The sequence below is a fragment of the Pyxidicoccus caerfyrddinensis genome (assembly GCF_010894405.1).
Taxonomy (GTDB): domain Bacteria; phylum Myxococcota; class Myxococcia; order Myxococcales; family Myxococcaceae; genus Myxococcus; species Myxococcus caerfyrddinensis.
Map to the genome: position 1 here is coordinate 113774 of NZ_JAAIYA010000010.1, position 115343 is coordinate 229116.

The 115343-nt window shown below is 70.0% G+C and carries 55 protein-coding genes (2 of these 55 running past the window's edge); 29 read left to right on the plus strand and 26 right to left on the minus strand.

Annotation, left to right across the window (positions count from 1 at the left end; genetic code table 11):
- The 3 genes from G4D86_RS24740 to G4D86_RS24750 form a co-directional block, all read left to right on the plus strand.
- On the plus strand, positions 1–1503 hold the 3' portion of the coding sequence (locus tag G4D86_RS24740; protein WP_163996479.1) for an efflux RND transporter permease subunit. It extends 1032 nt beyond the left edge of the window; 1503 of the gene's 2535 nt are visible here — the last part of the coding sequence; its start codon lies off the left edge, out of view; it ends in the stop codon at positions 1501–1503.
- Entirely contained in the window at positions 1500–2477 is a 978-nt protein-coding gene (locus G4D86_RS24745; protein WP_240360459.1) for a phosphatase PAP2 family protein, read from the plus strand. The genes G4D86_RS24740 and G4D86_RS24745 overlap by 4 nt, the downstream gene beginning before the upstream one ends.
- A gap of 66 nt (positions 2478–2543) precedes the next feature.
- Entirely contained in the window at positions 2544–3737 is a 1194-nt protein-coding gene (locus tag G4D86_RS24750) for an aminotransferase class I/II-fold pyridoxal phosphate-dependent enzyme (RefSeq protein WP_163996480.1), read from the plus strand.
- A gap of 162 nt (positions 3738–3899) precedes the next feature.
- Here the strand turns inward: G4D86_RS24750 and G4D86_RS24755 are convergent, their stop codons facing one another.
- The 4 genes from G4D86_RS24755 to G4D86_RS24770 form a co-directional block, all read right to left on the minus strand.
- Positions 3900–7373, minus strand: coding sequence for a methylmalonyl-CoA mutase family protein (locus tag G4D86_RS24755; RefSeq protein ID WP_163996481.1), 3474 nt, complete (start codon positions 7371–7373; stop codon positions 3900–3902).
- A 75-nt stretch (positions 7374–7448) separates the two neighbouring features.
- The gene (gene meaB / locus G4D86_RS24760) at positions 7449–8432 is read right to left on the minus strand and encodes a methylmalonyl Co-A mutase-associated GTPase MeaB (RefSeq protein ID WP_163996482.1); all 984 of its coding nucleotides are present in this window, start codon (positions 8430–8432) and stop codon (positions 7449–7451) included.
- Positions 8429–10615, minus strand: a complete 2187-nt coding sequence (scpA, locus tag G4D86_RS24765) for a methylmalonyl-CoA mutase (protein WP_163996483.1) — start codon at positions 10613–10615, stop codon at positions 8429–8431. The genes meaB and scpA overlap by 4 nt, the downstream gene beginning before the upstream one ends.
- Entirely contained in the window at positions 10615–12498 is a 1884-nt protein-coding gene (locus tag G4D86_RS24770; RefSeq protein WP_163996484.1) for a methylmalonyl-CoA mutase family protein, read from the minus strand. The genes scpA and G4D86_RS24770 overlap by 1 nt, the downstream gene beginning before the upstream one ends.
- A gap of 231 nt (positions 12499–12729) precedes the next feature.
- Between G4D86_RS24770 and G4D86_RS24775 the strand changes: the two genes are divergently transcribed.
- Both G4D86_RS24775 and G4D86_RS24780 read left to right on the plus strand, forming a co-directional pair.
- Entirely contained in the window at positions 12730–13458 is a 729-nt protein-coding gene (locus tag G4D86_RS24775; RefSeq protein ID WP_163996485.1) for a class I SAM-dependent methyltransferase, read from the plus strand.
- Between the two features lie 9 nt (positions 13459–13467).
- A complete protein-coding gene (locus G4D86_RS24780; RefSeq protein WP_163996486.1) occupies positions 13468–14451 on the plus strand; it encodes a hydroxymethylglutaryl-CoA lyase in 984 nt (327 codons plus the stop codon).
- Positions 14452–14518: 67 nt separating this feature from the next.
- On the opposite strand, the gene G4D86_RS24785 is transcribed toward G4D86_RS24780, so the two are convergent.
- Positions 14519–16468 (minus strand): TIM44-like domain-containing protein, encoded by a 1950-nt coding sequence (locus tag G4D86_RS24785; RefSeq protein WP_163996487.1) that lies wholly within the window; start codon positions 16466–16468, stop codon positions 14519–14521.
- A gap of 102 nt (positions 16469–16570) precedes the next feature.
- Here G4D86_RS24785 and G4D86_RS24790 point away from each other — a divergent pair, with 102 nt between their 5' ends.
- Positions 16571–17347, plus strand: a complete 777-nt coding sequence (locus tag G4D86_RS24790) for an enoyl-CoA hydratase-related protein (RefSeq protein ID WP_163996488.1) — start codon at positions 16571–16573, stop codon at positions 17345–17347.
- A gap of 90 nt (positions 17348–17437) precedes the next feature.
- Here G4D86_RS24790 and G4D86_RS24795 read toward each other — a convergent pair whose 3' ends face one another.
- Complete coding sequence (locus G4D86_RS24795; RefSeq protein WP_163996489.1) at positions 17438–17797, minus strand: YtxH domain-containing protein; 360 nt, start codon at positions 17795–17797, stop codon at positions 17438–17440.
- Positions 17798–18006: 209 nt separating this feature from the next.
- Here G4D86_RS24795 and G4D86_RS24800 point away from each other — a divergent pair, with 209 nt between their 5' ends.
- The 14 genes from G4D86_RS24800 (at position 18007) to G4D86_RS24865 (ending at position 32808) form a co-directional block, all read left to right on the plus strand.
- Positions 18007–19536, plus strand: coding sequence for an acyl-CoA carboxylase subunit beta (locus tag G4D86_RS24800; RefSeq protein WP_163996490.1), 1530 nt, complete (start codon positions 18007–18009; stop codon positions 19534–19536).
- 71 nt (positions 19537–19607) lie between these two features.
- Entirely contained in the window at positions 19608–20753 is a 1146-nt protein-coding gene (locus G4D86_RS24805) for an acyl-CoA dehydrogenase family protein (protein WP_163996491.1), read from the plus strand.
- Complete coding sequence (locus tag G4D86_RS24810) at positions 20753–21616, plus strand: hypothetical protein (protein WP_205519721.1); 864 nt, start codon at positions 20753–20755, stop codon at positions 21614–21616. Before G4D86_RS24805 ends, G4D86_RS24810 begins: the two co-directional genes overlap by 1 nt.
- A 6-nt stretch (positions 21617–21622) precedes the next feature.
- Positions 21623–22426: a ribonuclease III gene (rnc, locus tag G4D86_RS24815; protein ID WP_163996493.1), complete on the plus strand. Its 804-nt coding sequence runs from the start codon at positions 21623–21625 to the stop codon at positions 22424–22426.
- A 43-nt stretch (positions 22427–22469) separates the two neighbouring features.
- Positions 22470–23183 carry a peptidylprolyl isomerase gene (locus tag G4D86_RS24820; protein ID WP_163996494.1) on the plus strand — a complete coding sequence of 238 codons (714 nt, stop codon included), beginning with the start codon at positions 22470–22472 and terminating at the stop codon, positions 23181–23183.
- Between the two features lie 75 nt (positions 23184–23258).
- On the plus strand, positions 23259–23810 hold the full coding sequence (locus G4D86_RS24825; protein ID WP_163996495.1) for a peptidylprolyl isomerase: 552 nt from the start codon (positions 23259–23261) through the stop codon (positions 23808–23810).
- A gap of 120 nt (positions 23811–23930) precedes the next feature.
- Positions 23931–24875, plus strand: a complete 945-nt coding sequence (era, locus tag G4D86_RS24830; RefSeq protein WP_163996496.1) for a GTPase Era — start codon at positions 23931–23933, stop codon at positions 24873–24875.
- A gap of 1 nt (position 24876) precedes the next feature.
- Entirely contained in the window at positions 24877–26256 is a 1380-nt protein-coding gene (der, locus tag G4D86_RS24835; RefSeq protein ID WP_163996497.1) for a ribosome biogenesis GTPase Der, read from the plus strand.
- Positions 26257–26359: 103 nt separating this feature from the next.
- The gene (locus tag G4D86_RS24840) at positions 26360–27166 is read left to right on the plus strand and encodes a tetratricopeptide repeat protein (RefSeq protein WP_163996498.1); all 807 of its coding nucleotides are present in this window, start codon (positions 26360–26362) and stop codon (positions 27164–27166) included.
- Positions 27167–27191: 25 nt separating this feature from the next.
- Complete coding sequence (locus G4D86_RS24845) at positions 27192–28340, plus strand: outer membrane protein assembly factor BamB family protein (RefSeq protein WP_476705411.1); 1149 nt, start codon at positions 27192–27194, stop codon at positions 28338–28340.
- Positions 28337–28765: a (deoxy)nucleoside triphosphate pyrophosphohydrolase gene (locus tag G4D86_RS24850; protein WP_163996500.1), complete on the plus strand. Its 429-nt coding sequence runs from the start codon at positions 28337–28339 to the stop codon at positions 28763–28765. Before G4D86_RS24845 ends, G4D86_RS24850 begins: the two co-directional genes overlap by 4 nt.
- Complete coding sequence (locus G4D86_RS24855; RefSeq protein ID WP_163996501.1) at positions 28765–29646, plus strand: ribonuclease H-like domain-containing protein; 882 nt, start codon at positions 28765–28767, stop codon at positions 29644–29646. Before G4D86_RS24850 ends, G4D86_RS24855 begins: the two co-directional genes overlap by 1 nt.
- A 66-nt stretch (positions 29647–29712) precedes the next feature.
- Positions 29713–31857 carry a M28 family peptidase gene (locus G4D86_RS24860; protein WP_163996502.1) on the plus strand — a complete coding sequence of 715 codons (2145 nt, stop codon included), beginning with the start codon at positions 29713–29715 and terminating at the stop codon, positions 31855–31857.
- A gap of 135 nt (positions 31858–31992) precedes the next feature.
- Complete coding sequence (locus tag G4D86_RS24865) at positions 31993–32808, plus strand: DUF3014 domain-containing protein (protein WP_163996503.1); 816 nt, start codon at positions 31993–31995, stop codon at positions 32806–32808.
- A gap of 175 nt (positions 32809–32983) precedes the next feature.
- On the opposite strand, the gene G4D86_RS24870 is transcribed toward G4D86_RS24865, so the two are convergent.
- Positions 32984–33523: a hypothetical protein gene (locus G4D86_RS24870; RefSeq protein WP_205519722.1), complete on the minus strand. Its 540-nt coding sequence runs from the start codon at positions 33521–33523 to the stop codon at positions 32984–32986.
- 492 nt (positions 33524–34015) lie between these two features.
- On the opposite strand from G4D86_RS24870, the gene G4D86_RS24875 reads away from it, so the two are divergent.
- The 3 genes from G4D86_RS24875 to G4D86_RS24885 all read left to right on the plus strand — a co-directional run bounded on the left by G4D86_RS24875 (position 34016) and on the right by G4D86_RS24885 (position 40488).
- The gene (locus G4D86_RS24875) at positions 34016–35965 is read left to right on the plus strand and encodes a hypothetical protein (protein ID WP_163996505.1); all 1950 of its coding nucleotides are present in this window, start codon (positions 34016–34018) and stop codon (positions 35963–35965) included.
- Between the two features lie 51 nt (positions 35966–36016).
- Positions 36017–38035 carry a TolB family protein gene (locus tag G4D86_RS24880; protein WP_163996506.1) on the plus strand — a complete coding sequence of 673 codons (2019 nt, stop codon included), beginning with the start codon at positions 36017–36019 and terminating at the stop codon, positions 38033–38035.
- A 356-nt stretch (positions 38036–38391) separates the two neighbouring features.
- Complete coding sequence (locus G4D86_RS24885; RefSeq protein ID WP_163996507.1) at positions 38392–40488, plus strand: S46 family peptidase; 2097 nt, start codon at positions 38392–38394, stop codon at positions 40486–40488.
- Positions 40489–40607: 119 nt separating this feature from the next.
- On the opposite strand, the gene guaA is transcribed toward G4D86_RS24885, so the two are convergent.
- Positions 40608–42161, minus strand: a complete 1554-nt coding sequence (gene guaA, locus G4D86_RS24890) for a glutamine-hydrolyzing GMP synthase (RefSeq protein WP_163996508.1) — start codon at positions 42159–42161, stop codon at positions 40608–40610.
- Between the two features lie 99 nt (positions 42162–42260).
- On the opposite strand from guaA, the gene G4D86_RS24895 reads away from it, so the two are divergent.
- The gene (locus G4D86_RS24895; RefSeq protein ID WP_240360460.1) at positions 42261–42890 is read left to right on the plus strand and encodes a hypothetical protein; all 630 of its coding nucleotides are present in this window, start codon (positions 42261–42263) and stop codon (positions 42888–42890) included.
- Positions 42891–43021: 131 nt separating this feature from the next.
- Here G4D86_RS24895 and guaB read toward each other — a convergent pair whose 3' ends face one another.
- Positions 43022–44479, minus strand: a complete 1458-nt coding sequence (gene guaB, locus G4D86_RS24900; RefSeq protein WP_163996510.1) for an IMP dehydrogenase — start codon at positions 44477–44479, stop codon at positions 43022–43024.
- 176 nt (positions 44480–44655) lie between these two features.
- On the opposite strand from guaB, the gene G4D86_RS24905 reads away from it, so the two are divergent.
- The 3 genes from G4D86_RS24905 (at position 44656) to G4D86_RS24915 (ending at position 91151) form a co-directional block, all read left to right on the plus strand.
- Entirely contained in the window at positions 44656–46992 is a 2337-nt protein-coding gene (locus tag G4D86_RS24905; RefSeq protein ID WP_163996511.1) for a TIGR02266 family protein, read from the plus strand.
- Between the two features lie 154 nt (positions 46993–47146).
- Positions 47147–90448: a non-ribosomal peptide synthase/polyketide synthase gene (locus tag G4D86_RS24910; RefSeq protein WP_163996512.1), complete on the plus strand. Its 43302-nt coding sequence runs from the start codon at positions 47147–47149 to the stop codon at positions 90446–90448.
- A 244-nt stretch (positions 90449–90692) separates the two neighbouring features.
- Positions 90693–91151, plus strand: a complete 459-nt coding sequence (locus G4D86_RS24915; protein ID WP_163996513.1) for a hypothetical protein — start codon at positions 90693–90695, stop codon at positions 91149–91151.
- A 50-nt stretch (positions 91152–91201) separates the two neighbouring features.
- On the opposite strand, the gene G4D86_RS24920 is transcribed toward G4D86_RS24915, so the two are convergent.
- From G4D86_RS24920 to G4D86_RS24995, 16 genes are all read right to left on the minus strand, one after another.
- Complete coding sequence (locus G4D86_RS24920) at positions 91202–92293, minus strand: alpha/beta fold hydrolase (RefSeq protein WP_240360461.1); 1092 nt, start codon at positions 92291–92293, stop codon at positions 91202–91204.
- Positions 92294–92425: 132 nt separating this feature from the next.
- A complete protein-coding gene (locus G4D86_RS24925) occupies positions 92426–93229 on the minus strand; it encodes a DedA family protein (RefSeq protein WP_163996514.1) in 804 nt (267 codons plus the stop codon).
- Between the two features lie 16 nt (positions 93230–93245).
- Entirely contained in the window at positions 93246–94241 is a 996-nt protein-coding gene (locus G4D86_RS24930) for a hypothetical protein (protein ID WP_163996515.1), read from the minus strand.
- Positions 94242–94269: 28 nt separating this feature from the next.
- A complete protein-coding gene (locus tag G4D86_RS24935) occupies positions 94270–94740 on the minus strand; it encodes a Crp/Fnr family transcriptional regulator (RefSeq protein WP_163996516.1) in 471 nt (156 codons plus the stop codon).
- Positions 94741–94777: 37 nt separating this feature from the next.
- Positions 94778–95293: a gamma carbonic anhydrase family protein gene (locus G4D86_RS24940; RefSeq protein ID WP_163996517.1), complete on the minus strand. Its 516-nt coding sequence runs from the start codon at positions 95291–95293 to the stop codon at positions 94778–94780.
- Between the two features lie 42 nt (positions 95294–95335).
- Entirely contained in the window at positions 95336–96724 is a 1389-nt protein-coding gene (miaB, locus tag G4D86_RS24945) for a tRNA (N6-isopentenyl adenosine(37)-C2)-methylthiotransferase MiaB (protein ID WP_163996518.1), read from the minus strand.
- Between the two features lie 73 nt (positions 96725–96797).
- Complete coding sequence (locus G4D86_RS24950; protein WP_163996519.1) at positions 96798–97319, minus strand: hypothetical protein; 522 nt, start codon at positions 97317–97319, stop codon at positions 96798–96800.
- 206 nt (positions 97320–97525) lie between these two features.
- A complete protein-coding gene (locus G4D86_RS24955; protein WP_163996520.1) occupies positions 97526–100657 on the minus strand; it encodes an efflux RND transporter permease subunit in 3132 nt (1043 codons plus the stop codon).
- A 19-nt stretch (positions 100658–100676) separates the two neighbouring features.
- Positions 100677–101870, minus strand: a complete 1194-nt coding sequence (locus G4D86_RS24960; RefSeq protein WP_163996521.1) for an efflux RND transporter periplasmic adaptor subunit — start codon at positions 101868–101870, stop codon at positions 100677–100679.
- A gap of 147 nt (positions 101871–102017) precedes the next feature.
- A complete protein-coding gene (locus G4D86_RS24965; RefSeq protein ID WP_163996522.1) occupies positions 102018–103415 on the minus strand; it encodes a VWA domain-containing protein in 1398 nt (465 codons plus the stop codon).
- Between the two features lie 216 nt (positions 103416–103631).
- Positions 103632–104927, minus strand: a complete 1296-nt coding sequence (locus G4D86_RS24970; protein ID WP_163996523.1) for a class I SAM-dependent RNA methyltransferase — start codon at positions 104925–104927, stop codon at positions 103632–103634.
- Positions 104928–104969: 42 nt separating this feature from the next.
- Positions 104970–105365, minus strand: coding sequence for a TIGR02266 family protein (locus G4D86_RS24975; protein ID WP_163996524.1), 396 nt, complete (start codon positions 105363–105365; stop codon positions 104970–104972).
- Positions 105366–105428: 63 nt separating this feature from the next.
- Positions 105429–106085: a CoA transferase subunit B gene (locus G4D86_RS24980; RefSeq protein WP_163996525.1), complete on the minus strand. Its 657-nt coding sequence runs from the start codon at positions 106083–106085 to the stop codon at positions 105429–105431.
- Positions 106086–106092: 7 nt separating this feature from the next.
- Positions 106093–106791, minus strand: coding sequence for a CoA transferase subunit A (locus G4D86_RS24985; RefSeq protein WP_163996526.1), 699 nt, complete (start codon positions 106789–106791; stop codon positions 106093–106095).
- Between the two features lie 79 nt (positions 106792–106870).
- Entirely contained in the window at positions 106871–108052 is a 1182-nt protein-coding gene (locus tag G4D86_RS24990; protein ID WP_163996527.1) for a thiolase family protein, read from the minus strand.
- 365 nt (positions 108053–108417) lie between these two features.
- Entirely contained in the window at positions 108418–110130 is a 1713-nt protein-coding gene (locus G4D86_RS24995; protein ID WP_163996528.1) for a 30S ribosomal protein S1, read from the minus strand.
- Between the two features lie 637 nt (positions 110131–110767).
- Here G4D86_RS24995 and G4D86_RS25000 point away from each other — a divergent pair.
- Positions 110768–111892 (plus strand): sterol desaturase family protein, encoded by a 1125-nt coding sequence (locus tag G4D86_RS25000; protein ID WP_163996529.1) that lies wholly within the window; start codon positions 110768–110770, stop codon positions 111890–111892.
- 233 nt (positions 111893–112125) lie between these two features.
- Here G4D86_RS25000 and G4D86_RS25005 read toward each other — a convergent pair whose 3' ends face one another.
- A complete protein-coding gene (locus G4D86_RS25005) occupies positions 112126–112773 on the minus strand; it encodes a hypothetical protein (RefSeq protein ID WP_163996530.1) in 648 nt (215 codons plus the stop codon).
- A 197-nt stretch (positions 112774–112970) separates the two neighbouring features.
- Between G4D86_RS25005 and G4D86_RS25010 the strand changes: the two genes are divergently transcribed.
- On the plus strand, positions 112971–115343 hold the start of the coding sequence (locus G4D86_RS25010) for a type I polyketide synthase (RefSeq protein ID WP_163996531.1). The gene runs 3342 nt beyond the window's last position; the window shows 2373 of its 5715 coding nt (coding positions 1–2373); it begins with the start codon at positions 112971–112973; the stop codon falls past the right edge of the window.

The following is a 115343-nucleotide window of genomic DNA, read 5'->3' on the forward strand; positions in this document are numbered from 1 at the left end:
TTCAGCGGGGCCGTCACCTCGGCGCTGACCAACGCGGCGGCGTTCTTCGTGCTGCTGCTGGCGCAGTTCCACGCCTTCAACCAGTTCGGTCTGCTGGCCGGCATGGGCGTGCTGCTGGCGGTGCTGGCGGCGTACGCCATGGGTCCCTCGCTGCTGGCCATCGCCGAGCGGGTGCGCCCCGCGCGCAAGGACGCCGTGCCCGCTGCCGTCTCGGCGGACGCGCCTGCCGCGGCCGCCTCGGCGGAGGCTCCGATGGCGGCGAAGCCCGAGCGCGAGTGGCGGCGCTGGCCCACGTCGCTCATCGCCGGCATCGCCCTGGCGGTGGTGGCCTTCGCGGGCTTCTCCGTGGCCATCGCGCCGAAGCTGGGCTTCGAGACGGACATGCGCAAGCTGAAGGGTGACTCGCCGGCCTCGCGCCTGGACGACCACGTCACCGAGCAGCTCGGCCAGCCGCTCAACCCGGCCATCTTCCTGGTGGACGACGTGAAGCAGGCCGCGCAGGTGGAGGACATCATCGCGGAGGTGAAGCGCAAGAATGGCGCGGACTCCGTGTTCCTGCGCACCACGTCCCTCAACGACCTGGTGCCGCATGACCTGCAGCGCCGCGAGGCGGAGATCGCCGGCATCCGCACGCTGCTCCACGGGCTGCCCGCGTCCGCGCAGGAGGACGCGCGGCTGAAGGACTTCCAGCAGATGCTGGAGTCGAAGCCCTACGGGCTGGACTCGCTGCCCGTGGAGGTCCGCCGCCGCTTCGAGGCCACGGACGGCAAGGGCACGTTCCTGCTGCTGTTCCCCTCGGTGTCCAACTACGACACGGACGACCTGAAGCGCTGGGCGGCGCAGATCGACCAGGTGGTGGAGGGCACGAAGGCGCGCGGCATCGACATGTCGGTGCTGGACAGCAACCGCATCGCCGCGCGCATCTTCGCGCTGGTTCGCGGGGACGGTCCGCTCATCCTCTGGTCCGCGGCCGGCGTGGTGTTCTTCGTCATCCTGCTGAGCCTGCGCAGCTTCAAGCGCGCGCTGCTCGTCACCGGGCCGCTGTTCCTGGGCATGACGTGCCTGGCGGGCGGCATGTACCTCTTCGACGTGCAGCTCAACTTCATCAACGCGGTGGTGCTGCCGAACCTGCTCGCCATCGCCGTGGACAACTCGGTGCACCTGTTCCACCGGTACGAGGAAGAGGGGCCCGGCTCGCTCGGCAAGGTGGTGCGGCACACGGGGCTGGCGGCCGTGGTGGCCACGCTGTCGAACGCGGCGGGCTACGGCGCGCTGCTCATCGCCAACCACCAGGGGCTGCGCAGCATCGGACAGATTGCGCTGCTCGGAGTCGTGTGCACCTTCCTGGGGACCACGGTCTTCTTCCCCGCGATGCTTGCCCTGCTGGAGCGGTGGAAGGCGCGGAAGACCGCCGCGGTGGGGGAGGGTGCCCTCGTGCGGAGCCTCGAGCTCGGGATGCCTGGCGTCAGCAATGAGTCGCCGGGGGAGCGGAAGTCAGCGTGAGCTCCGGGACCTTCCATCATCGCCGTGGCCTGCTCCTGCGGAAGCCTGACCGCGAAGTTCAGGTGCACCTCACCTCGGTGGACCTCGTCGTCCTGGTCGCCTGCTCACTGGGCGCCCTGGTACTCATGGGCCCCGGGCGCTGGGCGCCGGGCGCGCTGCGCAACGCCGGGCTGTTCGCCCTGATGGCCGCCGGCCCGCTGGTGCTCCGCACGCTGGAGGCCTCCTTTCCGAAGCAGCGGTGGCTCACCACGGCGGCGGACTGGTGGCTGTTGCCGGTGGCGGTGCTGTCGCACGGCTGGCTGTCACCCGTGGTGGACACGCTCAACCCCATCCTGAAGGACGCGCAGCTGGTCGCCGCGGACCAGCGACTGTTCGGCTTCCAGGCGGCGGTGGAGCTGGCGCACCGCGTCCCGCCGTGGCTCAACGACATCCTGCTCATCTGCTACTACGGCCACTTCGTCTGGCCGCTGGTGCTGGGCGTAGCGCTGTACCGGCGGGCGCGCGGCGTCTCCTCCGACTTCAGCGAGTACCTCACCGGGCTGGGGATGTTGTTCCTGTTCAACTACGCGGCGTACGCGCTGGTGCCCGCGGTGGGGCCCCGCTACTTCCTCATCGGCTCGTTCGACGGGCCGCTGCAGGGCGCGATGCTGACGCCGGTGCTGGACTCGCTGATGCGCGCGCCGAGGTACGCCCGGGACTGCTTCCCCTCGGGCCACACCGGCACCACGCTGCTGGTGCTCTTCTACGCGTGGCGGTTCCACCGGACCCTGTTCTGGATCATGCTGGGGCCGGGCATCGGCCTCGTCATCGCCACCCTGGCCGGGCGCTTCCACTACGCCACGGACCTGGTGTGCGCGGTCCCCCTGGTGATGGTTGTGGCGGGGCTGGCCCTGGGTCTTTGCCGAGCCGCCCGCCAGCGTGAAGGCGAGAGGGCCGCGCGCTCCGTCCCCGTGGACGCTATCGTAAGGCCCTGAGAGCCGGCCGGCCCCCGCGTCGCACCCAAACCCCCATCAGGGCCCGGCCATGAGGAGCCTCCTTCCATGTCCCGGCCCGCGTCCGCGCAGCGAGTCACCCGCTTCGGCACCACCGTCTTCTCCGAGTTCAGCGCGCTGGCCGCGAAGCACGGCGCCGTCAACCTGGGGCAGGGGTTCCCGGACTTCGACGGGCCGGAAGCCGTCAAGGAGGCCGCGCAGAAGGCCATCCGCGACGGCGTGAATCAGTACGCCATGGGCATGGGCGCCAAGGACTTGCGCGTCGCCATCGCCGAGCACTCCGCGCGCTTCTACGGCCAGCAGGTGGACCCGGACACCATGGTGACGGTGACGAGCGGCGCCACCGAGGCCATCCTCGACGTGATGCTCGGGCTCGTGGACCCGGGCGACGAGGTGGTGGCCTTCGAGCCGTTCTACGACTCGTACGACGCCAACATCACCTTCGTGGGCGCCACCGCGCGCTACGTGCCGCTGCGCCCGCCGGACGCGTCCCATGCGGAGTGGTGGTTCGACCGGGACGAGGTGCGTGCCGCCTTCAGCCCGCGCACGCGGCTGCTCATCATCAACTCGCCGCACAATCCCACGGGCAAGGTGTTCACCCGTGAGGAGCTCGAGTTCCTTGGCGGGCTGTGCGCCGAGCACGACGCGAAGATTCTCTCCGACGAAGTGTACGAGCACATCGTCTTCGCGCCGGCGAAGCACCTGCGCCCGGCCACGCTGCCGGGGCTGGCGGAGCGCACCGTCACCGTGAGCAGCGGAGGCAAGACGTTCAGCCTCACCGGGTGGAAGGTGGGCTGGGTCATCGCCCCGCCGCCGCTGCGGGATGCCGTGCAGCGGGCGCACCAGTTCGTGACGTTCGCCACGGCGTCGCCGCTGCAGGCGGCCATGGCGGCAGCGCTGCGGCTGCCGGACACGTACTACGCGGAGCTGGCGGCAACGTACGCGGCAAAGCGGGAGCGCTTGCTCGGAGGGCTGCGCGAGGCGGGGCTGACGGCCTTCGCGCCGCAGGGCAGCTACTTCATCCTCGCGGACATCGCGCGGTACGGCTTCGCGGACGACATCGCCTTCTGCCGCCACCTGGTGTCCGAAGTCGGCGTGGCCGGCATTCCGCCGAGCGTCTTCTACAGCCCCGAGCACCGCCACCTGGGCCAGGGCCTGGCGCGCTTCGCCTTCTGCAAGACGGACGCGGTGCTGGACGAGGCGGTGCGGCGCCTGCGCGCGAAGCTGGCGCCGAAGCGCTGAAGGACGCGGTTCCGGCACCTGGGTGGAACCTGGCGCCGCGCCGTTGAAGAAACGGTGCGGCGCTTGCGCGTGAAGCTGGCGCCGAATCGCTGAGCCACCGCCCCAACGCCGGAGGGGCGGGGCGTTTGCGCGCCCCTCCGCCGACACCGTGGCCCTGGCGCGCTACATGTTGCGCCGGTACTGGCCGCCCACTTCGTAGAGCGCGCGGGAGAGCTGGCCCAGCGTGCACACCTTGCACGCGTCCATCAGCGCGGCGAACACGTTGCCGTTGTCCAGCGCGGCGCGGCGCACGGCCTCCAGCGCCTGGGGCGCCGTCGCCGCGTTGCGCTTCCAGAACGCGTCGCGCGCGGTGATGGAGTAGTCCTTCTCCTCCTTCGTCGCGCGAATCACCTCCGGCGGGGTGACGGTGGGCGAGCCCTTCGGGTCCAGGAACGTATTCACGCCGACGATGGGCAGCGTCCCGTCGTGCTTCAGCGTCTCGTAGTAGAGCGACTCCTCCTGGATCTTCGAGCGCTGGTACATGCGCTCCATCGCGCCCAGCACACCGCCGCGCTCGGAGATGGCGCGGAACTCCGCGAGCACCGCCGCCTCCACCAGGTCCGTCAGCTCCTCGATGATGAACGAGCCCTGGTTGGGGTTCTCGTTCTTCGACAGGCCGAACTCCTTGTTGATGACCAGCTGGATGGCGAGGGCTCGCCGCACGCTCTCCTCGGTGGGAGTGGTGATGGCCTCGTCATACGCGTTGGTGTGTAGGGAGTTGCAGTTGTCATTCAGTGCCAGCAGCGCCTGCAGCGTGGTGCGGATGTCGTTGAACGCGATCTCCTGCGCGTGCAGCGAACGGCCGGACGTCTGGATGTGGTACTTCAGCTTCTGCGAGCGGTCATTGCCGCCGTACTTGTCCCGGATGGCCTTGGCCCAGATGCGCCGCGCCACGCGCCCGAGCACCGCGTACTCGGGGTCCATGCCGTTCGAGAAGAAGAACGACAGGTTGGGCGCGAAGTCGTCGATGTCCATCCCGCGCGACAGGTAGTACTCGACGAAGGTGAAGCCGTTGGCCAGCGTGAAGGCGAGCTGGGAGATGGGGTTCGCCCCGGCCTCCGCGATGTGGTAGCCGGAGATGCTCACCGAGTAGAAGTTCCGCACCTTCTGGTCGATGAAGTACTGCTGGATGTCGCCCATCACGCGCAGGGCGAACTCGGTGGAGAAGATGCAGGTGTTCTGCGCCTGGTCCTCCTTGAGGATGTCCGCCTGCACGGTGCCGCGCACCTGCTGGAGCGTCTTCGCGCGGATCTTCTCGTACACGTCGCGCGGCAGCACCTCGTCGCCGGACACGCCCAGCAGCAACAGCCCCAGCCCGTCATTGCCCGCGGGCAAGTCGCCCTGGTAGCGCGGACGGGGCACGCCGCGCTCGCGGTAGAGCGCGTCGATCTTCTTCTCCACCGCCTCCACCTGGCCCTGCTCGCGAATCCACTTCTCGCACTGCTGGTCCACGGCGGCGTTGAGGAAGAAGCCCAGCAACATGGGCGCCGGGCCGTTGATGGTCATCGACACCGACGTGGACGGGTCCGCCAGGTCGAAGCCGGAGTAGAGCTTCTTCGCGTCGTCCACGTTGGCGATGGACACACCTGAGTTGCCCACCTTGCCGTAGATGTCCGGCCGGTGGTCCGGGTCCTCGCCGTACAGCGTCACCGAGTCGAACGCGGTGGACAGGCGCTTCGCCGGCAGGCCGCGTGACACGTAGTGGAAGCGCTTGTTGGTGCGCTCCGGGCCGCCCTCGCCCGCGAACATGCGCGCGGGGTCCTCGCCCTCGCGCTTGAGCGGGAAGACGCCCGCGGTGAACGGGAAGGCGCCCGGCGCGTTCTCGCGCAGGAGCCACGTGAGGATGTCACCCCAGTCCTCGTAGCGGGGCAGGGCAATCTTCGGCACGCGCAGGTGGGAGAGGGACTCGGTGTACAGGTCCAGCTCGATGACCTTGTCGCGCACCTGGTACTGGTACTTCGCCGCCGCGTAGCGCCGCTTCGTCGCCGGCCACTCCGCCAGCAGGCGCCGGCTGTCCGGGTGCAGGCGGCCCTCCAGGTCCTGGTACAGCGCCACCAACTCGCTCAGGTAGGCGGGCTCGCCCTCCACGCGCTCCGTCACCTGCACCACGTCGGAGGCATCCTTCGGCTCGACGATTTCCAGGTGCTTCTTGCCCACGTTGGCGCGCAGGGCCTGGATGGTGCCGTGGAGCTGGTACATGCGCCGGGCGATGGCTGCCTGGGCGCGCACGAAGCCGTCGTAGGACTCGCAGGCCTCGACGATCTCCGCGAGGTAGCGGGTGCGCTCGGGCGGGATGATCCACTTCTTTTCACTCATCCCCGGGGTGAGTGCGAACTGGGACTGGAGCGGCGCGCCGGTCTTCTTCACCACCGCGTCCATGATGGCGCGGTAGAGCTGATTCATCCCCGGGTCGTTGAACTGCGAGGCAATGGTGCCGTGCACGGGCACCGCGTCGTCGGAGACGTTGAAGGCGATGTGGTTGCGCTTCCACTGCTTGCGCACGTCGCGCAGCGCGTCCAGCGAGCCGCGCTTGTCGAACTTGTTGATGGCGATGACGTCCGCGAAGTCGAGCATGTCGATCTTCTCGAGCTGCGTCGCCGCGCCGTACTCGGCCGTCATCACGTAGAGCGACACGTCCGAGTGCTCGGTGATTTCGGTGTCCGACTGACCGATGCCGGACGTCTCCACGATGATGAGGTCGAAGCCCGCCGCCTTGCAGACCTCGATGGAGTGGGCCACGTGCCGCGACAGGGCGAGGTTGCTCTGCCGCGTGGCCATCGAGCGCATGTACACGCGCGAGTTGTCGATGGCGTTCATGCGGATGCGGTCACCGAGGAGCGCGCCGCCGGACTTGCGCTTGGACGGGTCCACGGAGAGCACGGCGAGCGTCTTGTCCGGGAAGTCCGCCAGGAAGCGGCGCACCAGCTCGTCCACGAGGCTGGACTTGCCCGCGCCGCCGGTGCCGGTGATGCCGAGCACGGGCACCCGGGGGGCGTCCACGTGGGCTTCGGCCATGGCCTTGCGCAGCTCCTCACCCGCGTCCGCGAAGTTCTCCGCGATGGTGATGAGCGAGGCGATGCGGTCGGGCTGGCGGGGCAGGGGCCGGGCCACCAGCGGCTTGAAGTCCTCGGGCCGCTTCTCGAAGTCACACTTGGAGATGAGGTCGTCGATCATCCCCTGCAGGCCCATGGCCCGGCCGTCGTCCGGCGAGTAGATGCGCGTGACGCCGTACTTGTGGAGCTCGTCGATCTCCGTGGGGAGGATGGTGCCGCCACCGCCGCCGAACACCTTGATGTTCGCGCCGCGCTGACGGAGCAGGTCGATCATGTACTTGAAGAACTCGACGTGTCCGCCCTGGTAGGAGGTGATCGCGATGCCCTGGACGTCCTCCTGGATGGCGCAGTCGACGATCTCCGACACGGAGCGGTTGTGGCCCAGGTGGATGACCTCCGCACCCGACGCCTGCATGAGGCGGCGCATGACGTTGATGGCCGCGTCATGGCCGTCGAACAGGCTGGCGGCCGTGACGATGCGGACGTGGTGGCGGGGCTTGTAGGGCTGGGGAGGGGTCGGCGTGGTCGGCTGGGCGTGTCGCACGCGCGTACACTAAAAGTGCGGTGCGGCACCGGCAAGCGATTGAAGTTGCAGGTGCTCGCCGTACGACGCGGGCCGTCAGGCCGGCATGCGTGGCAGGAAGGCGCCTAGCACCCGCAGTGCGGCGGAAGTCGGCGTCGCCCGGCCTTCGCGAACGTCCGTCTCCAGCGAGGGCACGAGGGCGGACACCTCGGGGTGCGCTCGCAGGGCCGACCGCAGGCCGTCCTGCACCATGGCCCACATCCAGCCCACCTGCTGCTCCTGGCGGCGGCGCGACAGCTCCCCCGACGCGGCGCGGCGGGCGATGCGCTCCACCACCGAGTCCCACAGCTTCTCGATGCCAGTGCCTTCCAGCGCGCTGCACGTGGTGACGACCGGCTCCGCGCCCGGCCGCATGAGGTGGAGGGCGGCGCGGTACTCGGCGCGGGCCCGCTCGGCACGGGGCGCGTTGTCGCCGTCCGCCTTGTTGATGGCGACCATGTCCGCCACCTCCAGGATGCCGCGCTTGATGCCCTGCAGCTCGTCGCCCGCGCCCGCGAGCATCAGTACCAGGTAGAAGTCGACCAGCTCCGAGACCACCGTCTCCGACTGGCCCACGCCCACCGTCTCCACCAGCACCACGTCGAAGCCCGCGGCCTCGCACAAGAGGAGCGTCTCGCGCGTCTTGCGCGCCACGCCGCCCAGCGTGCCGCTGGAAGGACTAGGGCGGATGTACGCGGCACTCTCGCGCGACAGGCGGGCCATGCGCGTCTTGTCGCCCAGGATGCTGCCGCCGGAGATGCTGCTCGACGGGTCGATGGCGAGCACCGCCACCCGGTGGCCCTTGCCCACGAGGTGCATGCCGAGCGCGTCGATGAAGGTGCTCTTGCCCGCGCCCGGCACGCCGCTGATGCCCACGCGCTGGCTGTTTCCCGTGTGGGGCAGCAGGCGGGTGAGCACCTCCTGCGCGAGGGCCGCGTGGCGCGGGTGCTCGCTCTCCACCAGGGTGATGGCGCGCGCGAGCACGGCGCGGTCTCCGGCGCGGACGCCGTCCATGTAGGTGTCCGCGGGCAGCAGCTTCACGCCGCCTCCAGCTCGGCGGCGAGCTTGTCGAGCAGCTCCAGGGCTGCCTTCGCGATGACGGTGCCGGGGCCGAAGATGGCGGCGGCGCCCGCGGCGCGCAGCGCGTCGTAGTCCTGGGGCGGAATCACGCCGCCCACCACCACCATGATGTCCTCGCGGCCCAGCTTCGCCAGGGCCTGCTTCAGCTCCGGCACCAGCGTGAGGTGACCGGCGGCGAGCGAGCTGGCACCCACGATGTGGACGTCGTTCTCCACCGCCTGGCGCGCGGACTCGTCGGGCGTCTGGAACAGCGGCCCGATGTCCACGTCGAAGCCCAGGTCGGCGAAGGCGGTGGCGATGACCTTCTGGCCGCGGTCATGCCCGTCCTGCCCCATCTTCGCGATGAGGATGCGAGGCCGGCGACCGAAGCGCGCCAGGAAGGCATCCGCCTTCGCGCGCGCTTCGGCGATGCCGCTCGCGGAGCCGGCCTCGGCCGAGTACACCCCGGAGATGGTTCGCACGGTGGCCTCGTAGCGCCCGTAGACCTTCTCGAGCGCGTCGCTGATTTCTCCCACGGTGGCCTTGGCCCGCGCCGCGTCGATAGCGAGCGCCAGCAGGTTGCCCTCGTTGCGCCGGCCCGCCTCGGTGAGCGCGTCCAGGCGGCGGCGGACCTCGTCGGCGTTGCGCTCGGCGCGCAGCTCGCGCAGGCGGGCCACCTGGGCCTCGCGCACCGCGGAGTTGTCCACCTTGAGGATGTCGAGCCGGTCCTCGCGCTCGGGCGGGTACTTGTTCACGCCGATGATGGCCTGGCGTCCGGAGTCGATGCGCGCCTGGGTGCGCGCGGCGGCCTCCTCGATGCGCAGCTTGGGCAGGCCGGCTTCAATCGCCTTGGTCATGCCGCCCAGCGCTTCCACCTCCTGGATGTGAGCCCAGGCCTTGTGCGCCAGCTCGTGGGTGAGGCGCTCCACGTAGTAGCTGCCGCCCCACGGGTCGATGACGCGCGTGGTGCCGCTCTCCAGTTGCAGATACAACTGGGTATTGCGAGCGATGCGCGCGCTGAAGTCGGTGGGCAGCGCAATCGCCTCGTCCAGCGAGTTGGTATGGAGGCTCTGCGTGTGGCCCTGGGTGGCGGCCATGGCCTCCACACAGGTGCGCACGACGTTGTTGTAGACGTCCTGCGCGGTGAGGCTCCAGCCGGACGTCTGGCAGTGCGTGCGCAGCGCCAGGCTCTTGTCGCTCTTGGGCTTGAAGTCCTTGAGGAGCCGGGCCCAGAGGAGGCGGGCCGCGCGCAGCTTGGCCACCTCCATGAAGAAGTTCATCCCGATGGCCCAGAAGAACGACAGGCGGGGCGCGAAGGCGTCCACGTCCAGGCCAGCGGCGAGTCCCGCGCGCACGTACTCCACGCCGTCCGCGAGCGTGTAGCCCAATTCCAGGTCCTGGGACGCGCCGGCTTCCTGCATGTGGTAGCCGCTGATGCTGATGCTGTTGAAGCGCGGCATCCGCTCCGCCGTGAAGCGGAAGATGTCCCCGATGATGCGCATCGAGGGACCGGGCGGATAGATGTACGTGTTGCGGACCATGAACTCCTTGAGGATGTCGTTCTGGATGGTCCCGCTGAGCTGCTCGGGGCGCACGCCCTGTTCCTCGGCCGCCACGACGTAGAGCGCGAGCACGGGGAGGACGGCGCCGTTCATCGTCATGGACACGGACATCTGGTCGAGCGGAATCCGGTCGAACAGGATGCGCATGTCCTTGATGGAGTCGATGGCCACGCCCGCCATGCCCACGTCGCCAGAGACGCGCGGGTGGTCGCTGTCGTAGCCCCGGTGCGTGGCGAGGTCGAACGCGATGGACAGGCCCTTCTGACCGGCCGCGAGGTTGCGGCGGTAGAAGGCATTGGAGGCCTCGGCGGTGGAGAACCCGGCGTACTGGCGCACGGTCCACGGCTGCTGCACGTACATGGTCGCGTACGGGCCGCGCACGAAGGGCGGCAGGCCGGGCAGCGAGCCCAGGTGCGCCACGCCCTCGAGGTCTTCAGGGGCGTAGACGGGCTTGACGGGGATGCCCTCGGGCGTGTCCCAGCGCTCGGCGGCGCGGGTGGCGTCGCTCGCCTGGTGCCGCTGGGTGTCGCGCACGGCGGGGGCGGGCTGCGTCTCTGGGGCGTCGAAGGCGACGCGGGAGAAGTCCGGAACGTTGGAGCGCATCAGGCCACCACTCCGAGCTGCTGGTGCAGCGTCTTCAGGAGCTGGAACAGGTCCGCTCCCGCGTAGATGAAGAGGTCCACGCCAGCCGCGCGGAAGGCGGCCTCGTGGTCACCGGGACGACCGGCCACGACGACGGCGCGCGCGCCCCGGGCCTTGAGGGCCTGGGTGAGCGCGGGCACCTGGTCCGGGTACAGCGTGTCCGGGCCGGAGATGACCGCGAGCAGGGTGCCCGTCTTGGCGAAGGCCTCCGCCGCGTGGTTGGCGTCCGTGAAGTCGCGGTGCTCGTCTGTCTCGATGCCGCCCACGGCCAGCGCGTTGGTGGTCCACATCGAGCGCGTGGTGTGCTCCGCCACCGTGCCCAGGCTCACCATGAAGGCGCGCGGGCGCGTGCCGTACAGGGCGAGGTGCCGGTCGCTCGCGTCGCGCAGCGACTCGAATGCCTCCGCCATGCGCACAGGGCGCAGCGGCGCGAAGTCGCCCTCGGCCTTCACGGGCGTGGGATGCGGCTCGCGCTGGACGGGGGCTTCGCCCAGGTGGGGGAACTCGCTGACGCCCACCATCGGCAGGCGCCGGCTGCGTACGGCCTTGTCGCGCGCGGCGACCGTTTCCGCGAGCACGCGGGCTACGTCGCCGTCGACGAGCGCGCGCGTCATGCCGCCCAGTGCCTCGATGCGCTGCAGCTCCGTCCACGCCGCGCGGGCCACTTCGCCGGTGAGCTGCTCCAGGTAGTAGCTGCCGCCGGCGGGGTCCGCGACGCGGTTGAGGCTGGACTCGTCGCGCAGGATGAGCTGCGTGTTGCGCGCGAGCCGCCGGCTCTGCTCGTCCGGCGTACCCAGGGGCTCGTCGAAGGGAGAGGTGCTCACGCTGTCCGCGCCCGCGACGACGGCGGCGAAGGACTCCGCGGTGGCGCGCAGGATGTTCACCCACGGGTCGCGCTTCGCCTTGGTGCCGGTGGCAGTGCGTGCATGAAGCGACATCGCCTGCGCCTCCGGCGGACCACCGGAGGCGGCGACGACCTTGGACCAGAGCAGCCGCGCCGCGCGCAGCCGGGCAATCTCCGGGAAGAACTGCCCGCCCACCGACAGCGCGAACTGCATCGAGCGCGCCGCGTCCGAGGGAGACACGCCCGCGCGCTCCAGCTCGCGCAGGTACTCCACGCCGGTGGCGATGGCCCACGCCAACTCCTGCACGGGCGTGGCACCCGCGTCCGCCCAGGCACGCGAGGACACCAGCAGCGCGCGCAGACCCGGCGCTTCCTTCCGCAGCGAAGTCACCAGCGGCGCGGCCCGAGCGAGCGTCCCGGCGACGTCCACCTTCGCCGCGCCCGCGCGAGCCATGGCGCCGATGGGATCGATGCCCAGGCTTCCACTCAACGCCTTGCGCGGAACACGAAGCGCGTCCGCGACCTGGAGCAGGAGCGACGCGGGAGCGAGCACGTCACGAGCCGGCTCCAGGTGCACGGGTGTGCGCTCCAGCGGGACGTGCGCTAGGAGCCGCCGCATCGAGTCCGCGTCCTTCACGTCGACGCCGTGCGGTGCATCCAGCAGCAGCCAGATGCCCTGGCCGCCGCGCTCCAGGTCATTGCGGAGGACCTCGGCGGTGGAAGCGACCTCGGGGCCGGCGTACTCCTGGCACACCGTCCATCCTCCCTCCGTGTGGCCGAGCGGCAGGGTGCCGCGCACGTAGGGCGCAACGCCTGGAGGCTCCGTGGGGGCGGGAGCATCCTGGGGCGTGTAGAGCGGCTGGAGGGACAGGCCACCTTCCAGGCTCGATTGGAGGGACGAGAAGGGCTTGCCCTTCAGGTCCTTCTCGACGAGCCGGCGCCACGCGTCGAGTGACGGGGGCGGGAAGTCCGTAGCGGAGGGGGGAGGCACTTGCGACATGCTGCGTCCTCGCGAAGAGATGAGGCGCCATGCCCCGGAGGGCGGCACCGTGTCCTTCCCATAGGCGCAATGCCCGTCCGGGGCAATGGGTCTGATGACGTCGTCACGTCCCACGTCCACCACGGAGTGGGGCAGGGTGCCGAGGACCCCGCGCTCGCACTTGAGCGCGAGCAGGACGCCCGTATCCTTTCCGGGTGGCCTCACCCCCATTGAGGTAGGAGCCACACGCCCGTGTCCTTCTTCGGAGAGCTCTACCTTCGCAGCACGCTGCCCTTCCTCTCGGAGGCCGTCACGGCCCGGGAGGTGGAGTACCTCGCTCGCGCCTTCGCGGACGTGCCGGGCCCCGCACCGGTGGTGGACCTGGGCTGTGGCCATGGACGTCACGCCGCGCGGCTCAATGCCAGTGGCACTCTGGCCGGTCGCGTCATCGGCCTGGAATTAGACGCGCTGTCGCTTTCCATGCGGCGGCCCGGGTTTCCCGCGGTGCAGGGGGACCTTCGTGCACTGCCGTTTCAGGAGGCCTCATTGGCTGGGGCCTACGCCTGGTACTCGACACTCTTCGCCTTCACGGATGAGGAGCACGTGCACATCCTGCGCGAGGTGGCGCGGATGCTGCGGCCGGGAGGGAGGCTGGTGTTCCAGACGGTGCCGTACGAGCGACTGGTGGAGTCACCGGCGGCGGCGTTCCAGCAGACGCTGCCGGACGGAAGCATGTTGGAAGAGCAGAGTCGTTTCGACACGGTTACGGGTAGGGACGAGGGACAGCGGACGCTCTCCCTACCGACCGGTCGGCGTCTCACCGCGTCATATGCCATCCGCTACTATCCCCTTGCGGAACTGACACGTCTGTTGGAAAGCACGGGGTTTTCAACAGCCTGGGTGCACGGTGGGCTGGACGGCGGGCCACCGACATCTCGGTCGACCGATTTGATTGTGGGAGCAGCGCTTCGAAAGCGCTGAGCTCGTCCAGTGGATCCGAACCAGAATTCCCGAGCGCATACAGGCTGGCTGGGCCAGCTCCCGAAGCGGGTCGACGTCTACGAGGTCGGCCCTCGGGATGGCTTGCAGAACGAGCTGCGCACGCTGCCCACGCGAGACAAGGCGCGGCTCATCGACGCGCTGGTCGCCGCGGGCGAGAAGCGCATCGAGGTGACGTCGTTCGTGTCACCGAAGTGGATTCCACAGCTCGCGGACGCGGAGGAGTTGCTGCGCCTCGTGGGGCGGCGGGAGGGCGTGGTGTTCTCCGCGCTCGTGCCCAACCTCAAGGGGCTGGAGCGGGCGAAGGACGCGGGCCTGGAGGAGGCGGCGGTCTTCATCTCTGCGTCCGAGGCCCACTCGAAGAAGAACATCAACAAGAGCATCGCCGAGGCGCTCGCGGGTGCGCGCGAGGTGACGGCGGCGGCGCTCGCGGCGGGCATGCGCGTGCGTGGCTACCTGTCCACGGTGTGGGGCTGCCCGTACGAGGGCCACGTGCCGGTGGAGCGGGTGGTGGACATCTGCCGCCAGCTCGTGGACGCGGGCCTGTACCAGCTGAGCCTGGGTGACACGATTGGCGTGGGCACGCCCCGGCAGACCGAGGGAATCCTCGAGGCGCTGCTGAAGCACATCCCCGTGGAGAAGCTCGCGCTGCACATGCACGACACGCGCGGCACCGCGTTGGCCAACGCGCTGGTGGGACTGTCCGCGGGCGTGACGACGTTCGACGCGAGCATCGGCGGACTGGGCGGCTGCCCCTACGCTCCGGGCGCGGCGGGCAACCTCGCCACCGAGGATGCCGTGTTCATGCTGCACGGCATGGGGGTGGAGACGGGTATCAACCTGGACCGGCTGGTGGAGGCCGGGGAGATTGCCCAGGAGCTCATCGGCCGGAAGCTGGCCGGCAAGTACCTGCAGGCCGCGCTCGGTGAGCGGGAGAAGAAGGCGTCCCGCCGCGTGCAGAGCGCGCAGAGCTGAATCGCGCATCACGGGTTGAACGCAATGAGGGCGGCACCGGGAAGTCCTCCCGGGCCGCCCTTCTCCGTTACAGCTCGCCGAGCATGGAGGACAGCTTCTCCTGCAAGCCCAGGTGGGCGGCGGCCGTTTCGAGCATGCGCCGCTCCTTGCGGTCGATGCGGCCATCCACCATCGCAATCTCCACGATGTTGCGGAGGATGAGCTCGGCCTCCGGAGAGCCGCGCGGCACCAGCCTGTCGAAGAGCTGCGGCCCGGCGCCCAGCGCCAGCTCCACGTTGGCCCACTCCACGCCCCAGCGCTCCGAGCACAGCTTCAGCAGCTTGCGCTCGCTGGACGTCACCTCGCCGTCGGCCGCGGCAATGGCCGCCATCATGTACAGCAGCCGCTGACGCTCCTGCACGTCCATGACGGCGTCGGCGCCGCGGGAGGGGACGCGCTCCCGGTTCGTCTCGGTGGCCACGGCCTTGCGGAGCACATTGGCCTGGTGCCGCTGGTTCTGCTCCACGTTCCACGCCTCGTAGGGCAGGGCGGACGCGAGCACCCAGTCCCGTTCACCGGTACCCAATTGCGTGTTGCAGAAGTCGCACGTGGTGGCGGCGCTGTCGGTGAGCGTCGCGTTGCAGTTGGGGCAGCGGTCCGTGGACATGCCGTTTTCGGCGTTCGTCCGCGCGCCGTGCCTGCGCACCAGCGAGAAGATGAAGCGCTGAGGCACGGTGGGGAGCTTCGGCGGCCGCTCATTCACGGGGCCAATGCCCATGCGCGCGCTCCAGCGCACGTCCACGTGCGCCACGTCGTACCCCTGAGGATTCACCTGCAATGCGGTGACATCCACCGCGCCCACCGCGCACTCCAGGAAGACGCGGCGCCGGCCCTTGCGGCGCAGGTCCTCCAGCTCCGAGCCCAGCCGCTGCACGGCCTCCGTGTTGGCCACCTTCGACAGGGCCTTCGCATCGCCGCGGCTCTGCGCATCAATCCACTTCCAGAACAGCAGCGAGGCGCGGTCCTCGAGAATCTCCAGGTTGAGCGCGGGGTCCGCCTCGCGCGCATCGCGCAGGCCGTCCACCGTCTTGTGGTAGCGCACGTGCTCCACGCCCTGCGTGATCTCCGACAGCGTCCAGTCGTAGTTGCCGGAGTTCACCACCGCGTTGCAGTACTCGCACTTGTTCGCCGCGCCGCCAGCGAACGGGGCGCCGCAGTTGGGGCACTTGCCCTGGTACAAGTCCTCGCCTGGCTTCGTCTGTGCGCCGGGCTTGCGCACGAAGGTCCACACCTCGGTGAAGGCCTCACTGGGCGCCTTGCGCGCCGCGTCCGTGGCCTGCGCGTCGGTGAACGAGGCGGGCACATCCGTGTCACGCATCCGCGCCTGGACGCGAAGCTGGATGCCGTCGAACCACTGGCTCTGCGTGAGGCCGATGAGCTGGAGGTCCAGCACCTCGAAATCGGTAATCGCGTCTCGCACGCCCTGGGCTTCCAGGAGCTTGAGCTGCACGTTGAAGCGCTGCCACGTGGCGTCCGAGAGGAAGGGCCGCACCGGCGTCATGTCTCGCAGGAACCACGCCTTCTGCAGCTCCAGGAAGAGCCACCGCGTCTTGTCGAGCACCGGTTGCAGCTCGAAGGCAGGGTCCTTCAGCTTGAGGGCATTCACCCAGCCCGGCACGTCCCGGTGACCCACCTGCGTGCGCCGGTCCGCGTCGTGCTGGTCCAGGGCGCGCCGGGTGGTGGCGTCCGGGTGCAGGTTGCGCTTGTAGAACCACCAGATGCCGAAGCCGATGGCGATCAGCGGCAGCATCACCTTGGGGTACCGGAAGACGAGCGAGAACAGCTCGTAGATGAGCCAGAGGGGAAGGCCCCCGCCGCCCCCGCCGTCATCGTCGCCCGAGGAGGGACGGGTGTAGTGCTCGCCACCGCCGCCCCGAGCCAGGGCCATCAGGGGAGCAGTCAGGGCCACCACGGCGAGCGCGGAGGGCAGCCAGGGGGCCCACCGGTAGAGACGACGAGGTGCGAAGCGCAGGGACATGCGTCCAATGCTAACCGTTTCCGCCTTGCCAGACCCGGCTTCCCGCCGCACTCTGCCGCGTCCCAGGCGGCCCGCCGGACGGGCCCGGGGAGGGGAGCGCACATGCCGGAATTCAAGGTCGACGCACGGGGTGCCATCGAGATCTGGACCATCGACGGCGAGGGCCGCCGCAACGCCATCAGCCGGGCCATGCTGAAGGAGCTGGGCGACCTGGTCGCCCGCGTGTCCTCGAGCCGCCAGGTGCGCGCCGTCATCATCACCGGCGCGGGCGACAAGGCCTTCTGCGCGGGCGCGGACCTCAAGGAGCGCGCCACCATGGCCGAGGACGACGTCCGCGCCTTCCTCGACGGGCTGCGCCGCACCTTCCGCGCGATTGAGAAGAGCGACTGCGTCTTCATCGCCGCCGTCAACGGCGCGGCCTTCGGCGGCGGCACCGAGCTGGCGCTGGCGTGTGACCTCCGCGTCGCCGCGCCCGCGGCGGAGCTGGGGCTCACCGAGACGCGGCTGGGCATCATCCCCGGCGGCGGCGGGACGCAGCGGCTATCGCGGCTCATCGGCGTGGGCCGGGCGAAGGACCTCATCCTCACCGCGCGCAGCGTCAACGCGGCCGAGGCCTTCAGCATCGGGCTGGTGAACCGGCTCGCCCCGGAAGGGCACCTGCTGGAGGTGGCCTTCGGGCTGGCGGAGTCGGTGGTGAAGAACGCGCCCCTCGCCGTGGGCACCGCCAAGCACGCCATCGACGAGGGCACCGGCCTGGAGCTGGACGACGCGCTCGCGCTGGAGCTGCGCAAGTACGAGGAGATCCTCAAGACGGAGGACCGGCTCGAGGGCCTGCGCGCCTTCGCCGAGAAGCGCGCCCCCGTCTACAAGGGCCGCTAGTTCCTCACGAGGTGCCCCCGGAAACACACCGGGGGCACCGGCCTGGATGAACCAGAGCCGTGCCCCCGGAGGACTTCAGACTGTGGCGCTTCAGGCGCTCGCGGTCTTCTCGGGGCCGACGTTGACGCCCTGCTTGTTCATGTAGCCGATGGCCCGGTCCTTGACGGTGGTGCGCAGCTCCGTGCCCGTCTTCGGGGCGAGGAGCAGCGCCGCCACACCACCCGCGGCCACGCCGAGGATGAAGGCGCCCAGGCCACCCAGGCCCAGCGTCGCGGGCTTGCGGGTGGTCAGCCCCACCAGGTTCAGGACGTCGTCCGGGTCGAAGTCCTCCCACCTGTTCTTGGCGGCGCGCGGAATCTCGTCGATCAGCTTGTGCGCCACCCACTTGCGGTACAGGTCGCTCTTGGCCAACCCCTTCGCCATCCACTTGCCTTTCTTCGCTGCGAACATGCGTCCCTCCTGGGCCAGATGATTGCCGGAGGCGCGTGCCGCTCGCGTGTACGCCCCCGTTGATGCTCCAAGGTAGGCAGGGGAGCCTTTCGCGGCACCCCCCGAGCCCCCTCGTTCACACACTGCGTCGTAAGCTGGACGTCACGACGCGCCGCTCCCTCGGCGAGAAGGCAGCCAGGCGGAAACCTTTCTGCTATGTGGCCCGGGCCATGTCCCAAGACTCGAAGCTGCTGGAGAAGATCGCGCAGGTGGAGAAGGGTGGCGCGCAGAAGTACCACGCGAAGAACACGGAGGCGGGCAAGCTGTTCGCCCGTGAGCGCATCCGCCTGCTGGTGGATGAGGGCTCCTTCGTGGAGGACGCGAAGCTCGCCAACAACCTGGACCCCGAGCTGCCCTCGGACGGCGTCGTCATTGGCCTGGGCAAGGTCGCCGGTCGCACCGTGGCCATCATGGCCAACGACTCCACGGTGAAGGCTGGAAGCTGGGGCGCCCGCACGGTGGAGAAGATCCTCCGCATCCAGGAGACCGCCCGCTCGCTCCGCTGCCCGCTCTTCTACCTCGTGGACTCCGCGGGTGCGCGCATCACCGACCAGGTGGAGATGTTCCCCGGCCGCCGTGGCGCCGGCCGCATCTTCTACAACGAAGTGCACATGTCCGGCTTCGTGCCGCAGGTGTGCCTGCTCTTCGGGCCCTCCGCCGCCGGCGGCGCGTACATCCCCGCCTTCTGCGACCTGGTCATCATGGTGGACGGCAACGCCTCCATGTACCTGGGCAGCCCCCGCATGGCGGAGATGGTGATTGGCGAGAAGGTGACGCTCGAGGAGATGGGCGGCGCGAAGATGCACTGCTCCATCTCCGGCGTCGGCGACGTGCTGGTGAAGACGGAGCAGGAGGCCATCGCCGCGGCGAAGAAGTACATCGGCTTCTTCCCGGAGAACTTCGGCCAGCGCGCGCCCGAGGCCCCCGCGATTGCGCCCAAGGCCAGCGGCAAGCGCGTGGATGAAATCGTCCCCGCCGACCAGAACAAGCCCTTCGACATGCATGCGCTCATCAAGGAGCTCATCGACGAGGACAGCTGGTTCGAGGTGAAGAAGCTCTTCGCGCAGGAGCTCATCACCGGCCTCGCCCGCATCGACGGCATGCCCGTGGGCATCGTCGCCAACCAGCCCAAGTACAAGGGCGGCGTGCTGTTCGTGGACAGCGCGGACAAGGCGGCGCGCTTCATCTGGCTGTGTGATGCATTCAACATCCCGCTGCTCTACCTGGCGGACGTGCCCGGCTTCATGATCGGCACCAAGGTGGAGCGGGCCGGCATCATCCGCGCCGGCGCGAAGATGATCTCCGCTGTGTCCGAGGCCAGCGTCCCGAAGATCTGCGTGGTGGTCCGCAAGGCCTACGGCGCCGGCCTCTACGCCATGAGCGGCCCCGGCTTCGCGCCGGACGCCACCCTGGCGCTGCCCGGGGCGATGATCGCCGTCATGGGCCCGGAGGCGGCGGTGAACGCCGTCTACTACAACAAGATTCAAGAGCTGCCCGAGGCCGACCGGCAGGCCTACGTCCAGAAGCTGCGCGACGAGTACAAGGCCGACGTGGACATCTACAAGCTGGCCAGCGAGCTCATCATCGACGACATCATCCCCGGTGACAGCCTGCGTCAGGAGCTGACCCAGCGTTATCGGCTGTACTCCCAGCGCCACCAGCCCCGTGCCGAGAAGAAGCACGGTGTCTATCCCGTCTGAGTAGAAAACCTGCTCCCTTCGCAAGCCCCCGGCCTGCGCTGGGGCGCTCTGCTATAGATCCTGCCGACACCATGGATTTCGAACTTCCTGAAAGCCACCGCGCTCTCCAATCCTCCCTCCGGGACTTCTGCGAACGTCGGGTGAAGCCGTACGCCCGCGACTGGGACAGGGACGAGAAGTTCCCGATGGAGGTCGTCCGGGAGCTGGGCCAGCTGGGCGTGATGGGCATGCTGGTCGCCGAGGAGTACGGCGGGGCGGCCATGGACTCTCTCGCCGTGGCGGTCGCCGTGGAGGAGATCGCCCGCTACGACGGCTCGCTCGCGCTGACCGTGGCCAGCCACAACGGCCTGGGCACCAGCCACCTGCGCGTCTTCGGCAGCGAGGCCCTGAAGAAGAAGTTCCTGCCCAAGCTCGCCACCGGTGAGTACCTGGGCGCGTGGGGCCTGACGGAGCCTGGCTCGGGCTCGGACGCCTCCGGCATGAAGACGACCGCGGTGCGCCAGGGCAAGAACTGGGTGCTCAACGGCACCAAGATGTTCATCACCCAGGGCACTGTCGGCGACGTCTTCGTGGTGCTGGCGGTGACGTCCCCGGACAAGAAGCAGAAGGGCGTCACGGCCTTCCTGCTGGAGAAGGGGATGCCGGGGTTCAGCCAGCGCGCCATCCACGGCAAGCTGGGCATGCGCTCGTCGGACACGGCGGAGCTGGTGATGGAGAACGTGGAGGTCCCCGACTCGGCCCGCGTGGGCGAGGTCGACCACGGCTTCATCGACACGATGAAGATCCTCGACAAGGGCCGCATCACCATCGGCGCGCTGGCGGTGGGCCTGGGGCGGGGCGCCCTGGAGGAGTCCATCCGCTACTCGCGCGAGCGCACCGCGTTCGGCCAGCCCATCAGCGAGTTCCAGGGCCTGCGCTGGATGATGGCGGACATGAAGACGGAGATGGACGCGGCGCGCCTCCTGGTGCACCGCGCGGCCCGCCTGGCGGACGAGGGCAAGCCGTACTCGAAGGAGGCCTCCATGGGGAAGCTCTTCGCCTCCGAGGCGGCCATGCGCGCCTGCAACAAGGCGGTGCAGATCCACGGTGGCTACGGCTACACCCGCGAGTTCCCCGTCGAGCGCTATCTCCGCGACGCCAAGCTGTGTGAAATCGGCGAAGGCACGAGCGAGATCCAGCGCACCATCATCGCCCGCGAGATCTTCAAAGGGGCGTGATGGACACCGCTCGACTGGAGGGACTCGGGCTGCAGGTGCGGGAGGACGCGGCCGGCACCGAGGCGGTGCTGGACCTGGAGTCCTCCCCGCTGGTGAATCCCGTCACCCGGGCTTTCATCCCCGAGGTGACCTTCCAGGTGATGGGGGACCGGCTCATCCCCATTGCCCCGGCGGCGGTGGTGGGGCTCGCCCCCATCCTGGTGGGAGCGCTCAGCGACGTCTCGGACATCGAGGCGCTGCTGTCGGACGCGTTCAACGAGCACATCTTCCACGTGCAGCGGCGCTCGGCGGAGCTCCAGGTGCTGGGGCTCGCCCCGCGCGTGGACCCGGAGACGCTGGAGCTGTCCACCGAGGTGGTGGACGGCGACCTGGCCGTCATGCTGGTGGCGGACCGGCTGGGCAACTTCCGGGTGGCCCGGGTGGTGCGCGCCGGTGAAGAGCTGCGCACCGCGAGCGGCCACACGCTGGAGCTGTCGGAGTTCCGCGAGCGGGTCGCGCTGACGGGCTACCTCTCCGCGCTGTTCGGCGAGCCGGCGTCCCGGCCCCAGCCCGTGCCGGTAGGTGCCGGGCTGGTGCGCTTCGCGGACATCGTGGAGAAGTTCGGTGCGGAGGCGCTGGTGCCCCCGAGGAGCAGCCTGGAGCTGCTGGCACAGCTCGAGGTCAATGGCCGTCCCTACCGCTTCGCCGCCGCGAGGGTGGCGGGGCGCACGTTCCGGGGGCTGCTGGCGGGGGCCCAGGGCAAGGTGTGGGCGGGGCGGTTCGAGCTGGATGAATTTCCCGGCATCGTCCAGATGGTGGCGGACCTGCTGAAGGTCTCTCCCGAGGCCGTGAGACTGGTGGGGCCGGACGCGCCACAGGAGTGAACGACGTTGAGTGGTTCCGAGAAACCCGGCCTCGCCGAGCGCGTGCAGCTGCTCGAGTCCCGCCTGGGAGTGTCCATCTCCCGGCAGGACCTGGCGATTGAAGCGCTGACCCACAAGACGTACGTCAACGAGAACCCGGACCTGCGCCTGAAGGACAACCAGCGCCTGGAGTTCTTCGGCGACGCGGTGGTGAACCTCGCCGTCGCGGACCGGCTGTGGCGGCGCTACCCGGACGTGCCGGAGGGCTTCCTCACCAAGGTCCGCGCCCGCCTCGTGCACGAGGAGGGGCTGGCCCTGGTGGCGCGGCGGATTCCCCTGGGAGACCTGCTGCTGCTGGGCCGGGGTGAGGACAAGTACAAGGGCCGCGAGAAGAACTCGCTCCTGGCGGACGCCATGGAGGCCGTCTTCGGCGCCGTGTACCTGAGCTCGGGCATGGAGCCGGTGCTCCAACTGGTGGACCGCTTCTTCGCGGAGCTCATCGACGAGGCCGCCGGCAGCCTGGACAAGGACTACAAGACGGCGCTGGGCCAGGTCATCCACGAGCGGCTGAAGATGCCCCCGCGGTATCGGGTGGTGTCGGAGTCCGGCCCGGAACACTCGAAGATCTTCGAGGTGGAGGTCCTCATCGGCGACGAGCCCTTCGCGCGCGCCTCGGGGCGGAGCAAGAAGGAAGCGGAGCAGGCGGCGGCCCGGGTGACGCTGGACATGCTCCCCCAGCGGCTGCCGGCCCCCGGCGAGCCCCGAGCCCGGGAGGAGGAGCCCTCGGCCCCCGCGCCCGTCGAAACGTCAGGGGGCGACACCCCGGCGTGAAACCGCTTGGACGGGGGAGGGGTGGCGCATAAGGTGCCGCCGAATGCGACCCTCCCCCCTCCGAATGACGCTCGCGCTGGTGGCCTGCCTGCTGGCGGGTACCGCCTCGGCCGCCGCTGCCGCCTCCGGCAAGTGGACGAAGAAGGTCGAGTCCGGCAAGGACCTCTACGCCACGCTGAAGACGAGCCAGGGCGACATCGTCGTCCGCCTCTTCTCCAAGGACGCCCCCAAGACGGTGGCCAACTTCGTGGGCCTGGCCTCCGGCGAGAAGGAGTGGCGGGACCCCAGGTCGGGGGAGAAGTCGAAGAAGCCGCTGTACGACGGCACGGTGTTCCACCGCGTCATCCCCGACTTCATGATTCAGGGCGGAGACCCCTCGGGCACCGGCATGGGCGACCCGGGCTACCGCTTCGAGGACGAGTTCCAGAGCGGCCGCACCTTCGACAAGGTCGGCCTGCTGGCCATGGCCAACGCGGGGCCGAACAGCAACGGCAGCCAGTTCTTCATCACCACCAGCATGCCCACGTACCTGAACAACAAGCACACCATCTTCGGCGAGGTGGTGAGCGGCTACGACGTGGTGACGAAGATTGGCGGCGTGCCGCGCGACAACCGGGACAAGCCCCAGACGCCGGTGGTCATCAACCGGGTGGTGCTGAGCGACAAGGCGCCCCCGGGCGTGAAGGCCCCGGCACCGGCGCCGAAGAAGGCTCCGGAGAAGGCTCCGGGCGCGACGCCGGCTTCGCCGAAGCAGTGACACCGCGGCACGCGGGACAGTGGACCTGACACGGGCCCGTCCATCCGGCCGGGCCCCAGCAGACGGGAGGGCAGCATGGGAATGATGGACGAGGCCCAGGCGGGCAAGGACCTGTACGCCACCTTCGACACCACGCAGGGCAAGATTGTCGCGCGCCTGTTCGCGAAGGACGCGCCGAAGACGGTGGCGAGCTTCGTGGGCCTGGCGACGGGCGAGCTCGAGTTCCAGGACCCGCAGTCGGGTGAGAAGACGAAGAAGCCGTACTACGACGGCATCGTCTTCCACCGCGTGATTCCGGGCTTCATGATTCAGGGTGGAGACCCGACGGGCACCGGCCGCGGTGGCCCGGGCTTCAACGTCCCGGACGAGTACCAGAGCGGCCGGACCTTCGACAAAGTGGGCCTGCTGGCCACGGCCAACATCGGCCGTCCCAACACCAACGGCAGCCAGTTCTTCATCACCACGTCCAAGCCGACGTACCTCAACAACAAGCACACCATCTTCGGTGAAGTGCTGAGCGGCTACGACGTGGTGGAGAAGATCGCCGGCGTGCCGCGCGACGGGAGCGACCGCCCCCGGACGGATGTGCGCATCACCAAGCTGACCATCTCGACGACCCAGCCGTAGGCCGCCCGCCTGCCGCCCGTCCGAGCCTGAATGGCCGGGCGGCGGGGCTGTTATAGGGCGCTGTCAGACGTTCCCCCTTCGGGGCTCCCTTTCAGGGACTCCCAGATCACCTCCGAAGCAATGGCCTCCCCCAAGACACATCGCAGCGGCTTCGCCGCGCTTATCGGGCGCCCCAATGTGGGTAAGAGCACGCTGCTCAATGCGCTGACCGGCGAGAAGATCGCCATCGTCTCGCCCAAGCCTCAAACGACTCGCAACCGCATCCTCGGCGTGGTGACGCGCCCGGAGGGGCAGGTGGCGTTCCTCGACACGCCCGGCATCCACCAGGCCAAGGGTGAGCTCAACCGGTACATGGTGGAAGTCGCCCTCAGTGCGGCCGAGGAGGTGGACCTGGTCCTCTTCCTCATCGAGCCGCCCGCGGGCGAGAAGCTCGAGGTGAGCCCGGGCAACCGCACCATCCTCGAGCGGCTGCAGAAGGTGGGCAAGCCCACCTTCCTCGTCATCAACAAGATCGACGCCATCCCCAAGGCGATGCTGCTGCCGCTCATCGAGCTGTACCGCAACGAATTCCCCTTCGCGGAGGTGGTGCCCATCTCCGCGCGGGAGAAGGACGGCGTGGAGCGCCTCTTCGACGCGGTGCTGGGCCACATGCCGGAAGGGGAGAATGTCTTCGACGACGACATGCTCACCGACCAGCAGGAGCGCGTGCTGGTGGCCGAGTACATCCGCGAGCAGGTGCTGCGCCACTGCCGCCAGGAAATCCCCTATTCCACCGCGGTGCTGGTGGACATCTTCGACGAGTCCGAGCGGGAGCCCCGGCCGGGCACTCCGCCGAACCAGCTGGGCGGGCTCATCCGCATCGCGGCCTCCATCTACGTGGAGCGCGACAGCCAGAAGGCCATCATCATTGGCAAGCAGGGGCAGATGCTGAAGACCATTGGCACGGACGCCCGCAAGTCCGTGCAACGCCTGCTGGGCGCGCACGTGTACCTGGACCTCCGGGTACGCGTGGAGCCGCGCTGGAGCGAGCGCCCCGAAGGCCTCAAGAAGCTGGGATACGACTGAGATGAAGCCCCTGGTTGCAATTGTCGGACGCCCCAACGTGGGCAAGAGCACGCTGTTCAACCGCCTCGTCGGCAAGCGCCTCGCGCTGGTCGAGGACATGCCCGGCGTCACGCGGGATCGCCACTACCACGACGCGGAGTGGGAGGGCCGCACCTTCACCTTCATCGACACGGGCGGCTTCGTCCCCGGCGACAAGGACTCGCTGCTCCAGCAGGTGCGAGAGCAGGCCCAGCTCGCGGTGGAGGAGTGCAACGTCATCATCTTCGTCGTCGACGCGCGTGAGGGAATCACGCCCGCGGACGACGCGGTGGCGAAGTACCTGCGCAAGAGCGGCAAGCCGGTGGTGGTGGCCGCCAACAAGCTGGACAACACCACCGGGCAGATGCAGGCGCTGGCCGCCGAGTTCTACAAGCTGGGCCTGGGCGAGGTGCAGGCCATGTCCGCCGAGCACGGCCTGGGCGTGCAGGGCCTCTTCGACGAGGTGGTGGCGAAGCTGCCCCCCAAGGAAGAGGACGAGGACGCCGAGGCCCCGCCGGACGACGGCATCATCCGCGTGTCCATCATTGGCCGGCCCAACGTGGGCAAGAGCACCTTGGTCAACTCCATCCTCAAGCAGAAGCGGGTGGTGGCCAGCGAGATTCCCGGCACGACGAGAGACCCGGTGGACTCGCCGCTGACCTACAAGGGTGAGCAGCTCATCCTCACGGACACCGCGGGCATCCGGCGCAAGAAGACCATTGCCCACCGCGTGGAGCAGTTCTCCGTCATCTCCGCGCTGAAGGTGATGGAGCGCAGCGACGTGGCGGTGCTGCTGATGGACGCCATGGAGCCGGCGGTGGACCAGGACGCGAAGCTGGCGGGCCTGGCCGAGGAGCGCGGCCGCGCGCTCGTCATCGTCGTCAACAAGTGGGACCTGGTGGACGCGGACCAGCGCCGGCAGGAGACCTACCGCGAGTCGCTCAAGTACGCGCTCAAGTTCGTGGGCTATGCGCCCATCCTCTTCACCTCCGCCCTGACGGGCTCGAAGGTGGAGAAGGTGGTGGACGTGGCGGTGGAGCTGGCCAAGCAGTTCCGCTTCCGGGCGCCCACCCCCCAGCTCAACCGGCTGCTGGAGCACATGGTGGACAACCACCCGGCGCCCATCGTCCGGGGCAAGCCCCTGCGCCTGTACTACATCTCCCAGGTGACCACGGCGCCGCCGACCTTCGCGATCACGACGAATCACCCCGAAGGCGTCCCGGACATGTACAAGCGGTACATCACCAACCAGCTCCGCAAGACGTTCGACCTGCGGGTCCCCATCCGCATCTTCTTCCGGGAGCGCCCCGGGCAGGCCAAGCGGCAGGCCCGCAAGAAGCCGCACCTCCAGGGGAAGAGCTGAAGCGTCAGTGCGTTGACACTCGCGGCGCGCGCTCCGTACAGTGCGCCGCTCTTTCACACTCTGCCAGGATAGAGCAGCGTCGTATCTAGAGAGGTTGCCAGACGTGGCCGGAACCAAGACCGAGAAGATTCGCCAGAAGGAGCTTCGCGCGCCGGACACCTTCCAGAAGGTCGGTGTCGAGGCCAGTGACTGGCTGGCTCAGCGGCAGAAGATGATCGGCATCGCCGCGGGCGTGCTGATCCTCGGCGGCCTGGGCGTGGCCATTGCCAGCCAGATGTCCAAGAGCGGCGAGGAGAAGGCCTCCCAGGCGCTGGGCCAGGCGCTCGCCGTCCTGGAGCGTCCGGTGGAGGGCGTGGAGCCCCCGCAGCCCGGCGACACCGAGCCCGCCTTCAAGTCCCTGAAGGAGCGGGACGAGGCGCTGGTGACGGCCCTCAACGACTTCCGCAAGGCGCACGGTGGGACGCGCTCCGCGACGACGGCGGCGCTCACGCTGGGCAAGGCGCAGTTCCGGCTCGGCAACTACCCGGCGGCGCAGGAGGCCTTCGCGGCCTTCCTGAAGGACGCCCCGGAGAATGAGCCGCTGCGCGCCGGCGCGCTCGAGGGCCAGGGCTACGCCCAGGAGGCCCAGCAGAAGTACGACGACGCCATCAAGTCCTTCGACCAGATGGAGGCGGCGGGCGGCGGCGAGTACCTGACGGGCATGGGCGCGTACCACAAGGCCCGCATGCTCATCCTCCAGAACAAGAAGGAGGAGGCGGCGCAGGTGCTCTCGAAGATCTCCACGGACCACCCCAACACCGCGGCGGCGCGGCAGGCCAGCGAGCGGCTGGCGGTGCTCGCCTCGGAGGGCGTGAAGGTTCCGCCCCCGGCGCCTCCGGCGGCGCCGACCACGGGTCAGGACGCGGGGTAGCACGGACTTTATGAAGGAGCGGCTCGTGAGCTGGAAGCGTTGGCTGGGTGGCGCCGCGGTCGCGGGGCTTCTGGGAGGCTGCAGCACGGCGCCGCTCTATACGAATCCGGAGCTGCCCCGGCCCGCGACATTCCGGCCGGGGGATTTCTTCTCGGTGAACTGGTGGGCCTCGCTGGCCCCGCCCACGCGGCTGGAGTACTCGCCGCGCGAGGTGGCGTCCCCGGCCTATGACCCGGACAACAAGCACGTCATCGCGCTCACGCGGGACGGCTATGTCCGCGCGGTGGGGCCGGACGGCAAGGTGAAGTGGTCCTTCCGCACGCCCGTCCGCTTCAACGCGGGCGCCCGGGTGAGCGAGGGCGTCGTCTACGTGCCCGGGGGGGACGGCGTGCTGTACGCGCTGGACTCGGCCACCGGCGACGTGAAGTGGAAGTACACCGCGGGCGAGTCGCTGGCGACGGTGCCGGTGCTGGCGGACGGCCTGGTGCTGGTGGCGTCGGAGAGCGACACGCTCTTCGCGGTGAAGGCCGCGGACGGGGTGTGGGCCTGGCAGTACCGGCGAGACCCACCGTCCGGCTTCACCGTCCGTGGCGCGTCCACGCCGCTGGTGCACGAGGGCACCGCCTACGTCGGCTTCTCCGACGGCTTCCTGGTGGCGCTGACCATCTCCGATGGCAGTGCCACGTGGGAGAAGTCGCTGTCCGGCGCGGGCACCCAGTTCCTGGACGTGGACACGCCGCCGGTGATGAACGAGGCCGGGCAGCTCTTCGTGGCCTCGTACAAGAACGGCATCTTCGCCCTTGAGGCGGAGACGGGCGACATGGTGTGGAACACCACCGTGGGTGGCGTCACGTCGCTGCTGGCGCGGGGGCAACTGCTCTTCGCGTCGGGTGACGGCCGCGTGGACGCCTACCTGGCGGACAGCGGGAAGCTGCTCTGGTCCCTGCCCCTGGGGGAACGGGCGGCGTTCGCTCCGGTGTTCGCCCAGGGAATGCTGCTCGTGCCCATCCAGCGCTCGCTGCTGTTCCTGGACCCGAAGACGGGCAGGTCTCGCGTGGCGTGGAACCCGGGTGATGGCATCACCGCGACGCCCTTCGTCCGGGGCAAGCAGGTGTTCGTGCTGTCCAACAACGGCTACCTGTACGCCCTGGACGTGAACGGGTTTCGCGGGTGACGGTGGCGGCGACCAGGACGGTCCGCGTCGTCGCGGCACTGATTCCGAGGCCCGAGGACGGCAACCGGTTCCTGGTGCAGCAGCGGCTCCCCGGCGGAAGCCGGGCCCTGCTGTGGGAGTTCCCCGGCGGCAAGGTGGAGCCGGGGGAATCGGACGAGGTCGCCCTGGCCCGCGAGTGCCGTGAAGAGCTGGACGTGGAGCTCTCCGTGGGCCGGCGGCTGTGGGAAGGCCGGCACACGTACCCGGACCTCACGGTGGAGCTGGTGCTCTACGCCGCCCGGATGGTGACGGGCGAGCCGAAGCCGCTGGGCGCCCACATGCTGGCGTTCCACACGCCGGCGGAGATGCAGGCCCTGCCGTTCTGCGAGGCGGACATCCCGCTGCTGAACGACCTGGTGGCGGGAAGGCTGGGCTCGCTCGATTGATGCTGCAGCGGACCTTCCAGCACATCCCCGGCGTGGGGCCCTGGCGGGAGAAGGACCTGTGGTCCCGAGGCATCCGGACCTGGGACGACTTCCCGGCCGCGGGCACCGGGGTGGCCATCAGCAAGAAGACGGACGACATCGCCCGGGCGCGCATCACGGAAGCCCGCGAGGCGCTGGAGCGCGGGGACCTGCGCAAGCTGGCGGAGCTGCTGCCGCCCCGGGAGCACTGGCGGCTGTACCCGGCGTTCCAGGACGACGCCGTCTACTTCGACATCGAGACGGACGGGAAGGAAGCGCAGGCGCCCACGGTGGTGAGCCTGTTCGACTCGCGTGGGCTGCACGTCTTCATCCAGGGCCGGAACATGGACGCGCTGCCGGAGGCGATGGCGGAGCGGCGGCTGTGGGTGACCTTCAACGGCTCGTGCTTCGACGTGCCGGTGCTCCGGGACTACTTCGGGCCGGGGCGCTTCCCGGTGCCGGACGCGCACATCGACCTGCGCTTCGTCACGCGGCGGCTGGGCATGGGCGGCGGGCTGAAGGAAATCGAGGGGAAGATTGGCGCCGAGCGGCCGCAGCACCTGAAGGGCGTCAACGGCTACGACGCGGTGCTGCTGTGGCGGGCGTACCTGCGCCGCGGGGACGTGGAGGCGCTGCGGTACCTCGTCGAGTACAACCTCTACGACTCGTTCCAGCTCCGGACGCTGATGGACTTCTCGTACAACCGCGGCGCGGACGAGCTGAACCAGGACGTGCCCCGGGTGCCGGTGTTCGACCGCGGCGACGTGCTGTACGACGTGAGCAAGATCATCCTGGACCTGGGGCCCACCGAGCGGGATTTGCACACGCTCGCGAGGGTGCGGGCCATGGAGCAGGATTCCTGAGCGGGTAGGGTGCCAGGCTCGTTCAAGGGTGCCGCTTCTTCGCTCCCGACGAAGTAAAGGTGCCCCATGCGCACCCGCCGGCTTCCCTTCGCAGCCCTCGTCGTCTTCGCCGCGCTCAGCAGCGCCGCCGCCCAGCCCGCCACGTCTCCGCTGGGGCCCGTGTCGCCCACCACCGGACTGGTGCTCCGGGACGACGTGGTGCGCGCCCTCATCCAGGAGAGCTCCGGCGACCGCATCCACGACAACGTGCAGCGGATCTCCCTCCTCGCCCGGGACACCCAGGGAGGCTACGGCGAGGCAGCGGTGTGGATGAAGGCCGCCGCCGAGACCGCGGGGCTGCAGGACGTGCACCTGGAGGCGATGAAGGACGGTCCCCAGTGGCGCGCCACCCACGGTGAGCTGTGGGTCGCCGGTCCTCACCGGTATCGAGTCACCTCGTACGCGGACCTGCCCATGTCCCTGCCGTCGGGCAGTGGAAGCTTCGAGGGCACGGGCCTGGAATTGGTCGACGTGGGCACCGGCATGAAGGACGCGGACTACGAGGGCCGGGACCTGAAGGGCAAGGTGATCCTTACCCGCGGCCCTCCGGGATTCGCCGTGCGCAAGGCGGTGGCGGAGCGCGGCGCCGTGGGCGTGGTCTCGTCGTACTCGACGCCGCCCTGGAACGCCCCCCACCGCATGGACGGCGACTTCCCGGACCAGGTGGGCTGGACGCGCGTCGCGAAGGAGCTGGTGCCGCCGGGCCAGCGGGCGCCCTTCGTGTTCATGGTTTCGGACCGTCAGGGTCGCGAGCTGCGCGCGCAGCTGCAGGCGGGCCCGGTGAAGATGGACGTGAGCGTCGCCACCGAGACCTTCGAGGGCCACTACAACATCGTCAGCGGCGTCATCCCCGGCACCCGCGCCGGAGAGGAGGTCGTCCTCACCGCCCACCTGGACCACTACAAGCCCGGGGCCGACGACAACGCCTCGGGGGCGGCCACCCTGCTGGAGATGGTGCGCACCTACACCACGCTCATCCGCCGAGGCGTCCTGCCGCCGCCGACGCGCACCCTGCGCGTGCTGTGGCTGCCGGAGTTCGATGGCACCCGCGGCTGGTTCTCCCGCCACGCCGATGACCCGGTGCGGAGGGTGGCCAACTACAACTTCGACATGCTCGGCGCGAGCCTGACCCGCACGCACTCGCGCTTCATGGCGACCTACACGCCGGACTGGAACGCCAGCTTCGTGAATGCCGTATCGGAGTCCACGGTGGACTTCATGAACCGCTTCAACGGAGTGGCGTACCCGCCGCGGAAGGACTTCCGCATCGGCTCCGTCACCGGGTCGCAGGACCCGCTGGACATCCACATGGAGCGCTACAGCCGCGGGTCGGACCACCAGCTCTTCAACGACCACGGCATCCCGGGCGTGGCCTTCTCCACCTGGCCCGATGACGGCTACCACACCAGCGGCGACCGGGCGGAGAACGTGGACCCCACCCAGCTGCACCGCGCCGCCTTCGCGGGCCTGGCCTCGGTCACCGTCGCCGCCTGGGCTGAAGGCTCGGAGGCCCTGGAGCTGGCGCGACTGGTGGCGGTGCACGGCGTGCGGCGCCTGGCGGAGGACGAGTTCAATGCCCGCCGAGACCTCGCTTCGGCCCCCGCCGCGCAGCTGCCCGGTGCCTACCGTCTGTCCCGCGCCGCCGTACGCGCCGGCTACCGACGCGAGCGCGAGGCCCTGCGCTCCTGCATTCCCCTGGGCGCGCCCGCCGCGCCGGTGCAGGTCATGGCCAAGGCACTGGAGGCCACCGAGGCCCAGGCGCTGGGCCGCCTGGAGGCGGATGGCAAGGCACGCGGCGCCTCCCTGCGGGAGCCGGCCCTCGCCGAGGTCGAACGCAGGGCCCGGGCCTTCGTTCCGCGCCGCGTGAAGGGCCAGGAGCTGGCCTCCTTCGACGAGCTGGCGAGCCGGGTGGGCCCCGAGAATCAGGCCCGCGTGGCCGCCGTGCAGGCCGTCATGACCGCCGCGACCACCGCCCTGCGAGAGCGTGGGGAGGACGAGCTGCGCTTCTTCCAGCTGCCGGATGCCGTCGCGAGCTACGCCGACGGAAGGCGCTCCGTGGCGGACATCCGCGAGGCGGCCTATGCCGAGTACGGCCACGCCTTCCCCGAGGAGGCGCTCCTGGACCTCTTCGGGCTGCTGGAGCAGGGCGGCATCATGACGCGTGCCCGCTGAGGGCGCTCCCGCCACGCTGCGCGACGCCGGGGTCGAAGAAGGTCGCGATGTGAAGTGCCCGCCATCCCGGCCCCGGCCCGGTGGAATGCGCCGGGGGCCCGTTTGTAGGTTCTGGGGCCCACAACGGAGGAATGCATGAGCGACCCGATGAATCCGACGCCCGCAGGAGTCTCGCCGCCGCCCTCGGAGCCTCCGCGGGGCTCCCGGGCGAAGACGCTGGCCGTCGTCCTGCTGCTGGGCGGCCTGGCCCTGGTCGCCTCGTACTACGGGCTCCGACGGCAGATCCGCGCGCCCGAAGTGGTCAGCGCCCCCGTAGTCGACGCTGGGAGCGCCGCGCCGCCCGTGGAAGAGGCGTCACTGACAGAGAGCGATGGTCGCGTTCGTGACTTGCTGGGCCAGCTCTCGCGTGAGCCCGAGTTCGCGAAGTGGCTTCAGGAGAAGGACCTGGTCCGGCGCTTCACGGCGGCGGTGAACAACGTGGCCGAGGGCGCCAGCCCGCGGATGGTCCTGGGGTTCCTGGCCCCGGCCGGTGGGTTCGCGGTCTCCCAGGTCGACAGGGCCACGACGGTCATCGACCCGAAGAGCTATGGGCGCTACGACACGGTGGCCCGGGTGTTCGGGTCGCTGGACGCGCAGGCCGCGGGCAGCGTGTACCGGGAATTGAAGCCGCTGATCGACCAGGCCCACCGGGAGATCGCGCCGCCGGGCCAGCCTTTCGACAGGACGTTCAGCCAGGCCATCCAGCATCTGCTGGCGGTTCCGGTGCAGGAAGGGCCCGTGGAGGTGAAGCCGCAGGGAGCGCTCTACGCGTATGCCTCGCCGGAGCTGGAGGGACTGAGCCGCGCCCAGAAACACCTGCTGCGCATGGGCCCGGAGAACATGCGGACCCTCCAGGCGAAGCTGCGCGAACTGCAGAGCGCGCTGGGCCTGCCTCCGGTGGCGGAGCGCTGAACGACGGGTGCCGGCAGGGCGCCCAGGAACATTTCCGGGGTCCGGGCGGCTCAAAGAACATTCTTTTCGCCGGAAAGAACATTCTTCGAGCCCGGAAGGGCGCCAAAGAACATTCTTGGAGGCCGGCGGGCGTCAGAAGAACATTCGTGACGCCAAGAGGCGATCCAAGGCCGGGCTACTTGCGTTTCTTCTTCTTGGCCGGCGGAGGCGGAGCCGGCTTTTCCTTCTCGCCAGCGACCTGGAACGGGGCCCGGAGCTCTTCGACGTCGCGGCCCAGGGCATCGGTGAACCCGGAGCCGGTCTGGGCGTCGACAACCAGGGTGTACTCGAAGCCCGTTTTCAGGGGCTGCGGCAGGTTGATGCGGTACACGACGCCGGCATCGGATTCCTCGACGTCATCGTCGGAGACCATGGCGCGCTCGGCCTCGTCGAAGAGGCGGACCCGGTAGTTCCGGAGGCCCACGGAGCTGCGCAACTCGAGCGCCGACGTGGGCTCGATCAGCGGCTTTTCATCCGGCGCGAGGGAGATCTCGGCCAGGCCGGCATCCGGGGATTGGTAGGTCAGTGAGAACCGGGCGGGCGGAGGCGTCGCGGGGGCCTGCACGGCCTCGGTGGTGCCAGCATCGGGCGTGGCCGTCGGCTTGTCGGGGCAGCCGGCCAGCACGAGGGCTCCGCAGCAGGTGACAGCCGCCAGACCGAATCGAAGGAAGCGCATGGGCCGGCCACGGTATGCGCGTGAACGGGCTCCGGAAAGCACGGAGTGCCGTGCAGGCAGCCGAGCCTCAGGCGAAGTGACAGGCCCAGAACGCGCCCAAACGGCCCCAGGTCTCCCTCTGTCGGAACGTCCGATAACATGCGTTATGTAAACTAAGCGGCTGGGAATCCAGGTGGTGATTTTGCGACCTGGGCCCAGGTCGATGTCCCGGCTTCTGCTCGTCAGTCCCGGCTTCTGCTCGTCACGCTTCCCCTTCTTCCGACTCAATTTCGAAGCGGAGGCCCGGTCAGCGAAGACGCCGTGCAGACCTGACTGCGTCGAGCCGCTGCCCCAGTCCGCCCCGTCGGCCCATTGAGCATGAACGCCGGAGCGCGTGTCCTTCGGCACGCGCTCCGCTGGTTACCGTGGCGCTGGTATGCTGCCTGTCGCTGCGGGCTGCCTGGCCGGAAACGCGCCGCAGTGGTGTTTCTGGGGCTCCATCTCATGAAATCGATGTCTTCAGTCTCAGCCCGTCGTGCTTCGGCACTCGGGCTCATCAGCATGGCGTTGTTGCTGGCATGCGAATCCTCGAAGCAGCAGCCGACCCCGCAGGTGGCGACCCGGGTGCTCATCAGCACCACGGAATCGACGCTGGCCCCTGGTGAGCGCACGACGCTCTTCGCCTTTGTGGAGGGCCTGGGGCTCGACAACCGGGAGGTGTCCTGGACGTTACAGGGTCCAGGCATGCTCTCGCCCGGAGGGGGCCGCCAGGCCGTGTACCAGGCGGACGCAACGTCGACGGGGATGGTGACAGTCGTCGCCACCTCGGTCGCTGACTCGCGTGTGTCCGCGACCCAGCAACTGACGCTGGCTGCCGCGTCGACGGACTCCATCCAGACGTTCCTCTACGATCCCGTCTGCACCGACCAGTCCTGCAGGTCCTCCGTGCCCGCGGGCGACTCGGCGCGCGTCCTCGTCCGTGTCAAATCCACCTACGAGGTCGCCTCCGTGGTGGCCAGGGTTCCGGACACGGACCGAGAGGCCGTGCTCCCGCACCTGCCCGAACCGACTCTCAGTGAGTACTTCGAGGGGCGGCTCGCGCTGCAGGGCATCTCGCAGGGAGTCCACCCGCTCGAAATCGTGGTGACGGACACGCGAGGCAACACGCGCGTGACGCAGGCGCGGCTCGTGGTGGACCGCCCGCCGAAGGGGGCTCGCGAGGCTCCACGCTCCCCGCGCATCGCCGTGTCGGGCCCCCTTCCCGTCCTTGCGACGTGCACGGACGACGGCCCGGGTTGCGTGCTGGAGCTCCGTGTGCGCGATTCACCTGACGCGCTGGCGCGCGCAACGACGCGACTGGACACCGTCGTGGACCTGAGCGCCTACGCGAACAGTGGGCTGTACATGGATCTGACGGTGTCGGACGCGCTCGGCCAGACGGAACGGCAGACGATGACCACCTCCGTCGTGGCCAACCCCGGCCTGCAGCGAGTGACCTCGGTGCCGGGTGTGCTTCTGGATGCGGACGAGACGCGCCTGCTCTTCGCCCCGCGCGAAACCGAAGGGCGCCTGCCCATCGGCCTCGTCCTCCAGGACCGCGCCTCCGGCTCCATCGTCACGACGACAGCGCCCGCGAACGCGCCGGTGAGCAGTTGGTGGCTCACCTCCATCGGCGCTGTCTTCGTACTCGAGCACGCGCTGACGAATCCGCCCCCCATGGGCGCGTTGTTTGCTCTCCACGGAGACACGGGAGCACTGACCACGCTGGAGCCGGACACGAGATTCGCGGTCTCAGGCGTCCGTGCGGCGGGCGACTACGTCGTCTGGAGCCAGGGCATTTTCCTGAAGGTCCGTCAGCTGTCCACCGGCACAACCGTAACCGTGAACCTCAATCCTTCCAGCAGCGCCTCGAACGACGTCGCGGAGAATGGGTTGGTCGCGTACAGCCTGAACGGGACTATCTTCACGCGTCATGGGGGGGAAACGCACCAGCTGACCCACAATGTCGCGAGTTCCTTCCCGCGCACGGATGGCACCCGGGTCGTCTTCCAGCAACCTGACGCAAGAGGCTGGACCTTCCTCACGCTGTGGACGGGAACGTCGCTCGAGGCGCTGACGCAGCCGTCGCCTGTGCTCGTATCTGCGAGCCGCAAATATGAAGTGCGTGCTGGCTGGATCGCGTACACGGACGCAGTGGACAACGGGCCGGAGCAGGTGTGGCTGCGCAGCCCGACTGGCGAGGTCCGCAAGGTGTCGGATTTCGCGACGTCCAGCCGCGTCGAGGCACTGACCGCCGACGGGCGCGTCGCGGTGCGCACCGGGTCTGGGGCCCAGGAGCGGTTGCTGGTGAGCCGCGAGGACGGCACGCTGCAGGACCTGGGGCTCGTGGAGGGGCCAGCACGGTGGCTGGACGGGGCATGGCACGTGCTGTGGGCGGACACGCTATTCCGCGTCGTTCCGTAGTCCGCGGGCCTTCATTGCAGTGCGCAGCGCGCTGTTCCCGGGAGCCTTACAATGTCTTCGATTCTTGTCCCCCCGTGTCGGCGCGCGCTGGCACTCGTGCTCACTGGCGTGGCGCTGATGCTGGCGTGCGACACTGCCCAGAAGCGGGACCCCCCTCCGGATCCCATCCCTTCGGAGCCCCTACCTGCGAACGGCGTGCTCATCGCCGCCACGGCCACGACGCTGGCACCTGGGAAGTGCGCCACCGTCTCCGCCTTCGTGGCAAGTCTGGAGCTCGAGGACACCGAGGCCGCCCGGGCCGTCAAGTGGACGCTGCAGGGCCCGGGTACATTCACCCCAGGCGACCGCAGGACCGTCGTCTACTGCGCGGATGCGACGTCCACCGGCACGGCCACGCTCCTGGCCACGTCGCTCGCCGAGCCGCAGCTCTCCGCCTCCCTGGAGCTGACGCTGGGCACGCCCTCGACAGACGCCATCCAGACCACCCTCTTCAACCCCGTCTGCTTCGACCTGCGCTGCCGGTCGGCCTGGCCTACGGACGACCCGGCGCGTGTCCTGGTCAAAGTCGAGTCCACGTACGAGGTCGCCTCCGTGGTGGCCCGGGTGCCGAGCGCGGCGCGACAGGCGGCGCTCGCGCCTGTCCCGGGCTCCCTCGGGTACTTCGAAGCGACGCTCGACCTGCACGACGTCGCGCCGGGCGCCTACTTGCTGGAAGTCGTGGTGACGGACACGCGCGGTAACACCCTCGTGACGCCAGCGCGGTTCATCCTGGACCGCCCGCCGCGCCTGGTGCGCGAGGCGCCAGTCCCCGAGCGTGTCGCTGCTACGACCGAGCTCCCGATCCTCGCGACGTGCACGGACGACAGCGGGGGCTGCGTGCTGGAGGTGCGCGTGCGCGAGGCGCCTGATGCGGCCGTGGTGGCGCGCGCCACCACGCGGCTGGACACCGTCGTGGACCTGAGCCCCTACGCAAATCGGACGGTGCACCTCGACCTGCGGGTGGTCGACGCGCTTGCCGGGTGGACCCGCAGCCCACAGGCCCCCGTGCTGGCCACCGTCGTGATGAACCCCGCCCTGCAGCGCGTGAGGTCGGTGCCCGGCGCGCTCCTGGACGCGGACGCCACACGCCTGCTCTTCGGCCCCCGCGAGAACGCCACCAGGCCTGTTGGCATCGCCATCATGGACCGTGCCTCGGGCTCCGTCGTCACCGCGCCGGCGCCCGCGAAAGACGCGATGCTGCAGGATTGGTGGCTCACGTCCAGCGGCGCCGTCCTCCGGCTTACCGAGGGGCCAGACCGGACCTCGAAGAACACGGTGTACTCGTTGCGCGCGGACACCGGGGAACTCACAGCGCTCGAGCCGGACCTCTCGGCCTCCAGCCTCAGGGCGGCGGGCGACTACGCCATCTGGGGCGTGTTCCCGGGCTTCCCGGGCATTCATCATCTCAAGGTTCATCGACTGTCCACCGGCGCAACCACGGACCTCGGCCCCAACAGCAACGCGTATAACAGCGACGTCGCGGAGACTGGGCTGGTCGCGTACTGGGGCGGGAACTCCGACATCTTCACGTATCGTGACGGGGAAACGCGCCAACTGACCGACGATGCCGATCCTGTCCGGAACATCTACCCGCGCACGGACGGCACGCGGGTCGTCTTCCAGCACGGAGCCGTCGACTTGCCCTTCCTCATGCTGTGGACGGGAGCGTCGCTCGAGACGCTGACGCAGAACAGGAACGCGTACGCATCTCCGGGCCGCGACTATGAAGTACGTGCTGGCTGGATTGCGTACACGGATGCGGTGAACAACGGGCCCAAGCAGGTGTGGCTGCGCAGCCCGACTGGCGAGGTCCGCAAGCTGACGGACTTCGGAACGTCCAGCTACATCGAGGCGCTGACCGCCGAGGGGCGCGTCGCGGTGCGCACCGGGGTTGCGCCCCAGGAGCGACTGCTGGTGAGCCGCGCTGACGGCACGTTGCAGGACCTGGGGCCCGTGGCCGGGCGCGCGCTATGGCTGGACGGGGCCTGGCACGTGCTGTGGGCCGACACGCTGTTCCGCGTCGTCCCGTAGTCCGCGGGCGTGCACGTGTCCGGCCCGTTCCCACGGCCGGACACGCTGATCCCAGAACCGACGCACGACGCACCGCACCAGCCACGCCAGGTTGCCTGCCCGCGCCCTGCGAGCACGCCGTATCGCGACTTTACCGGCCCGTCTCCGCTGTTACTTCCCGGGCCCGGAATTCGCACTACGCGTCGGGCAATTACCGAGGCAAACCGACGTAGCGCATCCGTGTGGCGGCGTGGAATCGAATGGCCGCTCGCCTGTTCCGTGCGCCGGGAATTATTCCCGGCTTTTTACCGGCTTGACCCAGCCGGGGGGTTCCCGCAGAACGCGACCGTCCCCCCGGTTCTGGAAAGGACCTGTTCATGAAGCGTTTGTTCGTGATTGCCACCCTCCTCGGTGCGGCGCCCGCGCTGGCCGACGAGGGAATGTGGACCTACAACAACTTCCCCGCGGCGAAGGTGAAGGAGAAGTTCGGCTTCGAGCCGACGCAGCAGTGGCTGGACAAGGTGCGCATGTCGTCGGCGCGGCTCGCGGGTGGCTGCTCGGCCAGCTTCGTGTCCCCGGACGGCCTGGTGATGACCAACCACCACTGTGCCCGCGGCTGCATCGAGCAGCTCTCCACGGCGAAGAAGGACTACATCGCCAACGGCTTCTACGCGAAGACCCAGGCCGAGGAGAAGCAGTGTCCGGCCATGGAGATCAACCAGCTGGAGAGCATCAACGACGTCACCGAGACGCTGAACAAGGCCACCCAGGGCCTGTCCGGCAAGCAGTACGCGGACACCCTCAAGGCGAAGATGTCCGAGCTGGAGCAGACCTGCTCCGCCGGTGACGCCAAGGTGCGCTGCGACGTCGTCACGCTGTACCAGGGTGGCAAGTACAACCTGTACAAGTACCGCCGCTTCCAGGACGTGCGCCTGGTGATGGCCCCCGAGCACGCCATTGCCTTCTTCGGCGGCGACCCGGACAACTTCGAGTTCCCCCGCTACGACCTGGACATGTCCTTCGTGCGCGTCTACCAGGACGGCAAGCCGGCCAACACCAAGGACACGTACTTCAAGTGGTCCGAGCACGGCGCCAAGGAGGGTGAGCTCACCTTCGTCTCCGGCAACCCCGGCCGCACCTCGCGCGGGCTGACCGTCGCCGAGCTGGAGCTGCAGCGCGACGTCATCCTCCCCAAGACGCTCATGTTCCTCTCCGAGCTGCGCGGCCTGGTGACCGAGTTCCAGAAGCGCGGCCCCGAGCAGAAGCGCATCTCCAACAACATGCTGTTCGGCGTGGAGAACGGCCTCAAGGCCAGCAAGGGTCGCCACGAGGCGCTGCTGGACAAGAAGTTCTTCGCGTCGAAGGTCGCCGCGGAGCAGGACCTGCGCAAGAAGGTCGACGCCAACCCGGAGATGAAGAAGAAGTACGGCGCGGCGTGGGATGAGATCGCCAAGGCCCAGGAGCAGCTCAGCAACATCCGCAAGGAGCTGGGCTTCATGGAGCAGGGCCAGGGCCTGTCCTCCACGACGTTCCAGATTGCCCGCACGCTGCTGCGCGCCTCCGAGGAGCTTCCCAAGGAGAACGGCCAGCGCCTGCGTGAGTACAGCCAGGCCGGCCTGCCCGCCCTCAAGGCCCAGCTGCTCAGCCCCGCCCCCATCTACCCGGAGCTGGAGATTGCCCGCCTGACCTTCGGCCTCACCAAGATGCGCGAGGAGCTGGGCGCCGACCACCCCTTCGTGAAGAAGGTGCTCGGCAAGGAGTCCCCGGAGAAGCTGGCCACCCGCGTGGTCAACGGCAGCAAGCTGCGTGACGTGAAGGCGCGCCAGGCGCTGTTCGACGGTGGCAAGGCCGCCGTGGACGCCTCCAAGGACCCGATGATCGAGCTGGCGAAGCTGGTGGACCCGGATGGCCGCGCGGTCCGCAAGAACTTCGAGGAGAACATCGAGGCCGTCATCCGCAAGAACAGCGAGCTCATCGCCAAGGCGAAGTTCGAGGTCTACGGCACCAACCAGTACCCCGACGCCACCTTCAGCCCGCGCCTGTCCTACGGCTCGGTGAAGGGCTACATGGAGGATGGCAAGCAGGTGGCTCCCATCACCCAGATGGCCGGCACCTTCGAGCGTCACACCGGTGAGGACCCGTTCGCGCTGCCCCAGACCTGGCTGAAGTCCCAGAAGATCCTGAACGGCACCACGGGCATGAACTTCGTCACCACCAACGACATCATCGGCGGCAACTCCGGCTCGCCCATGATCAACAAGGACGGCGAGATCGTCGGCCTCGTGTTCGACGGCAACATCCAGTCGCTCGGTGGCGAGTACGGCTTCGACGAGAGCGTGAACCGCACGGTGGCCGTCCACAGCGACGCCATCATCGAGGCGCTGCAGAAGATCTACGGCGCCACCCGCGTGCTCGAGGAGCTGCGCCCCGGCAGCACCAAGGTGCCGCCCGTGAAGACCAACCCGGCGGGGTGAGTCGTCCCGCTGGATAGGGGCCCGGGCTTTCACGCCGGGCCCTGAAGCACGAAGAGGCTGCCCGGAGCGAACCCGGGCAGCCTCTTTGCTTTACGCCCTACCCTGCCCCGCCTGGCCGCTCACTCCCACTCGATGGTGGCGGGCGGCTTGGAGGAGATGTCGTAGGCGACGCGGTTGATGCCGCGCACCTCGTTGGTGATGCGCGTGGAGATGCGCTCCAGGACGGGGAACGGCAGCCGGGCCCAGTCCGCCGTCATGCCGTCCACGCTGGTGACGGCGCGGAGCACGCAGGTGGACTCGTAGGTGCGCTCGTCGCCCATGACGCCCACGCTCTGCACGGGCAGCAGCACGGCGAAGGCCTGCCAGACTTCCTTGTAGAGGCCGGCGGCGCGAATCTCCTCCTGGACGATGGCGTCCGCGCGCCGCACCAGGTCCAGGCGGGCCTCGGTGACTTCGCCGAGCACGCGGATGGCCAGGCCCGGGCCGGGGAACGGCTGGCGGGAGACCATCTCGTCCGGCAGCCCCAGCTCGCGGCCCAGGGCGCGGACCTCGTCCTTGAACAGCTCGCGCAGCGGCTCCACCAGCTTGAGCTTCATCGTCTCCGGCAGGCCGCCCACGTTGTGGTGGCTCTTGATGGTGACGGACGGGCCCTTGTACGAGACGGACTCGATGACGTCCGGGTAGAGCGTGCCCTGCGCGAGGAACTCCGCGTCCTGGATGTCGCGGGACGCCTCCTCGAACACGGCGATGAACTCGCGGCCGATGATCTTCCGCTTCTTCTCCGGGTCCGTGACGCCGGCGAGCTTCTCCAGGAAGCGGGCCCGCGCGTCCACCGTCTTGAGCGGCACGTGGAAGCGGTCCACGAAGAGCGCCTCCACCTGGGCACGCTCGCCCTGCCGCAGCACGCCGTTGTCCACGAAGATGCACTGCAGGCGCGGACCGATGGCCCGGTGCAGCAGCAGCGCCGCCACTGAGCTGTCCACGCCTCCGGACAGCGCGCAGATGACCCGGCCGTGCTCACCCACCTGGCGGCGGATGGTGTCCACCGCCTCGCCGATGAAGCCCTTCATCGTCCACGAGCCCGTCACCTTGCAGTCGGTGAACAGGAAGGCGCGCAGCATCGCCTTGCCCTGCGGCGTGTGGACCACCTCCGGGTGGAACTGGAAGCCGTAGAAGGGCTTGCTCGCATGGGCGGTGGCGGCGAAGGGCGAGTTGCCGCTGCGACCGATGGCCTCGAAACCGGGGGGCAGCTCGTCCACCCGGTCGCCATGGCTCATCCACACCTGCACCCGGTCGCCCACGTTGAACTCGGCGAAGGGGCCGCGGCGGGCGAGCACCTCCACCTCCGCGTTGCCGAACTCCCGGTGCGCGCCGCGGTCGATGCGGCCGCCGAGCAGCTTGGCGAGGAGCTGGAGGCCGTAGCAGATGCCCAGCACGGGCACCCCGGCCTCGAAGACGAACGGGTCACAGCGCGGGGAACCGGGCGCTTCCACGGACGCCGGCCCTCCGGAGAGGATGATGCCGCGTGGAGCGAAGCGGCGGATGTCCTCCGCCGGGAGGTCCGGGCGGTGGATCTCGCAATACACACCCAGCTCCCGGACGCGCCGGGCGATGAGTTGCGTGTACTGACTCCCGAAATCGAGGATCAGGATCTTCTCGGCGTGCAGGTCCACCGGGGGTCTCCAAGGGGGCGTCGTTGACGGCTGGGGGCCCTTATCGCTACAAACTTCGGGAAATCAACGCCCAAGTACCTTCAATTGTTCGAGGTCTGGATGCTCCGCCGCCTGTCCGCCCCCACTGCTGTGTCGCTGCTCCTGCTGTCCGCCCCAGGTTGCGTGAAGGAGATCACCTCGGACGAGCGCCTGGACCGAGAGACGCAGAACCTCGCCGTGAAGGACACCCCCGGCGCCGCTGACCTCCAGAAGCTGACCTGTGACGACACCACCGACGCGCTCGGCAAGGCGCGCAACGTGAATCGTCCGGAGACGGACCGTCTGGTGGACTACATCGAGCTGTACTCCTCGCTTCGCAAGCGCACCGCCACCTTCGAGGAGGCGATGAACCGCAACCCGGACCTGAGCTACCGCGAGGGCAGCCAGCAGCTGGTCAGCGCCAAGGACACCTGCATCCAGCAGACCGCCGACGTGCGCGTGGAGTTCGAGACCTACACCCGGGAGCTGGTGGAAGTGCCCACCGTCCAGGAAATCAAGGGCGGCAACACCGTCACCATCGCCCGGCTCGACTTCAACACCCTGCGCCAGGCGATTGAAACGCTGGAGCCGGACGACAAGGAGTCGCTGCTCACGCGCGTGGCCAACGCGGAGAAGAAGGTGGCCCCCGCGTCGGCGCCCGCGTCCGAGGAGCCCGCCACGACGACTGGCGGCCGCAAGCGGGGCAAGTAGTCCGGCCCGCTTCCGAGCCAACTTCGAGCCATGAAAAAGGGCCCCGCCGGGTGGCGTGGGCCCTTTTTCGTTCCGCCAGATGAGCAGCGAGGGCCCCCGGGACTGAGGCACCCTCGTGGCCCGGGGCCGCGCTACTCCACGCGGTAGTTCGGGGCCTCTTCCGTGATGATGACGTCGTGCACGTGGCTCTCCTTGAGCCCGGCGGACGTGATTCGCACGAAGGTGGCCTGGGTGCGCAGCTGGTCGATGGTGCCGCAGCCTACGTAGCCCATGCCGCTGCGGATGCCGCCCAGCATCTGGTGCACGTTCATGCCGAGCGTGCCCTTGTACGGGACGCGGCCCTCGATGCCCTCGGGCACCAGCTTCACGGCCTCCACGTCCGACTGGAAGTAGCGGTCCTTCGCGCCCTGCTTCATGGCGCCCATGCTGCCCATGCCGCGGTAGCTCTTGTAGCTGCGGCCCTGGTACAGGATGACGTCGCCGGGAGCTTCCTCGGTGCCCGCGAAGAGCGAGCCGATCATCACCGTGCTGGCACCCGCGGCGAGCGCCTTGACGATGTCGCCCGAGTACTTGATGCCGCCGTCGGAGATGATGGGGATGCCGTGCTTCTCCGCCTCGCGGACGCAGTCGTCCACCGCGGTGATCTGCGGCACGCCCACGCCGGCCACCACGCGGGTGGTGCAGATGGAGCCGGGGCCGATGCCCACCTTCACCGCGTCCACGCCCGCCTGGATGAGCGCGTGGGTGGCCTCGGCGGTGGCCACGTTGCCGGCGATGAGGTCGAACCCGCGGAAGTTCTTCCGCGTGTCGCGCACGCCCTCCAACACGCCCTTCGAGTGCCCGTGCGCGGTGTCCACGACGACGACGTCCACGCCGGCCTTGATGAGCGCGTCGAGCCGGGCCTCGCGGTCCGCGGACACGCCCACGGCGGCGGCGCACAAGAGGCGCCCCTTGGCGTCCTTGGCCGCGTTCGGGTTGGTGCGGCGCTTCTCGATGTCCTTGATGGTGATGAGGCCCTTGAGCTCGAAGTCCTCGTTGACGATGAGGAGCTTCTCGATGCGGTGCTCGTGCAGCAGCTTCTGGGCATCTTCCTGACTGATGCCCTCGCGGCCGGTGACGAGCTTGCGCGTCATCATCGCCTCCACCTTCTGGGTGAAGTTGGTCTCGAAGCGCACGTCGCGGCTGGTGACGATGCCCACCAGGCGCCGGCCCTTCACCACCGGGATGCCGGACACGCCGTGCTGGCGCATCAGCTCCAGTGCGCGGCCCAGCGGGGCCTCGGGGTCGATGGTGACGGGGTCCACCACCATGCCGCTCTCGAACTTCTTGACCTTGAGCACCTCGAGCGCCTGCTGCTCGGGCGTCATGTTCTTGTGGATGACGCCAATCCCGCCCTCCTGGGCCATGGCGATGGCGGTACGGGACTCCGTTACCGTGTCCATGGCGGCGGACAGCAGGGGGATGTTGAGGCGGATGTTGCGGGTGAGCCGGGTCGTCAGGTCGACGTCCTTGGGGACGACCGAGCTCTCGGCCGGAACCAGCAGGACGTCATCGAAGGTGAGGGCGAGCCGGATATCGGGGTTCAGCATGAGCGGCGCTCCCGGGGCGTGAAATACCCGCCGGGCACCAGCGCCTGCGGGTGCGGTTCCATACGAGGTACGCTGTCGGTGCGCAACTCGGAAGGGTTGTCTTTTTGACGCCCGTTCCCTCGGAGTTCGGGCGATAATCAGTAGGGTTTTCCCCCTCTTCGTCTCAGGAACCCGCTTTGACGGAATCGAATCAGGCTGCGGTCGGGCTGGTCGTGAAGCTGCCCTTCGCGACGCCCGAAGAGTTCCTGGCGAAGTACGGCAGCAACGTCACCCGTGGCGGCATCTACCTGCGCGCCCGCGCGGTGAAGCCGCCGGGCACCGTCGTCACCCTCGACCTGAAGCTGGCGAGCGGAGAGCGGATCATCTTCGCCTCCGCCGTCGTGCACTTCGTCACCGGTCAGAGTGGCCAGGGCGTCACGGGCATGGGCCTGCGCTTCCTGAACGTGGATCCGCACACCCGGCGCTTCCTGGACTCGGCCGTGGTGGCGATGCCACACGCCCAGTCGGACGTACCGCCCGTGCCCAATGGCGTGGGCGCGGCGGACTACACCGTCCCACCTCAAACGGCCGCCCCGGTCGCCGCTCTCTCCCCTGCCCCGGCTCCCGCCGCTCCGGCGAGCGCGTCCCCGGCGGCCCCCCAGGCTCCGGGCAATGCGGCGGTGGCCGTAGCGCCAGCGGAGGGGCCCGTCATGATGACGGATTCCGCGCTGGGTTTGAGCACGGAGGAGTCCAAGCGGACGGGGCTCATCATCGGCATCGACCTGGGGACGACGAACTCCTGCGCGGCCTATGTGCGCAACGGGAAGCCCGGGGTGCTGCCCAGCCGTGAGGGCCACAACACGGTGCCCTCCATCATCGCCGTCAACACGCGCGGCAAGCTCGTCGTGGGCCACCCCGCCAAGGGGCAGATGCTCACCAACCCGCGGCAGACGGTGTACGGCGCGAAGCGCCTGGTGGGCCGGGCCTACGCGTCGCCTGTCGTCGAGCACATCAAGGACCGCTTCCACTACGAGATCAGCGCCGGGGCCAACGGCGACGCCGGCGTGAAGCTGGGCGAGCGCATCTACACGTTGCAGCAGATCTCCGCGCTCATCCTCCGCGAGGTGCGCGAGGTGGCGCAGAACCAGCTCGGGCAGCCGGTGTCTCGCGCGGTCGTCACCGTCCCCGCGTACTACAACGACAACCAGCGCCACGCGGTGCGCGAGGCCGGGAAGCTGGCCGGCCTGTACGTGGAGCGCATCCTCAACGAGCCCACCGCGGCGGCGCTGGCGTACGGCTACGGGCGCAAGCTGAACCAGCGCGTGCTGGTGTACGACCTGGGCGGCGGCACGTTCGACGCGTCCGTGCTGGAGCTGAACGACAACGTCTACGAGGTCATCTCCACCGGCGGCGACACGTTCCTCGGCGGGCTCGACTTCGACAACGCCATCGTCGCGTTCCTCCTGGAGGAGTTCCAGAAGAAGACGGGCCGCCCCTTCCAGGGTGACCGCGTGGCGCTGCAGCGCATCAACGACGCGGCCGAGCGCGCCAAGTGCGCCCTCTCCGAGCGCAACGAGATGCGGGTGCACGTGGCCTTCGTGACGATGATCGACGACAAGCCGTACGACCTCGACGTCACGCTGACGCGCGCGAAGCTCATCGAGCTGACCGAGGGGCTCGTCGACCGCACCGTCCACGTCTGCGACGAGGTGCTCAAGGCGAAGGGGCTGGGGCCAAAGGACGTGGACGAGGTCATCCTCGTCGGTGGGCAGAGCCGCTTCCCGCTGGTGCACGAGAAGATCACGAAGTTCTTCGGCAAGCCGCCCAGCAAGGGCGTGCACCCGGACGAGGCCGTGGCCCTGGGCGCGGCGCTGCTGGCGCACAGCCTGGGACAGCTCGAGGGCGTGGTGCTCATCGACGTGCTGCCCATGGCCATCGGCGTGGGGCTGCCGGGTGGGCGCTTCAAGCCCGTGCTGGACCGCAACACGTCACTGCCGTCGACCAAGAGCTACACGCTGACGACGCACCGCGACGAGCAGACGGAGCTGGAGCTCACGGTGTTCCAGGGTGACTCGGACAAGGCGGCGTCCAACGAGTATCTGGGCACGCTGAAGCTCGCGGGGCTGCCGAAGCGGCCGCGCGGCGCGGTGCAGGTCTCCGTCACCTTCGAGGTGAACAACGAGTCGCTGTTGAAGGTGACTGCGCGTGAGGCCTCCACCGGCCGCGAGGTGTCGAGCACCTTCTCCACGCGCGACACGCCGGAGTCCGTGAAGGCGAAGCTGTCGCAGCTCGACGCGGAGAGCACGCCCGCCGCGGCGCCCCATGCCGGTGCGGTGGCCACCGGTCCCACGGCTCCCGCGAAGGCAGTGGCTGCCGCGACGAACGGCGTCGTGTCATCTGCCGCGCCGAAGCACACGCCCGCACGCGGAACCACCCAGGCACCGTCGCCCTCACACGCGACGCCAGCTGTTGTTTCAGCGCCGAAACAGAAGGGCTTCATGAGCTGGCTCAGGGGACTGTTCGGAAGGCCCTGAGTACACGCTCGCCTGCTCGGCCAGTAGCGATCCTCCGTGCTCGTGTAAATCCCGAGCAGGCGTAACACTGCGACGTCTCTGTCCAATCTTTAAACGATTGCGCGGCCTGATATGAGGCGCCCCGTCGACAACTGGACGGAAGAGCGCCGCACCCATGCCCTCGCACACCCCCCAAACTCTCAACGACGTCCTGGTCCATCGCGCTACCGGGACGAAGGCCCACGAGCGCCAGTACACGTTTCTCGGCGACTCCGACGGTGAAGAAGTCTCGCTGAGCGCACTCGAGTTGCATGAGCGAGCGCGTCGCATCGCCGCCGTGTTGCAGGCGCGCGGGGCCGTGGGACAGCGTGTATTGCTGCTGTATCCGCCGGGGCTCGACTACGTCGCGGGCTTCTTCGGCTGCCTTTACGCCGGTGCGGTGGCGGTGCCCGCGTATCCGCCGGACCCGGTGCGGCTGGAGCGCACGCTTCCCCGGCTGCGCGCCATCATCCAGGACGCGGAGGCCACGGTGGTGCTCACCACCTCCGGCATCCTCGCGCTCGCGGACTTCGTCTTCGAGCAGGCGCCGGACTTCCGCGCGCTGCAGTGGCTGGCCACGGATGAGCTGCCCGCGGGCGGAGAGACCATGTATCGCGAGCCGGACGTGAGCCCGGACTCGCTGGCGTTCCTCCAATACACATCCGGCTCCACGGGCACGCCCAAGGGCGTGATGCTGTCTCACGCCAACCTGCTTCACAACCTGGGGCTCATCGCCAACGCGTTCCAGGTGCGCGAAGACAGCACGGGCGTCATCTGGCTGCCGCCGTATCACGACATGGGTCTCATCGGCGGCATCCTCCAGCCGCTGTATGCGGGCTTCCCCGTCGCGCTCATGTCGCCCATGTCCTTCCTCCAGCGTCCCATGCGTTGGCTGGAGGCCGTGTCCCGCTTCAAGGGCACCATCAGCGGCGGGCCGAACTTCGCCTTCGAGCTGTGCGCGCGCCGCGCGACGCCGGAGGAAGTGCAGGCGTTGGACTTGAGCACGTGGGAGGTGGCGTTCTGCGGCGCGGAGCCCATCCGCGCCGCGACGCTGGAGCGCTTCGCCGAGGTGTTCGCACCCAGCGGCTTCCGCCGCGAGGCCTTCTACCCGTGCTACGGCCTGGCCGAGGGCACCCTCATCGTCACCGGTGAGGAGAAGGGCCGCGTTCCGCGCGTGCACCTGCTGGAAGACGCCGCGCTCACGCGAGGCCGGGCCGTGCACGCGGAAGTTGGCGCGGCGGGGACTCGGCCGCATGTCGGCTGCGGCCTGACGCTGGCCGAGCAGCGCCTGCTCGTGGTGGACCCCGAGTCCCGCGTGCCGTGCACGCCGGGCAACGTGGGGGAGATCTGGGTGTCCGGTGGAAGCGTCGCGCGGGGCTACTGGCGCAAGCCGGAGCAGAGCGTGGAGACGTTCCAGGCCGTCCCCGTCGGCGCGGAGGACGGGCCGAAGTACCTGCGCACCGGAGACCTGGGGCTGCTGCTGGAGGACGGCCAGCTCATCGTCACGGGCCGGCGAAAGGACCTCATCATCCTGCGCGGGCGGAACCTGTACCCGCAGGACGTGGAGGCCGTGGTGGAGCGCGCGCACAAGCGCGTGCGGCCGGGCGGCGTGGCGGCCTTCTCCGTGGAGACGCCTGCGGGCGAGGCGCTCGCGGTGGTGGCGGAGGTAGGCCGGGAGCTGGCCGAGGCCGCGGACCCCACTGTGCTGGAGGCCGTCGCGGACACGGTGCGACAGGCGATTGCGCGCGAGCTGGAGGTGCAGCCGCACACGATTGCGCTGCTGCCTCCGGGCGCCGTGCCCAAGACGTCGAGCGGGAAGATCCAGCGCTTCGCCAGCCGCGCGGCGCTCGTGTCGGGGGAGCTGTCCGTGCTGTGGCGCACGGATGCGGCGGTGTCACCGTCAACGACGGACGCGGCCGCGCGCACGAGCGAAGGCGCGGCCACCTCGGGCCCTGCCGGGAATGGTGCTTCCCCCGCGACAGTCGAGCCGGCGGTCGCCGAGCTCGAACAGGCGCTGCGTGAGGAGCTCGTCGCGGTGCTCGGACCGGATGCCGCGCGGCACGACGCGGACGCGCCGCTCACGCGGCTCGGCATGGACTCGCTCGCCGCCGCGGACCTCCAGGCGCGCATCGAGAAGCGGCTGGGCCTGCGCGTCTCCGCCGCCGCCCTGCTCCAGGACCTGAGCCTGAGAGGGCTCGCGGAGTCGCTCTCGCGTGGTGCCGGTGCTCCGTCGTTGCCGCCCCTCCGCCGTCGCCAGGATGGGACGGGCGCCATCCCCGCGTCCTTCGCCCAGCAGCGGCTGTGGTTCATCCAGCAGCTCGAGCCGAGCTCCACCGCCTACCACATCCCCCTGGCCCTCTCGCTTCGCGGCCCGCTGGACGTCACCGCGCTGGAGCGCGCACTGGCGGAGCTGGTGCGGCGTCACGAGGTGCTGCGCACCACCTTCAGCTCCCATAACGGCGAGCTGGTTCAGCACGTCCAGCCACCGGCCCCCGTGCCGCTGCCCCAGGTGGACGTGACGGACCAGCCGCCCGAGGCACGCCAGTTCGTGCTCGACAAGCAGGGCGGCCTCGACGGGCGGCAGTCGATGGACATGTCCACCGGCCCGCTACTGCGCTGCTCGCTGCTGCGCTTCGCGCCGGAGGACCATGTCCTCATCGTCTCCGTCCACCACCTCATCGCGGACGGCTGGTCCGTGGGCCTGCTGGTGCGCGAGCTGGCCACCCTGCACGCCGCCTTCGCCGAAGGCCGCCCCTCTCCCCTGCCCGAGCCCGAGCTCCAGTACGCGGACTTCTCCGCGTGGCAGCGCGCCCACCTCACCCCGAAGGCGCTGGGCAAGGAGCTGACGTGGTGGCGCCAGGCGCTCGCGGACGCACCGTCGCTGCTGGCCCTCCCCACCGACAGGCCCCGGCCGCCTCGGCTGTCCTTCCACGGGGCCCGTCGCTCCCGCGTGCTGCCCGCGTCGCTGATGACGAAGCTGCACGCGCTGGGCCGGCGCGAGGGCGCCACGCCGTTCATGTGCGTGGTGTCCGCGCTGTCCACCGTGTTGCACCGCTGGAGCGGCCAGTCCGACTTCGTGCTCGGCTCGGCCATCTCCGGCCGCGACGTGCCGGGCATCCGCTCGCTGGTGGGTGACTGCACCAACTTCGTTCCGCTGCGCGTGCGCCTGCCGTCCGAGGCCACGGTGACGGGGCTGCTCGCGGCGGTGAAGGCGAGCACGCTGGGCGCGCTGACGCACGGCCACTGCCCGTTCGACCACGTGCTCGCGGCGGTGCAGCCCGGCTCGCAGCGGCGCGAGCTGTACAACATCGCCTTCGTCCTCGACGACTACGACATCCCGCACGACCTGCCCGCGGGCAACGGGCTGACGGTGGACGTGGCGCTGCTGGACAACCGCACCACGGAGCTGGACCTGACCTTCGAGGCCGCCCACGGCCCCAACGGCCTGCTCATCGGCTGCAAGTACGCCACAGACCTCTTCGACGCGGAGACCATCGACCGGCTGCTGGGCCACCTGGAGGTGGTCATCGGCGGCATGGTGGAGGCCCCGTCCCAGCGCCTCACCGAGCTGCCCCTGATGCCGGAGGCCGAGCGCCAGCAAGTGCTGCACGCGTGGAACCCGCGCGTGGACGCGCCTCGTGACGGCACCCTGGTGGAGCGCTTCGAGGCGCAGGTGGACCGCACGCCGGACGCCATCGCCGTCACCTTCGAGGCGAAGCACCTCACGTACCGGGAGCTGGACGCGCGCGCCAACAAGCTGGCCCATGTCCTGCTCCGCCACGGCGTGGGCCCGGACGTGCTCGTGGGCGTGTGCCTGGAGCGCGGCCTGGACCTCGTCGTCACGCTGCTGGGCATCCTCAAGGCCGGCGGCGCGTACCTGCCCATCGACCCGTCGTACCCGCGCGAGCAGCTCGCCTTCATGCTGGAGGACGCCCAGGCTCCGGTCCTGGTGACGCAGTCCTCGCTGGAGGACCGCGTGCCCGCGTCCGGTGACGCCGCCGTGGTGCGCATCGACGCGGTGTTCGAGACCGGCACCAGCGCCCCCCGTCCGCCCCGGTGCAACGCGCCGACGGACCTGGCCTACGTCATCTACACCTCGGGCTCCACCGGCCGCCCCAAGGGCTGCATGGTGCAGCACGACAACGTGGTGCGCCTCTTCACGGCCTCGGACCATTGGTTCAGCTTCGGGCCGCAGGACGTGTGGACCCTGTTCCACTCGTACGCGTTCGATTTCTCCGTCTGGGAGCTGTGGGGCGCGCTGCTCTACGGTGGCCGGTTGGTGGTGGTGCCCTACTGGGTGAGCCGCTCGCCCGAGGCCTTCCACAAGCTGCTGGCCGATGAGGCCGTCACCGTCCTCAACCAGACGCCCACCGCCTTCCGCCAGCTCATCCATGCCGAGCAGCAGGCCGCCGCGATGGGCGAGGTGCCGGCCCTGGCCCTGCGCTACGTCATCTTCGGCGGCGAGGCGCTGGACCTGGCCGCGCTGCGCCCGTGGTTCGAGCGGCACGGCGACGAGCGCCCGACGCTCGTCAACATGTACGGCATCACGGAAACGACGGTCCACGTAACATACCGACCGGTGCGGATGGCGGACCTGGACCGCCCGTGGTCCAGCGTCATCGGCTGCCCCATTCCGGACCTGCAGATCTATCTGCTGGACCCGTCCGGCCAGCCGGTGCCGGTGGGCGTGCCCGGAGAGATTCATGTCGGCGGATACGGCGTGGCGCGCGGTTACCTGCGCCGCCCGGAGCTGACCGCCGCGCGCTTCGTGGAGGACCGCTTCGGGCCGGTGCCCGGACGCAAGCTGTACCGCGCGGGCGACCTGGCGCGGCGCCTGCCGTCGGGCGACCTGGAGTACCTGGGCCGCATCGACAACCAGGTGAAGATCCGCGGCTTCCGCATCGAGCTGGGGGAAATCGAGTCCACGCTCACCACTCATCCGTCCGTGCGCGAGGCGGTGGTGATGGCGCGCGAGGACTCGCCCGGCGACAAGCGGCTGGCGGCGTACCTGGTGCTCGGGGACCTGAAGGACGCGGGTCCGGTGGACCAGACGTCGCAGTGGAAGGCCGTCTACGACGAGACGTACACGGAGGGCTCGCGCAGCGAAGACGCGACGTTCGACATCTCCGGCTGGAACGACAGCTACACAGGCGACGCGCTGCCGGCCGCGCAGATGCGCGAGTGGGTGGACACCACCGTGCGGCAGATTCTCGCGCTGAAGCCCCGGCGCATCCTGGAGCTGGGGTGCGGCACCGGCCTGCTCCTGTACCGGCTGGCCCCGCGCTGCGAGGCGTACTGGGGCATCGACTTCGCGAAGCCGGCGCTGGACCGCATCGAGCGCCAGCGTGAGCGCCTGGGCGAGTCGCTCGCCTCCGTGAAGCTGCTGCACCGCTCGGTCGATGACCTCACCGGCATCGAACCGGGCTCGTTCGACACCGTCATCTGCAACTCGGTGCTCCAGTACTTCCCCAGCGGGGACTACCTGCTCCAGGTGATTCGCGGCGCCGTGAAGGCGGTGCGCCCTGGCGGCCGCATCTTCCTGGGCGACGTGCGCAACCTGGCGCTGCTGAACGCCTTCCGCGCGTCCATCCGCCTGCACCGCGCGCCGTCGAACCTGTCCTCCGCGCAGCTCCTGTACCGCGTGCAGCGCGACGTGCTGGCCGAGGAGGAGCTGGTCGTCTCCCCTTCGTTCTTCACCGCGCTTGTCCAGCAGATTCCGGGCATCTCCCGCGTGGAGGTGCTGCCCAAGCACGCCCGCTATGACAACGAGCTGAGCCGCTTCCGCTACGAGGTCATCCTCCACGTGGGTGACGCCGCGAGCACGTCCGTCCAGCCCGAGTGGGTGGATGGCAGCGGCCTCACGCTGGAAGCGCTGCGCGAGCGGCTGGAGTCGAAGCCCGCGATGCTCGCCGCGCGGCGGCTGCCGAACGCGCGCGTGCTGGATGATGCGCGCCTCGTCGACCTGCTGACGGGCTCCGGCCGGCCGCCCACGGTGGCCGCGCTGCGTGAGGTGCTCCGGGACTGGCCGGGTCCTCGCGGCGTGGAGCCGGAGGACCTGTACGCGCTCGGAGGGGCGCTCGGGTACGAGGTGCGGGTGAGCTGGGCGTCCGCGTACGCGGACGGCTCGGTGGACGTGGTGTTCGCGCGTCCGGGTGAAGGCGCGGCGGTGGACCTGATGCCGGAGGCTCGGGAGCAGGCCGGGGCGCTGGAGCGGCTGACGAACGACCCGCTGCGCGGGGCCCGGAGCGCCCGCGAGGTGGCGCGCATCCGCCAGGCACTGGTGGAGAAGCTGCCGCCGCACATGGTGCCCTCCGCGTTCGTGGTGCTGCCGTCCCTGCCGCTGACTCCCAGCGGCAAGGTGAACCGTGGCGCGCTGCCCGCGCCCGAGGCGGACCGGCTCGTCATCGAGGACGAGTACGTCGCCCCGCGGACGCCCGCCGAGGAGGCCGTGGCCCGCATCTTCACCGAGGTCCTCGGCCAGACGCGCGTGGGCGCGAATGACGACTTCTTCGCCCTGGGTGGTCACTCGCTGCTGGCCACGCAGGTGGTGACGCGGCTGCGCGCGCAGCTCAAGGTGGAGCTGTCCCTGCGCTCCGTCTTCGAGGCCCCCACCGTGGCCCGCCTCGCCGAGCGCGTCCAGGCGATGCAGGGCTCGTCGTCCCGCGTCTCCGCCGAGGCACCGCCCCTGGAGCGGCTGCCGCGCGCGTCCGGTTCCGAGGACACCCAGGCTGTGTCCTTCGCGCAGCAGCGACTGTGGTTCCTGGAGCAGCTCCAGCCGGGACAGGCCGCGTACAACATCCCCGTGGCCCTGCGGCTGTCGGGCGCGCTGAAGGTGGACGTGCTGCGCCGCACCTTCGCGGAAGTGGTCCGCCGCCACGAGGCGCTGCGCACCACCTTCGTCTCCCGCGACGGTCAGCCCATGCAGCGCATCCATGCGGCTCCGGCCGAGTGGCCCCTGCCCGTGGAGGACCTGAGCGCGCTGGAGCCCTCCGTGCGCGACGCCACCGTACAGCGGCGCCTGCGCGACGAGGCTCACCGTGCCTTCGACCTGGAGCACGGCCCGCTGCTGCACACGGTGCTGCTGCGCTCGGGGCCGGACGAGCACGTGCTGGTGCTGAACATGCACCACATCGTCTCGGATGGCTGGTCCATGGGTGTGCTGGTGCGCGAAGTGGCCGCGCTGTACGAGGCGCTGGCGCAGGGCCGCGAGGCGGTGCTGCCTGGCCTGCCCGTGCAGTACGCCGACTACGCCGCCTGGCAGCGCCGGGTGCTGGAGGGCGAGGCGCTCGCGACGCAGCTGGAGTGGTGGCGCTCGCGCGTGCGCAACGTGCCGGCGCTGGAGCTGCCGACCGACTCCGTGCGCCCGGCCGTGCGCTCCCTGCGCGGTGCGACGCACTTCTTCACCGTGCCTCCGTCGCTGGTGACGTCGCTCGACAAGGTGGGCCAGGGCCACGGCGCCACGTTGTTCATGGTGCTGATGGCCGGGTGGCAGACGCTGCTGGCGCGCTACTCGGGACAGACGGACTTCTGCGTGGGCACGCCCGTGGCGCACCGCACGCGGCCGGAGCTGGAAGGGCTCATCGGCTTCTTCGTCAACACGCTGGCGCTGCGCTGCAACCTCGCCGGTGACCCGACCTTCACGGGGCTGCTGGCCCGCGTGCGCGAGGAGTCCCTGGGCGCCTTCGCCCACCAGGACGTGCCCTTCGACCGTCTCGTGGAGGCGCTGGGCGGCGAGCGGGACCTCTCTCGCACCGCGCTCTTCCAGTCCCTCTTCGTGCTCCAGAACGCGCCCATCCAGCCTCCGTCGCTGCCGGGCATGCGGGTGGAGCTGCTGCCGAGCGCCACGGAGACGTCCAAGTTCGACATGACGCTGTCGCTCATGGAGCGCGACGGAGCCCTGGAAGGCCAGCTCGAATACAGCCTGGACCTCTTCACGGCGGACACCGCGCGGCGCATGGCGGAGCACTTCCAGCGCCTGCTCCGGGGCATCGCGGAGGACGCGCAGCGGCGGCTCAGCGAGCTGCCACTGATGGGCGAGGCCGAGCGCCAGCAGGTCCTCGTCGCCTGGAACGACACGCGCACGGACTTCCCGTCCGACGCCACCGTGCACCAGCGCTTCACCGAGCAGGCCCGGCGCACTCCCGACGCCGTGGCCGTGTGCTTCGGGGACAGCACCCTCACCTACGCCGAGCTGGACGCGCGCTCGAACCAGCTCGCGCGGCACCTGCTGTCCATGGACCTGGGGACGGAGCCGCGCATCGGCGTATGCGCCACCCGGAGCCTGGAGCTGATGGTGGGCGTGCTGGGCATCCTCAAGGCGGGCGGCTGCTACGTGCCGCTCGACCCGGCGTACCCGGCGCAGCGCCTCGCCTTCATCTGCGAGGACTCGGGTCTCTCCGCGATCCTCACGCAGCAGTCGCTGGTGCCCGTACTGCCCTCGGGCTCGCGGCCCATCGTGTGCCTGGACTTCGAATGGGCGCTCGTGGCGCGGCACTCCGCGCATGACGTGGTGGCCCCGGCGCTCTCGGACAGCCTCGCGTACGTCACGTACACCTCCGGCTCGACGGGCATGCCCAAGGGCGTCGGCGTGCCTCACCGGGGTGTGCTGCGCCTGCTGTTCGGCACGGACTTCATTCGCTTCGGACCGGAGGAGGTCGTCCTCCAGGTCTCCCCGCTGACGTTCGACCCGTCCACGCTGGAAGTCTGGGGCGCGCTGCTGCACGGCGCGCGGCTGATCCTCGCCCCGCCCCACACGCCCGACGTGGCGGAACTGGCGCGGCTCATCACCCGGCATGAGGTGACGACCGTCGTCAGTTCCACGGCCCTCTTCGACCTGATGCAGCAGCACCAGCCTGAGGCCCTGGCCCGGGTGACGCAGGTCCTCACGGGTGGCGATGTGATGCCCGTGCCCCGTGCGCGGGAGCGACTGGCGGCGGGAGGCACGCTCGTCAACGCCTACGGCCCCACCGAGAGCACCACCATCACCACCGTCCACCGGCTGTCGCCGGGCGACGCCGTGGTCGGTTCCGTCTCCATCGGCCGGCCCATCGCCAACACGCAGGTCTACGTGCTCGACGAGGCGCTGCGCCCCGTGCCCGTGGGCGTGCCCGGCGAGCTGTTCATCAGCGGTGACGGTCTGGCCCGGGGCTACCTGGGCCGCCCCGCGCTCACCGCCGAGCGCTTCCTGCCCCACCCGTTCTGCTCCATTCCTGGCACGCGGCTGTACCGCTCGGGAGACCGCGTGCGCTGGCTTCCGGACGGCACGCTGGAGTTCCTCGGCCGCATGGACTCGCAGGTGAAGGTGCGCGGCTACCGCATCGAGCTGGGCGAAATCGAAGCCGCTGTGCGCGCGCACACCAACATCAGCGAGGCCGCGGTCGTCGTCCGCGAGGACGTGCCCGGCGACAAGCGCCTCGTGGCCTACGTCGTGCCCGCGGACGCGGACCTCACGAGCCTGCGCGAGTCGCTGCGCGAGCGCCTGCCCGAGTACATGGTGCCGTCGGCCTTCGTGCCGCTCGCGGCCCTGCCCCTGTCGTCCCACGGCAAGGTGGACCGCAAGGCCCTGCCGGCGCCGGTCGCCTCGGGTGCTTCGACGGACTTCGCCGAGCCCCGTTCGCCTCGGGAGCAGCAGCTGGCCGCGCTGTTCCGCGAGGTCCTCCGCGTGGAGCGCGTGGGCCCGCACGACGACTTCTTCGTCCTCGGTGGGCACTCGCTGCTGGCCACCCAGGTGGTGACGCGACTGCGCGCGCAGCTCGGCGTGGAGTTGCCCCTCCGCGCGTTCTTCGAGGCCCCCACCGTGGCCCGCCTCGCGGCGCGCATCGACGCGGCGAAGCCCGGGGTCGCGCTGCCGCCCCTGGAGCGGGTGTCCCGCTCGTCCGGCGATGCGCTGGAGGTCTCCTACGCGCAGCAGCGGCTCTGGTTCATGGAGCAGCTCCAGCCGGGACAGGCCGCCTTCCACATGCCGGCCGCGCTCAGCCTGCGCGGGCCCCTGAAGGTGGACGTGCTGCGCCGCACCTTCGCGGAAGTGGTCCGCCGCCACGAGGCGCTGCGCACCACCTTCGCCACGCGTGACAGCCGGCCCGTGCAGGTCATTCATGCGGCTCCGGCCGAGTGGACCCTGCCGGTGGAGGACCTGAGCGCGCTGGAGCCCGCCGCGCGCGAGGCCGCCGTGCAGCGGCGCATGAGCGAGGAGGCGCACCGCGCCTTCGACCTGGAGCACGGCCCGCTGCTGCGCACGGTGCTGCTGCACTCCGGCGCAGAGGAGCACGTGCTGGTGCTGTGCATGCACCACCTCGTGTCGGACGGCTGGTCCATGGGCGTGCTGGTGCGTGAAGTGGCCGCGCTGTACGGGGCCCTGGCGCAGGACCGCGAGGCGGTGCTGCCCTCGCTGCCGGTGCAGTACGCGGACTACGCGGCGTGGGAGCGGCGCTCGCTGGAGGGCGACGCGCTGGCGCCGCAGTTGGAGTGGTGGCGGGCCCACCTCCAGGACGCTCCGGTGCTGGAGCTGCCCACGGACCAGGCGCGGCCCGCCTCGCGGAGCCTTCGCGGAGGCACGCACTTCTTCAGCCTCCCGGCGGGGCTGATTGCCGGACTGGAGAGCGTGGGTCGGACGCAGAACGCCACGCTGTTCATGGTGCTGATGGCCGGGTGGCAGGCGCTGCTGGCGCACTACTCGGGCCAGCGGGACTTCTGCGTCGGCACCTCGGTGGGCCACCGTGAGCGGCCCGAGCTGGAAGACCTCATCGGCTTCTTCGTCAACCCGGTGGCGCTGCGCTGCAAGCTCGACGGGGATCCGACCTTCGCGAGCCTCGTCGGCCGCGTGCGCGAAGAGACCCTGGGCGCCTTCGCCCATCAGGACGTCCCCTTCGACCGCCTCGTGGAGGCGCTCGGCGGGGAGCGGGACCTGTCCCGCACGCCGCTGTTCCAGACGCTCTTCGTCCTCCTCAACACGCCGCTGGAGGCGCCCGCGCTGCCGGGCCTCGACGTGCGCGTGCTTCCGCTCGCCACGGAGACGTCCCGGTATGACCTGACGCTCGCGATGACGGAGCGCGGGGGCGTGCTGGAGGGCCAGCTCGAGTACAGCCTGGACCTCTTCACGCCGGATACCGCCCGGCGCATGGTGGACCACCTCCGCGTGCTTCTGGAGGCCGTGGCCCGGGGAGCTTCCGAGCAGCGCCTCAGCGAGCTGCCGCTCATGGACGAGCGCGAGCGGCACCAGGTCCTCGTGGCCTGGAACGACACCCGCGCCGAGTACCCGGCCGATGCCACGATTCACGCCCTCTTCACCGAGCAGGCCCGGCGCACTCCCGGGGCCGTGGCCGTGGAGCACGAGGGCCGCACCCTCACCTACGCCGAGCTGGACGCGCGCTCGAACCAGCTCGCGCATCACCTTCGCTCGCTCGGCATTGGCGCCGAGTCGCGCGTGGGCGTCTGCCTGCACCGGAGCCTGGAGCTGGTGGTGGGCGTGCTGGGCATCCTCAAGGTCGGCGGCGCCTACGTGCCGCTCGACCCGTCGTATCCGTCGCAGCGCCTGGCGTTCATGTTCGAGGACTCGGGCGTCGCCGCGGTGCTCACCCAGCAGTCGCTGGAGGACGAGCTGCCCGCGGGCTCACAGCCCCTCGTGTCCCTGGACTCCGAATGGGAGCGGATTGCCCGCCAGCCCGCGCACCCGGTGGACGTCACCGTGGGCCCGGAGCACCTCGCATACGTCACGTACACTTCCGGCTCGACGGGTACACCCAAGGGCGTCGCCATTCCTCACCGCGGCGTGGTGCGCCTGCTCATCGGCTCGCGCTTCGTGAACCTGGGGCCCGCCGAGGTGGTGCTCCAGCTCGCGCCGCTGGCCTTCGACGCGTCCACCCTGGAGCTGTGGGGCGCGCTGCTACACGGCGCGCGGCTGGTGCTCTACCCGCAGGGGACTCCGGACCTGGCGGAGCTGGGACAGGCGCTCGTCCGCCATGGAGTCTCCGTGCTGTGGCTGACCGCGGCCCTGTTCGACCAGATGCAGCAGCACCAGCCGGAGGCGCTGGCGCGGGTGCCGCAGCTCCTGGCTGGTGGCGACGTGCTGCCGGTGCCGCGCGTGCGCGAGCGGCTGGCGCGGGGACAGTCCATCATCAACGGCTACGGCCCCACCGAGAGCACCACCTTCACCGCGACGCATCGGCTGTCGCCCGGTGATGCCGTCGGTGACTCCGTGTCCATTGGCCGGCCCATCGCCAACACGCGGGCGTACGTCCTGGACGAGGCGCTGCGCCCCGCGCCCGTGGGCGTGCCGGGTGAGCTGTTCATCGGCGGCGACGGCCTGGCCCGGGGCTACCTGGGCCACTCCGCGCTCACCGCCGAGCGCTTCGTGCCGAATCCGTTCTCGACGACTCCGGGCGCGCGCCTGTACCGCTCCGGAGACCGGGTGCGGTGGCTCGCGGATGGGACGCTCCAGTTCCTGGGCCGCGTGGACTTCCAGGTGAAGGTGCGTGGCTTCCGCATCGAGTTGGGCGAAGTCGAGGCCGCGCTGCGCCTGCACTCCGCCGTGGCCGAGGCCACCGCCGTGGTGCGCGAGGACGTGCCCGGTGACAAGCGGCTCGTCGCGTACGTGACGCCCGCGGACGCGGACACCGGCGCGCTGCGCGAGCACCTGCGTCGGCACCTGCCGGAGTACATGGTGCCCTCCGCGTTCGTCGCGCTGGCGTCGCTGCCGCTGTCGCCCAACGGCAAGGTGGACCGCCGCGCCCTGCCCGCGCCGGACCTGTCGCCCGCGGACTCCGAGGCCACGGACGAGAGCGCCCTGCCCCTTCTCCAGCAGCAGCTCGCGGCCCTGTACCGCGAGGTGCTCCGCGTGGAGCGCGTGGGCCCGCACGACGACTTCTTCGAGCTGGGCGGCCACTCGCTGCTGGCCACGCAGTTGGTGACTCGGGTCCGCGCGCAGTTCGGCGTGGAATTGCCCCTGCGCACCCTGTTCGAGGCACCCACGCTGGCGCAGCTCGCGGAGCGCATCGAGGCGCTCCTCCTGCACGCGTCCCGCACGGAGATGCCGCCGCTGCTGCCCGTGCCGCGTGACGCCGCACTGCCGCTTTCGTTCGCGCAGCAGCGCCTCTGGTTCCTGGAGCAGCTCCAGCCGGGCCAGGCCGTCTACAACGTCCCGGTCGCCCTGCGGCTGACCGGCGCGCTGGACGTGGAGGTGCTGCGGAGCACCTTCGCGGAAGTGGTCCGCCGTCACGAGGTGCTGCGCACCACGTTCGCCACGCGTGACGACCAGCCCGTGCAGGTCATCAACCCCGCGCCCGCGCGGTGGTCCCTGCCGGTGGAGGACCTGCGCGCCCTGGACGCGTCCACGCGCGACGCTGCCCTGAGCAAGCGCATGGCCGAGGAGGCCCACCACCCGTTCGACCTTTCCACGGGGCCGCTCCTGCGCACGGTGCTGGTGCGCATGGGTGACGCGGAGCACGTGCTCCTGCTGTGCATGCACCACATCGTCTCGGACGGCTGGTCCATGGGCGTGCTGGTGCGCGAAGTCGCCGCCGTGTACTCGGCCCTTCAGGAGGGCCAGCCCTCCCCACTGTCCGCGCTGCCGGTGCAGTACGCGGACTTCGCCACGTGGCAGCGGCGCTGGGTTCAGTCCGAGGGCATCCAGGCGCAGCTCGACGCCTTGAAGTCGCGCCTCCAGGGCGTCCCCACGCTGGAGCTGCCCGCCGAGTCGGGCCGGCCGGCGACGCGGACGCTGCGCGGCGCCAGCCACTTCTTCACCCTGCCGGAGGAGCTCATCCACGCGCTGGAGAAGGTGGCCCGCGAGCAGGGCGCCACCCTCTTCATGGTGATGCTGGCCGCCTACGAGACGCTGCTGGCGCGCTACTCCGGCCAGGACGACTTCGCCGTGGGCAGCCCCATCGCCCACCGCACCCGGTCCGAGCTGGAGCCGCTCATCGGCTTCTTCGTCAACACGCTGGTGCTGCGCACGCGCCTGGACGGCGACCCGACCTTCGCGGAGCTGGTGGATCGCGTCCGCGAGTCCGCGCTGGCCGCGTACGTCCACCAAGACGTGCCCTTCGACCGGCTGGTGGAGGCGCTCGGCGGTGAGCGCACCGAGGGCCGTGCGCCGCTCTTCAACGTGATGTTCGCCCTGCAGAACGCCCCCATGCAGCCGCCGTCGCTGCCGGGCGTGCAGGTGGACCTCATGCGGAGCGTCACGGACACCGCGCGCTTCGACCTGAGCCTCTCGCTCATGGAGCGCGGCGGAGCCCTGGAGGGCGCGCTGGAGTACAGCCTGGACCTCTTCTCCGAGGCCACCGCCGAGCGGCTGGCCCGGCACTTCCGCGTCCTGCTGGAGGCCGTGGTCCGCGACGCCAAGGTGCGCGTCAGCCGCCTGCCGCTGATGGACGAGGCCGAGCGCCACCAGGTGCTGGTCGCCTGGAACGAGACGCCGTCCGCCGCATCCGCGCCGGAGTCCATTCCGTCCCTCGTCGAGTCCCACGCCCGTCGCGCCCCTGGTGCGGTGGCCGTGGAGCACGAGGGCCGCACCCTTACGTACGGGGAATTGGACGCACGCGCGAATCAGCTCGCGCGGCACCTGCTGTCACTGGGGCTGAAGCCCGAGGCGCGCGTGGCCCTGTGCGTGGAGCGCGGGCTCGAGCTGCTCGTGGGCATGCTGGGCATCCTCAAGGCCGGCGGCTGCTACGTGCCGTTGGACCCCGCGTATCCCCGCCAGCGCCTGGCCTTCATGCTCCAGGACTCCGGCGCCGCCGCGGTGGTGGCTCAGCAGTCGGCACTGGCGTCGCTGCCCGAGCACGGGCGGCCCACGGTGTGCCTGGATTCGGAGTGGCCGATCATCTCCCGTCAGCCCTCGAATGCGCTGTCGGGCGTGTCCGTCCTTCCGGGACAGCTCGCGTACGTCCTCTACACCTCGGGCTCCACCGGCACGCCGAAGGGCGCGGGCGTGGAGCAGGCCTCCGTCGTCAACCTTGTCCGGGACACGAACTACATCCGCCTGACGCCGGAGGACTGCATCGCCCAGGTGGCCACGCCGTCGTTCGATGCGGCGACGTTCGAGATCTGGGGTGCGCTGCTCAACGGGGCGCGGCTGTCCATCATCCCGCGCGACGTCACGCTGTCTCCGCCGCAGCTCGCGAAGAAGCTGCGCGAGGTGGGCGCCACCACCGTCCTCCTCACCTCGGCCCTCTTCAACGAGGTGGCCCGGGAGCAGCCTGGTGCCTTCAACCCGCTGCGCACCGTCCTCTTCGGCGGTGACGCGGGAGACCCACGCGCCGTGCGCGCCGTGGTGGGCGCGGGCTTCCGGGGCCGGGTGCTGAACTTCTACGGCCCAACCGAGGCCACCGTCGCCGCCACCACTTTCTCCGCAGCGGGGCTCGCGGCGGAGGCCGTGTCGGTCCCCATTGGCCGGCCCCTCGCACGCTCACGCGTGTACGTGCTCGACAGGAACGGCGAGCCAGTGCCCACCGGTGTAATCGGCGAGCTGTTCATCGGCGGCGAGGGCGTGGGCCGTGGCTACCCGGGCCACCCCGCCCTCACGGCCGAGCGCTTCATTCCAGACCCGTTCAGCACCACGCCGGGAGCGCGGCTGTACCGCACGGGCGACCGCGCGCGCTGGCTGGCGGATGGGACGCTCGACTTCGCCGGCCGCTTGGACGCGCAGGTGAAGATCCGCGGCTTCCGAATCGAGCCGGGCGAGGTGGAGTCCGCCCTCAAGGCCCACCCCTCCGTGCGCGAGGCGCTGGTGCTGGTGCGCGAGGACGTGCCCGGTGACAAGCGGCTCGTGGCCTACGTCACGGGCGCGCCCGCTCCGGACGCGGCCACGCTGAAGTCCTTCCTCTCGGAGCGGCTGCCCGCGCACCTGGTGCCGTCCGCCTTCGTCGCGCTCACCGCTCTGCCCCTCACGCCCAACGGCAAGCTGGACCGCAAGGCCCTGCCGGCGCCGGACACCGCTCCGGCCGCCGCGTCCGCCCCCGCCGTCCCCGAGCGCCTCACGCCGTTCCAGCAGCGCGTCGCCAGCCTCTTCCGCGAGCTGCTGCGCGTGGAGCGCGTGGGCCTGCACGATGACTTCTTCGCCCTGGGCGGCCACTCGCTCCTGGCGACGCAGCTCATCTCCCGCCTCCGCTCCACCTTCCAGGTGGAGCTGCCCCTGCGCGCCCTCTTCGGCGCTCCCACCGTGGCCCGCGTCACGGAGTTCGTGGAGGAGCAGTTCCTCGTCCGCACCGAGGAGCCGAAGACGCCGCCGCTGCGGCCCGTCCCGCGCGACGGAGAGCTGCCGCTGTCCTTCTCCCAGCAGCGCCTCTGGGTGCTCGACCAACTCCAGCCCGGGAGCACCAACTACAACATGGTGGGCGCGCTCCGGCTGGATGGCACGCTCGACTCCGAGGCGCTGCGCCGCGCGCTGGAGCACCTCGTCGGCCGCCACGAGGCCCTCCGCGCGACGTTCGCGATGAAGGAGGGTCAGCCCGTCCAGGTCCTCCACCCGCACGCCGCCTGGACGCTGCCCGTCACCAGCCTGGAAGCCACTCCCGCGGAGTCGCGCGAGGCCGAGGCCCTGCGGCTCTCCACCGAGGAGGCCAGCCAGCCCTTCGACCTGGGCGCGGGTCCGCTGCTGCGCACGCGGCTGTTGCGACTGGACGCGGAGCACCACGTCCTGCTGCTCGTCATGCACCACATCGTCTCGGACGGGTGGTCCATCGCAGTCATGATTCGCGAGGTGGCCGCGGGCTACGAGGCCTTCGCCTCCGGCAAGGCGCCCATGCTGCCGTCGCTGCCCGTGCAGTACGCGGACTTCGCCGCGTGGCAGCGTGGGTGGCTCCAGGGCGACGTGCTCGCGCGTGAAGTCGCGTGGTGGAAGGAGCAGCTCGTCGGGGCGCCTCAAGTCCTGGAGCTGCCCACGGACAAGGTCCGCCCCGCCGTGCGCACCCCGCGCGGCGCGCTGCTGCCCGTGCACCTCCCCCGCGAGCTGGTGGTCCGCCTGCTTACCCTCGCGCGTCAGGAGCGCACCACGCCCTTCATGGCGCTGCTCGCCGCGTGGCAGGTGCTGCTGTCGCGCTACAGCCGGCAGGAGGAGCTGCTCGTCGGCTCGCCCATCGCCGGTCGCCGCCAGGGCGAGCTGGAGGGGCTGGTCGGCTTCTTCGTCAACACGCTGGTGCTCCGCGGCCGCGTGCGTCCGGAGGACTCGTTCCGCGCGCTGCTCGGCCAGGTGCGGGACACCACCCTGGCCGCCTTCGAGCACCAGGACCTGCCCTTCGAGAAGCTCGTCGAGGAGCTGAACGTCCCGCGTGACATGAGTCGCAACCCGCTGGTGCAGGTCATCTTCGCCCTGCAGAACGCGCCCACCGAAGAGCTTCGGGTGCCGGGCCTCACGATGCGCCCGCTGGAGGTGGACAACGCCACCGCCCGGTTCGACCTGGGCCTCATGCTCGCCGAGTCACCCGACGGACTGCGCGGCGTCATCGAGTACAGCACCGACCTGTTCGAGACCTCCACGGTGGCCCGCCTCGCCGGCCACCTGCGCACGCTGCTGGAGGCCGCCGTCTCCACGCCGGACCGGCCGCTGGCCACCCTGCCGCTCCTCACGCCCGAGGAGCGCCAGCAGGTCGTCGTCGCCTGGAACGACACCACCCGTCCGTACCCCGCCATCACCATCCCCGAGGCCTTCGCGCGCCAGGCCGCGCTGCGCCCGGACGCCATCGCCCTGGAGTACGGCGACCAGCGCCTCACCTACGGGCAATTCGAAGCCAGGGCCAACCAGCTGGCGCACCTGCTGCGCTCGCACGGCGTGGGCCCGGACTCGCGCGTCGCCGTGAGCCTGGAGCGCGGCCTCGAGCTCATGGTCTCGCTGCTGGCCATCCTCAAGGCGGGCGGCGCATACGTCCCGTTGGACCCCGCGTACCCGGCGCAGCGGCTCGGCTTCATGGTGGAGGACGCGCGGCCCCGGCTGCTGCTCACCTCGCGCACCCTGCGCGCGCAGCTCCACCTGTCGGATGAGTCGCTGCCCTGCCTCTTCGCCGACGAGCTGTCGCTGGAGTCGCAGCCGGCCACGCCGCTCCCGTTGGACATCAAGCCGGGCCACGTCGCCTACGTCATCTTCACGTCGGGCAGCACGGGCCGGCCGAAGGGCGTGGCCGTGCCGCACCGGGGCGTCCTGCGCCTCGTCCACAGTGAGCCCTACCTCGGCTTCGGCCGGCGGGGGGACACGGGCCTCCTCCTGGCGCCCATCTCCTTCGACGGCTCCGTCATGGAGATGTGGATTCCGCTGCTGCACGGCAACCCGCTCGTCATCTTCCCCGCGAAGGCCTTGCCCAGTGACCTGGACACGCTGGGCCAAGTGGTGGAGCGCCACGGCGTCACCTTCATGCACATGTCCGCGGGCCTGTTCTCCCAGCTCGCGGAGCACCGGCCGGACATCCTCCGCCGGCTGAAGGCCATCCACTCGGGCGGAGACGTGCTCTCCGTGACGCACGCTCGTAGTGCGCTGGAGGTGGTGGGCAATCCCGTCACCAATGGCTACGGCCCCACCGAGGTCTCCGTCATCGCCACCAGCTTCACGCTGGAGCGGCCCGAGCAGGTGGGTACGTCCGTCTCCATCGGCAGGCCGCTCGCGAACACGCGCGTGTACGTGGTGGACGCGCGGCAGCAGCCGGTGCCCGTGGGCGTGGCGGGTGAGCTGCTCCTTGGCGGCGACGGCCTGGCCCAGGGCTACGTCTCGCGCCCGGACCTCTCCGCCGAGCGCTTCATCCCAGACCCGTTCTCCACCGCGCCCGGCGAGCGCCTCTACCGCACGGGCGACCTCGTCCGCTGGCGTCCCGACGGGCTGCTGGAATTCCTCGGCCGCATCGACCACCAGGTGAAGGTGCGGGGCTTCCGCATCGAGCTGTCCGAGGTGGAGGCCGCCCTGCGCGCCCTCCCCGCCGTGTACGAGGCCGCCGTGGTGGTCCGCGAGGACGTGTCCGGCGACAAGCGGCTGGTGGCGTACGCCATGCCCCGCGAGGGCCAGTCGCTGGACGCGGCCACGCTCCGCACGGAGCTGCGCCAGCAGCTGCCCGAGTACATGGTGCCGTCCATCTTCGTGACGCTGCCCGTGCTGCCGCTCAACCCCAGCGGCAAGGTGGACCGCAAGGCGCTGCCCGCGCCGGACGCCGCGTCCACCGGCCGCCTGGGCCGCTTCGTGGAGCCCGCCAATCCGCTGGAGCAGCAGATCGCCGCGCTCTACGCGCGGGAGCTGGGCGCCGACCGCGTCGGCGTGCACGACCACCTCTTCGAGGAGCTGGGCGGCACGTCGCTGTCCGTGGTCCGCATCGCCGCGCGCCTGCGCGAAGAGCTGAAGCGCGAGCTGCCCGTGGTGTGGCTCTTCGAGCACCCCACCGTCCATGACCTCGCCGCCCGCATGGAGCGCGAGGCCGCGGGCACGGCCACCCAGGAGCCCGCGCCCGGCCACCGTCCGCGTGACACCCGTCCGTCCGAGAAGGGCTCGGGCTCCATTGCCATCATCGGCATGGCGGGCCGCTTCCCCGGCGCCGCGTCCGTGCAGGAGTTCTGGCGCAACCTGCGCGAGGGCGTCGAGTCCATCTCCCGGTTCTCCGCCGACGAGCTGGAGCACATGCCGGGCCTGCCCGACGGCATGGAGCTGTGGCAGCACCCGAACTTCGTCCCCGCGGCCGGCGTGCTGGACGACGTGGACCGGTTCGACCACGCCTTCTTCGACATGTCCCTGCGCGAGGCGCAGTGGATGGACCCGCAGCAGCGCCTCTTCCTGCAGTGCGCGTGGGGCGCGCTGGAAGACGCGGGCATCGACCCGGAGCGTTTCCCGGGGGCCATCTCGCTCTACGCGGGCGCCACGGACTCCGGCTACACGGACGCGGTGCGCGCGACGGTGCCGCTGGACGGTGCCGCCATCTTCGAGCTGTACGGCACCGCGACGCACGAGAGCCTGGCCACGAAGACGTCCTTCAAGCTGGGACTCACCGGTGAGAGCACGCTCGTCTACACCGCGTGCTCCACTGGCCTCGTGGCCGTGCACCATGCCTGCCAGAACCTGCTGGCGGGGCTGTCCGACGTGGCGCTCGCGGGCGCGACGCGCATCACCGTGCCGCAGCGCACGGGCTACGTGTACCAGGAGGGGATGATCTTCTCCCCGGACGGGCACTGCCGCGCGTTCGACGAGAAGGCGCAAGGCACCATCTCCGGTAACGGCGTGGCCTCTGTGGTCCTGAAGCGACTGGAGGATGCGGAGCGCGACGGCGACGCCATCTACGCCGTCATCCGCGCCACGGCGACCAACAACGACGGCCGCCACAAGTCCGGCTTCACCGCGCCCAGCGTGCAGGGCCAGTCCGCCGTCATCACCCAGGCGATGGCGCGGGCCGGCGTGGAGCCGAAGGACATCGGCTACGTGGAGACGCACGGCACCGCGACTCCGCTCGGGGACCCGATTGAAGTGGCCGCGCTCCAGCGTGCGTACGGGCTGGGGGCGGACCGCCGCGGCACCATTCCGCTGGCCTCGCTGAAGACCAACGTGGGCCACATGGACACGGTGGCCGGCCTCGCGGGCCTCATGAAGGTCGCGCTCTCGCTGCACCACGGAGAGGTGCCTCCAAGCCTCAACTTCGAGCGCCCCAATCCGCAGATCGATTTCGATTCCGGTCCCTTCTTCGTCAACACATCCCTGAGGTCGTGGCCGAGGGGCGAGGCGCCGCGACGCGCGGCCGTCAGCTCCTTCGGCATTGGCGGTACCAACGCCCACGCAGTGCTCGAGGAATCCCCCATGTCCCAGAGCGGCTCCACCACGCGGACCCACCACGTCGTCACGCTGTCGGCGCGCACTCCCGAGGCGCTGGAGGCGGCGTCGAAGCAGCTCGCCACCCATGCGGAGGCCAGCGCCGCGGACCTGTCGATTGCCGACGTGGCCTTCACGCACGCCGTGGGCCGCAAGGTCTTCGAGCACCGCCGGGCCGTCGTCGCGACGGACGCGGCGGACCTGGTGAAGCAGCTCCGCAAGCCGTACACGGCGGTGAAGGTGAAGGACGAGGCGGCGCGACGGCGTCGCGTCGCCCTCGTCTTCCCGGGCCAGGGCGCCCAACAGGTGGGCATGGGCCGCGAGCTGTATTCGGCAGAGCCCGCCTTCCGCGCGCACGTGGACGCGTGCCTCGCGCTGCTGGAAGAGTCGCTGCGGGCCCGCGTGCGTGCGCTGCTCCAGGCCGCTCCGGGACAGCAGGACGCGGAGACGGCGGCGCTGCTCGCGGACACGCGCGTGGCCCTGCCCGCGCTGTTCTCCGTGGAGTACTCGCTGGCGCGGATGTGGATGGACTGGGGCCTGAAGCCCCACGCCGTGCTGGGGCACAGCTTCGGCGAGTACGCCGCCGCCTGTGTGGCCGGCGCACTGCCGCTGGAGGACGCGCTGAAGCTGGCGGTGGCTCGCGGCGAGCTGATGCACCGCATGCCTCCCGGGGCGATGCTCGCGGTGGCGATGTCCGAGTCGCAGGTGCTGCCGCTGTTGTCCGGGCGGCTGGAGCTGGCGGCGATCAACTCGCCGGACCGGTGCGTCGTCGCCGGGCCGGTGGACGAGGTGGAGCGGCTGCAGGAGGACCTGAAGCGCCGGGACGTGGGCGCGGTGCGCATGCCCGCGCCGCATGCGTTCCACTCCGCGGACGTGGAGCCGCTGATGCCGGAATTGGAGCGCGTGGTGGCGTCGCTGCGCCGCGCGGAGCCGACGGTGCGCTACGCGTCCAGCGTCACCGGGGCGTGGGCGAAGCCGGGAGCCCTGGCCGAGCCGCGCTACTGGGCAGACCAGATGCGCCAGCCCGTGCGCTTCAGCGAGGCCGTGGGGGCCCTGCTGGAAGATGGCTGCAGCGTGGTGCTGGAAGTGGGCCCCGCGCAGGACCTCACTCCGCTGGTGCGCGCGTGCCTGGGGCAGGACCGGGAGCGGGTGAAGGCGCTGGCCACGCTGCGGCGCGGCGGCACCACGACGGAGCACTCGGGCCTGATGCAGGCCGTGGGCGAGCTGTGGACGCAGGGCGTGGAGGTGGACTGGTCCGCCTTCTACGCGCAAGAGCAGCGCCGGAAGCTGCACCTGCCGACGTACCCGTTCCAGGAGAAGCGCTGCTGGGTGGAGGCGAAGCCCGCGCAGGCGAATGGGAATGGGTCGTTCGCCTCGGTGTCTCCTCGGACTCCGGTGGAACAGGTCCCCGTGAAGGCGCAGGGGAGCATGGTGAACTCCCCGACGAGGCAGGCCTCTGCTCCGGTGTTCGCGCTGCCCGCTCAGGACTCCGCGGGCGCGCCGGTTTCAGCGCCGGTCGTGGCCGCGCAGGGCACCATGGTGGTGACGCCCGCGGGGCAGGCTTCGGCTCCCGTGTTCGCGCCGCCGCTGTCGGCTCCCCCGCCCTCTGCTCCCGTGCCGGCGGCGGTGCCCGTGTTCGCGTCACCCCCCGTGACGGCGGGACGCGTGGCCGTCTCGCCCTCCGGCCAGGTCGCGGCGCCCGGAGTCGTTCCGCCGCCGGTGATTCCGGCGCCCGTCCCCGCCTCGCTCACGGCGTCCAGCGTGAGCACGCCCGCGCAGGCTCCGGTGCTTCCGCCCGTCCGGGCGCCCGCCACCACCCAGCCCATGACGGCGTCGCTCCCGGTGCCCGCGCCCTCCGCTCCAGCCGCCCCGCCCGCGCGGACGTCAGCCGTCCCCGCGGCCACCCCGGGCGTGCCCGTGCGCGAGGACGCACCGCGCGGTGACATCGAGGAACGCCTCGCCGCCCTGTGGAGGGAGCGTCTCGGCCTGGAGTTCGTGGGCCGCGACGACAACTTCCTGGAGATCGGCGGCAACTCGCTGATGGCCGCCCAGCTCCTCAACCAGATGCGCGAGGCCTTCGGCGTGCAGCTCCCCCTGGCCGCGCTTTTCGAGGCGCCCACGGTGGCCGGCATCGCCGAGCGCATCGAGCCGCTGCTGCGTCAGGCCCCCGCCGTGCAGCAGACCCGCGAGCTGCCCCTGGTGCCGCTGCCGCGCACCCAGGAGCTGCCCCTGTCCTTCGTGCAGGAGCGCGTCTGGCGCCTGGAGCAGCACCTGCCCGGCCTCTCCGCGTACACCATTCCCTTCGTGCTGCGCCTCGAAGGCTTCGTGGACGCGGACACCCTCCAGCGGAGCGTCCAGGAAATCGTCAACCGCCACGAGGCGCTGCGCACCACCTACGACTTGGTGGACGGCCGCCCCGTGCAGCGCTTCCACAAGCACGTGCACATCCCGCTCGACCTCATCGAGCTGACCGGCTCCGCGGAGCACCGCGAGTCGGAGGCCATGCGGATTGCCCGCGAGGAGTCCGCGCGGCCGTTCGACCTGGTGAAGGGCCCCGTCATTCGCACGGTGCTGCTCAAGCTGGACGCGCAGGTCCACATCCTCGTGGGCGCCATCCACCACGTGGTCTGCGACACGCTGTCCGTGGCCATCTTCGTCCACGAATTGGGCCAGCTCTACGCCGCCTTCCGCCAGGGCCGGCCGTCGCCGCTGCCGCCGCTGCCCGTGCAGTACGCGGACTTCGGTGCGTGGCAGCGCCGCACCATCGCCGAGCACCTGATGCCGGACCAGGAGCAGTGGTGGCGCAACCGCCTCGCCGGCATGCCGCGCCGGCTGGAGATGCCCACGGACCGCTCGCGGCCCGCGAGCTGTCCGCTCACGTCGGTGCGCATGATTGTCGACTTCCCGTCCGCGCTCGCCCGCGAGGTGGGTGCGTTCGGCAAGCGCGAGGGTTTCACCTCGTACATGACGGTGCTGGCCGCGTGGCAGACGCTGTTGCACCGGTACAGCGGGCAGACGGACATCATCGTCGGCACGCCCATCGCCAACCGCACGCGCCCGGAGCTGCTGGGGCTCATCGGCTACGTGGCTCACTCGGCGGCGTTCCGCACCAGCTTCGCGGGCGACCCGACGTTCCGCGAGCTGCTCGGCCGCGTGAAGAGTGAGGTGTCGGAAGCGCAGTCCCGGCCCGACGTGCCCTTCGAGCACCTCGTGGAGGAGCTCATCCCGGGCAAGGACATCGGCCGGGGCCGGATGACGGACACCGTCTTCGTGTACCACTCCAGTGTGGGCAGTGGCGCGGCGGCGCTGGAGCTGACCGGCGTGCGCGGCTCGCTGGTGGAGGTGCCCAACGCCCCCGTGCAGTGGGGCGCCACGCTGTCCGAGCTGACGCTCGTCCTCTCCGAGGAGGGCGGCCGCATCCACGGCGCGCTCGAGTACGCCACCGAGCTGTACGACGAGCCCACCGCGCGGCGCATGGTGGAGCACCTGCAGGTCATGCTGGGCGCCGCCCTCGCCCGCCCGGACGAGCGCATCTCGCGCCTGCCCCTGGTGACGGAAGCCGAGCGGCGCGCGTGGCCCCTGCCCCGCCCCGCCTCCGTGTCCGCCGCCGTGCCTGTGCTGCTCGCGGAGCGTGCGCGCCGGAGCCCGCAGTCCGTGGCCGTGAGCCAAGGCGACACGGTGTGGACCTGGGCGGAGCTGTCCGCCCGTGCGAGCCGCGTGGCCGCGCGACTGCGGACACTCGGGGTGCGGCCGGGAGACCCGGTCGCGGTGTGCCTGGAGCCCTCGCCCGCGAAGCTCGCCGTCCTCTGGGGCGTGCTGGAGGCCGGAGGCGCTGCGGTGACGCCAGGAACCACTGACCTGGGCGGCCTCACCGTCTACGCACCGGAGGGCGCCTCCGCGCCGGTGCTCGTCACCTGGCGCGGCGTTGTCACCTCCGCGAAGCTGGACGCCGCGCGCACGGTGTACGTGGAGGAGACCCTGGAGGTCGCATCCACTCCCGTGACTCTGGACGTCCAGGCCGACACGCTGGCGTGGCTGCTGCCGGCGGGAGCGGGCAGGCCCGCATGGGCGCTGAACCACCAGGCCCTGACGGAGCTGTTCGACGCGATGGACGGCCGGCTGCGCCCCACCGAGGGAGGCACCTGGCTGGCGGCCACCGAGTCCACGACGGACCGTCCGGAGCTGGAGTCCATGTGGGCCCTCTCGCGCGGCATGCGCGTGGCCTTCCCGTCGGAGCGGATGGCCGCGCAGCTGGTGCGCCTGAATGGCGGCGGGCCGCGCACCCAGGCCATGGACCTGAGCCTCATCTACTTCGCCAACGATGAGGACACGCTGTCCGGCCCGAAGTACGAGCTGCTCGTCGAGGGCGCGAAGTTCGCGGACGCCCACGGCTTCTCCGCAGTGTGGACGCCCGAGCGGCACTTCCACTCCTTCGGCGGCCTCTACCCGCAGCCCGCCGTCGTGGCGGCGGCCCTGTCCACGGTGACGCGCAACCTGCGCCTGCGCTCGGGCAGCGTGGTGCTGCCGCTGCACGACCCGATGCTCATCGCCGAGCAGTGGTCCGTGGTGGACAACCTCTCCAACGGCCGCGTGGGCCTGTCGGTGGCCACGGGCTGGCACGTGCAGGACTTCTCCTTCAACCCGTCCGCCTACGAGGACCGGCGCAACGTCCTGCTGCGCAACCTGGAGACGCTGCGAGCCATCTGGCGCGGTGAGAAGCAGCGGCGCAAGGGCGGCGGCGGAGTCACCGTCGAAGTGGCCCTGCGTCCGAAGCCGGTGCAGAAGGAGCTGCCGGTGTGGCTCACCGCCACGTCCAGTCCGGAGACCTTCCGGATGGCGGGAGAGCTGGGCGCGGGCGTCCTCACCGGCCTGCTGGCGCACTCGCTGGAGGAGATGAAGCCGAAGGTGGCGCTGTACCGCGAGGCGTGGCGCCGCAACGGCCACCCGGGTCGGGGCCACATCACCTGCATGGTCCACACCTTCATCGGTGAGGACTACCAGGAGGTGCTGCGCACGGTGCGCAAGCCGCTGCTGAGCTACTTCCGCGGCTCGGCGGACATCGTCGCCAGCCTGCTCGCGGCGCAGGGGCACCAGGGGGAAATCGACAAGGTCTCCGAGGAGGACATCAACGCCATCCTGGAGCACTCCTTCGAGAACTACGCGAAGGTCACCGGCCTCATCGGCACGGTGGAGAGCGGCCTGCAGCGCATGCGCGACATGCGCGACGCGGACGTCGACGAGGTGGCCTGCCTCATCGACTTCGGCGTGGAGACGCCGGTGGTGCTGGACGGCCTGCGTCACCTCGCCACGCTGCGCGAGCGGATGGAGGCCGAGGCCACCGTCCGCCAGGAGCAGGTGCTGGTGGAGAGCAGCCAGGGCGTGGGCGAATTGCTGGAGCTGGCGCGTCAGTCCGGCGCCGTCCTCCTGCACACGTCCGCGCGGCTGGCACGCACGCTGACGGAGCAGCCGAAGGCCCGTGAGTCGCTGGCCCCGTTGAGCGCCCTGGTTCTCGAAGGCGCGTCGGCGGAGCTGGCCACCGCGCTGCACCAGAGCGCGGGCGTGGAGGTGCTGCTCGCGGGTGGCGCGGTGGAAGGCGCCCTGCTGCCGAAGGCTCCGGGCGAGCGCGTGCCCGCGGGCCTCCAGGTCTGGGTGCTGGACGAGGCGGGCCTGCCCGTGCCCACGGGCGTCGTGGGTGAGCTGGCGCTGGAAGGCGCGGGCCTGCCGCGTGGCCTCTGGCGCTCGGCCGAGGAAGAGCGCCGCCGGCTGGTGCCCCATCCTACGGGTGCGTCGCGCCGCATCTACCGCACGGGTCGGCATGTCCGCCTCCGCGCGGATGGCCGCATCGAGTCCGTCAGCCTCCCTGCGATGAAGGCGCCCGTGGCTCCGGCACCGAAGGCCCCCGCGTCTCCGGCGCCCAGGGCTCCGGTGGCGCAGCAGACCCCTGCGCCTCGCGCGGTCTCGGCACAGGCCATCCCGCGCGCGCCGCGAGATCGTCCGCTGCCGCTCTCCTTCGTGCAGCAGCGGTTCTGGTACCTCCAGCAGTTGGAGCCGGCCAGCGTGGCCTACAACAACGCGTCCAACTTCCGCCTCACGGGCGCGCTGGACACGGCGGCGCTCCAGGCGGCGCTGGACGAGCTGGTCCGTCGGCACGAGGTGCTGCGGACCACGTACACGCTCGCGGACAACGGCGTCGCGGTGCAGATCATCCAACCGGGTGGCAGCCTGCCCATGCCGCTGGAAGAGGTGCACGGCGCCACGCCCGAGGAACTCGAGGCGGCGGTGATTCGCCGCTGCCAGGAGCACGCCGGCCTTCCCTTCGACCTGGAGAAGGGCCCGGTGGTGCGCGCGCTGCTGCTGCGCGCGGGGCCCGAGCACCACGTGCTCAGCCTCATCCTCCACCACGCCGTCTCGGACGCGTGGTGCAACATGGTGCTCGCGCGCGAGCTGACGGTCCTCTACGCCTGCTTCGGCGCGGGCATTCCGTCGCCGCTGCCCGAGCTGCCCGTGCAGTACGCGGACTACGCAGTGTGGCAGCGCCAGTACCTGGAAGGCGCGGTGCTGGAGGAGCAGCTCCGCTGGTGGAAGGACCAGCTCTTCGGAGTGCCGGCGCTGGAGCTGCCCACGGACCGTCCTCGGCCCGCGGTGCAGTCGTACGCGGGCGGCCTCTACGCCTTCGAGTGGCCGCGTGAGCTGTCCGACCCGCTGCTCGCACTGGGCCGCCGTGAGGGCGCCACGTCGTTCATGGTGATGATGGCGCTCTACCAGTTGCTGCTGGGGCGCTACTCGGGCCAGGACGACTTCGCGATTGGCACGCCCATCGCCGGCCGCTCGCAGCCGGAGGTGGAAGGGCTCATCGGCTGCTTCCTCAACACGCTCGCCTTCCGCACGCAGCTCTCCGGGGCTCCGACGTTCCGCGAGCTGCTGACCCGTGTGAAGCAGCAGGCACTGGGTGCCTATACGCGCCAGGACGCGCCCTTCGAGCGGCTGATGGAGCTGCTCCAGCTGCCGCGAGACCTGAGCCGCACGCCGGTGTTCCAGGTCATCCTCAACGTGCTCAACACGCCGGAGCCGGATGCGACGCCGCAGTCGCTCCAGATCGGCCAGGTGGTGGTGCCCGCGAGCACCGCCAAGTTCGACCTGGGCCTGGAGGTCTGGGAGCACCGCGGCGGAATGACGGTGCGCTTCGAGTACTCCACGAGCCTCTTCGACCGCGCCACCGTGGAGCGCATGGCCGAGCACCTCACCGGGCTGGCCCGAGCCGTCGTCGCCTCGCCCGACCTGTCGCTGCCGCTCCTGCCGCTGCTGACGGAGGCAGAGCGGGAGCAGGTGCTGGTGGAGTGGAACGCCACCGCGTCGGACTACCCGCGCGAGGCGTGCATCCACCACCTGTTCGAGCAGCAGGCCACCCTACGGCCGGACGCAGTCGCGCTGGAGTTCGGTGACGAGAAGCTCACCTACGCGCAGCTCGACACGCGGGCCAACCAGCTTGCGCACCTGTTGAAGCTGCACGGTGTGGGGCCGGATGCGTTGGTGGCCGTGTGCCTGGAGCGCTCGGTGGAGCTCATCGTGTCGCTGCTGGGCATCCTCAAGGCCGGTGGCGCGTATCTGCCGCTGGACGCTTCGTACCCGGCGCAGCGGCTGGCCTTCATGCTGGAGGACGCGCCTCCGAGGCTGCTGATTACGTCGCAGGCGCTGCGCAAGGGCCTGCCGGTGGCGGAGTCAGTGCCGTGCCTCTTCGTGGAGGAACTGCCCCTGGCCGCCCTGCCGCGCACTCGGCCGGTGTCGGGCGCTACGTCACGTCATCTGGCGTATGTGGACTTCACCTCCGGCAGCACGGGCCGTCCCAAGGGCGTCGCCGTGGAGCACCGGGGCGTCATGCGCCTGTTGCACGGGGCAAAGTACGCGCACCTGGGGCCGGAGGAGACCTTCCTCCTCATCGCTCCCATCTCCTTCGACGCCTCCACCCTGGAAGTCTGGGGTCCGCTGCTCTTCGGCGGCCGCCTCGTCGTCTTCCCGGCGCAGTCTCCCAGTGACTTGGAGCTGCTGAGCACGGTGCTCACCCGTCATGGCGTCACTACCCTGCACCTCACTGCGGGCCTCTTCTCGCAGGTGGTGGACTTCAAACCGGAGAGCCTCAAGGGCGTGCGCCAGTTGCTCACCGGTGGCGACGTCGTGAGTGCCCCCCACGTGCGGCGGGTGGTGGAAGGAATGTTCATTCCGGTGACGGCCTGCTACGGCCCCACCGAGTCCACCCTCTTCACCTCCACCTACCGGATGACGGACGCCTCGCAGGTGGGCAGCGCCATCCCCATCGGCCGGCCCATTGCCAATACGCAGGTGTACGTGCTGGACGAGCACTTCCAGCCCGTGCCCCCCGGCATTCCCGGAGAGCTGTTCATCGGCGGCGACGGCCTGGCGCGCGGCTACCTGTCTCGGCCGGACCTGACGGCGGAGCGCTTCATTCCCAACCCCTTCAGCGCCATGGCTGGAGAGCGGCTCTACCGCACCGGCGACAAGGCGCGCTGGCGGGCGGACGGGGTGCTGGAGTTCCTGGGCCGCATCGACAACCAGGTGAAGGTGCGTGGCTACCGGATTGAGTTGGCGGAAGTGGAAGCCGTCCTGCTGACGCACCCCGGGGTGCGCGAGGCCGTCGCGGTGGTGCGCCAGGACACGCCGGGCGACAAGCGCCTCGTGGCGTACGTCACCGGCGACGCGGGCCCGCTCGACTCGACGGAGCTGCGCGCGTACGTGCAGGAGAAGCTGCCCGAGTACATGGTGCCCTCCGCGGTGGTGCACCTGGGCACCCTGCCCCTCACGACCCACGGCAAGGTAGACCGCAAGGCCCTGCCCGCGCCGGACGTCGCCGTCGCACAGCGTGGCCGGTACATCGCTCCGCGCACGCCGAATGAGCAGGCCCTGGCGGACCTCTTCGCGCAGCTCCTCGGAGTCAGCCGCGTCGGGACGCAGGACAGCTTCTTCGAGCTGGGTGGACACTCGCTGCTGGCCACACAGTTGGTGGCCCGCGTGCGCACCACGTTCGGCATGGAGCTGCCCCTGCGCGCCCTCTTCGAGGCGCCCACGGTGGCGGCCCTCGCCGCGCGCCTGGACTCGCGGCAGCCGGCTTCCACGGGCTCGCGGACGGTGCCGCCGCTGACGCGCGCGGACCGGTCCTCGCGGCTGCCCCTGTCCTTCGCGCAGCAGCGGCTGTGGTTCATCGGCCAGCTCGGCGCCGGGGCCAGCGCGTACAACATCCCCATGGCGATGACGCTGGAGGGCACGCTCGACGTGGCCGCGCTCCAGCAGGGCTTCGATGAGCTGGTGCGCCGCCACGAAGCGCTGCGCACCACCTTCAGCGCGGAGTCGGGTGAGCCCTTCCAGGTCATCCACCCGGCCACCTCGCTCCCCATCGAGTCCGTGGACCTGATGCGTCTGGCCGACGCCTCGCTGCGGCAGACGGAGGCCGTGCGCCTCGCCACCGAGGAGGCGCGCCGTCCGTTCGACCTGGTCAACGGCCCGCTGGTCCGCGCGCTCCTGCTCAAGGTGGAGGCAACGCGCCATCTGCTGGTGCTGAACCTGCACCACATCATCTCGGACGGCTGGTCCACCGGGGTGCTCGTGCGTGAGATGGCCGCCCTGTACGCGGCCTTCAGCCAGGGCCAGCCCTCGCCGCTGCCCGAGCTGCCGGTGCAGTACGCCGACCACGCCGTCTGGCAGCGTGGCTGGCTCCAGGGCGAGGTGCTCGACGAGCAGCTCGGCTACTGGCGCAAGCAGCTCACGGGCGCGCCTGCGCATCTCGAGCTGCCCACGGACAAGCCGCGCCCGCCGCGTCAGTCCTTCCAGGGTGCGCCGATGCCGCTCAACCTCTCGCGCGAGCTGAGCGAGGCAGTGGAGTCCCTGGCGAAGCGCGAGGGCGCCACGCCCTTCATGCTCCTGCTCTCGGCCTTCCAGGTGCTGCTGTCCCGGTACTCCGGGCAGGACGACATCTCGGTCGGCTCGCCCATCGCCGCCCGGCGCCACGCCGAGGCCGAGGCGCTGATCGGCTTCTTCGCGAACACCCTCGTGTTGCGCACGCGCCTGCAGTCCGGCGCCACGTTCCGCGAGCTGCTGGCCCAGGTGCGGGAGACCACGCTCGGTGCGTACGAGCACCAGGACGTGCCCTTCGAGAAGCTGGTGGAGGACCTGCAGCCGGCGCGCGACCTCAGCCGCACACCGCTCTTCCAGGTCATCTTCGCGCTCCAGAACGCGCCGATGCCGGAGCTGTCCCTGCCCGGCGTGTCGATGCGTTCGATGGAGCCGGAGCACGGGCTCATCCGCTTCGACCTCGAGCTGTCCTTCCACCGCACCGAGGACGGCTTCCACGGCGGCTTCAACTACGACACGGCGCTGTTCGAGCGCATCACCATGGCCGGCATGGCCGAGCACCTCCGGGTGCTGCTGGAGGCCGCTGTCGCGTCACCGGACCTGCCGCTGTCCCGACTGCCCCTGCTCACCCGCGACGAGCGCCACCAGGTGCTGTCCGCCTGGAACGACACCGCGGTGGACTACCCGCGTGACACGCCCGTGCACGTGCTCTTCGCGCGGCAGGCGTCCCGCGCTCCCGGCGCCGTGGCCCTGGCGTCCGGCTCGCGCACCCTCACGTACGGCGAGCTGGACGCGCGGTCGAACCAGCTCGCGAACCACCTGCGCGCGCTGGGCGTGAGCCCGGGCGCCCGCGTCGGTCTGTGCATGGAGCGCTCGCCGGAGCTGGTCATCGGAATCCTCGGCATCCTCAAGGCCGGCGCGGCGTACGTGCCGGTGGACGCCCACCATCCGGCGGAGCGCATCACCTGGATGCTGCGCGAGGCCGGCGCCAACGTGGTCCTCACGCAGCAGTCCATGGTGGACGGACTGCGTGAGGTCAGCGGTTCGCGCGTCCTGCTCGACGCGGAGTGGAACGCCATTGCTTCGCGTCCGGCCACCGCGCCGGACGTGTCGGTGGGTGCCGAAGCCCTGGCCTACGTGATGTTCACCTCGGGAAGCACGGGGCGCCCCAAGGGCGTCTGCGTGCCCCACCGGGGCGTGGTGCGCCTGGTCCAGGGAAGCCGCTTCATGCGCTTCGGGCCCGAGGAGGTCATCCTCCAGCTCGCGCCCGCGGCGTTCGATGCGTCGACCCTGGAGCTGTGGGGCGCGCTGCTGCACGGAGCGCGGCTGGTGCTCGCTCCGGCCGGGGTCCTGGCACTGGAAGACCTGGCGGCGCTGCTCGTGCGCGAGCGCATCACCACGCTGTGGCTGACGGCGGCCCTCTTCGAGCAGATGGCGCTGAACCAGGGCGAGGCACTGGCCCGCGTTCGCCAGGTGCTCGCGGGCGGTGACGTGCTGCCCGTGCAGCGGGTGCGCGAGCACCTCGCGCGGCTGTCCCCGGGCGCCGTGCTCATCAACGGCTACGGCCCCACGGAGAACACCACCTTCTCCGCCACTCACACCCTGCGCGCGACGGACGACGTGGGCCGCTCGGTGCCCATCGGCCGGCCGCTTTCCAACTCCACCGCGTACGTGCTGGATGCCTCGCTCCAGCCGGTGCCTCCGGGAGTGCCCGGTGAGCTGTACGTGGGCGGAGACGGCCTCGCCTGGGGCTACCTCAACCGCGCGGACCTCACGGCCGAGCGGTTCGTGCCCCACCCCTTCGCCTCCACCCCCGGCGCGCGGCTGTACCGCACCGGAGACCAGGTGCGCTGGCGCGTGGACGGCACGCTCGAGTTCCTGGGCCGCACCGACTTCCAGGTGAAGGTGCGTGGCTTCCGAATCGAGCTGGGAGAAATCGAAACCGTCCTCCGCCAGTTCCGCGGTGTGCAGGAGGTGGTAGTCCTGGCCCGCGAAGACGTGCCCGGCGACAAGCGCCTGGTGGCGTACGTGGTGCCCTCGACTCCGGGCGTGGACCCGGAGGCCCTGCGTGCCTTCGTCCAGCGGCAGCTCCCCGAGTACATGGTGCCCTCCGCCTTCGTGGAGCTGGGCACCCTGCCCCTCAACGCCAACGGCAAGGTGGACCGCAAGGCGCTCCCCGCACCGGAGGCCCCGGCCACCGCCGAGGGTCAGTTCGTGGCGCCGCGCGACGAGTTGGAGACGCGGCTCGCCGCCATCTGGGCGGAGGTGCTGCGCGTGGAGAAGGTCGGCATCAACGACGACTTCTTCCGGCTCGGTGGGCACTCGCTGCTGGCCACGCAGGTGGTGTCGCGCATCCGCGCCTCGCTGGACGTGGAGCTTCCGCTGAGTGAGCTGTTCTCCGCGCCCACCGTGGCAGGCCTCGCGGCGCGCCTCACCTCCGCCCGGGGCACGCGTGCTCCGACGCTTGCCCGCGCGGCGCGCACAGGGGAACTGCCTCTGTCGTTCGCGCAGCAGCGGCTGTGGTTCATCGACCAGCTCCACCCGGGCAACTCGCTCTACAACGTGCCGCTCGCCCTGCGGCTGGACGGCGTGCTGGACGAGGCCGCGCTCCAGCGCAGCTTCGAGGAGCTGGTGCGCCGTCACGAGTCACTGCGCACCACCTTCCGCACCGAGGCGGGCCGGCCCGTCCAGGAGATCCGCCCGACGCTGTTCGTGCCGCTGCAGAAGGTGAACCTGTCGAAGATCGACGAGGAAGACCTCCGGCAGGCCGAGGCAGTGCGCCTGGCGACCGAGGAGTCCCGCCGTCCGTTCGACCTGCACCGCGGCCCGCTGATGCGCACGCTGCTGCTGAAGCTGAGCGCGCGCGAGCACGTGCTGGTGCTCCACCTGCACCACATCGTCTCCGACGGCTGGTCCATGGGCGTGCTCGTGCGCGAGATGACCGCGCTCTACGAGGCCTTCCGCCGGGGCCAGCCCTCTCCGCTGCCGGAGCTGCCGCTGCAGTACGCGGACTACGCCCTCTGGCAGCGCGACTGGCTGCAAGGCGCGACGCTGGAGGCCCAGCTCGCGTGGTGGAAGGAGCGGCTTGGCGGCGCGCCGCATGCGCTGGACATGCCGACCGACAAGGCGCGCCCGGCCGTCTTCTCGCACAAGGGCACGACGCTGCCGGTGCGGCTGCCGCTCGGGCTCACGCAGAAGGTGGAGGCCATGGCCCAGCGCGAGGGCGTGACGCCCTTCATGCTGTTGCTGGCCGTGTTCCAGACGTTGCTGCACCGCTACTCGGGACAGGACGACCTGCTGGTGGGTTCGCCCATCGCCAACCGCAACCAGGGGGCGACGGAGGGCCTCATCGGCTTCTTCGTGAACACGCTGGTGCTGCGCGCGCGCTTCAACCCGGCGCTCACCTTCCGCGAGCTGCTCGCGCAGGTGCGTGACACCACGCTGGGCGCCTTCGAGCACCAGTCCGTGCCCTTCGAGAAGCTGGTGGAGGAGCTGCAGCCCGAGCGTGACGCGAGCCGCACGCCGCTCTTCCAGGCGATGTTCGCCATGCAGAACGCCCCGGTGCCGGAGCTGGTGCTGCCGGAGCTGTCCGTGCGTCCGGCGGACGTCGAGGACACCGGCGTGGCCCTGTACGAGTGGAGCCTGGACCTGTTCCGGCCTCCGGAGGGCTTCGTCGGAACGCTGAACTACAGCACCGACCTGTTCGAGGCCTCCACCGCCACGCGTCTCTTCGAGCACTTCCGCCAGCTCCTGGAAGGCGTGCTCGCGCGGCCGGATGCCCGGGTGGATGGCCTGCCGCTGCTCGCGTCCGATGAGCGCCAGCGGCTGCTGGTGGAGTGGAACGGAGTGAGGGAAGAGCTGCCTCGCGACGCCCGCGTCCACGCGCTGTTCGAGGCACAGGTCGCGAGGACGCCGGATGCTCCGGCCATCGCGGCCGGCGGAACGACGGTGACGTACCGCGAGCTGGATGCGCGGGCGAACCGTCTGGCGCAGCACCTCCGGAAGCTCGGCGTGGGGCTGGAGACGCGGGTCGCGGTGTGCGTGGAGCGCTCGGTGGAGCTGATGGCCGCGCTGCTCGGCGTGCTGAAGGCGGGCGGCGCCTACGTGCCGTTGGATCCTGAGTACCCGGCGGAGCGGCTGTCCTTCATGCTGGAGGACAGCGGCGCGCGCGTGGTGGTGTCTCGCGGTGCGCTCCGCTCGAAGCTTGGAGAGGCCACCGGGTGCGTCTGGGTGGACGTGGACGCGGTGCCGGACACGGGTGACGTGCCCGCTACCGGCGCCGAGGTGCCTCCCGAGGCGGCGGCGTACGTGCTCTACACGTCGGGCTCGACAGGCCGTCCGAAGGGCGTGGTGGTGCAGCACCGCTCGCTGGTGAACTTCACCCTCGCGGCGCACCGGGCCTTCCCGGTGGAGCCGGGTGACCGCGTGCTCCAGTTCGCCTCCATCAGCTGGGACACCAGCGCGGAGGAGATCTACCCGTGCCTCACGCGCGGCGGCACGCTGGTGCTGCGCACGCCGGAGATGCTCGACGCGCCGGACGCCTTCCTCGCGAAGGTGGAGGCGGCGGGCGTCACGCAGCTCAACCTGCCCACGGCCTTCTGGCACGAAGTCACCGCGAGCCTCGACGCGGGCAAGGCGCGACTCCCCGCGGGCCTCAAGTGGGTGGTCATCGGCGGCGAGCGGGCGGCGCCCGAGCGCGTGGCGCAGTGGCGTCAGCACGTGGGCAGCACGGTGCCGCTGCTGAACACGTATGGGCTCACGGAGGTGACGGCGGTGGCTACCTCGGTGGACCTGGCGTGCGCGTCCGAGTCCGTGCAGGACGGGCGCGAGGTCTCCATCGGCCGGCCGCTGACGAACGTGCTGCTGTACGTGCTCGATCAGGATCTCGTGCCGGTGCCGACGGGCGTCATCGGCGAGCTGTTCATCGGCGGCGAGGGCGTGGCGCGCGGCTACCACGGGCGTCCGGACCTGACGGCGGAGCGCTTCGTCCCGAGCCCCTTCGGGAACGGAGAGCGGCTGTACCGCACGGGAGACCAGGCCCGCTGGAGGCGCGACGGGGGCCTGGAGTATCTCGGCCGCGGCGACACGCAGGTGAAGGTGCGGGGCATCCGCATCGAGCTGGGCGAAATCGAGGCCGCGCTCCGCGCGCAGGCATCGGTACGCGACGCGGTGGTGCAATTGCGCGAGGACGTCCCCGGCGACAAGCGCCTGGTGGCGTACGTGATTCCGTCCGAGGGTGCCGACTCCCTGGACGTCACGGACCTGCGAGCCGCGCTGCGCAAGCACCTGCCCGAGTACATGGTGCCCGCGGCCTTCGTGGCGCTCACCGCCCTGCCCCTCACGCCGAACGGCAAGGTGGACCGGAAGGCGCTGCCCGCGCCGGAGGCCTCGCAGCTCCGGTCCTCGGCGGCCCATGAGCCGCCCGCGACGCCGGTGGAGGCGCGACTGGCGGAGCTGTGGAAGGAGCTCCTGCGCGTGCCCGCGGTGGGCCGTCGGGAGAGCTTCTTCGAGCTGGGAGGCCACTCCCTGCTCGCCACGCAGTTGGTGGCGCGCATCCGCTCCGCCTTCGACGTGGAGCTGAGCCTGCGCAGCCTCTTCGAGGCGCCCACCGTGGCCGCCCTCGCGGAGCGCATCCAGTCCGCGACGGCGGGCACCCAGCTTCCCGCGCTGACGCGCACGGGCGGCGAGGGCCCGCTGCCGCTGTCCTTCTCGCAGCAGCGCCTGTGGTTCCTGGACCAGCTCCAGCCCGGCAGCGCGCTCTACAACATGCCGTCGGCCCTGCAGCTGTCGGGGACGCTGGAGCTGTCCGCGTTCCAGCGCGCCATCGACGAACTGGTGCGCCGGCACGACTCGCTGCGCACCACGTTCCACTCCGAAAGTGGTGAGCCCTTCCAACTCATCCACCCGGCCACGTCGCCGAAGGTGGAGGTGGTGGACCTGTCGGGCCTGCCGAACGCGGCCTACCGTCAGTCCGAGGCCATGCGGCTCGTGAACGAGGACGCGCAGCGGCCCTTCGACCTGGCCACGGGCCCTCTGCTCCGCGTCACCCTGCTGAAGCTGGAGCCGGCCGAGCACGTGATGCTGCTGTGCATGCACCACGTCATCTCCGACGGTTGGTCCATCGGCGTCCTCGTCCGCGAGCTGGTCGCGCTCTACGAGGCGTTCCGTCACGGTCAGCCCTCGCCGCTGCCCGAGCTGCCGATGCGGTACGCGGACTTCGCCCTCTGGCAGCGCGGCTGGCTGCGGGGCGAGACGCTGAAGGCGCAGCTCGGTTGGTGGAAGGAGCAGCTCGAAGGCGCGCCGCTCGCGCTGGAGCTGCCCCTCGACAAGCCGAGGCCGCCGACGCTGACGCATCGGGGCGCGTTGGTCCCCGTGCACCTGTCGCCCGCGCTCAGCCAGGCGCTGGAGGCCCTGGCACAGCGCGAGGGCGTCACGCCCTTCATGCTGCTCCTGGGCGCCTTCCAGACGCTGCTGCGGCGGTACTCGGGACAGGACGACGTGCTGGTGGGCTCGCCCATCGCGGGCCGGCGTCACGCGCAGACGGAGGGCCTCATCGGCTTCTTCGTCAACACGCTGGTGCTGCGTGCGCGGTTCGCTCCGGCGCTCACCTTCCGTGAGCTGCTCGCCCAGGTGCGCAACACCACCCTGGGCGCTTACGAGCACCAGGACATTCCCTTCGAGCGCCTCGTCGAGGAGCTCCAGCCCGCGCGAGACCTGGGGCGCACACCGTTGTTCCAGACGTTCTTCGTCCTGCAGAACACGCCGGATGCGGAGCTGTCGCTGCCGGAGCTGACGCTGCGAGGCCTGGGGGCGGAGACGACGGCCAGCCGCTTCGAGCTGGAGCTCAGTCTCATGCGCGCACCTGCCGGTTACCAGGGTGCGCTGGTCTTCAACACGGACCTGTTCGAGCACTCCACCGCGAGCCGTCTGGCGGACCACCTGCGCCTGTTGCTGGAGGGCGCCGTGGCTCGGCCTGATGTGGCCCTGTCCGCGCTCCCGTTGCTGACGGAGGGAGAGCGGCAGCAGGTGCTGGTGGAGTGGAACGCCACCGCGTCGGACTACCCTCGCGAGGCCTGCATCCACCACCTGTTCGAGCAGCAGGCGACGTTGCGGCCGGACGCGGTGGCGCTGGAGTTCGGCGACGAGAAGCTCACCTACGCACAGCTCGACATGCGGGCCAACCAACTGGCGCACCTGTTGAAGCTGCACGGCGTGGGGCCGGATGTGCTGGTGGCCGTGTGCCTGGAGCGCTCGGTGGAGCTCATCGTGTCGCTGCTGGGCATCCTCAAAGCCGGTGGTGCGTACCTGCCGCTGGACGCCTCGTATCCGGCACAGCGGCTGGCCTTCATGCTGGAGGACGCGCCGCCCAGGCTGGTCCTCACGTCACGGGCTCTGCGTTCCAGCTTGAGCGTGACGGAGTCGGTGTCGTGCCTCTTCGTGGAGGAACTGCCCCTGGCCGCCCTGCCGCGCACGCGGCCGGTGTCCGGTGCCACGTCCCGCCACCTGGCCTACGTGGACTTCACCTCCGGCAGCACGGGCCGTCCCAAGGGCGTGGCCGTCGAGCACCGGGGCGTCATGCGCCTGCTGCACGGGGCGAAGTACGCGCACCTGGGGCCGGAGGAGACCTTCCTCCTCATCGCTCCCATCTCCTTCGACGCCTCCACCCTGGAAGTCTGGGGCCCGCTGCTCTTCGGCGGCCGCCTCGTCGTCTTCCCGGCCCAGTCGCCCAGTGACTTGGAGCTGCTGAGCACGGTGCTCAAGCGGCACGCCGTCACCACGCTGCACCTCACCGCGGGCCTCTTCTCTCAGGTGGTGGACTTCAAGCCGGAGAGCCTCGAGGGCGTGCGCCAGTTGCTCACCGGTGGCGACGTCGTGAGTGCCCCCCACGTGCGGCGGGTGGTGGAAGGAATGTTCATTCCGGTGACGGCCTGCTACGGCCCCACCGAGTCCACCCTCTTCACCTCGACGTACCGGATGACGGAAGCCTCGCAGGTGGGCAGCGCCATCCCCATCGGCCGGCCCATCGCGAATACGCAGGTGTACGTGCTGGACGAGCACTCCCAGCCCGTGCCCCCTGGCATTCCGGGAGAGCTGTTCATCGGCGGCGACGGCCTGGCGCGCGGCTACCTGTCTCGGCCGGACCTGACGGCGGAGCGCTTCATCCCCAACCCCTTCAGCACTGTGGCTGGAGAGCGGCTCTACCGCACCGGCGACAAGGCACGCTGGCGTGCCGACGGGGTGCTGGAGTTCCTGGGCCGCATCGACAACCAGGTGAAGGTGCGTGGCTACCGGATTGAATTGGCGGAAGTGGAAGCCGCGCTGCTGACGCACCCCGGGGTGCGCGAGGCGGTGGCGGTGGTGCGCCAGGACACGCCGGGCGACAAGCGCCTCGTCGCGTACGTCACCGGTGACGCCATGGCGACGGAGCTGCGCGCCTACGTGCAGGAGCGGCTGCCCGAGTACATGGTGCCCTCCGCGGTGATGCATTTGGGCGCCCTGCCCCTCACGACCCACGGCAAGGTGAACCGGGCGGCGCTGCCCGTCCCGGATGCCTCGGCGGCGTCGACCCAGCAGTACGTGGCGCCTCGCACGGCCACGGAGGAACTGCTGGCCGAGCTCTTCTCGAAGCTCCTCGGCGCGGCACAGGTCGGTGTGAACGATAGCTTCTTCGAGCTGGGCGGCCACTCGCTCCTGGCCACGCAGCTGGTCGCCCGCATCCGGGCGACCTTCAGCGTGGAGCTGCCCCTGCGCGCCCTCTTCGAGGCCCCCACCGTGGCGGCCCTCGCGGAGCGCATCGGCAGCACGACGGTGGGCACGCGCATGCCGCCGCTGGTCCGGGCTCGCACGGAAGGCCGTGTCCCGCTGTCCTTCGCGCAGCAGCGCCTGTGGTTCCTGGATCAGCTCCAGCCGGGACAGGCGCTCTACAACATGCCCTCCGCGCTGCGCCTCACGGGCACGCTGGAGCGGGCCGCCTTCGAGCGCGCCTTCGCGGAGCTGGTGCGCCGCCACGAGTCACTGCGCACCACCTTCCACTCCGAGGGCGGAGAGCCCTACCAGGTCATCCACCCGGCCACCTCGGGTCCGCTCCAGTTCGTGGACCTGAGCACGCTGCCCTCCGAGCAGCGTCAGTCCGAGGCCCTGCGAGTCGCCACCGAGGACGCGCAGCGGCCGTTCGACCTGGCCACGGGCCCGCTCCTGCGCGTCACGCTGGTGAAGCTGGAGCCGGCCGAGCACGTGCTGCTGCTGTGCATGCACCACAGCATCTCCGACGGCTGGTCCATGGGCGTCCTCGTCCGCGAGGTCGCCGTCATGTACGAGGCCTTCCGTCACGGCCAGCCCTCGCCGCTGCCCGAGCTGCCGGTGCAGTACGCCGACTACTCCGTCTGGCAGCGCACGTGGCTGCGCGGCGAGACGCTGAAGGCGCAGCTCGGCTGGTGGAAGGAGCAGCTCGGCGGAGCACCGCACGCGCTGGACCTGCCCACCGACAAGCCCAGGCCCGCGACGCTCACGCATCAGGGCGCGGCGGTGTCCATGCACCTGCCGTCCGGGCTCGCCCAACGCGTGGAGGCGCTGGCGCAGCGCGAGGGTGTCACGCCCTACATGCTGCTCCTGTCCGCGTTCCAGACGCTGCTGCACCGTCACTCGGGACAGGACGACGTGCTGGTGGGCTCGCCCATCGCGGGCCGGCGCCATGCGCAGACGGAGGGGCTCATCGGCTTCTTCGTCAACACGCTGGTGCTGCGTGCGCGGTTCGCTCCGGCGCTCAGCTTCCGCCAGTTGCTCGCCCAGGTGCGCAACACCACCCTGGGCGCGTACGAGCACCAGGACATCCCGTTCGAGCGCCTCGTCGAGGAGCTCCAGCCCGCGCGAGACCTGGGCCGCACGCCGCTGTTCCAGGCCCTGTTCGTCCTGCAGAACACGCCGGACTCGGGCATGTCCCTGCCGGAGCTGACGCTGCGAGGCGTGGACGTGGAGTACACGGCCAGCCGCTTCGAGCTGGAGCTGAGCCTCACGCGCACGCCGGACGGCTACCGCGGTGGCCTCATCTTCAGCACCGAGCTGTTCGAGCGCTCCACGGCCGAGCGGCTCCTGGCCCACCTCCAGCTCCTGCTGGAGGGCGCGCTCGAAGCTCCGGACGCTCCGCTCTCCACGCTGTCGATGCAGACGGCCGAGGAGCGGCGGCAGGTCCTGGTGGAGTGGAACGGCGCGGCGGCCGACTTCCGTCGCGACGTCTGCTTCCACACGCTCGTCGAGCAGCAGGCCCGCCGCACGCCGGAGGCACCCGCCGTCCAGCTCGGTGACGCCGTGCTGTCCTACGCGACGCTCAACGCGCGGGCCAACCAGCTCGCCGCGCGGCTGCGCTCGCTGGGCGTCGGACCGGACGTCACGGTGGGCCTGTGCCTGGAGCGCACGCCCGAGGCCATCATCGCCCTGCTGGCGGTGCTCAAGGCCGGGGGCGCCTTCGTGCCCATCGACCCGGCGGCGCCAGCGCAGCGCAAGTCCTTCGTTCTCCAGGACTGCGGCGCGTCCGTCCTCCTCACCGTCCGGCACCTCGCGGACGCGTGGAGGTCCGACGTCCGTCACCTGCTCTGCCTGGACTCGGAGGCGGCGCGACTGGCGGACCTGCCCGGGCACGATGTGCCGTCTTCCGCCACCGCGGAGAACCTGGCCTACGTCATCTACACGTCGGGAAGCACGGGCACGCCGAAGGGCGTGATGGTGCAGCACCGCTCCGTGCTCCACCTGCACGAGGCCACGGCCCGGACGTTCTACGCGGGTCTGCCCCAGGGACTGCGGGTCAGCCTCAACGCGCCGCTGTTCTTCGATGTGTCCATCGAGCAGCTCATCCACCTCGCGGATGGGCACTGCCTGTGCCTGCTGCCCGAGGACACTCGCAAGGACCCGGAGGCGATGCTCGCGTGGCTGGAGCAGCAGCGCGTGGACGTGCTCGACTGCACGCCCGCGCAGCTCACGCTCCTCGTCCAGGCGGGACTGCTGGAGCGCACACACGTGCCGCGCATGGTGGTCTGCGCGGGCGAGGCCATGGACCTGTCCCTCTGGCAGCCGCTCTCTCGCACCCGGCGCACGCGCACCATCAACGCGTATGGCCCCACGGAGGGCACCGTGTACGCCACCACGTGGTGTGTGCAGGACTCGTCCGTCGCGGTGCCAGTCATCGGCCAGCCGCTGCCCAACACCCGGGCCTACGTCCTGGATGAGCAGCTGCGGCCCACGCCGCCAGGCGTGCCCGGGGAGCTGTACCTCGCGGGCGAGGGCGTGGCGCGCGGCTACCTCGGCCGGCCCGCGCTCACCGCGGAGCGCTTCGTGCCCGACCCGTTCAGCACCGGACCCGGTGCGCGCCTGTACCGCACCGGCGACAAGGCGCGCTGGAGGCAGGACGGCACGCTGGAGTACCTCGGCCGCCTGGACTTCCAGGTGAAGGTGCGCGGCTACCGCATCGAGCTGGGCGAAATCGAGTCCGCCCTGCGCACGCACTCCGCCGTGAAGGACGCGGTGGTGTTGGCGCGGGAGGACGTGCCCGGCGACAAGCGGCTGGTTGCATACGTCGTGGCGGCTCCGTCCGCCGAGCCGGCCACGCAGGCCCTGCGGGCCCACCTGCAGCAGCGCCTGCCCGAGTACATGGTTCCCGCAGCCTTCGTGCCCCTGGCCTCGCTGCCGCTGACGGCGAACGGCAAGGTGGACCGCAAGGCCCTGCCCGCGCCGCGCACCAGCGACACGCCGACTCCGTCCCACGTGGCGCCGAGGGATGCGCTGGAGCTGCTGCTGGCCCGTACGTGGGAGAAGGTGCTGGGCGTGCAGCCGGTGAGCGTGCGCGGCAACTTCTTCGAGCTGGGAGGCCACTCGCTGCTGGCCGTGCGCCTCGTGGCCGCCATGCGCGAGGCCACGGGCCGGCAGCTCCCGCTGGCCGCGCTCTTCCAGGCCCCCACCGTGGAGCAGCTCGCGACCCTGCTGCGCGGTGGAGACGCGGCGACGTTCTCACCGCTGGTGCCCTTCGGTGCGCCCGCGACGGGCACTGCCGCGCCGTTCTTCTGCGTCCACCCGGTCGGCGGCAACGTGCTCGCCTACGCCGAGCTGGCGCGGCTGCTCGGAACGGAACGTCCGTTCTACGGCCTGCAGGCCCGGGGGCTGGACGGCAGTGCTCCGCTCGGCACCGTGGAGGAGCTGGCCGCCGAGTACGTGAAGGCGCTGCGTGGAGTCCAACCGTCCGGGCCCTACCACCTGGGCGGCTGGTCGATGGGCGGCGTCATCGCCTACGAGATGGCGCGGCAGCTCCGGGCGAGCGGCGAGCAGGTGGCGCTGCTGGCGTTGATCGACTCCTACGTCCCGGCGGTGACGGTGGCGACGGAGCCGGAGCCGGAGCCAGACCGCGTGCAGCTCGCGCTCATGTTCGCGAGGGACTTGATGGGCGCGTCGCTCGCGGACCTGCCGCTGGACCTGGAGGGGCTCGTGGGCCAGGAGCCGGACGCGGTGCTGGAGCGGCTGCTGCAAGCGGCGGCCAGCGCGGGCGCCCTGCCGCCGGGCATGGATGCCGAGCACCTGGGCGCGCTGTTCCGCGTGTTCGAGGCCAACCTCCACGCCTCACGGCGCTACGAGGCCCCGGCCACCGAGGGCCGCGTGGTGCTCTTCAAGGCGCAGGACGCGGAGGGCCTGCCGCAGGACGGCGGTTGGTCCGCACTGGTAGGCGGAGCGCTGGAGCAGCACCTGCTGCCCGGCGACCACTACAGCCTGCTGCGGCAGCCGGGAGTCGGCGCGCTGGCGGAGCGGTTGCGTGAGGCGCTGAAGAACGCGCGCTGAAGTGAATCGAGGGGCCGCGCAAGCCTGGCCGGATTGCGCGGTCCCTCCTGGCAAGTACAGGAGGAGCCACCCCGGACCACCTTCCACGGCTGGTGGTAGAGTGGGTCGCGGAGGGCACGTACGGCCCCCGGAGAGCCGACACATGCGGGATGGGAGTGAGGCGAGCTACCGGGTTCGGCGCATTGCGCGGCGAGCGGCGCCTGGCCCGGCCTTGACGCTCTCCAACGAGCGCATCTGGCGCAAGATGCAACGCCGTTCCATCGGGAGCGCAGCCTTCTTCGTCCTGGCGATTGGCGCGCTCGTCTACCGGAAAGCCTCAGCGCGGTTCGGCGCACTCGTGCCGGCCGTCTTCCTTGCAGCGCTCGTGGCGGTGCCCTTCGCCGCCATCCGCATCCAGGGGCGGAAGGACGAGCGCGGTGAGGACGGTGACCTCGAGACGGAGGCACCCGCTCCGGCCATCGAGAGTCAACTGCTGGCTGGCACGCTCTCTCCGGGCGATCTGGTCTACGAAGACCAGCACTGGACGACGCTCCTGGAGAGCATCCGATTCGGAGAGGCCGCCGGTGATGTCGACGCCAAGGCCCGTCGCGCCGCGCGACTCAGGATGACCCTCTACATCGTGCTGGGCGTCGCAGCAGCGCTTCCGCTCATCGGGCTCATCGCGAACAGCGGCGACGTGCTCCAGTGGCTCATTGACGACTGAGCGAGGGGCCGGAGCTGCTCCGGGTCTCTTCGGCCTCCTCCCTCTTCAGGCTAGGGCGCCGTCCGCGCCGCGGGCGTCACCGTCGCCCCGAGGAATCGGGTGACCTCCTCCAGCAGCAGCCCGCGTCCCCGCTCCGGCCGGTCCAGGTGCACGAAGTGCGTGGCCTCGGGAATCACGACGACCTTCACCTCCGCCGCGCGCTCCAGGTGCTCCTGCATTCGCATCACGTCCTCGGGCCGACTCCAGAAGTCCTTCGCGGAGCGCAGGATGAGGACGCGCGCGGTGATGGAGGCCGCGTCCCAGAGCTGCCGTCCGGTGGCAAGGTAGAAGCTATCCTCCAGCGCTCCCGACGGCGCACGGAACGCAAGAGGCGTGCGCGAGCCCGACAGTGAATCACTCGCGAGCGCCTCACGCTGAATGGCCTCCGCCACGGCCGGATTGCGCCACTGCGACTTGTCCTCGGTGGGGATGCTCCGGTCCCAGACTCCGAGCAGCGAGGCCGCCGTGTTCCACCGGTACGCCTCCAGCCCCTCGGCATTGAAGTGGCCGGGCCGCTTCGGGTCCTCGAAGTCCGTGCCGCGTCCGAGCATCTTGTGCTCGGCGCTCCCGGCGTAGAGCGAGTTGAGGACGACCAGGTGGCTGACCTCCTCGGGGTGGAGGCTCGCGTACATGCCCGCCCAGTGGCCACCGGTGGCCCAGCCGAGAATCGCGACCTTCGCCTTCCTCGTGCGCTTCTTCACGAAGTCGACCACCGCGCGCACGTCGCGGACGACCTCGTGAGAGCTCACGAGCGGGCGCCCCGACGCGGGCACGCTCATCGCCTTCGGCCGCGTGGAGCCACCGTAGCCCCGCGCATCCATGACGTAGACGGCGAACCCCGCCCGCGCGAGGTCCGCCGCGAGCGAGCCACCCTCGACGGGCAGGTCGAACGAGGCGCGCCCCGGGACTCGCGCGCCGTGGAGGAGGATGACGGGCGGCAGCGCTGGAGCCTTCGTCGCGGTGTCACGCACCTCGCGGACGGAGAGCGTCACCCCCGGCTCTCCGGGCACGCGCAGCTCCGCGCGTGACACCTCGGCCCGGGCGTTGCCCGCGAGCAGCGCTCCCACCAGGAGCAGGTTCCGAATGACGTGCTGGATGCGCACCGTGGCCTCCTTGCAGGACGGTCCACGGATACTGACAGAAGGCCGTGCGGCGGCAGCTACCGGGACACCCGCCGCACCAGCTGGCCGCCGTCGCGGGTATTGCGACCGGCGGAGTCGTCCATCGCCCCGAGGCTACGTCTTCTGCAGCGCTCCGCGCACGGACTCGGAAGCAACCACCTTCTCGGAGCCCGAGGCCGCCGAAGCGACCTCCTTGAACAGGGGCTCATTCTTGCCCGTCGCCGAGTTGCGCGAGGACGAGGCCACCGGCTCCTGGACGCGGGCGGCGACGGCCACGGGCTGTAACGCCGGGGTGACCGGGGCCACCTTGCGGCGACGGCGGTACAGGACGTACGCGGCGACACCCGCCGCCAGCACGCCCATGACGACGTACTGACCTTCCTTGAACTTGTCGATGAGGGTGTCCAGTTCGCTGCCGAAGTGGAAGCCGAGCCACACGAAGATGGGCGCGGACAGCAGCGCCGCGAGCCCGTCCCAGAAGATGAACCGCCAGTAGGACATGCCCACGGAGCCGGCGGTGAAGTACGTCACCGCGCGCACGCCGGGCATGAACCGGGCGATGCAGACGATCTTCTGCCCGTGCTTCGTGAACAGCCCTTCCACCTTGGCGCGCTTCTCGGGCGTGACGATGCGCGCGAAGAAGCCCTTGCTGGCGCCCTCGTCGCGGCCCAGCTTCCCGCCCAGCCGGCGGCCAGCGAAGAAGATGAGGCTGTCACCCGCGAGGATGCCGGCGAAGCCCACCGCCATCATCACCGGCAGGCTGGCGGCGCCCTTGTGCGCCAGGAAGCCGCCCAGGATGAGCGAGATGTCCTCGGGAAGCGGAATGCCCAGACCGCAGGCCACCAGGATGCTGAAGACGGTGGCATAGGCGACGAAGCCCTGTGCGTCGCCAAGCATGTGGGTGAGGAGTTCTTGCACGCGTTGTCCCGTCCGTTCACTTCCGGAGAGCCTGTCCGGGATTTACCCGGTTCAGCCCATCCAGCGCCCAGGCATCAACCGGGCGCGGGTCGTCAAAACTCCGGGCCAGGGCCTTCAAACCGAAGTACCCCTGGCGGCCGGCCGCCTCGTAGGCCGCTTCCTGGGCGCCCGTGGCCATCAATGCCAGCGCCCGGCTCAGCAAAGCCACCCCGTACTCCCCCACCGTCGCCTCCCCCGCTCCTGCTCCTCGGGCCTCGCGGAGTGCCACCGCGCCGCCCGTCCACCTGCTCTCCAAGCGTGCACCCATCCGGGACGAAAGCACTCCCCGGGCGAGCTCCCTGACGACAGGCTCCATCTCCGGCCGCCGGGTAGCAGGTCCCACCACCAACACCCACCCGCGCCCCGTCTCCACCCGCCGGATGCTGCCCTCGGCGTCGAGCAGATTAACCACCACCTCCAGAGGCGGCTTGCCTTCCGGCAGGCCCAGGAGTCGCGCCGCCTGTTGAAGGGGTGCATCCAACAGGGGCAGCCAGGCACGCTGTTCCGCGCGGTACAGCTCCAGCGTCTCCGCCCGGAGCGAAGCCACCGGCCACTCGGCCTCCACGCGGGCCAGCAGCGCCTCCAGCCCGTCCAGTCCGCGCGCCGCTCCGGAGGCCTGGGGCCCGCCCATGAGCCGGGCCAGGTAGTCCTCCACCGGCACGGGGTGCGCGTCGAAGAAGGCCTGGGCCTGCGCCACCACCGCCGGGGAGGCCGCCACCAGCGCCTCGCGCACGCGCGTGCGGGCCGGGCCGTAGCGGAAGGCGGGCACCGGGTGCTCGCGGTAGCGCGAGCCGGCGTCGTAGCCCACGCGGTTCAGCAGCGCGAACAGGGTGAAGACGCGGCCGTCGGCCCTGACTTCGACGCCGCCGGCCGAGTACACGCTGGAGAACCAGTCCTCCGCCCCGGGCCCCTGCGCGAGCGCGGGCCTGGAGGCCCCGAGCAGGATGAAGATGACCAGGAGGGGGACACGCATGGGCGTGCCCGACGCTAGCACGGGGCCGTCAGGCGGCCGGGGCCTTTCCGACGAGCGTGCGCAGCATGTCCCGGTTGTCGCGCGCCTTCTGCCCGAAGTGGGCGACGATGCCCATCAACAGCTTCACGCAGGCCTGCGGCTTCGAAGCCAGGAGCTTCTGGAAGTCCGAGGCGCGAATCTCGAGGGCCGAGACATCGGTGGCGGCGGTGGCGGTGCACAGCCGCTCGCCCTTCTGCACGAGGGCCAGCTCCCCCAGGGGCTCGCCCGCGCCCACCTCGCCGAGGGGCACGTCGTCGCCCGAGGCGCTCTTCGCGCTCAGCCGCACGGTGCCCTCGCCGACGATGAGGAGCGACTCCCCCGTCTTGCCCTCGGTGAAGAGGGCGGTGCCCTTGGGGAACGCCCGGGGCACCGCGACGCCGGCGAAGATCTGGATGCCGGTGTCGGTGAAGCCCTTGAAGATGGGGCACGCCTTCAGGGTGGTCGCGGGCACTAAAGCCATGCGGAAATTCCTAACACGGGGCGCACGGGCCCGCGAGTCAGCGGCTCGCGCGGTGCTCGGCGGCGAGCTGGACGTAGTGCTGGGCGGAGAGGAGGAGGAACTGCCGTTCCTCGTCTGTAATCGGCCGCTTCACCTTGCCTGGAGAACCAACGACCAGCGAGCCCGGGGGCACTTTCGTCCCGGGAGTCAGCAGCGCCCCGGCGCCGATGATGCACTCGTCCCCCACCTCGACGCCGTCCATGAGGATGGCGCCCATGCCCACCAGCACGCGGTTGCCCACCACGCAGCCGTGCAGGATGACCCGGTGGCCCACCGTGACGTCGTCGCCCACGTGGGTGGCGTGCAGCTCGGTGGTGACGTGCACCATGGTGAGGTCCTGGATGTTGGTGCGCTTGCCGATGCGGATGGGATTCACGTCCCCGCGCAGCACGGCGTTGAACCAGACGGAGGAGTCCTCGCCCAGCTCCACGTCGCCCACCACCTGGGCGGAGTCCTCCACGAAGCAGCTCGGATCCACGCGGGGGGTCACCCCGCGGAACGGCCTCAATGCCATGACGTCACCTCGAGTGGGACGGCGAAACGGCGGGACTGCGAGCTACGCCTCGGCGACGACGTGGAACGGCGAGGCGGCCGGAGCCAGGGGCAGCGGCTCCACGGTGGGCAGGGACAGCACGGAGAGCTGCTGGCCAGCGAGCGCGTTGGGCGTGGAGCGCTCCACCTTCACCTTCACCAGGGCGCCAGTGGGGGCATCCCCGTCGAAGTTGACGGTGCGGTTCTCCGGCGTGCGGCCGAAGCGCTTGGTGGCGTCGTAGCGCGAGTGGCCCTCGACGAGCACCTCCACCTCCGAGCCCACCAGCGCCGCGGTGACTTCCGTGCTGATGCGCCGCTGCAGCTTCTGCAGGCGCTCCAGCCGGGCAATCTTCACCTCGTGCGGCACGGGGCCCCACTCGTTCTCCCGCAGGGCGGCGCCCGTCTTGGGGCGCGGGCTGAAGACGAAGGAGAACTGGTTGTCGTAGCGGACCCGCTCGGTCAGCTTCATCGTCATCTCGAACTCCTCCTCGGTCTCCCCGGGGAAGCCCACGATGATGTCGGTGGTGACGGCGATGCCCGGCCGCGCGGCGCGCAGCTTCTCCAGCCGCTCCAGGTACTGCACCACGGTGTAGTCGCGGCGCATCATCTTCAGGACGCGGTCGCTGCCGCACTGCACGGGCAGGTGGAAGTGCGGGGCAATCTTGGGCTGCGTGCGGAACGCGTCGATCAGCTCGTCGGACAGGTCGTGCGGGTGGCTGGTCGTGAAGCGCACGCGCTCGATGCCGGGCACCTCCGCGGTGCGCAGCAGCAGCTGCGCGAAGGAGATGCCGCCCGCGTACGAGTTCACGTTCTGGCCAATCAGCGTCACCTCGCGCACGCCCACCTTGGCCAGGTCATTGACCTCGAGCAGCACCTCCGGGAAGGCCCGGCTCACCTCGCGGCCACGCGTATGCGGGACGACGCAGAACGAGCAGACGTTGTCGCAGCCCTTCATCACCGTGACGAACTCGGTGACCTTGCCGCGGGACGTCTCCGGGTCGGCGCGCGGGAAGACGTACTCCTCCGAGTGGACGAAGGCGGCCTCCACCACTCGCGCGCGGTCCTCGGACACGCGGCCGATGATGTCCGGCAGCTTCGCGATGTTGTCGGGGCCGAAGACGAAGTCCAGGTACGGCACCTTCTTGAGGAGCTTGTCCTTCTCCTGCTGCGCGACGCAGCCGCCCACGCCGATGAGCGCGCCCCGGCTGGCCTTCACCGGCTTGTAGCGGCCGAGCGCGGACAGCATCTTGTCCTCCGCCTTCTCGCGGATGGCGCAGGTGTTGAGGATGATGAGGTCCGCGTTCTCGGGCACCGGAGTCGGCTCGTAGGACATCTTCGCCAGCACCTCGCTCATGCGGAGCGAGTCGTTGACGTTCATCTGGCAGCCGAAGGTGTGGATGAAGTAGCGCTTCATGTCAGAACCCTGAGGAAGAACGTGCCCTTATGCGATGCCCGGGCGAGGAATGCAACCTGACGCGCGGCCCGGTTCATCCCCGACTGAGCAGGCGGGTCATCCGGGTGTGCAGGTCTACCAATTCCGTCTCCCGGGCGCGCAGCAGGGCCACGGTGTCCGGACCGAAGCGTCGCCCCAGGGCCTCGGTGGCGCGCTCCTGCTTCGTCAATTCCTCGCGGAGCCGGGTGCGCAGGTCCTCCACGTCGGGGGTGTTGGCGCCCTCCACCTGGCGGAGCTTGTCCTGGAGCTTCAGGGCGGCCCAGCGCCGGCCGCAGAAGGAGCGCAGCATGGCGGCACCCTGCTCCGCTGTCTGGGAGTTCAGTCCGGAGGCGCTCAGGGCCTCCGCGTGGGCCCGGGCGAGCACGTCCGTCCCCTTCCCGGCCTCGGCGTGGGACAGCCAGGCCTGCTGGTAGCGGACCAGGGAGTCGAGCAGGGCCCCGTCCACCGGCCGGTACGCCATGCGGAGGGTCCGGTCATCCGCGGCGTCCAGGTTGGTGGAGCGCTCGAAGTTCCGGACATCCTGAAAGCCAGCGTCGTCGAAGAGGGAGGGTGCCATGGGATTGCTCTCGCATCTAACAGCCCGGAGCGCCGGGTTGTAGCGACTCCGACCGGGGCGTGTCGTGCGTGCGGACAGGCGCCCGTTGTAACCCGGATAAATGGGAAATCGCGCTGGCGCCTGAGGCAAGGCTGCGTTGGCAGTGCCCTACAAGAGGCCCGTCCCTCGGATGCGCACATCCTCCGAGGGACGGGAAGCAGCGGGAGTCAGTGCCCCTGCCGCCCCGCGGGTGCCGGGACGAGCTGCGGAACCACCACCTCAGCGCCCACGTCGACAGCGGGCGCCGTCCGCGTCCGGGCGATGAGCAGATAGATGGCCGGGACGAAATACAGGGTGAAGAGCGTGCCGATGGCCATGCCCGTCACCAGCACGAGCCCGATGCTGTTACGCGCCGCCGCGCCCGGCCCTTCCACGAGGACCAGCGGGAAGTGGCCCGCCACCGTCGCGACCGACGTCATCAGGATGGGACGCAGCCGCTCCGCCGCGGCTTCCCTCACCGCCTCCAGCTTCGTCCTGCCCTCCTCCTGCAGCCGGTTGGCGAAGTCCACGATGAGAATCCCGTTCTTCGCAATCAGCCCCACCAGCGTCACCAGCCCCACCTGCGAGTAGATGTTCAGGGTGGTGGTGAAGCTGTCGGTGAAGAAGGACATCATCGGGTTCGGCATCTTCAGGAACGTGGTCAGCAGCGCGCCGAAGAGCGCCAGCGGCACCGAGCCAGCGAGGATGATGAGCGGATCCCTGAAGCTGTTGAACTGCGCCGCGAGCACCAGGAAGATCAGCACCACCGCGAGCATGAAGGCGGGAAGGAACTTGTTCCCCTCCACCCGGAGCTGCCGCGACTCGCCCGTGTAGTCGAGCGTGTAGCCCTTGGGCAGGATCTTCCCCGCCTCCGTCTCGAGATACGTGAGGGCCTCGTCCAGCGGCCGGATGGCCACGCCACTGAGCTTCACGGCATTCAGCTGCTGGAAGCGGTTGAGCGAGCGCGGAGCCACCGTGTCGCGGAGGGTCGCGATGGAGGAGAGCGTCACGAGCTTCCCGTTGGGGCCCGTGACGTACACGTCGCTCAGCTGGTCGGCGTTGAGCCGTGACACGCGCTGCAGCTGCGGGACGACCTTGTAGCTGCGCCCGGAGATGTTGAACCGGTTGACGAAGTTGCCGCCCATCGCCGCGCCCAGGTCCTGCCCCACCGTCCCGAGGTTCAGCCCCAGCTGAGCCACCTTCTCGCGGTCGACCACGACCTCCGACTGGGGCTGGTCGATCTTCACATCGATGAGCGGCGGGAAGGCGAACAGCCCACTCTGCGCTGCCTTCGCCTGGATCTGCTCGGCGAACGCCAGCAGCTCGCTCGCTTCCGCCGTGGAGGCGATGACGAACTCCACCGGGAAGTTGCCGCCGCCGGGCAGCGCGGGCGGCAGGATGGGGAACGTCTGGATGCCGGGGATGACGCCGACCCGCTGCTGGGCATCGGCGAGCACCGCCGCGGCGGAGCGGTCGCGCTTCTCCCACGGCTTCAGGCCCAGTCCCCAGAAGCCTCCGCCCGGGTTGGTGATCTGGAAGCTGAACTGCGACTCCGGCATCTCCATCAACGTCTGGTTCACCTCATGGACGAACGGTGAGAGCTGCTCCAGCGTGGAGTTGGAAGGCGTGTTGACGATGCCGAAGACGATGCCCTGGTCCTCGGTGGGGGCAAGCTCCTGCGGCGACTGCGAGAACATCAGGAACGCGAGCAGGCTCAGCACGACCCACATCGTGTAGACCACCGGCCGCGCGGCCAGGGCCCCGTCCAGCGAGCGCGAGTACCCGGCCCGCAGGCGCGCGAAGTTGCGGTTGATGAAGCCCGACAAGCCCTGGTCCTCGTGGCCGGCCCGCAGGAGGAAGGCGGACATCATCGGCGAGAGCGTCAAGGCCACCACGCCCGAGAGCGTGACGGCCCCCGCGAGCGTGAGCGCGAACTCGCGGAACAGCGAGCCCGTCAGCCCGCCCTGGAAGGCGATGGGGGCGTAGACCGCGGCGAGCGTAATCGTCATCGCGATGATGGGCCCGACCAGCTCGCGGGCGCCCTTGAGGGCCGCGTCCACGGGACTCAGGCCCTCGCGCAGGTGACGCTCCACGTTCTCCACGACGACGATGGCGTCGTCCACCACCAGTCCCACGGAGAGCACCACCGCGAGCAGGGTGAGCAGGTTCACCGTGAAGCCGAAGACCTGCATCAGGAACACCGTGCCGATGAGCGACACCGGGATGGCCACCACCGGAATCAGGATGGAGCGCACGGAGCCCAGGAAGAGGAAGATGACCAACACGACGATGAGGAGCGTCTCGAGGAGCGTGCCGACCACCTCGTCGAGCGCGTTCTGGATGTATTCCGTGCCGTCGAAGGCCACTTCCGCTCGGAGCTGCTCGGGGACCTCGCGCTTCAGGGCCTCCATCTCCACGCGGATGCGCTTGATGACGTCCAGCGAGTTGGCGTTGGGGAGCGCCCAGATGCCGATGAACACCGCCGTCTGCCCCGTGAAGTTGACCTCGGTGTCGGAGTCCTCGGCGCCCAGCACCACGTCCGCGACGTCCGACAGCCGCACCACGGCCCCGCCGTCCTGCCGCACGATGAGCTGCTTGAACTCCTGCACCGAGCGCAGGTCCGTGTTCGTCGTGAGGTTCACCTGCACGAGCGCGCCCCGCGTCTGCCCCACCGCCGCGAGGTAGTTGTTGGCGGCGAGCGCCTGACGCAGCTGCGCCGGGCTGATGTTGAGCGCGGCCATCCGGTCCGGCTTGAGCCACACCCGCATGGCGAACGTCCGCGCGCCGAGGAGGTCCGCGCGCTGCACGCCCTCCACGGCCGTCAGCCTCGGCTGCACCACCCGCACGAGGTAGTCGGTAATCTCGTTCTGCTTCAGGAACTCGGAGGAGAAGCTGAGGTAGGCCGCCGCGAACTGGCTGTCCGCCGACTCGATGTTGATGACCGGGACCTGGGCCTCGGGCGGCAGGTCGCCGCGCACCTGGTCGACCTTGGCGCTGATCTCGCTGAGGGCCTGGTTGGAGTCGTGGTTGAGCTTGAGCCGGGCACGGATGGTGGAGACGCCCTGCAGGCTCTGGGACTCGAGATACTCGATGCCGTCCGCCGAGGCGATGGCCCGCTCCAGGGGCGTGGTGATGAAGCCGCGGACGAGCTCCGCGTTGGCGCCGACGTAGGCCGTCGTCACGGTGATGTCGGCGTTCTCGCTGCGCGGGTACTGCCGCACGTTCAGGGACTGGAGGGCCTGCAGCCCCGCGATGACGATGAGGAGGTTGACGACCAGCGCCACCACGGGCCGGCGGATGAAGAGCGAAGTGAAGTTCATGGGCGCGCCTTCCAGGCCTCTACCGGTCCACCGGCTGGGGAGCGACTTCGGGTTTCGGCGCCAGCGCGTCGTTGATGAGGACGGCCGCGCCATTGCGCAGCTTGAAGGCGCCGTTGTTGGCGACGACCTCGCCCGCTGTCAGGCCAGAGGTCACCTCGACGAAGTCACCCCGCCGCTCGCCCAGCCGCACGAAGCGCTGCTGCGCCACGCTGGCCGGCTTGCCGGCCGCGTCCTTGCCGTCCACGATGACGAACACCGAGTCACCGTACGGAGCGAAAAGCACGGCGGTCGTCGGAATGGCCACGACGTTCTTCTTGCCCTCCGCGAGCACCTCGACGTTGGCGAACATCCCCGGCAGCAGGCGCCCATCCGCATTCGGCACGGTGGCGCGGATGCGCACGTTCCGAGAGGAGAGCTCCACCTCGGGGTTGATGGTCGTCAGCTCGCCCTCCCACGTGTGCTGGGGGAACACGTCCACGTGAACGCGGACCTTCTGCCCCAGCCGTGCCTCCGCCAGCGCCTGCTGCGGCAGGAGGAACTCCACATGGACGGGGTCGACGGACTGGAGCGAGGCAATGGGGTTGCCCGGCGAGACGACCTGGCCCAGCTCCACCTGTCGGATGCCGATGCGCCCGTCGAAGGGCGCGCGGATGACCTTCTTCGCGATGATGGCTCGCAGGTTGGCCGCCACGGCCTCCGCCTGGACCGAGCGGGCCTGGGCGGACTCGAGCTCGGACTGCGTGTTGGCGCCCTGGCCGTGGAGCGACTGGGAGCGGGCCAGCGACAGCCGGGCCAGCTCCGCGTCCGCCTCGGCCCCGGTCAACTGTGCTGACTCGCTCGTGGTGTCGAGCCGGAGGAGCACCTGGCCCTTCTTCACCGCCCCGCCATTCTCGAAGCCAATCTCGCGGACGATGCCGGACATCTCGGCCCCGAGCGTCACGCCTCGCACCGCGAGGATGGAGCCCACGGCGCTACGGGCCGACTGCCACTCGACGGCCTCCACCTTGGCCGAGGTCACCGCCTCGGGGGGAGGGACGAAGGCGGAGCCCGCGTCAATCATCGCGCCAATCTGCGCCGCCTTGATGCCGACGAGCACGCCGACGATGGCGAGCAGCGTCAGGATTCCAAGGGCCCACTGTTTCTTGCGCCCGCGGGTAGGTTGCGTGGCACGGGACTGCGCAGCTTCGGAAGGAGCTGTGACGCTGGAGGTCATCGACGGACTCGTCAGGGGGTTGAAGGCGGGCCCTCTATACGAATTGCCGCGTGCGCGTGCTCGTTAAATTGCACGAAGAAATGTAACTCCGTTGCGGGGAAAAATAATGCGCCATTCCGCCGGAAAGTGTGTCCCGCGAAAAGGCCCTCAAGCCGGGACGAGCTGGTCCGCGATGCGCGCCAGGTCCGACACGGAGGTGACGACCACGGCCTGGTGGCAGTGCTTCTCGTAGGTGAGCATCTCGCTGTCGCCGATGCCCCAGTTGCCGCGCTCCTCGGGGCAGATCCACAAGAGGCGCTTCGCCTTGCGGCGCAGGTCCTTCAGCGCCCACGCGTTGTTCGCGTTGTAGTTGTTCCGCCCGTCGCCAATCACCATCACCGTGGTGCGGCGGGTGATGCTGCCCAGGTGATCTCTCGTGAAGTCCGCCAGCGCGCGCCCGTAGTTCGAGTTCGCGCTCAGCGACACCGTCTTCCCCGCGGTGGCCATGTCGATGGCCTCGTCCACGTCCAGGTCCTTGAAGTACTGCGTCACCTCGCCGACGTCGGACACGAAGACGAACGAGCGCACGCGCACGAACAGCGACTGCAGCGTGTGCATGAACAGCAGCATCATCCGCGACGCGTTCCGCACCGAATCGGAGACGTCGCACAGGACGACCAGCTCCGGGCGCTCCGGCCGGCGGCGGCGGAACTGGGGCACCATGGGCACCCCACCCCACGGCATGTTGCGGCGCAGGGTTCGGCGCACGTTCAGCGCGCCCCGGCGGTGCGAGCGCTGCTTGCGGATGAGCCGGCTGCGCAGCTTCTCCGCGAGCGTGCGCACGGCGGACTCCATCTGGTCCACCTCCGCCTGCGTCAATAGATGCAATGGCTTGTCCTGCACCGTGTCCGTGCGGCGGCGGATGCGGGCCTCGGCCTGGCGCTTCACCTCCTGGCGCGCGGCCTCCTCAATCTTCCGCATCGCGGCCGCGACATGGCGCGACACAATCTCCACGCCCTCCGGAGCCAGGCCGCGCACGCGCAGCTCGTCCTCCAGGGACTTCATGTCGGAGCGGGCCTTCTCCATGCCCGCGCCGGCCAGCAGTCGCCGCGAGAAGAAGCCGGCCTGGAGCGGGCTCTCCAATTGCGACAGGTCGAGCTGGAGCGACGCCATCCGGAAGATCTGCGCCAGCCGCGCCCGGTCTCCTTCGAGGATGGCCTGGGCCAGCGGCGACATCTCCGGCAACAGCTGCGCCATCTGGATGATGACCATCTTCAGCAGGTCGCCCTCCAGGTAGCCCTCTTCTTTGAGCTGGTCCGCGAGCGACTTATCGATGCCCTCGAACGTCTTCGCCGCGCCGGAGAAGTAGAAGTCGAACGCGCGGTTGAAGGTGTCCACGTCCAGCTCGCGCTTCACCAGCGTGGTGCGGAGCACGGCGCGGAACACGCTCCGTTCCTTCAGCCCCACCTCGGTGGTGGCGCGCAGGGCGTCCTGGACCTCGGACGTACTGACGCGCACGCCGTTCTGGCGGAGCACTTCGGCGAACTCGACGATGCGGGCGTCCACCCAACCATCATGTCCGGGCCGGGCTCCGGCGCAATCCGGAATGAGGCAGGCGTGAGCAGGCGGTCGCTTCCCCTCCTGGTACACGCGGTGTAATCACTAAAATTCCACGAGATGCGGATTAAGCGTGTTTCAAACCACTCTAGAGCACCGATCCGGCCCCAAGATGGCCCGCGCAACCCGAGAAACGAAATACGTACTTTCAGTGCGGGTTGAGCCTCAGGCCTTCCGCTCGAAGGACATGACGGCTTCCACGTGGTGCGTCTGGGGGAACATGTCCACCACCTGGAGGGCCAGGGGCTTGTAGCCCGCCTCGACCAGCCCCGCCGCGTCGCGGGCCAGGGAGGCCGGGTCGCACGCCACGTAGACCACCCGGCGCACGCCCAGGGCCGTCATCCACTTCGCCAGGCCGGGGGCTCCGGTGCGCGGCGGGTCCGCCAGGCACACGTCGAACTTCCGCCCCTCCGACACCAGTCCGTCGCACGCCTTGCGCGCGTCGCCCTGGATGAAGCGCACGTTCGTCACCCCACCCTCGCGCGCGCTGCGCTGGGCCAGCTCCACACCCACCGGCGAGGACTCCACGCCCAGCACGGACGCGGAACCGGCCGCCAGCGGGAAGGTGAAGTTGCCATTGCCCGAGTACAGCTCCAGCACGGAGTCACCGTCCCGCGCGGCCAATTCGTATACGGCTGACGTGACGAGCCCGACGTTGGCCTCGGCATGCGCCTGGGCGAAGGCATCCGGCCGCAGGTACAGGGGCACCTCCGGCCGCAGCGGCGAGTACGAGCGCAGCGCCGGCTTCCCCAGCACGCGCGGCGAGCCCTCCTTCGGCACCAGCACCGCGCCCTCCAGCCGCAGCGCCCTCACCGCGGCCTCCGCCGCCTCCACGTGCCGCGCCGTCACCGGGCCCGTCAGATTCACCGCGAAGGCGGCCTTGTCGCCCTCGGCCAACAGGAGCACCTCCTCGGTGTCCTTCGACAGCGGCTTGAGCAGCGGGGCCAGCTTCCCCGGCAGCTCCCTCAGCAAGGGCGTCAGCGCGCCACACTCGGGCACGGGGACGCGCTCGTGGCTCCGGCGCCCGAAGTACCCCAGCGTCCCCTTCCCCGTCGGGTGCAGCACCGCGCGGCGCCGGTAGCCCCAGTCCCGAGGCGCCACCAGCAGCGGCCTCACGGTGAAGGACTCCCTCGGCAGGTGGCCCAGGTGCTCCAGGGTCGAGAGGACGATCTCCTGCTTCGCCGACCGCTGCGCCGGCTCGGCCAGCCCCAGCCAGTCGCAGCCGCCACATTCTCCAGCCCAGGGGCACCGCGGCTCGCGCCGGTCCGGCCCGGGCGTCACCACCTGTCGCAGCAGCCCTCGGAGCACGCGCCCCTGCGACTCCAGGTGCACGCGCACGGTGTCGCCGGGGAAGGCGCCCGGGATGAACACGGTGCGCCCCTGCCAGGAGGCCACGCCCTCGCCGAGCTGGCCCAGGCGCTCAATCGTCAATTCAACGGGAGTCTCAGGTAACGGCAGCATTCAGGGGCTCGGTGGGCGGCGCCCAGGACCGAGCGCCACTTGTTACTTCCGGGTAACCACGTCCGGCTCGTCCGGGGGGAACTCCGTGCGCAGGCGCTCCACGAACTCCCCGATGCGAGAGCGCTTCTCGTCGTCAACGTCCACGAACTCCACCGCCATCCCCGGCGACTGATTCGCCACGTGGGCGCCCGGAGCATTGGTGCGCGTCACCCGGCCCTTCAGCTCCACCGGGAAGTGCGCGCCGGGCAGCGTCACCAGCAGCCGCACCACCGTGTCCACCGGCAGCGGCTTGTCGGTGTTGATGTACAGGCCTCCGCGCGACAGATTCACCGCCCAGTCCGTCACGAACCCGGCCACGCTGCTGTAGGCCACGGGCAGCTCGTACTCGACGCGCGGCGCGCGGTCGCTGGGGTTGGACTTCTGCGAAGTGTCGGCCATGGATGGAGTCCCCCGCGGGCCGTGGACTCAGGGCCCGCGGGGCGCCACCCTAGCCTCGTGCGCTCAGAATTTCATCTCGCGCACGTCCGGGGCCACCTTCAGCTTCGGCTCCGTCAGCTTCTGCACCAGCTCCACCGTCACGCCGGGGGCTACTTCACGCAGCACCAGACCCTCGGGCGTCACGTCGATGTACGCGTGGTCCGAGACGATGTGGTGCACGCACTTGAGGCCCGTCAGCGGCAGCGAGCACTTCTTGAGGATCTTCGGCTGGCCTTCCTTGTTGGCGTGCTCCATGGCCACGTAGATGCGCTTGGCACCCACCGCCAGGTCCATGGCGCCGCCCATCCCCTTCACCATCTTCCCGGGGATCATCCAGTTGGCCAGGTCACCCTCTTCGCTGACCTCCATGGCGCCCAGCACGGCCATGTCGATGTGGCCGCCGCGGATCATCCCGAAGGACAGCGCGGAGTCGAAGAACGACGCGCCCTTCACCGTCGTCACCGTCTCCTTGCCCGCGTTGATGAGGTCCGGGTCCTCGCTCCCCGCGACGGGGTACGGGCCGATGCCGAGCAGGCCGTTCTCCGACTGGAGCACCACCTCCACGCCGGCCGGGATGTAGTTGGGGACGAGCGTGGGGATGCCGATGCCCAGGTTGACGTAGAAGCCGTCCTTCAGCTCCTGGGCGATGCGCATCGCAATCTGTTCACGAGTCAGTGGCATGGGCTCCTCACGCCTGCTTGCGGACGGTGCGCCGCTCGATCCACTTCTTGAGGTTCTTCGCCTGGACGATGCGCTGCACGAAGATGCTCGGGATGTGCACCAGGTCGGGGTCCAGCTCGCCCGGCTGAACGATGTGCTCCGCCTCGACGATGGTCGTCTTCGCGGCCATGCACATCATCGGCGAGAAGTTCCGCGCGGTCTTGTTGAACACCAGGTTGCCCCAGGTGTCCGCCTTCCACGCGTGGATGATGGCGAAGTCCGCCTTCAGCGGCGTCTCCAGGACGTGGAGCCGGCCGTCGATCATCCGCGACTCCTTGCCCTCGGCCACCTGCGTCCCGGCGCCCGTGGGGGTGAAGAAGCCGCCGATGCCGCAGCCACCGGCGCGGATGCGCTCGGCCAGGGTGCCCTGCGGATTCAGCTCCACCTCCAGCTCGCCGGAGAGGTACTGCCGCTCGAACTCCTTGTTCTCTCCCACGTAGCTGGACACCATCTTCTTCACCTGCTTGTTCTGAAGAAGGATGCCGAGCCCGAGCTCGGTGGTGCCGCAGTTGTTGGAGATGATGGTGAGGTTCTTCACGCCCTTGCGATGAAGCGCCTCGATGAGATTCTCCGGGTTGCCGCACAGGCCGAAGCCGCCGCTCATGAGCGTGCAGCCATCCGGGATGTCGGCGACCGCCTCGTCCGCGTTCGCGTAGACCTTGTTCATCCGCCCTCCCGATACGGAAACGGGGTGAAGGCCGCAAAGGCCCCCACCCCGCCCCTCTTCCCCGAAGGGAAGAGGGAGATTACCGCTCCACCATCAGCGCGATGCCCTCGCCGCCGCCGATGCACAGCGACGCGACGCCGCGCTTCTTGCCCAGGTCCTTCATTGTGTGCAGCAGCGTCACCAGCACGCGCGCGCCCGAGGCGCCAATCGGGTGGCCGAGCACCACCGCGCCACCGCGCACGTTCACCTTCGACGGGTCCAACCCGAGGATGCGGTTGTTGGCCAGCGACACCACCGCGAACGCCTCGTTGATCTCCCACAGGTCCACATCACCCGCGGACAGGCCCTTCTTCTTCAGCAGCTTGTTGATGGCGTCCGCCGGAGCAATCGTGAACTCCACCGGCTTGCGCGCGGCCTGGTCGTAGCCGGTGATGCGGCCGAGGATGGTGCGCCCTTCAGCCTTGGCGCGCTCCTCGCTCATCAGCACCAGCGCCGCGGCGCCGTCGTTGATGGAGGACGCGTTGGCGGCCGTCACCGTGCCGTCCTTCTTGAAGACGGGCTTGAGGCCCGGAATCTTGTCCGGCTTCGCGTTGCGGGGACCCTCGTCGTCCGTGACGGTGACGACGTCCTCCGGCTTCTTGCCGGGGATCTGCACCGGGACGATCTCCGCGGTGAACAGGCCGTCCTTCTGGGACTGGATGGCGCGGCGGGTGGACTCCAGCGCGAACTCGTCCTGGTTGGCGCGGCTGATGCCCTGCGACGTGGCGCACTCCTCCGCGCACAGGCCCATGTGGACGTTGCCGTACACGTCCCAGAGGCCGTCGTGGATCATCGCGTCCTTGAACTCCACGTTGCCCATGCGGGCGCCGCCGCGCATGGTGTGGCTGAGGTAGGGCGCGTTGCTCATGGACTCCATGCCGCCGGCGACGACGACGTCCACGTCACCCAGGGCAATGGCCTGCGCGCCCGCGATGACGGCCTTCAGGCCGGAGCCACAGACCTTGTTCAGCGTGGTGGCGGGAACCGTGTCCGGGATTCCGGCGAAGATGGTCGCCTGGCGGGCGGGCGCCTGGCCCACACCCGCCTGGAGCACGCAGCCCATGACCACCTCCTGGACGGCCTCCGGCTTCACGCCAGCGCGCTCGAGCGCCGCCTTGATGGCCACCGCGCCCAGCTGCGGCGCCGTCAGCTTGGACAGCGCGCCCTGGAAGGAGCCGATGGGAGTACGGGCCGCGCCCACGATGACGACTTCACGAGCCATGAAAACTGCCTCCGTTCGAGGATGACCGAATGACCTTCGGTAACAGCGACGGGGGCCCTTATCACCGGGCACTCCCTGGAGTTCAAGCGTCCTCGCTCGGCCTCCGGACGGGAGCGTCCACTGTCTACGACGCATTGCGCTAGCCGGTATAAGCCCTTGAAGGCACAAGACTCGGGCTCCGGACGAGAAGCCCGGGCCCCGCCCGACCGGTCGGACGGTGATATGTATGGGTCTCGACCTCGGGGTGCGAGGGGCGCAGTCCAAGGGCCCGTGCCACGGAGCAAGTGTCCCCGGAAACGGCAACGGCCGGGCCCCCTCTCGGGAACCCGGCCGTCTTGCGCCGTGTGGCGCGTGCCGCTGAAGGACTACTTCTTCAGCTTGCTCGCCATCACGTCGCCGAGGCGCGCCTTGGAGCCTTCCGCCTGCTTGCGGAGGTACTCGCGGTAGTCCTCGCCCTCGCCGATCAGCGCCTTCATCGACAGCGCCACCTTCCGGTCCGGGGTGTTGATGTCGATGATCTTCACTTCGACATCCTGGCCCTCGTTCACCACGTCACGCGGGTTCTCGACACGCTCCTCCTTCAGCTCGGAGACGTGGACGAGGCCCTCGATGCCCGGCTCGATCTCCACGAACGCGCCGAAGTCGGTGACCTTGGTGACCTTGCCCTTCACGCGGCTGCCCACGGGCAGGCGCTCGGACAGCGTCTCCCAGGGGTCCGGCTGGAGCTGCTTGATGCCCAGGCTGAAGCGCTCGTTCTCGACGTCGATGTTGAGCACCACTGCCTCAACCTCGTCGCCCTTCTTGAACATCTCGCCCGGGTGCTTGATGCGCTGGGTCCACGAGATGTCGGACACGTGCACCAGGCCGTCCACGCCCTCCTCGACGCCGACGAACACGCCGAAGTCGGTGACGTTGCGGATCTGACCCTTGATGACGGAGCCGATCGGGTACTTGTCCTCGAGCAGCGTCCAGGGGTTCTGCTCGATCTGCTTCATGCCCAGCGCGATGCGCTTGGCCTTCGGATCGATGTCCAGGACGACGGCCTCCACCTCCTGGCCGACCTCCAGGATCTTGGACGGGTGCTTGAGGCGCTTGGTCCAGGACATCTCGGACACGTGCACCAGACCCTCGACGCCCTGCTCGATCTCGATGAACGCGCCGTAGTCCGTGATGCTGACGACCTTGCCCTTGACGCGCGTGCCGACCGGGTACTTCTCGTCGGCGCGGTGCCACGGGTCCTCCTGGATCTGCTTGAGGCCCAGGCTGACGCGCTCCTGCGTCGGGTCGAACTTGAGGACGACGACGCGAACCTCGTCACCCACGTTGAACATCTCGCTGGGGTGACCGATGCGGCCCCACGACATGTCCGTGATGTGGAGGAGGCCGTCGATGCCGCCGAGGTCGATGAAGGCGCCGTAGTCGGTGAGGTTCTTGACCACGCCCTTGAGGACCGCACCCTCCTTGAGGTTCTTGAGGGTCTCCTTCTTCATCTCCTCGCGCTGCTTCTCGAGGAGGACGCGGCGCGAAAGCACGATGTTGCCGCGCTTCTTGTTGAACTTGATGACCTTGAACTCGAATTCCTTCGAGATGTACTGGTCAAGGTTGCGCACGGGGCGGATGTCCACCTGGGAGCCAGGGAGGAACGCCTTCACGCCGATGTCGACGGAGAGGCCACCCTTCACGCGGCCGACGATGGTGCCCTTGACGATCTCGTCGCGCTCGCAGGCGGCGCTGATCTCGTCCCAGATGCGCATCTTGTCGGCCTTCTCCTTGGAGAGGACGACCATGCCGGTGTCGTTCTCGCGGCTCTCCAGGAGGACCTCGACGGGGTCGCCGGCCTTGACCGAGACCTCACCGCGAGGATTGGTGAACTCGGAGATCGGGACCTGTCCCTCGGACTTGTAGCCGATGTCGACAATCGCGAAGTCCTTCGTCACCTGGACCACGGTGCCCTTGACGATCTCCCCTTCCTTCAGGATCCCGTCACCACCGCGCTCCTTGAGCGAGGCCTCGAACATTGCGGCAAAGTCTTCGTCGCCGCCGTCCATCCCGACCTGCTGGTTCACGTTCTGCTGCATGAAGTTGAAGTCCTTTGAAACGGTACAGCTGCCCCCTGATGGTGGGTAATACGGAGCAGCCTGCGGGGAGCAACGGGCCGCTGCGTTCGTCCTCCTCATTGAGGACTGGAATGTGATGGAAGCCGCGCACCCTAGACACCGATAATTCCGGGAGTCAAGCGAGGGCGTGCCCCATGTGCTGATCGGTGGATGGCCCACACCGGGCATGTCAAGCCCCGGTGCCGGTGTCCGGCCGTTGGGACACCAGGCGGACGGACGCGAATCCCGGCCGGATGGACCCTGCAACTACTTAAGAACGGCCAGCCCCCCATGCAGCCCTCCCGCCGCGAGCGGCACCCCGAGCGCCCCGGTGGCCCGGCCGGTGTGCGGGCGGCCTCCAGGTGCCCGAATCCACTGGAAATACCGATGATTGCGACATTTTCCGGCCGGCTTCGTTCAGGTGTCGGGTGGAGGCCCGCGAGTCCAGAGACCGGCGTATGTCATGGGGGAGGTGCGCCCGGGGGGGTGAACTGTTCCCAAGCGTCGGCGGCCGCGGGCCCCTCCCCTCTTCTCCTTTCGGGAGTGCGGGCACCCGGGCCCTTCTGGTGGGCGGGCAACCTGCATAAGCTCACACGTCCCCGTTGAGCCAGGAACCCGCGTGTCCACCCTCCTCTCCCCCGCCGTCCGCACGGACCTCGGCAAGCGCGCCGGTGTCACGGCCGGCCTGCTCGGCGTGCTGTGCATCCTCGCCGAGTTCTGCTTCCTCTTCCCGCACCTGCTGGTGACGAACGACGCCCGCAGCTTCTACGCGGACCACATCGGCGTGTTCCGCGCCATCCTCCAGGGGAGCATCATCCTCACCTTCGCGCTCGGCATGCTGAGCGTGCTCACGCTGCGCTCCAAGGCGCACGGCGGCATCGCCATGGCGCTGGCGCTGGTGGCGCTGCTGATGGGCGGCGCGGAGGCCGAGCCCCTCACGCACCAGGCGCGTGGGTTCAGCGCGGGGCTGGACTACTTCATCCTCGAGCTGCTGGTGCTGGGCCTGCTCTTCATCCCCATGGAGCGGCTGTGGGCGCAGACGGAGCAGCCCATCTTCAGGGTGGGCTGGCAGACGGACCTGAAGCACCTCTTCGTCAGCCACATGGGCGTGCAGCTCATCGCCTTCGCCACGCTGATTCCGGCGCAGATGTTCTTCACCTGGGCGGTGAAGCTGGACTTCCAGGCCGCGGTGGCCGCGCAGCCGCTGTGGCTCCAGTTCTTCGAGATCCTCTTCGTCATCGACCTCGTGAGCTATTGGATCCACCGCGCCTTCCACCACTTCCCGTGGATGTGGAAGTTCCACGCCATCCACCACTCCAGCCTGCACATGGACTGGCTGGCCAGCTCGCGCTCGCACCTGGTGGACGTGCTGGTGAACCGGACGCTGGGCTTCGTGCCGGTGTTCATCCTCGGCTTCGCCCCGCCGGCCATCTACGCGTACCTGGTCTTCGTGTCGTTCCACGCCGTCTACATCCACGCCAACGTCAACCACCGCTGGCCGGTGCTGCGCTGGGTGTTCGCCACGCCCGAGTTCCACCACTGGCACCACACGTCCGACGACGAGGGCATCGACAAGAACTTCGCCGTCTTCCTCTCCTTCATCGACTGGATGTTCGGCACCGCCTACCTGCCGGCCCACATGCCGAAGAACTACGGCACCACGAAGTTCCAGCCGCCGGAGACGTACCTGGGCCAGCTCGCCTACCCCTTCCAGAAGCACGAAGAGGAGACGCCGTACGGGTAGTGCGGGTGGCCCGCACGCGAACCCGGATGTTTCACGATTGAGACATGGCCCGGAACTTCCCGAGCAACGCGTGTAGCCGCCGGCGCCACAATCCCTGTCGCGGTGTTGCCCCGGAAGCAACATGCCGTGATTTCGCGGGGCCGCCTGTTGTGACCTCCGGCGCTACAATCTCTATCAAAACGTCAAAAGACGAGGCGGGCCCGGCCTGATCCGCCGGGGCCGCCCCGGGCTCCTCAGAAGCTGCCGAACTTGAAGAACAGCGTCCCGGCGAAGTTGCTGAGATCACTGCTCTTCATCCCCTCCAGGTCCACGCCGCCCAGGTACCGGTAGCTGATCCCCGCGCCGACCCGGAAGAAGCTCAGGACGTTGACCTCGGTCGTCACCGTGGGTTCCACGGCGAAGAGGGCGTCGAACCCCAGGGTCTCCTCTCCGGGGAACTCCCCATGACGTCGGCCCAGCCACCCTCCTCCGAGGAGAACGCCCACCGTGGAGTGCAGCACGCGGTGAGGCGTGAAGACGTACTCCAGCCACAATCCGCCATAGCCCAGGCGAAGATCGTAGCGCTCGCCCGTTCTGACCGGGAACGCCGACTGCATGGGGATCAGGCCATTGACCGCACCACCCACGCCGAAGCGCCCATCGAGGAGCCATGCGCCGCGCCCACCCACGAGCAGCACGTTCGAGCCCAACATCCGTGAGTACGTCGCCGAAGGACCGCCGTATCCCCCGTGCTCAAAGTCGCCCCCCAGCAGCGTCTGCTGCTCGGGACGTGACCCGGGCGATCCATCACTGGCAGTTGGCATTGTCTCTGCATTGGCTGCGCTTCCACCCAGCACCAGCGCGGCCATCATCCCGTAGGAACCTACAACTCGATGTTTCATGACTGCCCCCTCTGTGAGCCAACTCAACACCGGGCGATTTCGAAGCTGTCACCCGGAAATAACGAAAAGCAGTATTGACCGACTGTAAAGTTCTATTGTACTAAACATTTTTGGCGGGTTTAGAGCTGTCTATTAGGGGACCCGCCAGCGACCTGTCAATCATTGGGGAAGGTCGCGATTACAGAGGGGGAAACACCATGGACGGGAGCACCGTCGAGAGCGGTATTGGTCTGTCTTCAGCGCAGAACCAGCAATCCCTGCTGGAGCCCATTGCAATCATTGGCATGGGCTGCCGGTTTCCTGGGGCGAGCCGGCCGGAGGCCTTCTGGAAGATGCTGACGGGCGGCGTGGACGCCGTCGGTGAGATTCCGAAGGACCGCTGGGACATCTCCACGTTCTACGACGCGTCACCCGACCGGCCGGGGAAGGCGACCACGAAGTGGGGTGGCTTCGTGAATCAACCGCTGGGGGCGTTCGACGCCCTCTTCTTCGGCATGTCGCCGCGCGAGGCTGCCTACCTGGACCCGATGCAGCGGTGGCTGCTGGAGGTGGCGTGGGAGGCGATGGAGGACGCGGGCTTCAAGCCCGAGTCGCTGGCGGGCAGCAAGACGGGCGTCTTCGTGGGCGCCTTCACGGTGGACGCCTCCATCTTCCAGCTCCAGCCGAGCAACGCCGAGCTCCTCGGGCCCCACAGCGGCACGGGCACGGCGATGACCATGGTGTCCAACCGCCTGTCCTACTGGTTCGACCTGCGCGGGCCTAGCGTGTCGCTGGACACGGCGTGCTCGTCCTCGCTGGTCGCGGTGCACCTGGCCTGCCAGAGCCTCTGGAGCGGTGAGTCCACGATGGCCCTGGCGGGAGGCGCCTCCGCCATCTTCCAGCCCGGCTACACCGTCTCCGAGTCCAAGGCGGGCATGCTGTCGCCGGACGGGCGCTGCAAGACGTTCGACTCGCGCGCCAACGGCTACGTGCGCGGTGAGGGCGCGGGCCTCGTGGTCCTCAAGCCCCTGTCGAAGGCGCTCGCGGACGGCGACTCCATCTATGCCGTCATCCGCGGCACGGCGGCCAACCAGGACGGCCGCACCAACGGCATCACCGTTCCCAACGGGGAGGCCCAGAAGGCGGTGGCCCGCGAGGCGCTGAGGCGCTCCGGCCTGTCGGCGCACCAGGTGCGCTACATCGAGGCGCACGGCACCGGCACGCCGGTGGGCGACCCGATTGAAGCGCGCGCGCTGGGCGAGGTGTTCGGCCAGGGGCGTGGCGAGGGCGAGCGCTGCGTGGTGGGCTCGGTGAAGACGAACATCGGCCACCTCGAGGCGGCGGCGGGCATCGCCGGGCTCATCAAGGCGGCGCTGTGCCTCAAGCACGGGCAGATTCCGCCGCACCTGCACCTGCAGCGCACCAACCCCAACATCGACTTCGACGGGCTGAAGCTGCGCGTCCCCCGCGCGCTGGAGCCCATGCCCCAGGGCGAGGGGCCGGCGGTGGTGGCGGTGAACTCCTTCGGCTTCGGCGGCACCAACGCGCACGCGGTGCTCTCCGAGGCGCCGCCGGCGCAGAAGGCCGCGGCGGACACGGTGGCCCCGGTGCAGTCGGGGCCGTCCCTGGTGACGCTCTCCGCGCGCAGCCCGGAGTCGCTGCGCCAGATGGCCTCGCGGTGGAAGGAGCTGGCCCAGGCGAATGACCACGACGGCGCGCCCGCGCTGCGCGAGCTGGCGGGAGCGGCGGCCGCACGTCGCACGCACCACCCGCACCGGCTGGCGCTGGTGTCGGGCTCCTACCGCGAGCTGGCGGACACGCTGGGCGCGTGGCTGGAGGGCGCGGAGCGGACGGGCCTGTCCACGGGGCAGGCGTCGTCGAAGGCGCGTGGGGAGCTGGCCTTCGTCTACACGGGCATGGGCCCGCAGTGGTGGGGCATGGGGCGGGCGCTGCTGGCCGCGGAGCCGGTGTTCCGGCAGGCGGTGGAGCGCTGCGACGCCATCCTGGGCCAGTGGACGGACTGGTCGCTGATGAAGGAGCTGACGGCGGACGAGTCCGTCTCCAAGATGACGGAGACGCGCATCTCCCAGCCGGCCAACTTCGCGGTGCAGGTGGGGCTCACGGAGCTCTTGCGCTCCTGGGGCATCAACCCGTCGGCCATCGTCGGCCACAGCACGGGCGAGGCGGCGTCCTTCTGGGCCTCGGGCGTGCTCACGCTGGAGCAGGGCTGCAACGTCGTCTACCACCGCAGCCGGCTGCAGCACCTGACGGCCGGCCAGGGCAAGCTGGTGGCGGTCGGCATTCCCTACGAGGAGGCCGTGACGCTCATCGACGGCTGCGTGGGGGTGTCCATCGCAGCCGTGAACAGCCCCAGCTCGGTGACGCTGGCGGGCGACCCGGCGGTGCTGGAGAAGCTGGTGGCCCCGCTGTCCGCGCGCGGCGTCTTCGCCCGGTTCCTCAAGGTGGACGTGCCGTTCCACAGCCACTACATGGACCCGCTGCGCGACGAGCTGTTGTCGTCGCTGGCGGACCTGCGCCCGGTGCGCGCGAAGGTGCCGCTCTGGTGCACCGTGACGGGCCAGCGCGCCGCC

Bases quoted from the DNA above. Each gene is read 5' to 3' on its own strand.
- G4D86_RS24810 (WP_205519721.1), top strand. From the start codon at position 20,753: ATGGACACCGCTCGACTGGAGGGACTCGGGCTGCAGGTGCGGGAGGAC.
- G4D86_RS24940 (WP_163996517.1), bottom strand. From the start codon at position 95,293: ATGGCATTGAGGCCGTTCCGCGGGGTGACCCCCCGCGTGGATCCGAGC.
- G4D86_RS24950 (WP_163996519.1), bottom strand. From the start codon at position 97,319: ATGGCACCCTCCCTCTTCGACGACGCTGGCTTTCAGGATGTCCGGAAC.
- G4D86_RS24860 (WP_163996502.1), top strand. From the start codon at position 29,713: ATGCGCACCCGCCGGCTTCCCTTCGCAGCCCTCGTCGTCTTCGCCGCG.
- G4D86_RS24955 (WP_163996520.1), bottom strand. From the start codon at position 100,657: ATGAACTTCACTTCGCTCTTCATCCGCCGGCCCGTGGTGGCGCTGGTC.
- der (WP_163996497.1), top strand. From the start codon at position 24,877: ATGAAGCCCCTGGTTGCAATTGTCGGACGCCCCAACGTGGGCAAGAGC.
- G4D86_RS24960 (WP_163996521.1), bottom strand. From the start codon at position 101,870: ATGACCTCCAGCGTCACAGCTCCTTCCGAAGCTGCGCAGTCCCGTGCC.
- G4D86_RS24990 (WP_163996527.1), bottom strand. From the start codon at position 108,052: ATGGCTCGTGAAGTCGTCATCGTGGGCGCGGCCCGTACTCCCATCGGC.
- G4D86_RS24995 (WP_163996528.1), bottom strand. From the start codon at position 110,130: ATGCAGCAGAACGTGAACCAGCAGGTCGGGATGGACGGCGGCGACGAA.
- G4D86_RS24750 (WP_163996480.1), top strand. From the start codon at position 2,544: ATGTCCCGGCCCGCGTCCGCGCAGCGAGTCACCCGCTTCGGCACCACC.
- G4D86_RS24855 (WP_163996501.1), top strand. From the start codon at position 28,765: ATGCTGCAGCGGACCTTCCAGCACATCCCCGGCGTGGGGCCCTGGCGG.
- G4D86_RS24865 (WP_163996503.1), top strand. From the start codon at position 31,993: ATGAGCGACCCGATGAATCCGACGCCCGCAGGAGTCTCGCCGCCGCCC.
- G4D86_RS24930 (WP_163996515.1), bottom strand. From the start codon at position 94,241: ATGCGTGTCCCCCTCCTGGTCATCTTCATCCTGCTCGGGGCCTCCAGG.
- G4D86_RS24935 (WP_163996516.1), bottom strand. From the start codon at position 94,740: ATGGCTTTAGTGCCCGCGACCACCCTGAAGGCGTGCCCCATCTTCAAG.
- G4D86_RS25005 (WP_163996530.1), bottom strand. From the start codon at position 112,773: ATGAAACATCGAGTTGTAGGTTCCTACGGGATGATGGCCGCGCTGGTG.
- G4D86_RS24805 (WP_163996491.1), top strand. From the start codon at position 19,608: ATGGATTTCGAACTTCCTGAAAGCCACCGCGCTCTCCAATCCTCCCTC.
- G4D86_RS24795 (WP_163996489.1), bottom strand. From the start codon at position 17,797: ATGTTCGCAGCGAAGAAAGGCAAGTGGATGGCGAAGGGGTTGGCCAAG.
- G4D86_RS24895 (WP_240360460.1), top strand. From the start codon at position 42,261: ATGCTCCGCCGCCTGTCCGCCCCCACTGCTGTGTCGCTGCTCCTGCTG.
- G4D86_RS24980 (WP_163996525.1), bottom strand. From the start codon at position 106,085: ATGCCACTGACTCGTGAACAGATTGCGATGCGCATCGCCCAGGAGCTG.
- G4D86_RS24800 (WP_163996490.1), top strand. From the start codon at position 18,007: ATGTCCCAAGACTCGAAGCTGCTGGAGAAGATCGCGCAGGTGGAGAAG.
- era (WP_163996496.1), top strand. From the start codon at position 23,931: ATGGCCTCCCCCAAGACACATCGCAGCGGCTTCGCCGCGCTTATCGGG.
- G4D86_RS24880 (WP_163996506.1), top strand. From the start codon at position 36,017: ATGTCTTCGATTCTTGTCCCCCCGTGTCGGCGCGCGCTGGCACTCGTG.
- G4D86_RS24870 (WP_205519722.1), bottom strand. From the start codon at position 33,523: ATGCGCTTCCTTCGATTCGGTCTGGCGGCTGTCACCTGCTGCGGAGCC.
- G4D86_RS24975 (WP_163996524.1), bottom strand. From the start codon at position 105,365: ATGGCCGACACTTCGCAGAAGTCCAACCCCAGCGACCGCGCGCCGCGC.
- G4D86_RS24770 (WP_163996484.1), bottom strand. From the start codon at position 12,498: ATGTCGCAAGTGCCTCCCCCCTCCGCTACGGACTTCCCGCCCCCGTCA.
- G4D86_RS24875 (WP_163996505.1), top strand. From the start codon at position 34,016: ATGTCTTCAGTCTCAGCCCGTCGTGCTTCGGCACTCGGGCTCATCAGC.
- G4D86_RS24910 (WP_163996512.1), top strand. From the start codon at position 47,147: ATGCCCTCGCACACCCCCCAAACTCTCAACGACGTCCTGGTCCATCGC.
- scpA (WP_163996483.1), bottom strand. From the start codon at position 10,615: ATGCGCTCCAACGTTCCGGACTTCTCCCGCGTCGCCTTCGACGCCCCA.
- G4D86_RS24970 (WP_163996523.1), bottom strand. From the start codon at position 104,927: ATGCTGCCGTTACCTGAGACTCCCGTTGAATTGACGATTGAGCGCCTG.
- G4D86_RS24820 (WP_163996494.1), top strand. From the start codon at position 22,470: ATGCGACCCTCCCCCCTCCGAATGACGCTCGCGCTGGTGGCCTGCCTG.
- G4D86_RS24915 (WP_163996513.1), top strand. From the start codon at position 90,693: ATGCAACGCCGTTCCATCGGGAGCGCAGCCTTCTTCGTCCTGGCGATT.
- guaB (WP_163996510.1), bottom strand. From the start codon at position 44,479: ATGCTGAACCCCGATATCCGGCTCGCCCTCACCTTCGATGACGTCCTG.
- G4D86_RS24825 (WP_163996495.1), top strand. From the start codon at position 23,259: ATGGGAATGATGGACGAGGCCCAGGCGGGCAAGGACCTGTACGCCACC.
- G4D86_RS24885 (WP_163996507.1), top strand. From the start codon at position 38,392: ATGAAGCGTTTGTTCGTGATTGCCACCCTCCTCGGTGCGGCGCCCGCG.
- G4D86_RS24785 (WP_163996487.1), bottom strand. From the start codon at position 16,468: ATGTCCCTGCGCTTCGCACCTCGTCGTCTCTACCGGTGGGCCCCCTGG.
- G4D86_RS24790 (WP_163996488.1), top strand. From the start codon at position 16,571: ATGCCGGAATTCAAGGTCGACGCACGGGGTGCCATCGAGATCTGGACC.
- G4D86_RS24985 (WP_163996526.1), bottom strand. From the start codon at position 106,791: ATGAACAAGGTCTACGCGAACGCGGACGAGGCGGTCGCCGACATCCCG.
- miaB (WP_163996518.1), bottom strand. From the start codon at position 96,724: ATGAAGCGCTACTTCATCCACACCTTCGGCTGCCAGATGAACGTCAAC.